Consider the following 88,422-nt stretch of genomic DNA (forward strand, 5'->3'; position numbering starts at 1 on the left):
CGGAACGTGGGTTGGTAGATGCGATCGCACTGCCCTCGGCTAAAGCGTTGGGCTTTACGTGGGATGCCCCATTACCCCTAGAACCCGGCGAGCGGGCCGCCCGTGCCCAGCTAGAGTTCTTTGGTCATAAAGCCATTGAAGCCTACGATGAGCAACGCAATTTCCCCGCGGTGACAGGTACTTCATTGCTGAGTGCGGCCCTTAAGTTTGGTGCAGTGGGTATGCGTGAGGTGTGGCAGACGGCAATGACAGCCTACGATGCCTGTAACAGTGATGAGGGTCGTACCAATGTGCAAACCTGGATGAAGGAACTCGCCTGGCGAGAGTTTTACCAGCATGTAATGTTTTTCTTCCCAGAGTTAGCACATGGTCCCTACCGTGATGCCTGGAAAGATTTTCCTTGGGACAATGATGAAGAGAAATTTGCAGCTTGGTGTGAGGGACGTACAGGCTATCCCATTGTGGATGCTGCCATGCGTCAGTTAAATGAGACCGGATGGATGCACAATCGTTGTCGCATGATTGTGGCCAGCTTTCTCACCAAAGACTTAATTGTCGACTGGCGCTGGGGTGAGAAATATTTCATGCAAAAGCTGGTGGATGGTGATCTCAGTGCCAACAATGGTGGCTGGCAGTGGAGTGCCTCTAGCGGCATGGATCCTAAGCCGTTAAGAATTTTCAACCCGGCTAGCCAAGCTAAGAAATTTGATGCGGATGCAGACTATATTCGCCAGTGGCTGCCTGAGATTCGCCATGTGGATACGGGCGCACTGGTGAGTGGTAAACTCTCACCCCTAGATTTAGAGGGGACTGATTACGCTGCGCCTATTGTCGATCACAAAAAACAACAGGCTGTTTTTAAAGAACGTTATAAGGAACAAAAAGCTAAGTTGGGAGCCCTAAACGAACGTGATTAATTACACATGAGAAAATTAGGTGTACTGATTTCTGTCTCTGATAAACGGTGATTATGGGCAGTAATAGTGCAGTATGCTGTTTTTCCCGCTAGTTCATCCGGATTTTTATCAGTTCATATTGATTAAATCTTTATAACAAGGTTTTTCTATGCCGAAAATCGGGCAATTTTGAAGAGAGGTCGTCATAACGACCAGCATGATGGAAATGCACTTAAAGAGGAATTGAATCGATATGACAAATTCTGGTGGCGTTGAAGGGGCTGACAAGAAAGTTGTAGCCGGTATTTTAGGGATTTTGCTGGGTGCTTTTGGCATACACAAATTTTATCTGGGGTATACCAACGAAGGCATTATCATGCTGCTGGTTTGCCTGATTGGTGGCACTGTGACCTGTGGTGTGGGTTCTGCTGTAGTGGGTGTGATTGGTCTAGTTGAAGGTATTCTGTATCTGACTAAGTCGGATGAAGAATTTGTCAGCACTTATATCACTAATAAAAAGCCATGGTTCTAACGTAGAGTCATGGTACTTGCAAAATCGTCAATTTATTTGCGCCTCGGTCTATTAGGAGCGTTATGTACACCGCTCTTGATCGTGGTGTTGACTTCATTTGGATATGAAATAACGCTGTGGGGATGTCCGCTAAATGCATTGGTGGGCATCCCCTGTCCTACTTGGGGGATGACGCGAGCGGTGTTTGCGATCGCAAACCGTCAGTGGTCAGCGGCTATTCATTACCATCTCCTGGCTCCTTTGGTTGTCATACTCTGGGCAGTGGCCTTAGTTCAGGTCAGTATTGAGCTTTGGACTAAGCGCCTATGGAGCCGCTGGTGGCGACATCGCAGTCTATGGAGTACCGGGCTTATACTAATGTTTGGATATCACGGTTTCCGGTTATACCAACTCTGGATGTCAGGGGCACTAGCTACAAACATGCAGCAGTCTTTTCTAAGTTCTCTAATCTAAATTAAAGCAGCTCAATAATTACTATGCGTAATCGTACACTACCTCTTAAAGCAGGATTGGCCATCGCAGGATTGACCTACTGTCAAATCTTTGCCCATATGGAAATCAACCCTTTTCTAAAAAACTATTTGGTTCTGGTGCCGATACAACTGGGAGTGCTGATGTATTTCGGCTACATGCATTGGAGTGGCAAGTATAAACAGCCCTAGACGCTGCCACAATTTGATTTCTTACCCATAAACCCTTTCACTGCACTGGGTTTGCAGGGTAGCTTGGCTGCCTCATGCTCAAAGCTATGCTTCATTTGAGCGATGCCCGCTACTCAAACGATTTATTAAAATAAACACTTACATGACAGCCTTAACCTTAAATTACTCCGCAGAAGAGCCCCGTTTAAAGATCTCCCAAGATTTAACCGAATTCCCCCTAGAAATTTTAGAACAAGCCGATTCATTGGAAATTCTAGATCTATCCAATAATCACCTCAGGACGCTGCCACCTGAATTCTCTAAGTTAAAAAAGCTGAGAATTGCCTTTTTCAATAACAATCAGTTTGAAGAATTTCCAGAGATCTTAGCCGCCTGCCCAAATCTCTCTATGGTGAGTTTTAAGGGCAACAAGATGAAAACGATTAGTGAAACGGCCCTGTCACCCAACCTTCGCTGGTTAATTCTGACTAACAATCAGCTAACATCATTGCCCAAGAGCATTGGTAAGCTCAGTAAACTACAAAAGTGTATGCTGGCAGGTAATCAGTTACGCTCGTTGCCGGATGAGCTGGCCAAGTGTCAAAGCTTAGAACTCATGCGACTCGCAGCTAATCAGCTACAAACTTTGCCTAGCTGGCTTTTTGATTTACCCCGGTTAACCTGGTTGGCCTATGCCGGCAACCCATGTAGTCAGGCTACAGAAGTTCAACAAAATAATACCCTAGCCACCATTGATCCAGCAGAACTACAGCTGGGTGAAGTCTTGGGCCAAGGGGCCTCTGGGGTTATCTATAAAGGCCTGTGGACGCCTGAAACAGCATCGACTCCAGCTCAAGATGTGGCAGTTAAGCTGTTCAAAGGTGACATTACTAGCGACGGTTTGCCTCTAGATGAAATGCAGGCCTGTATCGCAGCGGGTTCCCATCCTAATTTAGTCAAAGTATTCGGTAAACTAAGCCACCCCATTGATGGCAAGGCGGGTTTAGTATTCTCCTTTATTACCGCTGAGTACGGTAACTTAGGTAACCCTCCCAGTTTAGAAACCTGCACTCGAGATACGTATGCCGATGGTATTACATTTAGACTCCCTGTTATTCTCCAAATTGCCAGGGGCATCTCCTCTGTCGTTGCACACCTCCATAGCCACGGTATTATGCATGGCGATCTCTATGCCCATAACATTCTAGTCAATACTCATGGGAAGAGTATTCTCGGAGATTTTGGCGCAGCGTCTTTTTACGCCCCGACAGATACAGAGGTCGGGCAATCTTTCCAGCAGCTTGAATCTAGGGCCTATGGTTGTCTCTTAGAGGATTTGCTAGCACGTCATATTTCCGAGAATGATGAGATGGAAATAAAGATATTTCAAGCTCTTCGGGATTTGCAGCAGCGTTGTATGGACGCGGTTCCCAGTGAACGCCCATTATTCAGTACAATCAATGAATTGCTGACAGAGGTATCCACACTTGTTTGAGGCTACTCCCTTTCGGGTTCATCATCCTACGACCAGGCTATGTCCGATTGTGGCCAGTATTCCCCATAGTGGCTTGGTGATTCCGGAAGAGGTTATCACCAAGCTAAACCCTCAGTATCAGGATTTTCTGCCCCACCAAGACTGGCATTTGGACAAGCTCTATGACAATTTACCCAAACTGGGTATTACGGTGTTGGCAGCCAACTACAGTCGCTATGTTGTGGATCTGAATCGAGTTGCTAAAGCACCTTTTATAGGAGGCTTTTGGCAAGCGACAGTACCACGACAGACTGCTTACAAGCAGTCCCTGTATCGTCACTTACCATCAAGCCATCAGGTTCAAGATCGAATTGATCACGTTTATCGCCCTTACCATCAAAAGCTGGAATATCTTCTACAACAAATAGTTGACCAATTTGGCTATGCATATTTGTTAGATTTACACAGCTTTGCAGGACCGATTGTGGATCAGGTTTGCCTGGGCAATGGTAATGGCAAAACCTGTTCTGACAAGCTGATGTCAGCTGTTGAAGCAGCATTTGTATCACAGGCCTATCAGGTCGCACAAAACCATGTGTTTAATGGCGGATATATCACTCGCCACTATGGTGCAATGCCAGGTGTGCAATCGTTGCAGATTGAGCTTCGATATCACACCTATCTCAATTTAGAACAACTTGAACAGTCTCGTATTCCCGATTGGGATATCCCTGAATTTCATCAGGCCAAACAAAACATTCAGGCCGTTTTTAGTCATTTGACCCAATCGATACTGGTGCCGTCTAGTGGAGAAGATAGCTGAAAAGTCTGTATCCCTAGAGATTTCAGAAACCTTATGGAGATGAGCAATGGGTCTATCAGCGTTTCATGGCGAGCATCAGCCCATCTGCAATTGGCAATAAACTCATGGAAACACGCTCATCCGAGTGAATTTTCTGATTCAGGGCATGAATGCGCTTTGTGCGATTATCCTGTTCTGTGAATGGATTGGCGACTCGCCCTGACCACAAAACGTTGTCTACAGCGATTAAGCCGCCTGACCGTACGAGCTGTAGAGCCTTCTCATAATAGTTGTTGTAGTTGCTCTTATCTGCGTCGATAAATGCAAAGTCAAAACTGTTACTATGACCTTCGGCAATGAGGTGGTCAAGGGTTTCGAGTGCCGGAGCGATGCGTAGGTCTATCTTGTGGTCAACTCCAGCTTTTTGCCAATACTTGCGAGCCATGCCTGTATACTCATCACTAATGTCGCAGGCAATAAGCTGACCATCGTCGGGCAGTGCCATGGCCACAACTAGCGAACTATAGCCAGTAAAAACGCCTATTTCTAGCGCTTTTTTCACCCCTAATAGCTGTACCAATAACCCCATAAACTGACCCTGTTCTGGGGCAATTTGCATCACTGCTCTAGGGTGCTGAGCATTCTCTTCTCTTAACTGCTGGAGAATCTCACTGTCTCGAACGCCTACAGACAGTAGATAGTCATAGAGATTTTCAGTGAGGGTGATAATTTGAGTAGACATTGAAGAGGCTGCTGGGACTTTGGATTCTGAGTGCATGCACATCATAAACTAGAAAACTCTAAGGGAAACAACCCAGACTTGAAAGATATTCAATTGAGTAAGAAGGGGCGATTCTACAAGACTTAGAGCTCAATGGTTCTCTTTTGCAACGCTAATGCTGATATCGTTTGACGGTTTGCTAACCTAAGGTACAAAGCGTGAGGAACACCTAATGGATGTGACCCAGGTGGTGCAGGTATCTGCACGGGTGGGGTGGATCATTGAAGTGAGCCAGCAAGACGATGGATATCGCTGCTGGGTAATCAACCGTGAATTGGATGTCTTGAGTGATGGGCACATATACGCCACTAGCAGTGCCGCTCTAGCCGCAGGCAGATTATTTGTTGAAAGGAATTAGGTGCTTAGAAGTCTTTGAATAGCCTATTGGCATTCTATTGGCATTAAATTAGTAAGAAGTAGGGTCCTAGGAATGCATTTTCCTAGGACCCTTACTTTTTAGATGAGCCTGTAATTAGCTCAGAAAAATTACTGTCTGCTACCCATTTAGGGCTGGCACAGCACCCGACGCATGGTTTTCATATTGCCGGGTAAGTCAATGCGCATGGCCTGCTCTAGCAAAAACTTAGGTGCTGGAATCATGGGTGTGGCTTTGACCGAGTAGGTCAGTAGCGTACCTTCACCAAAATCTTCTAGTACAAGGTCGGCGGCAAAGTCTGCAAAAGTGCCGCGTTCTAGCCGAAACTGAATGCTCTGATGCAGATGCTCAACGACGTGAAGGTAAATTTCTACCTGAGCGGTGAAAAGGATAAAGGCTTTGCGGGCTGCCTGGTAGAGTTTGCGAGTAATGCGCTGGGACTGTTGTCTGACGTGGTGTTTTACGGACGCTTCTAACTCGCGGCTGTGGGTAATGTCGGGAAAGTAATGAACCCAGCGACTGTAGTCAGTGAGTTGCTCCCAAAGTTGCGATCGCACTAACGGCACATACATTTGAGCAGTAACAGCGGCACCTTTACCTTTGTGGTTAGTATCGGTCGCAATTAAGATATCGCCGCGCAGCAAAGCTGTTTGTTGTGTCGTCGAAACCATAGGATTCAATAAGGAAAAACTTTATATATGCTTAATAAATCTGCCGAATAACTGAGACGCCCCAAAGCATCCATTAGCTTAATGTAGATTGCAAGTTTGTACCGATTCGTTGCCCATTATTAACCAGGCGATATGAGACAAGTGTCAAGCAAACACATTTTTGCGTAAAACCTTAGTAAACCTTGTTGTTCCCTCGATACATGTACCTACTCCGAACCGATGGCTAATCGTTTTCGTCTGCGTCCAATTACTCAACTGTTGCTGGCCACCATCGCGATGACAGCCATTGTCTGGATATTGCGTGGTACGGGCCTCCTGTCATTTCTGCCGGGCATTATTATCTGGTTGCTGATTTTGACATGTTTTGCGATCGCACTCTTTAGCAGCGTGCAATCCACTCGATAGGATAATGCACACTGGTCTTGAAATGTAAATTATTTCTAAATCAAACGTTAAATAAACTTTAAATTCACTCTGCTAGGTTGCCGGGGAGTTGTGAGGCAATCAGCAATGGAACTATTGAGAATATTGGGAATTTCCCTGCTATTACTACTGCTAGGGGACTTTGTCGCTACGTTTATTTACCACGTGCCGGAGCATGTGTTTGGCCGTTACCACAGCATCGTGCATCATAGCCCCAACCGTAGTTTTGTGAGTTACGCCTTCCGCAAACATTGCCCCCAGGCCCTACTGCCAGGATTTTTGGGCGCGTTGCCCTACCTAATGTGGGTGCCATTGCTTTGGCTATTGTCTCCCGTGGGGACCGTGATTGGGCTGTTACTGGCTGAGCTGCACGTGATCTGGCGGCACCAGTTCAACCCAGACTATTGCACGCCTAACTGGATTAAAACCATCTGCCGTTGGCTATGCATTACCACGCCTGAGCGCCATCACCTCCACCATAGAAATGCAAATCTGGCCTATGGTGATGTCTTTACGTTTTACGGTAAGCCAGCTCAGTATTGGCTTACATTTTTGCGGCAGCTTAAGCGCCAGTGGGTTTAACAGGTCTGCTGCTAACTATTCTGGCCGTATTTTTACGGGTATCCCTTTATGGTTTCCCTCGTGTAGTTATGGTTTTCCAAAAGGGTATGCCCGCAACCCATCGATCGGTGGAACGCATGCCACTGCAGTCCGTCGAACACATCGCAGCCGCAGCATCCTGTAAGGTTAAGGATGAATCGGCTCGCCGACGCAGAGATAAGGAGTATCATGACCATCCAAACGGTTTCGACAACGCCTTTTTCAGATCAAAAGCCGGGCACATCCGGTTTACGTAAACAGGTCGCTGTTTTTCAAAAGCCTAATTATCTAGAGAACTTTGTTCAATCTATCTTTGATAGCTTGGAGGGCTACCAGGGCCAAACGCTGGTTGTGGGTGGAGACGGTCGCTTCTACAATCGCCAAGCGATCCAAATTATTCTAAAAATGGCCGCTGCTAGCGGCTTTGGTAAAGCCCTTGTGGGGCAGGGTGGTATTTTCTCCACACCGGCAGTTTCCTGCATTATTCGCAAGTATGGAGCCTTTGGTGGCATTATCCTTTCTGCTAGCCATAACCCTGGTGGCCCCGATGGTGACTTTGGCATTAAGTACAACATCGGTAATGGTGGCCCCGCTCCAGAAAAAGTAACCAGTGCCATCTTTGAGCGCAGCAAGGTCATCGATAAGTACGAGATTCTCGATGCTGAAGATGTGAATCTGGATCGGGTGGGCACTACTTCCCTGGGCAATATGACCGTTGAAGTGCTTGATGCGGTCAATGACTATGCCGCATTGATGGAAACTCTATTTGACTTTGAGCAAATCCGTCAGCTGCTTACCTCCGGCAATTTCAACATGTGCATGGATTCGTTGCATGCAGTAACTGGCCCCTATGCCAAGGCCATTTTTGAAGGTCTACTGGGCGCTCCTCAAGGCACCGTGCAAAACGGTGAGCCTCTAGAAGACTTTGGCGGTGGGCACCCTGACCCCAACCTGGTCTATGCCCATGACCTGGTAGAGGTCATGTTTGGTAGCAATGCCCCTAGCTTTGGTGCGGCCTCTGATGGCGATGGCGATCGCAACATGATCGTCGGTAGCAACTTCTTCGTTACCCCCAGTGACAGCCTGGCGGTGCTAGCGGCTAATGCCACTTTGGTTCCCGGCTATCGTGACGGCATTGCAGGTGTGGCCCGCTCTATGCCCACGAGCCAGGCCGTGGACCGTGTGGCTGAAAAACTGGGCATCGACTGCTACGAAACCCCAACCGGTTGGAAGTTCTTTGGCAACTTGCTAGATGCTGACAAAGCCACCCTGTGTGGTGAAGAAAGTTTTGGCACCGGCTCTAACCACGTTCGTGAGAAGGATGGCCTCTGGGCCGTGCTGTTCTGGCTCAATATTCTGGCAGTGAAAGGCCAGTCTGTTGAAGCAATCGTCAAAGAGCACTGGGCGACCTATGGTCGTAACTACTACAGCCGCCATGACTTTGAAGGGGTGGAAACGGCTGTAGCCAATCAGCTGATGGATGGCTTAAGAGCCAAGCTCTCCACCATGAAGGGCCAGCAATTGGGCAGCTACACCGTCGACTATGCCGACGATTTCAGCTACACCGACCCCATCGATAACAGTGTGAGTCAAAAGCAAGGCATCCGCATCGGCTTCACCGACGGTTCCCGCATTGTGTTCCGCCTCTCCGGCACCGGCACCAAAGGAGCCACCCTACGACTTTATGTCGAAAACTACGAGCCCGATGCCGCTAATCACGACATCGATACCCAAAAAGCCCTCGCACCTCTGATTCAGCTAGCTGATGAAGTCGCCAAGATTAAAGAGCTGACGGGGTTTGACAAACCCACAGTGATTACCTAACCCGAGGCCACTAACCGAGCACTCTCCCCTACTGGGAGGGGCTCTGGGGTAGGTTAACCGTTGGCGCTATTTTCTAGACATCGCTCTGCTGCCTTAATTGCCAGGTATCGCCACACTACTCTTAACCTGTTGCTTATCTGCATTCTTAGAATATTTCTCAGCCACAGCGGTCACTTCAGCCACCCGCTTAGCATTGCTAACCTCTTCAGCCTTAGCTTTGGCCGCTGCCGCTTCCTTGGCCTTCAGTCCATTCTGGGCCCGTGTCAAAAAAGACACCGTAAATCCTACGCTCAAATAGGTAGCGCTCATAATCGCCCATCCTTCAATGACGTAGGTCATCATGTGATTTAAGGTTTCAACGGTCATGATGCGCTCCTGTCGGTATAAATAACTTTGATCAAAAAGAATTCTAAAGAATAGTGTTACTCGCTAGCAGGCTGGCGAAAACTCATTACAACACAAAATATTTTGATCACCATTTAAGCAGGTTCTTTTTGGGATCGGTACTTATCGCAAAAAATATTTTGGACCGGCTTTTATAAAGAAGGTCTCAAATACATCTGCAGTCTCTAAGTGATCACAAGGTGTTGCTGTAAATTGTCGAATAGCCTGTATTCCAATGGATTGAGGCTATTCATTGTATATATAACTTTATTAATTAAGACTATGAATTTTGCCGCTTGTGTGAAGCCTTTGACAGGGGCGTTGGTGGGAGTATTGGCGATCGCAACACCCACCCTGGCCTTACCCTCTGGCGAAAGTGAGATTGAGAACTATGTAGGGGTAGGTGTACGAACGGGGCTTAACGATGATACAGCAGCCGTACTTGATTCCAAGTTGGAGGTGATTCCGTTTGAGCAGGGGAGTTTATCAGTACGCCCTGCTATTTTGATCGGTGAGGACTTTGAAGGTCGTTTACCCGTCTCCTTTGATCTGGCGTTAGATGAGCAATTTTTGGTCTTTGGCGGCGGCGGCTTTGCCTATAACTTTGATGACAGTGACCTTGACCCCATGATTACGGGGGGGGTTGATATGGCTGTCAGTGAGCGCCTCATTCTGAATGTAGAAGGCAATCTGATTTTCAAATCTAACGATACAGATGCAGAAGTTGCGGCATCGATCAACTGGCTGTTTTAGAACTGGCTGTTTTAGAACTGTTTAGTACTATTCAGGCTATGGCGCTGTTCGGTATTGTGAAATACCGAGCGTCACTGTCTGAGTTATGTCTACCCGCTTGTCTTTCCGTACAAAATTTGCCTACGGTGTTGGTGAATTAGGAACGGCTGTTCCCATTGGCCTGGCAATTTTTTATCTACTGTTTTTTCTCACAGAGGTGGTGGGTCTGTCTCCCACACTGGCTGGGACAGTGCTGCTCATTGGGCGGGTGTGGGATGCCGTTAATGATCCGGTTATTGGCTGGCTAAGCGATCGCACCCAGTCTCGTTGGGGACGTCGCTACCCCTGGCTGGTGCTGGGCGCTTTGCCCCTGGGCTTTTTCACCTTCATGCTCTGGTTGGTGCCTCCCCTGGAGTCAGAGACCAGCCTATTTATTTACTATGTGCTGATGGCCGTGGGGGGCTATGCGGCGTTTTCGGTAATTATTTTGCCAATGGTGGCGATCGCAACCGAACTTACCCCCGACTATGACGAACGCACCAGCATTATGTCGGTGCGTTCAGCAGCCAATATTATCGGCTCGGTGGTGGGGCTAGTGCTGGCCCAGATTATCTTTGCCCTGGTGGAAAACACCCGACGCCAGTACATGATTCTGGGTGCGGCCAGCGGCATCTTTATTGTGATAGCCATTGCTGTGTGTGTCGTTGGCACCTACGGTCAATACCGTCCGGTGATGCGCAAACAGCCTGAATTATCGCCCCACCCCATGGGCCGCCAGCTGCGTCGGGTCTTTGCCAATCGGGCATTTCGCTGGGTGATGGGGCTATACCTGTGTTCTTGGGTCGGAGTGCAGGTAACAGCGGCGATGCTGCCTTTTTTCGTGACGGATTGGATGAACCTGGGAGAGCAGCATTTTACCCAGATGGCCATTGCGGTTCAGGGTAGTTCCGTGGTGCTAATGCCATTTTGGCTGTGGGTGACCAAGCGCACGAGCAAGCAGATGGTTTACTACGCTGGGGCACCTTTAGCGCTCATCGGTGTATGTATATTAGGTCTGGTGCAACCGGGGCAGATAGGTCTCATGTACGTCATCGGCGTGGTGATTGGGGCAGGGCTATCCACATTTTATCTAGTGCCTTTCGCCATGTTGCCCGATGTCATTGATGACGAAGAACTGCGTACCGGTGAACGTCAAGAAGGCATGTTTATTAGCCTGATGGTGTTTTTGCAGAAAGTGGGTGTGGCGATCGCCATCTTTCTCTCCGGCTGGATGCTGGATTGGGCCAGTCAAATTGGACCGAACGCTCATCTACTGATTATCCGATTATTAGCCAGCGCCTTACCGAGTCTTTTAATTTGCGGTGGTGTTTATTGTGTATATCGTTATCCCTTAACCCGCAAGGCCCATCATCGTATTCGTCTGCAACTAGAACGGAGCCGCAAACAACCTCAACGTAATTAGGTTCGTTTTCATCCCAAAATTTTGTAGAGATGTTCCATGGAACATCTCTACAAAATTGGTCCCTATTCCCCTACGACATATGCAAACCACTGCCGAATACTATTGCGCCTACTGCGGCGAACCCAACACCACCTTTATCGATATCAGCAGCGGTCTCACCCAGCAATATGTTGAGGATTGTCAGGTATGTTGTCGACCCAATATTCTTTACATCACAATTGACGAAGAGACCTTAGACGTAGATATTCAAACTGATTGTGAAGATCGTTAAATACCTGTGAGCGCATTTTACGGTTCGGTTGTTCACACCTAGGGAATGGGCAGGATAAATCCGAATTTCATATCAATTGTTATGTAGCTATTGATAATGTCACATTGGCAGCTATGGAGAACCGATTGAAAACCTTTGTTCGCGTTATTTCTAATTCCTTAGTTAGTGCCTTGTTGTTGGCTAGTTGTAATAATAATGGCACGAGTTCCAGCGGTAGTCGTGGGTTTGAAGTAAAGCTACTGGTGGGTAGTGCACTACACCATTTTTGTGATGAAGCAGCGGTTCAGTTTAACCAAACAAAGCCGCAGCTGGAGAATGGTGACGCATTTCATATGACCTGTGAGGCAGCAGGTAGCGGCGATGTTGTAGAACGGACGGTCGACCTAGCACAGAAATTTCAGCAAGGTACTCTCACCGCTGAGGCTCCAGACTTCCCGACAATTTTGTCTGTAGATGGCGAAATTTATCAGAACCAGCTAATCTATCGTATGGATCAGCTTTATCCTGGCCAAAACTATATCCCAGCGATTACCGATGCACCACTGTTGGCCAATAGCCCCATGGTGTTCATGGTGCCATCGGACCTGGCCCCCGGTCTACGCAACGTTGATGATCTGTTTGCCCAGCTAGTAACTGCGAAAACCCACAAAGATTTAGATGCCAGCAGTCCCGAACAGCCTATCTACTATGTGCATACCGCACCTACCCGGTCTAATTCTGGATTACAAACCCTGGTGTCACAGTTCTCTTCAGTGTCCGGCAAACGCCCTGAAGAGTTAACAGTGGCAGACGTGCAGCAGCACCAAACAAAAGTCCAAGAAATTCAGAGCAAGATCACCCGCTATGGTAAGTCCACCTCTACACTGGCCCAGTCTATGGTGGAAAATGGCCCCTTCTGGGCCTCCATTGGCTCGGTATATGAGTCATCGGTGATTGCAGCTAATACTGATTTGCCCCCCGGGGGTACCCGCTATGAAGCGGTGTATCCCAAATCCACCTTCACCTCCAATATGCGGGGCATTGTGCCCAATGCGCCCTGGGTCAGCGACCAAGAAAAGGAAGCGGCTGACCAGATTTTAGAGTATCTGCAATCTCCGCCAGCGCAGCAAATCGCTACAAAATTGGGATTGCGACCAGGCGTACCCGGAGTCGCTCTGGGGCCTAAGTTTAGTCCCAATTTTGGTGTGGACCCCCAGGCTAGCTACGATTCGTACCGCCCCCCTGCACCAGAGGTAGCTGAAGCCATGTTGACCACCTGGAGTCAGGTGGCTAAGAAGTCTTCTTTAGTAGTGATAGTAGTGGACACCTCTGGCTCCATGGAGGGTAACAAGCTGCCGTCGGTGCAAAACACATTGAAGACCTATGTCGATGCCTTGGGTCCTAAAGACCAGGTGGCTTTGATTGACTTTGATAGTGATATTCGTCAGCCAGTGCTGGCGGATGGTACACCCGAGGGTAAATCGCGAGGACTACAATTTATTGCTGGGTTAAGGGCCGATGGCGGCACCCGACTTTACGATTCGGCATTGGCAGCGCGCAATTGGCTATCGGCTAACCTGAGGCAAAATGCCATCAATGCAGTACTGATTTTGACCGATGGTGAAGATTCAGAATCGGGCATTAGTCTGGACCAACTTGAACAAGAACTAGCGCGCAGTGGATTTTCATCGGACCAGCGCATTGCTTTCTTTACAGTGGGCTATGGCAAGGAAGGAGAGTTTAATCCCCAGGCTCTAGAGCAGATTGCTCAGTTGAATGGAGGTTACTATCGTAAGGGTGATCCGGCGACCATTGCCCAGTTGATGGCCGATCTGCAGGTAGAGTTTTAGGAGCGCTGATGAAGCTAGCCAATCCATTACAGTATCCGTTGGCGGTGCTGGCGGGAGGCATTTTTCTGATAGGTGGTGTGCGTTTGGGACGTTTGCCTGCCGTTGTGGCAATACCTGGTGCGGCCATTATTGCGACGGCTGGTGCAGCTGTTCTGCAGTCCCGCGAACCTGACAAGGTTGAGTTGGCCAACAAATCTATTAATCGGGAGTTTCAACAGGTGCGGCAGCAGGCTCTTGCTCTGGGGGCTCGGGCCGATGAGTTAAATGAGGAGGCGACTCGGTTACTGACTGATAGCGACCAGATTGAGTTGTTAGGTGTGGTGCAATATGCGTGCGATCGCACCCAAGAGCTTCCTAACAAGATCGCTCAGCTGGCCCTGCGTCTGGAAGGTAACGATGCCCTTCTCTCAGTAGATGAACTCCAACGTCAGTTAAAGCAAGCCGAAGCTAAAGTTCGCAACAGCAAAGGTATTGCCCAAGAACAATGGGGCAAACTTGCCAACAGCCTTAAGCGCAATATTTCCCTTGCCCAGCATGGTGAAGACGCTCGCCAGGCCCAGCTAGCCAACCTGTCTACCCTAATTGCCGAATCAGGGGGTGTGTTGCAACAACTTCAGAACAAACTCCGCACCGCTGATCTCACCAGTTCGGTAGCTGCCGATGAATTGCGAGAGCTTAGCGATGAATTCAAGGGCTTCCAAGAAAATGTCGATGTCTTAATTGCCTAATTTTTCATCCATTCCAATTGTGTAGGGTCGTTCCATGGAACGACCCTACACAATTGGCCCCATTCCCCATTTTTCTCCACCATGGTTACCAAACCCGTTACCTCCCTTGCCATCATCGTTGCCTCTGCCGGTCTCGCCTACGCCCCTCTCCCCGGTGTTAACCAATCCATTACCATTGTTAGCGGCAGCGAACTTCAGGAACCTCTTAAACTTCTCGAAACTCGTTTCGAACAACAGAATCCTTCGATTCAAATCAATCTTGAATTCCAAGGTTCCCAAGATATTGTCAACAAATATATTGATGATAACAATGACTTTGAACCCACAGTGCTAATTCCGGCCAATGGTCAACTATTGGACGAACTAAGCCAACGTTGGAAGGCACAGTACGGTGATGAGCCCTTTTATGAAACGCCCCAACCCATTGCAAAAACCATGCTTGTAGCAGTCTCCTGGCCAGAACGAGCCCAGGCACTATTCCCTGGCGGTGAGTTTCAGTGGCAGCGTGTGGAAGACGCCATGACGGGTGGTAATTGGGACAAAATTGGTGGCAATGCCGCTTGGGGCAGTTTTGACTTTGTAACGACTGATCCTACCCGCTCTAACAGTGGTCAGCTGACGATGAGTTTATGGTCACAATCTGAGGCTAATAGCAACAGCCTCAATACGGGTGACTTTAGCAAAGACAATGTACAGACCTTGTTTGGGTTGGTAAAACGCTCTGTTTATCAGCCACCCAGGTCTACGGACATTTTATTGCAAGAGTTTATTACTCGCGGTCCCAACGATGCCGACATTGCCACCGTATATGAGAGTATTGCCCTCCACCGTTGGGAACAGTCCAGCGCAACCCAAGGCCAGCCCTATCAAATCCTTTACCTAGATCCGACCATCGAGACTATTTCCACCGCTGTCATTGTGCGACGTGATGTAAACGGTGGTGAAGCTAACGCTGCTCGCGCATTTATTGACTTTTTGATGGAGCCCGGGCAGCAGGCCGTATTTGTGCAGCATGGCTTTCGTCCAATGAATGCCAAAGTTGATATTAATTCTGTTCCCAACAGTCCTTGGAGTAAAAATATTCCTGGAGCAACAACAGATCCAACTGGACGGGTGAGTACTCCCCCAGATCGTTCTGTAGTTGAAGAGGTGATTCGCCAGTGGCAGCGCGCTAATTAACCGTAGCTCTAAATCGGACAAAGCCATAGGCACCGGTTGGAGCACTCGAAGCAGGCGGTACATCTCCCACATTGACAATAATGAAACCATTGTCCTGGGTCTGACTGCCCAGGGTCAAATCGTAACGACAATAGTTTAAAGAAGCGCTATTGCTGGCAATATAGGCCCCTATATCCAGATCTTCAGTGTTAGTGAAAACCTGATTCCCATTAGCCAGCCCTAACATGATGCCAGTGTCAGGATTAAATGCATCGTTGGCAAAGGTGAGATAGTCGGGGATGCGATCGCACAGTCGAAAATCCTGCGCTACAGTACTACCGTTAGAGAGAAAATAGATCGTGTACTCAATCTCATCCCCTGGCTGCACGCTGATACCACCTACAACTCCACTCAGATAGTTAGCTGGCCACTCGGCTGCATTATCGTCATCATCGGAGCTACCCACATCTACATAGGTGTCGTCAAATACCTGTTCATCAGCCTGTCCTCGGTTGATAGCCGTAATTCTTTTAACTAAAGCCATTTGAGCATTGCCCGCCGGGTCAAATGGAAAATTAATATTCAAAATATCTGTTGTCAAAAGGGTTACTTGGCGCGGATTTATTTGAGACGCCTCCGCATCACCCCCACCATAGAGCAATCCTTTCAGATCTCCATCGGTTTCATCAATATCTACCCAGTAGTTTGTATTCTCCGCCAGGTTAGTAAATGAATACTCTCCGCCATTTTGCGTCTCCTTAACCTCAATCAGTAAGTCGTCACCATTGGTTTCTAGAATATTATCGCCGTCATCCTTATAAAGTGTGACAGTTACCTCATCTAGTCCGCGCTCACCACTGCTCAGCAAATCATCTTGACTCGTGTCCTCAAAGGCATTACCACTAATGTGGCAGCCCGCTGCCATACCAGAAGTCATAAAAATAGATTGAGTAGCTCCCCCATCTAAGGATGCACCCACTGCATAGGTAATTTGGGTAGTATCAATAAACGTATTTTGATAATCAACGACAATTCGATTACTAGGGTCATTTTCTGAGGGGTTGGGACCTAATCCCTCGGTATTAGAGGCATTCGGATTATCCGTTGATGATGAATCATCTGTGAATGTGTGTTTATTACCTGAGAGACTCTCCACCAGGATAGACCCAACATAGGTATTGGTAGAGCTAATGGATGTCCCACCCAAAAAACTTTCAACCTCAAGGATGTCTCGAAACCGGACATTACTGTTAACGTACTGACTGTCAACATCCCCCGCCAGGACACGAGCATTACCAATGGGACGATTGTATTCAACTTCCAGAACCCAGCTATCACCAGGGTCGCCTTCACGCTCCGTCAGCCTGGGAGTGCTAATCCCTGTTCTTGGATCGGTAAACTCAATAAAAAATACATCTGGATCATTGCCAGTGGCTATAAACTTACCACTGTTGTTGTTAATGGCAACAGTACGCATCGTGGCCGTAGTTCCATTAGGGGCCGTTGCTGTCCATACCGTATCTACAGAATACTTAGGCCTGGCATTACTTCCTCCAGTCATGCCAAATGGCTCACGGTCAGGCACAAAGTCGCCAAATGCCATATCGTGACAGCTCAAAGAGAGAGGAGCCTGAGGTGAACTATCCGGCCATGCCTCTACAGGCAGATTATTTGCTTGAGCAGGTAAGGCTGTCATTAACGTGGTCGCAATACTCGTTGCCAGTGCCAAAGAATGGGCCGCGACCATTTTCCCATTGTGTATTTTTTTCGAGGGTGCACCCAACAACCGCTGCTGAATCAAACTAACCAGCGGCAAAGACTTTTCTGCCAGCTGTTTTCGAACTCTGACCCTGTGAGGATTTAGAGCGACGAGACGCTCAAGTAATGATGAAAACACTGTATAAAAAAATACTTGCCTTGGTTTTCTTAGCTTGCCTTAAAGATCAGCGATAATCTCTCGGGAATTTTACTAAAATACTTGACATAAAATACTGAAAAAGACAGAAGAGATTTAATCAAAATGCTTTGATATTTAAGCATTTTGGGGCTCAAAGTCCTTCATATGAATCTAATCAGCCTATTCTTTATTTTTGTCTATAAACTTGAATTTAAGATAGTACTAAATACGTGATTTTACTAGTATGACCCATCAAGCTCCAAAGCCATGATCTTATACTTGTCAGTACTTACTTACATCACAAAATGTATTCATCTCAACTGGAAACCGCTATATCTATTGAACAGTTTCTCTTGATGTATCTCTTGTCTGATTATGGTTTAAGTTAGTACGCTCTGAAGACGTTGAGTTGTTTGTTGCAACATCTTCTAACTCCACACCATCAACTATATTAGATTCAATCTGCTGCACATCATTATCAACGTTTTCTATGAAACTTCCCACTGCCTGACTCTCAATCAGAATCATTGGCTTGTCGTTGCTGTTGGCTAACACAGGTGCCCCACAGACCAAAATGCCGCTGTATATAATCAAAGAGGGAACTGCCTGCTTTGCAGGTGTCTGGCTAAGGTTTGCTAGATATGGTGGCAACAAAGACATAGATAGCTATTCTTCCTTTCAGACCCTATGATGCCTGTATAGTTGCTAGTTTGACTTCGGTGAAACTCCTTGAGAATATGGCTTGTTATTGTAGCAACTCTGCAATGTCAGGACAATACTGATTTGTGTTGTAGGGGCACTCCACGGAATGTCCCTACAACGATGTCATTGGTAAAAATCGGATTGCTTATTCATCCACCTTGGTGGTAAACCGAAAATAGCCATAGGCATTGGTGGGTGTCCCTTGCCCGGTGGTGTTAGGTAATGTGGCCAATCCGGTTGGATTACCGGTTGTGCCAGTGATATCGACCACCACCACTTCATCGGTGGCGGATGTGCTAAACCCAGAGAGATTACATGTCGGTACCGCAGGTAGATTGCCCACTGTGGTCACCTCGCCTCGATCAACAGTTGTGGCATCGCTATCATCAGTGAGATTGTAGGTGGTGCTGCCGATAACTAGCTCAATGTCGTTGCCACCATAAAGTCCAGTAACAAAACTCTGATTCGGCTGAATCCAGTCACAGATTCTCACGGTTTCGGCTGTAGTGCCACCTGCGTTGAGGAAATACACTGTGTATTCAATCTCGTCACCAGGGTTGACCAATCCTGCATCAAGTTCACCTAGCAGATAACCATTTGGCCAGTTACTCATGTCATCAGCCGAATTTGTAACATTATCGTTGACTATCCCATTGAGGGTGGTATTGTCGTTAGGATTTTTGGTGCGATCGCCATTGATGGCCGTAATCCGTTTCACCAATACTACATCAGCGTTACTCGACACGACCGTAAACGTGGTCGGATCATCAATGGGGGGTGAGTCCGGGTCGTCGCTAGGGAAGGTTTGTGCACCGAAGGAGAGGGATGCCTGGTTATCAATGTTGCCCACTGGAGCATTGTTATCAACAACAGCATTTACTGTGAAAGTGACACTGTTGGTAATGTTATCCACACCGTTAGGGATGTTAATGCTGCTGATGCTCAGTGCAGTGTCATTAAATGTGGTGACGGTGCCACCACCAGGGGATGCAACACTCAGACTGTTGGTATCAAAGGTAATGTTGGGGTCCGTGAGGACATCCTCAAAATCAATAAAAATGTCGCTACCATACCCGTTGTATAACACGTAGGTATAGGTGACCGTATCACCGGGAAATGCAATTTCAGGTTCAACATTTTTGGTGAGGGCGGGTGGAGTACAGGAAGTGGCATCAAATTTATCATTGGTAAACACTGGTCCCACCCGGTGGACAACAGCGGGCGACCGGGTCAAATCAACGGCAAAGAGGGCATTATCACCACCAGCCACATTGCGATAAAAGTAGCTGATGCCGCTGCTGGTGGCCCAAGACCCTCCTGAATTAAAGGGTACGGGGTCACCTGTCGTTGTAACAACGGTTGCAGCTCCTCCTGTTGGTGGAATACGATAGAGATTTCCCTGGGTGATGCCGTATAACTGACCATCAACAGGATTGAAATTAAGGTCATCGGGATCATTGGGTAGCCCTGTAATAGCAAAAGTTTGGTAGGTGAGGCTACCATCGGTAGGAGTGTCACCAATCGCAACAACTCGCAGTGTGTTGCCATCTACCATGTTGTAGTAATTACCACGGCCATCCATGGTGCCACTAAACCAGGCGGGGGTATTCAGTTCGGTAGACGGATCGCTCACTAAGGTGGCTCGACCTAACCCTTCAAGGGTGCCATCGGCGCTGATGCGCACAATCTCGCGCGGTTGGAAACTGGACTCACCTAGAGTATTGATGACAACACCATAGAGGTAGTTATCCAAAATGTTATAGGCTAAACCATTGACTTCGATGGGAGGATCAAAGTTTGGGGACGTAGCGGTATTAATTGAGTTAAAGCTCAGGGTGGTTGGGTCAAAGATACCGAATTCGGATGGACTGTTGATGATGGAATAGGCGGAGGTGTCGCAGGCAAAGGTGGGACCAGAAAATGTGCTAGCACGAGTTCTCACCGTAGCATCGACAGATGGAATAAAGCCTAAACTAGGATGGTCAGGAGTTCCCTTGAAATTATTGGTATAAATGTCACCGCCGAGACTACCCGTAGATGACATCGTTAGTCGCAGCCGCCGCGTCGGATCCCCGGCATTCATAGCGGGTGCTGTGATCAAAACTGCCGTGACATCAGAATAATCGGCCGCAGGACAACCTCCTGCTCCACTAGTAATATCAGCAGGAGTACACCAGACTGTACTGCCATTTTGAGTCGCTGGGTTATCACTGATATTGTTGGGACTATCGTTGGTGAATTGGAAGGTAAAACCCGCATTATCTACATCCTGAATAGTTTTAAAGATAGGCGTGGCTGTATAATCTGTGGGCGGGGTACCCACACCATCAAACGCATCTCGAATAGAGCCATCGCCCTCATAGGGAAGGATATCGATGAATTCAGAGCCTGCTGTTACATCAATATCTTCACTGAGATTGGCCAGATACAGATCATAAACAATATCTTCTCCTGGCTCTATTTCTGGTGTGACCGCCTCTTTGAAAATGGTAAATGCTGCATTGTTGACGATAGTAACCGAACGGATATCGGTACGCGATTCTAAAGGAGAGGAGTCAAGGTCCGAACCAGTATCATCTAGAGCAGCAACAGATGCTTGGTTGGCAATACTGGTGCCACCGACAATATCAAACCCCGCCTTAGCTTCGAAGGTGATCGTCGGAATCGGCACATTGGGAGAGTAATCGCCTAAGCTCCAGCTCAGAGTCGTAGTTCCATCTCCATTCGCGATCACGCTGTCAGGGGTAATATTGGCAGATCCGGTAACGTAGCTGAGTTCTGTGGGCAAGGTATCGGTCACCACAATCTCAGCCTCAGAGACATCGCTGGTTAATGCTGTGAGGGTGGTCTCTAGGGCAAAGGTAATATTCTCAGTTGCCTTAACGGTATTAACGGAGTCATCTGCTTCCGTTCCATTAGTTGGATCATCGGTGCTTTTATCAATTCGGACGATCGCACGGGTGAGCTGCAGGCGATCACCGTCATCATTTCCGCTATGGTCAACGGGGTTATAAGACCCGACATCCCAATTGCCACTCTTGAGTTCATCTACCCGAGAGGTAACAAAATTAGCAAGAATTGTCGGATCGGGGATTTGTATCCCCGTCACTGGATCAATATTAAGAACCTGCAGGTGAAGCACAGCGTCTATACGGAAGCCTTCTGGCAGAACACCATCCACTCCGCTAGGCCGAATCCGTACTCGGGTGACTTGAGGAATCAAACCAGGATTGCTGGCCAGGTTAGCTTCGCTATACCAGGTGGCATCACCATCATTGCAGGTGGCGTTGCGCTGAGCCTCAAACCGAGTCACGTCTCCAATCGCCGCTGTTTCACCCCCATAATAGCTATCTGTTGCAGTGTCGCCTCCTACACCATACTCAATAATCACATCTGACTCTGTCAGCCGTTGACCTCCCGTGCGGAATTCCACATATTGACCACTGGTGGGATTAGGGGCCAAAATTTGGGTACGGTTATCAAACTTGTCGCACAGCATAACATTGGTTAAATCGCCAACACCCGTGTTCCTAATAGTGAAATAACTACCAACGCTCTCACCTGGGAGCACGACACCATCGCCGGATTCAATGTCTGTCATAGGATACAACACGCTGTTGTTATTGAAATTACCACCGCTGTAGGGAGTACGATAATATTTGTCCTGGCTACGCCCTGACTGGGGCTGCTGCAACGCAAATGTTCGATCATTGTTTACATCATCACTGTTACTGATGGGAACGGTGACATTCCCTCCTTGGTCCGGTTCTATATTGGACTGATTGGTAACACTTGGGGTATCGAGAAAGTCATAATAGTTTGTAACTGTGAGCTGATTTCCCCCGGCTGGAAAATCACTCGTAGGTATCCAAATCTCTACAACTCCGGCGACTAGATGAGTGTCATGAACATTGAGGGTACCTCCATTGGCATTTAGGGTAGGACGATGTTGACCAGACAAGTCGGCATCGGTAATGGTGATAGTAATGTCGTTGCCTGCACCGCTTTGACTACAGCTCCAGGTACCAGAATCTGTGACAGCATTTGTCTCTTGTCCTGCCCCGGCAATACTTAGGGAGCCCAATGGGAGTTCTCTGATCCAAGATCCGGCAATACTGTTGTCTTTGGTATTGGGGGCACAGCCCGATCGTCCACCCCAAGTATATAAACGGGCATTGGGGGAAATGCCACTCACCACATCAGTGATAATCATTTGATTGCCTGGGGTACTCGGATCGTCATCACCCAAGACCTCGCTCCCTTTTGGAGCAATAATTGACAGGGGCCAGACATAAAGCACCCCTTCTTCGCCTCCAGGCCCCTCGGTTAATGTACCGACTCGACGAGGAGCGCCGGAGTCATCCTTCGCCAGGTCCATTTGTGGTGTGGCTGAAACTTTCACCTGGGTAGGGCCTGCTGAGAGATTACCGGCACTAGAGGTGAGATTAGCGTTTACTTCCAGATCTGCACCATGGGGAGCTGTGCCTAAAACAGCGGCTGTAAAGTCAAAGAAGCCGGTGGTTGAGGTGGGTAGGGGTTCGGTACATGTGAGGGTTTTGCGATCGCTACTAACCGACACACTCCCAAGACATGAACTTTGGTTCTCTTCCCACAAATGATAATCATCGCCAATGGTGACTGTGATCGTCGTACTGCCATTGGGCTGAGTATCGGTGGCATAGTTAACCCGATAGGTGACAGTATCATAGGTCCGCACAATCCCATTCTCATCATTAGCATCATTCCCCGCATTACTAAAGCCAGGGTAGGTTGGATCAGGTCCCGAGAAGTTTGCAGTACCATCACTTCTAACACTTACTCCAAATGTTGTCACCTCTGCTGTTGCTGTCGTTGCAAATATTCCACCCATCATACTTGCAAGCCCCAATGTGGCTAACAAGTAATTACGAGAAGACAAAAAATAGTGGCCTTTTCTAGAGTTAGGACAACTGTTTTCTTTCTTTGCGAAATGATGATGAATCCCCAAGGAATTTAGAGATAGGAATGGAATTTGCATGGTAGATGACTGACCTGATCAGGAACGGCATATGCAGTAAGCTAACTCTTCTCCTATGGAGAATAATCAAAGTCCATCTGCCAATGGAATAACTTCACACGAATTGAGATGTTTTACCCAGAAAAGTTGTTGTAACTATTCCAATTCGTGTGGCTTTAAAGTGATCTCATCTAATAACGCTAGGGTACACAAAAAAACTTTGATTCTCTCAGTAACCATGCGTATTTTTTGTCAAGGTTACGAACTTGTATTATGCCGGAACTTTGTATTAAGAGCTTTTGCTGTTGACAAATAATGTGCAATCAAGCGTTAGATAAAAAAACGTTAATTCTACTGGCTCGGCTATTCAACTACTTGGGTCGTAAATCGAAAGAAACCAAAAGCGTTGCTAGGCAAATCTTGTCCAGATATACCAGGCAATGTAGTTAACCCAGTGGGTTCACCGATTGTTCCAGTAACATCCAACACCAATACATTATCGTTGAGAGCAGTGTCGTCAGATAGATTACAAGTAGGATTTGTAGACAAGCTACCTACAGTTGTTAATTCTGCCCTATCAGTTACATCGTTCGTAGCGGTTAACTGGTAGGTGCTACCACCAATATCAAGCGCAATGTCTTTTCCATCATATAGGTTGGGCGCAGAAGCTCCATACAGACCAGTAACAAAATTCTGGTTAGGCTGTATCCAGTCGCAGAGCCTTACATCCATAGCCTCCCTGCCCCCAGTATTGATAAAATATATTGTATATTCAATCTCATCGCCGGGCTTTACTAAGCCTGCATTAATCTCACCAATCAGATAATCTGTAGGCCAGTTCCTGTTATCATCAGCGGAATTAGCGATATTGTCATTGACTTCAGTGTTGAGAGGCGTGTTGTCGTTTAAGTTAACCGTGCGGTTGCCATTGATAGCCGTAATCCGTTTGACGACGAGTACTTCAGGCGGTCTGACAACATTAGCACCGATAAAACTAAGGTGTTCGCTATCGGCATTGTTGTTGCCTGCTGTACTGTCATCATCGCCGACAATGAGCATGACTTTTTGTATACGTTCGATCTCACCATTATCAACAAAGCCAATCCAGCGAGTTGATTGGTTGCCACAGCCTGGTTCGTTATTGGCTGTGCCGCCACACAGGCTTTGAACAACCAGTTCTGGGTCGGGTTCGTTACTGTCATAGAGAGAATTTGGCGCAATTTCAATATCGTTGCCAATGCGGTTATTCGAGGCATCCAGAAGCCTTAAAATTGCTGGTGTTCCGTTGCCATCAGTGCGAGTTTCTAAGTCTCCTACCCAGAAGCCAAACGAGCTAACTGGTTGGTCAAATGATAGGAGAACGGTATTGCGTTTGAGATCACTCAAAGCGCCGGCGTGAGTCTCATTCCAAAATCGGGGTTGGTCATTACTTTCATAAAGGCTGGTCGGACGGGGTGCTGAACCTTGCAAAGAACTACTACTGCTGAGGGTAGGACTTGAGCCTGCAATCGTAGGCTCTCCAGCACATGCAGTCTCCCCTATGGGAATCTGTACCAACTCAACAGAGACATTGACTATATTGTCGATGACAGGATCGTGATAGCTAAAATTGTTAACGCTACCCTGAGGAACACTAGCGGTTCCAAACCAGTTTTCTAACGCAGGATCGGTTGGTTGACCAACCGCAGTTCGCCAATCATCGTCCAAGATGTCTACTAAATCGCGGGTGGCAATGACATTGCGTCTGACCTCACCGCTGATATAAGGGATAATGCTAGGGTCAGATGTACCGCTACCGATGGTGCAGCCGTCTGAGTCGGTGGTCACCATGACAGATGAACTTGTCCGTGTCTCTTGTGAGTTGTTAACTGGGTTAATAAAGCTCCCTGTGGCTTGGTTTTTAAGCGCAGTGCCAGGTGCTGGAGCATCTGCCCGAGCTGAACGATCAATCAATGCTCCATGAGATAACAATATTATGACAATTAGGGCATGTTTGAGGCCCCAACTGAGTAACTGACATTTCATTTGTGCGCAACCCTGACAAAATGTGCCTGGTTATCCCAGTGCTCTCATTAAGGTGCCCACCCATAGTTTTCTCATGTGATGAGAAAGTTGATATCCCTGTCTTTAGGAATTGATGATGCCTGGGCTCAGGTGGAAGAAGGGTTGGCTCTACCTAATATCTGGATTCCGTTATCCACCGATCAATATTCCACTGTTTTAAGGGGCTTGCTGCAAGATGCCCATATAAATGCCAACCTGTTTCCAGATGCCCATTTAGCGGCTTTAGCGATAGGGCATTGTCTGGAAGGTTGTACAATAGATACTGATTTTGCGAGATCCTCTGGCTGTCGATGGCGTAATCCGCTTCAAGTTGCTTCATGATAGAGGAGCGGACGTTTCCTTTGGCAGGTTATGGCACCGGTATTCACAGATCGATTCTTTAATACGGCGGGTCCGGTGCGGGCTGATTGGCACTATCTGATCGATCCGTTGACCCGTTGGGCTATGGATGACATTCTCCAGCTGATTGCCCAGGGAAAATATTTTGTGCTGCATGCACCCCGGCAGACAGGGAAAACCTCCTGTTTGCTGGCCCTGATGGAGTATCTCAATGCTGAGGGGCGCTACCAGGCGGTTTATGCCAATATTGAGACGGCCCAAACCGCTAGAAATGATGTTTTTCGTGGCATTGACACCGTTGTCTATACCCTGGCATCAATGGCTCAGCTTTATCAGCAAGATGCTCGATTGCATGACTGGCGACAGGCAATGCTCAAGCAATCGGCACCAGCCGATGATATGCTGCGTAGCCTATTATCCCAATGGGCTACTCAAACGGACCAACCCATTGTTCTATTTTTGGATGAAGTGGATGCACTGGTGGGGGATACGCTGGTTGCCCTGTTGCGTCAGTTGCGAGCAGGCTATACCCAACGACCTCAGAATTTTCCTCTATCAATTATTCTCTGTGGGGTACGGGATGTGCGGGACTATCGCATTCAAACCACAGGACAGGACATTATTACCGGGGGCAGTGCATTTAATATTAAGGCAGAATCCCTGCGATTAGGTCATTTTATTGAGTCTGAGGTGCAGGCATTGCTCCAGCAGCACACGGATCTGACGAAGCAGGTGTTTACGCCAGAAGCACTAACTTACATATGGCAGCAGACCCAGGGGCAACCCTGGTTGGTAAATGCCCTGGCTTATCAGGTTTGCTTTAAAGGGGACGGTAAAAAGCGCACCCAACCCATCACCCTGGAACTTATGAAAACTGCCCGAGAAAGTCTGATTCAACGGCGTGACACCCACCTGGACCAGCTCACTGATAAACTCAAAGAGCCCCGAGTCCATCGGGTAATTGCCCAGATACTGGCTGGAGAAGTGCAGGTGGATGAGTTTCCTACGGATGATACCCAATATATTGAAGATTTAGGATTGATTCATCGTCGACCTACCTGGCAGATTGCTAACCCTATCTATCAGGAGATTATCCCTAGGGAATTAATTTGGACTAGTCAATATACGATTCAACAGGAACCCAATTGGTATATCCAGAGTGATAAACGACTGGATATGCCTAAGCTACTGAGAGCATTCCAACAGTTTTTTCGGGAGAATAGTGAAGTCTGGATCGAACGATTTGATTATAAAGAGGCCGGTCCTCAACTCCTGTTGCAAGCGTTTTTACAACGTATTCTTAATGGGGGTGGCAGACTGACAAGAGAATATGGTCTGGGACGTAAACGTACCGATTTGTTAATTGAATGGCCCTTGGCTCAGGAGCAGGGGTTTCTCGGGCCAGTGCAGCGAGTGGTGTTGGAGCTTAAGATTTTATACCGGTCTTTGGAGGCCACTGTGGCTAATGGTTTAGCGCAAACGGCTGACTATGCGGATAAATCTGGAGCAGCAGAAGCCCATTTGATTTGTTTTAATCGCGATTCTCAGGTGAGCTGGGACGATAAGATTTTTGAACGGGTTGAATTGTACCAGGAAAGAACAATTTACCTATGGGGCATGTAAGAAAATATTCATCATGGTGGGGTTACTTCACTCGGGCTCTAAATTTCACATGGCCGTAGGCTCCGGTGGCGTTGGTGGTAGCGTCAGGTAAATCACCCAGGTTAACAACAACGGCACCGTTGGGGTTGGCATTGCTACCATTGCCGTCGCCGTCGCAGTCGATGTCGGGAAAGCTGTTGGCGGGGTCAACGCCGGGGGCAAAGTAAGTAGCACTATCGCCGTCGTTGGCTCCGGTGTGGTAGTCGGTGGTGCCATTGCGGAAGAGTTCGATGCTGAGGTCGGCTCCGCCGATGCCGCCGGTGGCTTGGGGGTTGTTGCCAGTGTAGGCGTTGGGGATAAAGGTGGTAAATGTGGGAATATAGTCGCAGAAGAGAACGTTTTCTGCGGTGGTGTCTCCGGAAGAGAGGAAGTAGATGGTGTATTCGATTTCGTCGTTGGGCATGACGTTACCGCCATTGATACCGCCTAGTAGATTGTTTGTGATATCCGGCCACTGATCTGTATCTTTTGGTGGATCTCCAGGATTGACCGGATCTGCAACCGTAATGTCGTTGTCATCATAGGGGTTACTGGCTTCATCCAGGTATTGAGCTATGTCATCACCTTCGGTGGTAGTGGTTCCCCCATTAAGGGCGGTAATCCTTTTCACCAAAAGCACATTGGGATCAAGTGCGGCTGTGATCTCGACCGTTAAACTATCCTCAGCTTCTCTTTCTCCATTAATCGGTGCACCTGTTGTGTCCCCATTATCCGTGCCCGAATTATCCTGGGTGTAGACATCATTTGACCCTGCCACATAGGCCTCATTCTGACCATCTGTCGCCGCTGTATCCCCCAGGGTGACCGTTAAATCATTGCCTGCGGTCCCTGCCGTTACCGGTACCCGTACTGTAATGCTGGCCCCTGCTGGAATAGAGCCATTGTTGGCACTGGCCACACCACTTAACAAATTACCAGTGGTCTCACCCCCACCGGGCACCGTAATATTGTTGCCCGTCAGATCAACCGCAGCCCCTGCCCCTATCCCATCGGCATCGTACTCAATAATTTGAATATCTCCTGCTTGGGTGCCATTGGTCACTGAAGCAGAGCCCGGAAGTACAAACTGGGTAGGATCGTTACCCACATTGGTGATTACAAAGTCTACATATACCGTATCGCCTTCATTGACGGTGCCGTCAGTGGGTTCGTTATAACCATTGCTGACCACAGTGATACCTGCTACCTCAGCCACTTCCACCTGTACTTCATTGGAGATAATGGTCTGGGTGCTACTATCACTCGGATCAACAAAACTACCTGTCGCCTGGTTCCGAATAATGGTCCCTGGGGCAGGACTATTGGCCCAGGCCATCATCCCCGGTGACAATACGCCTCCCGACAACAATATGGCGGCGATAATAGTCCGTGCCCGATTGGTTAACTGACGGCGGTTTGGTTTTGATTGATTGGGTGAAAGGCGACGGTTAGACATTTTCAATAACCAAATTTTGTGTAATACTGAAAATTGGAATTTTTTGTAATACGGATAATCGTCCTCGATCCCTTTGTAGAGACCTTCCATGGAAGGTCTCTACAAAGGGATCGTTGGGGCGGATTACGTTATTGAGGGAGATTTTATTGGGGGCAATAATTTGCGGGGATGATTGCGATCGCGTCCCCAATTGCTCGGATTTTTGACGATATATCGCCGAATATAATCAATTGATCTGTCGGCACGAATGATGTGTTCGTAGAACCGAGATTGCCATGCAAACCGAGAATACCCATTTTGGCGACACCATCGCGTTACCGAAGATTTATAGGACCGTACGATGGCACCTAAGGAACCTCGTTTTGGGGAAATCGCGGACATCTTCTGGGACAACGACGACCCCTCTTGTAGAGACCTTCCATGGAAGGTCTCTACAAGAGGATTATCCAAACGACGTTCAATTATCAAAATTCCGTGGAGGTGATTGGGCATCACTACGTATTCATCAATTCGCACATTCTCACAATGGTCAGGAATCTCTTGCCAACACCGTTTTGCCATATGACCAATAGCTGAAAATTCCATAACACCATCCACTACATCACCGAAAAAACACTCCCGTTTTTTGGTGCATAGGGTCAAAAAATAACCACCTGCTCGTCTATAGTCCCTCTGCGGTAAACGCATGGAGGTACCCTTAAATCTGTTGCGATAAGCCATCGTTAACATCACCAGGATCTCCTATTCATCTACCTTGGTGGTAAACCGGAAATACCCATAGGCATTGGTGGGAGTCCCTTGTCCAGTGGTATTCGGGAATGTGATCAACCCGGTCGGATCACCCGTTGTTCCCGTAATATCCACCACGACTACTTCATCGCTAGCGGTAGTACTAAACGAAGAGAGATTACAGGTGGGTGTCGCAGGCAGACTGTCCACCGTGGTCACCTCTCCCCGGTCGGTGGCCGTATCACTATCGTCAGTGAGATTGTAGGTGGTGCCGCCAATCACTAGCTCAATATCGTTGCCGCCATACTGGCCAGTTACAAAACTCTGATTCGGCTGAATCCAGTCACAGATTCTCACGTCTTCCGCTGCACTATCTCCCGCATTGAGGAAATAGACGGTGTATTCAATCTCATCACCGGGCTTTACTAGGCCTGCATCCAATTCACCCACTAGATAACCCGCTGGCCAATTGCTTTCGTCATCGGCAGAGTTAGCAACACCATCATTAACAATCTGGGTGAGGTCATGACTGTCATTAGGATTGGTGGTGAGCCCATTAATGGCAGTGATGCGTTTAACCAGAACAACATCTGGATTAGTTGATACTGCTGTCGTCGTAATCTCAGTACAATCATCCACCGCTGACGTATTCGGATCATCCGATACCCCCGAACCCGTATTTCCACTGGTCGCTCCGGTATAATCAATGCTCGCCTGGTTACAGACCAATTCCCCTGCTGTCGCTGTCACTGTCACATCAAAGGTCATTGTCACCGAGTCATTAATATTGACCTGCCCCCCCTGGGATGCATTAGCCCCCGTCCCCACACGAAAGATCACATTACTGCCATCAAATTCCGCTTCGTCATCCCCGGAACCATCAGTTTTTGTTACACCATTAATTTTCAAAGACCCCGGCACAAAAGTAGTTCCCGTCGGGATCGCGTCCGTAATCACCGTATTTGTAGAATTGTCATTCCCCGTGTTGGTTACCGAAATGGTGTAAGGCATCGTATCGCCTGTGGTGTAGGTTGTTGAGGGAGTTGTTTTCTCAAACTGGGTGACCAAATTGGGCTCAAACACCTCTACAGCAAAGAAATAGGCGAGAGGCCAGATACCATCTCCTTGACTTTCTAAGGTCAGGTCAATACTTGTGGCATTGGTAGGGATTACGTTATTCGTTTGGTTCCAGATAGTCAGATCTAAATAGTCAATATCAATGACCATGTTGTAGGGGGCATTGGGGGTTCGGCTAGTCACATGGTTACCAAATTTAGAAATTGTGCCATTGAAGAAGTTATTGGCTGGGTTCAGGCTATCCGTAATATTGTTATTGTTGATATGCAGGAAATCATCTGGTTGGTCCACTTCTCCATCGTTAGCAATGGCCCCCATAAAAACATCAAACCCTGGAGTAGGTGGAGTTCGGATACCAGTTAAGTTAAATGTTTTAAGACTGTTACGAACCACATCGTGGCCATCGAAGATAGAGATATTACGAATTGGTTGAGTCGAATCTTCATAGACCACTACAATCGACCAACCTGCATTGGGATAGGTAAATCCTGCACCCGTATTAGATTGAACGTTTGCGACAGTATAGGTGCCATTACCTGCCCCTTGAACTAGAGTTGTAATGTCTGCGAAAGCTCCGTAGGTATGCCAGGAACCAAAGTCAGTACGGTCGTTTTGATCGTCAGCAGTAATTGTTTGATAGGTACCGCTGCCCGGAATTTGCAGTGACACTTGGTTAAATCCAGTCAGGTTAGGAGCTGGAGTTGTGCCAAATCCTTCCAGACTGCCCCCCCAATAAAGAGCTGCAAACTGCACATTTGCCCCGGCAGGAATATTTAATTCTGCTGCACTGGAGTTAAAGGTGGAGCCATTACTATCGATATCCAGCATCTGCATGGCTAAGCCGCCATTATTATTGCCTCTTGTGCCGTTGGCAAGACCATCTGCACAGGAGGCGTTGTTGCGATCGCAAATCACTGACGCATTACCAATCGCTTCAATATTGCCAGATAGTTCAGTATTGTAGCGCTGGTCAAAATTAGGATACGAGGGATTAGCAAGGGCCTTGGTAGGAATACCGACCATGAGGAGAAATAAACTAGCGGTTAATTTAACCGAAGTGCTTGGGGATAAATATTTAAGAACAGAATGTGACATTAGCTAAAAATCTCCTCGGTATATCCTAGACGCATAGCGTCATCCTGGAATAACAAGTTCAGAGTTGTTAGGACCAGTAAATAATTAATGCTTGAGTTGTTCACAGCCAGTAGCCTAAGTACAATGCTGCCTTTAGGCGAACTACTGCTCTATTTGCAGATCATTCTCTTGATCCACAAAGGTAATTTCCACACCTCGGACATCGCTGAACACAAACTCCACCCGGCGATTGCGTGCATAGTTCACCCGGTCAATTTCCTCCACTAAAAGTTCAGTCTCTCCAAAGGACCGAATCGTCATCCGTTCAGGGGCAATTCCTTTTTGCATCAGATATCGTCGTGCATTATTTGCCCGACGTCGAGCCAGGTCCTGGTTATAGGCCACGCTTGCCCGAGAATCAGTATGCCCGTGCAAATCAACAACTATCGATGGGTATTGCTGCATTACCTCAGCAATTTGGTCTAAAATTACCGCGCTATTCGGGTTGATGGAGTCTTCGTCAAGACCATAGTGAACATTGCGAGGAACTTGGAGGCGGATGATTTCGGGTTCAGGTGCGGGGGGGGCAGGTGGTGCCGGAGGAGCTGGTGCAATCGTGCATTCAACACTCTTCGCAGCCACTGATCCCATACGGTTGGGGCGAGTTGGATTGGTTTCGCCTAGGGCAACGACTGTGGTGTTGAGGGCAGGCTCAGAGGTACCGTAGTTAGGATCAGTGGAAATACCGCTGATCACATCGCCAGGTTGTAGGTCCGCTGAGGGATAGCTAAATGTTCCCGCCTCATCTACACTGAACGTCGCCAATGGTGTTGTCAGAGGACCATATTCGCCTGTATTACCTCGGGTGAGATAGAGCTGTACCGTGGAACCAATATCGGCTTTACCCTGGATCACCACCTGACCATCAATGACAAAGAACTCAGGACTATCAAACTGGGGAGGATTGATAGCACTATTACCCGTATCTCGCCGCCGCTGATTGGAATCTCGTAGTGGGTTGGGGCCATCTCCCCGCTGAAAGTCTTGCACACCTCGATTACGACGGGTATTGAGGTCAATACTCAAACCTTCCAGATTTTCAAAACGATTGTTCTCGATCACATTACGCTGGCTGTGGGTAGTGCCCCCTTGGCTGAAGGCAGTAACCACCACACCAGGTCCTTTTTGGTTCGCGATTTGATTATCCACCACCCGGTGATCATTACCCATCAGGTAAATAGCCGCCCTTCTCAGGCGTTGACCATTAAAGCGAATGTCGTTGTTGCTAATCTCTACGGCACCCTGGGGTTTAAACAGGAATATACCACTACCGTCATTGCCACACATCAAGTTGCCACTAATGAGACTATTATCAATGTGACCTTCTAGGCGAATGGCATCGGGCATACCCGCTAAACCATTGTTGACAATCAGGTTTTCAACAACTTCTAAGTTCTCAGCCCGAGCCCCTGTAATCACTCCACTGCCATCGTGGTAGGAAATACGATTATGGCGCAGTTTCACCCCCTGACTGTTAAATACGGATACCCCAAAGGCAGAGGGTTGTTCAGGTACCGTATTATCCGTAGGAATACCAATCCAGTTTTGCTCAATGACAATACCCTGGGGCGGATGATTCTCATCGTAAAAGGAGAAGTTGCTAGCCGGAATATGTTGCTGGCTAATATCCGGTGGTGGTAGTTCGTGGGCAATAAAAATATCTGCCGGTGGAGTAGATTCAGTGGCCCTATGCTGTGATGTAAATCCATATAAACTTAGCCCTCGAATGGTTATATTGTCAGCAACGATAGTTAAGCCCCGAAAGACTTCAGCGTTATCCGCAGAAGTAATTTCCACCACTGGGATTGCTACTAAAATTTCTGCTGTGGTTGATTTGGTGGCATCGTAACCAGGCTGAGTGGTGCCATCAATGACAAGGCCAGGCTGAGCTAAAACTGGTAAAAGTGACTGTAATTCAATAGTTGTGTTGCCTACAGGTAGATCAAAAGCAATGAGTGAATTACCAGAACTCGGGGTTACTTGTTGCTGTTCTGCGGCACTGAGATCGGCTAAGTTGAGGGTGCCGTTGGTAATTGCGATCGCTTCTCGTAATGTCAGCTGCTCATCGGGAGTAATTGGCCCATCCTGAGAGCTATTAACCGTAGCCTGTACTATAGGAAAATCAAACGCGACTGAGGTTTCAGCAACGGCAGTAGTTGCTGTCACTGTTGTTAACAGAAAAGCAGTGGCTAAGGTACGAATAGATTTTTGATAGGTCATGGCTCTGGCATCCGAAGCATTAAAGAAGAGAAAATAGAAGATGATTTAGGCCTAAGTATTGATTAGGTTGTTCCATTTAATTCCCTCCCAGGAGGGAAGAAGATATTGGCCTGCGTATTGAGGAATTACAGCACTCAGTTTCATAGCGCTTGCCCATCAATAGAGAGCTGCCCTGCATCTGTTTCGCTATTGTCTGTTTCGCTATTATCAGGTGAAGCCTCAGATACGTCTTCCTCCGTTGGCTCCTCCATGGATTCAGGGGCCTCGAAAGATGCTTCCTCTACTGCCTGTTCACCTGGAAAGATGATGTCGGTGGTATCTTCAAAGAAGATAATCGGTTCCTCAGATTCCAAGGCAGATTCCTGTTGTTGTTCTGGGGCAATGTCTTGCAAGCCAAAGCCATCGAATAGGCTATTAATCTTGGCTGACACACCTATATAAAAACCACTGGCTGTGCGATTTACACCAAAGTCGTCATCGTAGGCACCGCCACCACTGTAGCCTCCATAGATGCGCATATCAGGTGTGGGATAATAACCTGCTTCGAGGGCATAGCCAATCTCACTGTAGTCTCCAAGACCACCAAACCATCGGGCTTCACCACTAATATCCCAGCTGTACCCTAACCGATACGTCGCCCTCATCTGAGCTAAGTGTAAGTTGTTGTTAGAAACAAAGTCACCGCCCACATCTGCTGGTAGATTAATTCGGGTCTGGGTTGTGCGGAAGGCATATTTGCCGTAGAGTTCCCAACGCCAGTTGGGGGTATAGAGGGCTTCTGCTGAGAATAAATGTTCAGAGGTATCAATGCTGCGACCAAATAGAGCGTTAGTGGGTAACGTGTTGGGGTTGATGCGATGCTCGTAACGGAGTAAGGCATTAAATCGGTCGTCGTTAGGGTCACGATATGCTAAACCCAGTTTCAGGTTGCTGGTGGTGCCAATGTTGCTGATGCGCTGGTTTGCAGCTCTATTCAGTTGATAATTGAACAGAGCGCTGACGGCTGGTGTTAATCGTCCTATCGCTGAGGCATTGAGAACGGTATTGGTGCCCTGGGAAGAGTCACGGTGCTCAAAGCGGGCGCTGGCTTGTAGGTCTGGGTTGTCTGTATAGGATAGTCCAACACTATAGGTATTAGCATTGATGGTGCCGAGGGATGAGCCACCTGTACCTACAGCAAAGGGCTGACTAAATTGAGACCCTGCGGCTGTACCACCGAAGATGCTATTAAACGTGCGTTCGTAGCCTAAATCAAGCCGTAATCCAGGGGCTAGATTAAAGCCATGCTCAATTCCGACAGCTCCACCCAGGTGTTGTCCATCGATGCTGCTAAAGCGTCCTCGCAGTGTGGTGTCTTGGCCCAAGGCATGTTCTCCAGAGAGATCAACAATGGTGTAGGAGTCGCGATCGCTAAAGCCATTGTCACCATAAAAGATTTGTCCCAATCCCAAATTAATGCCAGGCATCACTTCCCAATCGAGACCAAAATAGGTGCGACTTGGGTAAAGCGGATCGCTATCGGAGGAGAGATTCAGCTCATTTTGGGCACGCAGTGTTAACTTATCGGTTAAATGGGTGGTTAGTCGGGTACGCAGTTGATCGGAACTAGCGCTTAAGCGATCGGGGTTAGTGCGGTCGGTGCGATCGCGATGAATCCAATCAAACTCCAGATTGCTATTACCTAGCCGCTGTGCCAGACCTAATGAATAAGTGGTGAGTGAGTTATCCACCCGTCTGCCGGGTACCGGGTCTTGGCCTGGTTCTAACAAATCTTCGAGATTGATTAATGGCCGCGGTGCTACCCCATCGTTATCTTCATGGTCAAACTGGGCACGAATCGTCGTATTTCTGCTGACTTTGAAATTAGCTTGGGCACCGTATCGGGTTTGTCCGGGCACAAAGCTAGTGGTGGCAGCGTTGGTAAAGCCTGAATCAGTAGAACGCCAATAGGCCCGACCATTTAACCAGTCACCCACTGTGCCATCTAACTCGACGCGATAGGCAGAACCACTAATGGGACCAGACAGGTCAAAATCACTTTCTGAATGGGCAATCTCCGCCACCAGACGACTGCTTTCTCCCAGGGAGAACTGGGCATCGGCACCAAATAAGGTAAAGTCTCGATTTCCCTGGTTTTCTCGCAGATAGGATGCGCCGAACCAGGATTCTTGATTGAGTGTACGATCAAAATTGTACTGTAGTCGCCCAGCCAGAATATTAGTATCTGTGTCGTCCCCTTCAAACTGATAGGTGACCACAATGCGGCGTAACAACACTGTACCAAATTCACCAATTGCCGTTTGGGTGACTGGATCGTCAAATAACAGAGTGCCGCGATCATAGTCGATATCATAATCTGTGTTGCGATAGAGCCGCTCTCGATCGACAATGGTACCAGGTCGATCGAGTTCTTCGGTTTCGATATAGACTTGTTCACTACCGGAAATGACTAGCCGCCGTGAGAGGAAATAAAGACCACTGGTGCCATCTGGAGCAATCGTATCGCGTTGGAATCCTTCAACATTGTCGCCATACAGACCGGTAATGGCCAGATCACCCAGGTTATAGTTCAGCTTAAAACCATGGAGCTGTCGGGAGGTAGAGGTAAATAGCTGGGATGAGTTAGCAAACTCTTCGGTGTTGTAGTCCCCCCACATAATGTAGTCAGCAGTTGCACCTTCGACCGGTGATGTTCGTTCTAAACGCAGGTACAAATTGTCGGTGGAAGGGGTGGTAACATCCAGTGTGGAGTCATCACCGTAGACAGGGTAAAGATTACTACAGCTGCCTGAACTTTGACGGAAAAGAGCTGTTTCTCCACGACAATCTTCATTCAAAGGTCGATCGCTATTAAAGGCCCCCGTCAACAACCATTCACCCAGGTTCCCCATGGTAAAGAGAGAAGCGTCTAGATCGAGGCTGTAGTCGTTATCTCCATCTGGGGGCAAGAAATCTCGCAGACTGCTGTGGAAGTTAGTACCCCGTGCCCCCCATCTCAGGTCAACAATACCGGTGGCAATACTGGGGCGTTGGGGAGTGATAAACTGCACCTGGTTAAAGGCTTCCAGACCATTGGTGGTGGCTTGTAGTTGGACCATATGGGATTCCAGCGATGATTGTAACTCTGCTGAAAAGCGTCCACCTTTGGCTTCTACCTGGAACCCTGGCTGATCCGGGGCATGGTCTACACCGACAAATTCACCATCAGTCGATTCAAGAGTAACAATTGCATCCCAGTGAGAGACATTGCCATGGCTGTCAATTAAGCGACCTTGTAGTGTAGCCGTCGATCGCCCATCGGCTGGAATCTGAGACTCCCGAGAGCGAAGCGTCATCTCTACCGGAGCACCTCTGACCTCTACATCAGTCGACTGTAATATGCTCCCATCACTAGGATGCACTACTGTGATCGTATTGTTACCCTCTGCCAGGGCAACACCATACCAGGTCTGGGTGACTAGACCTGTAGTGGGGTTAGACTCTGTCCGACCAATGAGATCGTTGCTAACTGTCTGAGCATTTACCTGTAACTGAATATCAGCCGTGGCTGGAAAGCGAACAATAACTGTGATTGCAGGGACATCTACAACGCTGCCCACCGTTGGATTTAAGATTTCAATCTGATCGCTAGAAACAGCTTGGGATAGATCTGGGCTAGGTCCAAGCAGATCTTCTATATCCGCCGATTGTTCTGATACAGTCACATTTGTTTCAGGGGGCGTTGGAGAAAATAGCTCAGGTTCAATGGTCTCAGGTGTCTCCGTAAAAGATGGTTTCGCTTCAACGGAAGGTGAGGTTGAAAATTGTGGTCTAATTGGGGTTAGGGATGGAGGAGATTCAATGTTTATGCTTTGGGCCTCTATCACCGACTGCGTTGGTGACTCTGCTGATTGCTCGTCTGATTCCTGGTCATCTGACCCCTGGTTATCAGCCAGCACTGTAGGCGAGATCTCAGGGGAGGATAAGTTAGAAAACTGAGGAATGCCCGAGGTTAATGATGGAAAGACTAATGTGGCTGTGTCACCGCTTTCTGTAGCTGTACTGCGAAGAGATAGTCCGAGCAGATCAGGACCTGTTTTGAAGGATGAGAACTTTGGCTCTAAAAATGTTTCAGAACCTGCTGTGTTTGGTATATCTCCATGGAGAGAGATAGCCGTAAAACTGCTAGGAATAGCTTCATAAGATGAATTAGGTGAAACAGGCTCAGGTATATCCTGGGAGGCATAGGCCCAACTATCAACGGATACTGCTGATAAGGCAACTGAGCTAGCTAAAACGCTCCAATAATAAACTTTAGGGTGGCGAGTTAATGACATTATTTAGCTTCCTCCTGGAACGTGGGCGTGACGCCAAAGTTCATGCGAACCATGCCACCGGGAGCAATATTCACCATCCGAGACTGGCTGTTGCGTTCGTTAAAGTAAAGGTTGGGGGCCAGGGTATAACCGGGTAAACTTGTTAAGTCTAGAACTCCACTGCGAGTACCTGGTAACATACACTCTACGGAGTACAAACCATCGGCGTCGGTAACAATCCGGTTGCCATCATCTAAGAAGACTACGGCATTGGGGATACCGGCCTCACCTGGCTGCTGTTCACCATCAAAGTTTTTATCAACAAAGACGCGACCAATTAATGTGGCACAATCTGTGAGAATACCTGGGTCAATGACGAGGCGATGAATGCTGGGACCATCTTGCACAAAGAATTGATTGTCACTACGTTCAGCGGAGACGGATGCGGAGTTTTCGCCATCACCACGCAACGCATCGGGGGTAACGCGAACAGCGTAGAGAACGCTCATGCTTGCATCCACTGGTAAAGGTGTGGTGGTTGTAAAGATGATTTCAGAACCCGAGGCTTGAGCATCCAGAGCAACAGTTTGTTCGTTAAGTACGCCTGTAACGGACTCCGGAATGAGTTGAAATCCTTGGGGAAGAATATCCTCAACGGTAATAGATTCGAGCTCAATATCGGTTAGATTGCGCAATTCTAATCGATAAACAACGGTATCGCCTGGTTGTGCTGCTGCTCGATCAGCTGTTTTTGTAATGCTAACTTGGTTGGGATCACACATCACCATGCCAAGGGCCAGGGAGAATAAGTTTAACCCTTGGGTCTCAGCATTAAAGATTTCCACAACAGTTTCGCTAACTTGGCTGCCGCCACTAGTCCCGATGGGAATACCATCTAAGGCGGTCGCTACATAGCGAATAATCGAGTTGTTAACACCACCGGTGCTGGTAACAAGTTCTAACTTGATGCGACGCTGAGGGAAAACAGAATCTGCTGGTGGATTGACCACTAAAATGTATACAGCATCCGTACTGGTTTGGGTTAACCCTGTATTGATCGGACTTTGTAAGGGGGTCTGTGGATCAAATAAGAAGTTATATTGTCCGGCATCGGCATTGGTTAAGAAAAACGGATTGCTGTTCTCTATGTTGGGAGCTTTACCACCCGGAATTCCATTGTCTTCAATGTCGGGAACCTCTGTACCCGTGAGTGGAACAATGGGACCTAACTCTAAACCACTAGCATCGGGCTCATATAGAGCAACGGAGAAGCCGTCATAGTTGGGCAGCAATTCTCCGTTGCAGCCTAAAATTTGCCCCAGTGGATCGATCAAACTTGCAGTTTCAACAACAATCTCTGCAGATGTGCCACCAAGAGAGATGTTGCGCTCAGCATCTCTATAACTAAAAGCAGCTCGGTTATTGATTTCAGCAGCTCTTGCGATCGCAATAAATGGTGCCTGACCAAAGCTGCCTGCCAATAAGACAGCTATCATTCGATGCATCCAGTTGCGCCAAGCACCTGGTTTGGGTTTAGGTGGTTGGGATAACTTCATTTTTAGCCTCAAACCTGATGAATATTTAAAGAACTAGCGTTAATTGCAGTTGTTACTTGGTGCAAATTTGCCAGGGAGCACTGATGCGATCGCAACAAGATTTATAGAGTAAGCACGACAATTTTTAAGGGCTTATGCCCTTCATGCATGTTTGCAATCTTGTCAGACACTTTTAGGAAAGGACTAGCTGGCTGAACATGTCATAGAAATCTTGGCTGTTAGACCCCGATATCCCAGACTGTGCCATGACGTGAGCTTTCGACCTGGGCTCAAGTCGAAGGGCTCAGCTGAACTACACAAGGCACAGCCCATAAAAAATGGTCTATCTTGAATCGGGTTTAAGGAATTTACAAAATCCTGGTTACTTGTCCCCGATCTCGCAGAGCAATCACAAGGAATGACCTCTACGAAATTGTCCATTTTTAACTGGGTTTACTGAATTTGGATTTGGTATCAGAAACCAAGTACTCACCTATCCTGCTAGGAAGAATACCTTGCTCAATGTCTAAGATGTGCAGTCTATCTTCTGAGAGTAACTGAATGGCAGAGATTCCTTTGACCTCAGGGGTTAATCGTCAAAGGTAAAACTGTTAATAAGTTCTTCAGAGAGATATGGGTAGCAATAGAATCCCTAATTGATTCTCCTGTAATAATGAGAGTATTGCTCGATGTAGAAGAATCGTTCTGGAATGAAAGATTTTGTAGGAGGAGAGTTCTCAACTCTCCTCCTCAAGTTTGGGGTTACTGAACCTTCACGTTATAGAATGCTTTAACGGCCTGGGCAGAAGCGAGATCATCGCTAAAGTTCCACTGCACATGAGTATACATATCAGCAGGGGCAGGCTGTTCTTCAACCGTACCATCGGGCAATGTAACTTCGACCATGGGCTCAGCCACAAAGCTCTCACCACCATCAATGCTATAGATAATCTCAGCATTGCCATCAACTTCAGCAGAACTCAGCTCATAAACGGTCTGAGCAGGAATAGGCTGAGTAATGGACAATCCTTTGGCTTCTACATCACCGGAGTTAGAGCCATCTACGGTATAGCGTAGAACATCATTCGGCTGCACAGTGACTTTACCTTCAAGGGCTTCCCAAGAAATTGTCTCTTGGCCATTAGAATTAAGTTCCACAACCTGCTTTGCGGCACTGAGGGTCAGTTTGACCTCAGGACGCAGAACAGCCTGGACAATAGCATCGGTAACATCTTGCAATTGTGCCAACACTGGCTGATTCATTGCAAATGGGACTGTTCCCACCAAGGCAAGGGCACTTAAGCCCAAGAACAAACGCTTCTTTGCAAAAAGACGCTGCATCATAATTACTCTCGTTTAACTTCAAAGATTTTGCAAGGTTCAAGGTTTGACCTTGGAGCAAGGGACAAACTCTATCAGATCATTCCCTTGCTCCAGGGAATGCATCAGACTTAGTTAATACGACGTTCAAACTCAACGTAGCCAGTCTCTAAGGGCTCAATATCACCCTCAATGTCAAAGGCATATTTAGTGCTGTCTGTGTTGTAAGACGTCCCTGAGATTTCAGTCGTTGGTGTAGCCGTGTCTGGGTTAAATGCTGGATTGCCAGTCGTGCCGCCGCCATCGCACACTGGACCACCACTGTAGAACACGACACTGCCTGTGGAGCCATCGTCTAGATTAGTTAAATCCACGGAGCTGGGAACATGACGAGTATCCAGGTCGCCATTTATGTCATTGTCAAAGGCCCAGTTATTGGCGTCTGCAACTGCACCGGAACAACCCAACTCAGTGCCATCCTCAAGGATAGTCAGGTCAGAGGCTGTCAATAGTACGTTGCCCTGCATGGGTGCAATCTCAGTTTCAGAGATATTACGGTAAGTCACCCGATAGCGGATATGGTTACCAGGGGCAGGATTACCCGAGACTGCGGGACCATCTCCCTGAACCACCTGAGCAGTCTTTACTAGCTCCAGGAAGCCTGTGTAAACACGGTCGATGGTGACGTTGGTGGTGGTTGATGCATCTAAACCGGTATCAATGCTAGCTGGATCACTCGGATCGGTGACCTCAGAAACGCCGACAAAGGTGGCTTCAATGGGTACGGGGAAGCTATCGAGCTCGTCGATATTCGTGGGATCGTTGGGTAGATCTACCTCAACACCGTAGTCAAATTCGTCGTCACCACCGGGAAAACCATCATCGGCCCGTAGGGGAACAATTATATCTGGGTCGGCTGGATTGCTCTTAGACCAGGTGCCAGTGGGCTCATCGTACTCGTATTCAACCCGAGTACCATCAGGAGCGATAATTGTGGCTGTCGTCTCATCGGGTAAGTCGGATGGATCCTGAGGTGCAATGGGCTCTAAACGGACCCAACCATCTTCAGTGGTGTTGACTGCCGGATCGGGGTCAGTATCGTTATTGGCTACCGTATTGGTAAAGGACACAACCGGTGGATCACCATCAGAATAGGGTGCAGACTTATTGGTAAAGTCATCGTTGGTGCCAGTGGGACCCACTGCATCAGGGGCACCGTCAGGACCATTCAGGATATCGGGCTCAGGTTCTGATACCAGGGTGACAATGATAGCTTCACCATCACCGTCGGTGTTATCTCCGGTGTTGTCATCACCGGGAACGGTGGGGGTGTCACTACCGGGGTCTACGCCTTTCTCTAGGAGATCAGAAGGATCGCCAATGTGGCCATCGTCTGGTGTGAAGCCCTCTGGTAGAGGTGTGCTGGGGTCATCAATCACTTCAGGATTAAAGTCACTGAAGGTATCCGTATCAGGATCGTAGTTACTGGGGGTGTCATCACCAGATTCATCCAGTACGGGGAAGCTGAGGGACTCATCTTCTGGTGTTAATGGATCATCTACTGCACCAGAACCGACAACCTGGGCAATGTTAGCAACGGTCAAAGGTGTGGCGGTGGGGTCAACGCCGTCAGCCACAACTGTGATTGTGAACCCAGTTACTGCAGGATCGGTGATTGCGATCGCTGTGTTAGCAGGTCCGATGAAACCGACACGTGTTGTTGCCGCTGCCCCTGGATCAGCAATGGTCCAAGTCGCCTCAAGGGCTGTGTCGGTGAGTGGATCGGAGAGGTTACTGGTGGAATAAACAACGGTCCAGCCACCAGGTGCGGTTGCGCTTTGTAGTGATGTGCCAACTGGAATGGCATCGGACACTAACACATGCTTATCTGGCAATCCATTAATGCTGATGGGCTGTAGATCTGCTGCGATCGCATTACTACCTGTCGGCATAGACGCCTGATCTAAAACATCAACTTCCAGGTTGTAGGTAATGGTGTCGTCCGTTGGGCTAGCTCCATTAACGGTATGGGTGCCGATAGACTTCTTAATCTCAACTAAAGGTTGTTGTAGAGGATCTTCACCAATGGTAATCTCACCCGTAGCACTAGCTTCACGTTCACCGTTAGCCGGAGCATCAGGCCCTGCTTCAGAACCGGTTTGACCAGGATCATTGCTGTCTAATGGATCAAGGTGTACACCTGGAGTATTAGTCGAATTCGCAGCATCAGTTGCATCGTTATCATCGGTGAAGACGCTACCACCAGAGGAATCGTAGGGTTGGTTTTGACCGTTACCAGGGGTGTCACCATAGGTCACGGTAACAATATCATCATCTTGGGCACTGGTGGAAACCTGAACAATTACTTGGACATCAAAGGACTCACCCGGTTGGACATCTTCAATATCTGTCCGATTGCTAATCGTTTCTGTTGCAGGGTCGAAATTTCCGTCCTTGTTGAGGTCGGCAACAATGCTAACCACACTGTCTACGGGACCAGTGAAACCTGCTACCGCAGGTAAACTAATGTCAGTTTCGTCGTTACCTACGTTAGTAATTTCAAAAATATACTCTAATTGTTCACCAGGCCCCGGTGGATCTGCATCTGGAGTAACTTCTTGCGCAGCCGTGTTAACAACCGTGATACCGGCAATCTCAGCGACTTCAACCGTTACTGTGTTAGACGTAGAGGTTTGCGGTGTGCCATCGGGATCACGATAGGTGGCAGTGGCAGTGTTACTAATTTGTGTGCCAGCGGCAGTCCCTTCTGCCAACACAATACCCACTAGGTTAAACACACCGCCCATGGCAAGTGCGGATGCAATAACTGGCTTGCAAAGCTGCCAGCTCAGTTTCTTAGACTGTCTATTCTTTGTCATTATTTCTGAGAACCAATGAATAAATTGAGCAGGTTAGAGAACCACTTTCTTGAAATCAAAGGGCTTATTAGGGGGCAGCGACAGATAATTAAGACTGGAACTACTCACTATGAGGGGCAATTCAGTAGTTCTAGACTCAGGAGAATAAAACTCAAGTATACATAAGAGAGTTTTTTGCCTAATTGTCTAAAATTCCCTAAGCTTTCTGCTAATAATTGATTTGGATTATTAGAGAGCTTTCAGGAAGAATCCGTCCAATTTGTATCAAATAAAAAGAGTTTTGTAGCCTTGTTTTTCTTGGTAAAAAAATGAAGATCTATCGCTCTCTTTATTTGTAATTACCCCCCCCACATATATTGGATACCCTTTTCTGTAAAATTTGTAGCTAAGTCACATCACTTATTTTGACAGCTAAAATAACGTAGTTTTACAGATAGGAATATGACTTTTTTGTGGGTTTAAATTATCTTTAAAAGCAATAGCAAATATCTTTGAGATCCTACGTAGGTGTTTTTCCTTGTTTCTTTATGAGGAGGTATCTTTTGTCAGGATATTTACTTGGCACCAAACGACAAAAAGGCAAACCTGTTTAACAGGTTTGCCTTTTTGTCGTTTGGTGATATTGTCGTTTTTCTCTATTCAACCTCAAAGGGGGGGAAACTCACGATATATCGATAACCATGATTAGATGAACCTTGAATCATGATTTCACCGCCATGGATATCGGTTAGCTGTTGACTCAGCAGTAGACCTAGTTCTTGTCGTAAATCAGTGGGTGTAGAGCCTTCTGTGAGATCATTTGTGTCCAATGGAGACAGGTTCTCTACGATCTCAAATCCATAGGTGGTGTCTAACGGTTTTGTTGAGGACAAAAGTTTGTTTTGTTGCCCCCAGCTTAAGACTGATTGAGGCAAGTCGTCTCCTAGCCATGGATTAGAGACCCATATCGCCAGAGTTAGACGCTCGTCTTTGCGAGAGATGTGGAGACGTACGGTGCTACCGCTGGTGGAGGCTTTAGCAATGCTGAGGATGAGGTGATAGAGCAATTGTTTAATAATGCGTTTGTCAAGCACCCAGATGCGCGATCCTGGCTCTACTGTTAGATTAAAATTGATTTCTTGCTGCTTAGATCTTGTCTCAATGGGCTGGAGGCTTTGCTGAGCTAGCATTTCAATATCTACGGGAGCGAGTAGTAACTCCCAGGGGGAATTGTTGAGTGCTCCTAATTCCATAATCTCGTTGGTTAACGAGAGTAGATTTTGACTGCTGTGCAAGACAATGTTTGCATATTCCTGTTGTTTCTGAGTCAGTGGCCCATAAATTTCTCGGCTTAACATGCTAGCCATGCCGGTGATGGCCGTTAGTGGGGTGCGTAGATCCTGAGTAAGCTGGGATATCAAATTTGTGCGCAGGGTGTTGATGCGACTTTGGCGTTGCTTATCTGAGGATGTTAAATAGTCGTTGTTTTCTGTAGGTTGTTGAATCTTTCCATCTTTTAGCCAGCATTGTTTCTCATATTCACTCATTGCCCATCGTGCATTGAGTTCTAGGATCGCTAAATCTTGTTGAGTATATTGATGTGGCATGATATCCATGACCTCCAATGTGCCAATGCAGCACCTTTCAGACGTCATGAGGGGCACCCCTAAGTATGCTTGGACACCATATCTCTGTACCAAAAGACTTGTTCTAAATGCTGGATGTTGAGCGACATCCGATAGCATCAATGACTGACCACTATCTACTACCTGGATGCCAAAGGATTCTATCTTTGGCAGTTCACGGGTAGCAGCTAGCTGATTCATTAACCCTAAGCTAGATAACCCCATGGTGGCTTTGAATAGTTGGTTTTGTCTGTCAAACACACTAATTAAACAGATCGGGGCTGCTAGCAAACGAGAAACGCTTTGGGCTGCTTCTTCAAAAATAGGAATTGGCTTGGATGTATCCAGTCTAAGTTGTTCAATGATACTTAGACGTATTTGCTCTCGTGCCACGGGGGACGTTCCATCCAGTGAACATACGGGGCGATGACCAATGGGTTGTTGATTTGGCTGACTATTTGTTGCAGCTGGGGTAACGCCGTAGTGCATTGCAATACTACTAAAAGGGTGGGATCTTGATGACTACATCGTTCCCGAAACGTTATGTTATTGAACGTTAAAGCCCTATAAAACAAGTAATTTGGATGTTTTACACTGAATCTTTAATCAACTCTTTAAATCGATAACACTATCCATTGATTAATGAAGATAGGGTACTCGACATGCTGATGATGAATACGCTAAAGACGCTGTTGTATGGATACATAATCTATGTAAGCTGAAAGCGTTAGTAACAGCTTCTATGGGTGGCTTGTACAGGACTGCGAATGGCCGGGGTAATGTGGTGTAAAACCGATGCCATTGGTTAGTCATTAGCTAATCAATTTGATAGAGTCTGAAGCGATGGAGCATTGATAGAGCATTGGGGTAGAGTGGTATAGCCTGTCTGGAGCCTCAGACCCCAGGGGTTAATCGTTTGATGTCAACACTTTGGGACGTTTACTATGCAACCTGCCCTAGCCGTCGGCACTCTTTTGCAAAATCGATACCGTATTGTCCGGTTGCTTGGTCAGGGGGGCTTTGGGCGAACCTATCTAACCAAAGATCAGGGACGCTTTGAGGAGGAATGCGTAATTAAGGAGTTCATGCCTCCAGCAGGGGGCGATCGCTTTTCGAGCAAGGCGGCTCAGTTATTCCAGCGGGAAGCCGAAATTTTATATCAGATTAGTCATCCTCAGATTCCTGAGTTTCGTGCAAGTTTTGAGCAGGATCAGCGCTTATTTTTGGTTCAGGAGCATATTGAAGGCCTGACCTATCGGGAAATTTTGCAACAGCGGCCGGGACAGGCATTTTCGGAAACAGAGATCCGGGCTTTTCTCGGACAGTTGCTACCGGTTTTGGCTCATATTCATGCCAAAGGCATTATTCATCGAGATATTAGCCCTGACAATATTATTCTGCGACGCAGTGACCAAAAGCCTGTACTGATTGATTTTGGTGTTGTTAAAGAAGTCGTCACTCGCTTACAGACGGGGACAACGGCTGTGCAAGCGACAACGGTAGGGAAAGCGGGATATGCCCCTAGCGAACAGCTACAGTCAGGGCGAGCTTATCCCAGTAGTGACTTATATGCGCTGGCTGTAACTGTTTTAGTGCTACTGACGGGTAGAGAACCCCATGAGCTATTTGACGATACGACTCTAGGTTGGAAATGGCGGTCGTTTACTCAAGTCAGCGATCAGTTAGCTACTGTGTTGGATAAAGCGTTGAGTTATCGGCCTGGCGATCGCTATCAATCTGTCAGCGATATGGTGCAGGCATTGCAAGGGGGGGGGGCTGCGCCTAGATCTCCTCAAAGTCCTGCGGCCAGAGGGCAGCAGCAGTCGCCAATTTCTGAGATGCGTACGGTTGCAGTGGGCAGCCCCATGGCGACTACAGGGGTTCCAACTCAGTCAGTACCCGCGTCTCGTGCCCCTAAGACGCGGGTGGTAACGTCTACACAACGTCGGGAGACCATGGATAATCCATTGGTCTTAATTGTCCTATTTATAGGTGCAATCATTTTGGCGGGCTTTGGTGGTTGGGCTGTTGTTAATTATGTATTAAAGCCTTCTCCACCCGAGGTGTCAGATGGTGGGGTTCAACCTTTGCCGTTCCCAGAAGATCTAGACGATCAGCCTAGTCAGCCTGATGCGCCTACCCCTGAGCCGTTAGATCCACCGATTGAAGATGGGCCAGCTGACTATACAACTTCACTCGCTCTAGCTGTTGGCGATCCGAAAACTGTTGAAGGAGGAATAAAAGAAGGCGAAACCGTTAACTATCAAATAGAGGCTGAGGTGGGTCAGACCCTGCGGGCAACGATAGAAGGTGAGGGTGTGGTGTTTTCGGTATTAAATGCCGAAGGAAAGGCATTACGCGGTGCTCGCCAAGTATTGGATTGGGAGGGAGACTTACCAGAGGATGGTCTTTATACAGTACAGATTCAGACGACTCGCGGTAGGGAACAGGGAACCTATGAGTTAGGTGTTGCTCTGGAAGGTCTGGCTGATGATGGGGAGACAATTGATGACACACCTGGTGATGAATCATCATCGACTGATCCGTCTGAGGGAGGGGATGCTACGGACGATGGCTCTAGCGATCAGCGGCCTGATGAAGAAGAGGGTGGCGAAGCAGACGTGCAAGAACAGGTATCTACCCAGCGAGTTCAATTTCCCGAAGGGCAGACGGGGACACTGTTAGCCAATTCAGTCGGACCCGGTAGAGTGCAGCGCTACATGGTGAATGCCAACCAGGGACAGGTCATTACCGTGAAAATTACTCAAGCCAGTGGTCCTGTAACCTTCGATGTGACTTTTCCGGGGGGAGAAGCGATTGCTGAGGCTGAAGGGGTGTTGTATTGGAACAGTGTTTTACCTTTGGGAGGTGATTATGCTGTAGATGTGCGAGCTAGCAGTGAGGCGAACTTTACCTTGGATGTTCAAATTGTTGGCCAAGGAACCCAGAGTCCTTAGGGTAGATATTGCCTTTATATTGAAGAAAAATCGTGGGGTGGGTACGACCTACCATTGTGTGAATAGTGAGTGGATTATTAATTGCAGCGACGGATACGGAGTGTGGCAAGACGGTTTTAACCTGTGCGCTGATAGCCTACTGGCAACAGTATTGTGCGTCGCGTCGCCTGGGGGTGTTAAAACCAGTCCAAGCCGGTGAAGGTGATCGTGAATTATTCCAGCAAATATTTAATCTGGAGCAATCGCTTGATGAGTTAAACCCTGTGTTTTATGGGGCTCCATTGGCACCGCCGATTGCAGCCGCCCTAGAGAATACGACGGTAGATTTAGCCCCGGCATGGCAACGTTATATGGTTCTAGATAAAGAATGTGATTGGGTGCTGGTGGAAGGTTTAGGCGGTTTGGGATCTCCGGTAACTAATGAGCTGCTCGTGGCGGATCTGGCCGCAGATTGGCGGTTGCCAGTGGTGTTGGTGGTGCCGGTGAAATTGGGTGCGATCGCAGCTACCGTCGCCAACGTAGCCCTCGCCCGTCAACACCGGCTGCAGCTTCAAGGCATTGTCCTGAATTGCACGACACCCGAAGCCGAAGATAAAGTGGAGCAACTCACCCCACCAGAAATGATTAGTGACCTGACCCGTATTCCAGTGCTGGGGGTATTGCCCCATTTTGACGATCCAACAGACTTGGCGCAGCTGAGTGCAGCTGCGCGTGGGCTGAGCCTTGAAGCCATCATGCCCCAGCCATTTTGGGTGGCTTAATCGTATTGCAAGGCAGTGTTGGAACCAGATATGGTTTGTATAAGGCTTCAGAAGACCTAGCTACGCCAGAATTTATATACTGAGCTTATAACTTGTGTCTGCTAAGGTCCTATGGTTTCAACGCTGCCTGCCAATACGCGAATTTCTAAAGTTCCGCCTCAGGTGCGGGGCAACATTCAAACTCTGCAATCGCACTTGGTGGAGTGGCGGCGTCATCTACATCAGCGCCCAGAGCTAGGTTTTGAAGAGACCATAACGGCTGACTTTATTACTCAGCAGCTGACTCGGTGGGGCATTGAACACCAAACTGGCATTGCTAAAACCGGTATTGTCGCTACTATCCAAGGCTCTCGCCCTGGTCCGGTGTTGGCGATTCGAGCTGATATGGATGCTCTGCCCATACAAGAGCTGAACCAGGTGCCTTATCGCTCACTCCATAACGGCAAAATGCATGCCTGCGGCCATGATGGTCATGTCACCATTGCTTTGGGGACAGCCCATTATCTAGCGCTGCATCGCGATACCTTTGCCGGAACAGTTAAAATGATTTTTCAACCTGCAGAAGAAGGGCCTGGCGGTGCCAAACCCATGATTGAAGCTGGAGTGCTCAGCCAGCCTGAGGTTGACGCTATTATTGGCCTACACATTTGGAATAATTTACCTTTGGGAACAGTGGGTGTGCGCAGTGGCCCACTGATGGCCGCTACCGAATATTTTCACTGCACGATTCAAGGGCGTGGAGGGCATGGGGCTTTGCCACATCAGACCGTTGATTCTATTGTGGTTGGGGCACAGGTGGTGACCGCATTACAAACCATTGTGGCCCGTAACATTAGCCCCATTGAGTCTGCTGTTGTGACCGTCGGAGAATTTCAGGCTGGCACAGCGGTAAACGTGATTGCTAATAGTGCACGTCTCAGCGGTACTGTGCGCTACTTTAACCCAGAGTATCGAGACGTGTTGCCAGAGCGCATGGAAGCCATCATTGCTGGAGTGTGTCAGGCCCATGGTGCCAGCTACCAGTTTGACTATACTCGCCTGTATCCGCCGGTCATTAATGATGCAACCATTGCCGAGTTGGTTAAATCTGTTGCCAGCTCAGTGATTGAAACGCCTGCTGGTGTGGTGCCAGAATGCCAGACCATGGGCGGTGAGGATATGTCATTTTTCTTGCAAGAGAAACCCGGTTGTTATTTCTTTTTAGGATCGGCAAATCCTGATTTAAATCTGGCATATCCCCATCATCACCCCCGGTTTGACTTTGATGAAACAGTTTTAGGAACAGGTGTGGAAATATTTGTACGATGTGTTGAGCGCTTTTGCCAACAGAAATAAACAGGTAGGGGCATTGCATGCAATGCCCCTACCTGTTAGATGCCCGACATGGGGAGAATGCGTTGGGTCCACCATTGAACAGTAAAAACTAATGAGAACAACAAATACAGTTCAATCAGAGCAAGCAACAGCAGAGCCTTGTTGGCGAGGTAGTCTGGATCTTCGCTTCGCCAATATAAATGGCAGAACTTTTCCTGCCAAGAGTTTCAGCACATCTCCATTACGTATTCAGCGACCTTTTTACCCGGTGGCGGCCCCAGGAAATTGTCAAAGTGTGATTGTCCATACGGCAGGGGGAATGGTGGGGGGCGATCAGCTGGATATGGTGATCACGGCTGAGGCTGATACTCAGGTCTTAGTGACCACAGCGGCAGCCCATAAGGTATATCGCAGTCAGGGGGATTGGGCACAGCAGACGATTCAGCTCACGGTTGCCAGTGATGCCTATGTGGAATGGCTGCCTCAGGAGCTGATTTTGTTTGATGGGGGACGGTTTCAGCAATCCCTGAAAGTAGATTTAGAGCCTGGTGGGGTATGGCTGAGCTGGGATATTACTCGGTTTGGGCGCAGTGCCAGGGGAGAGACGCTGACGACTGGACAGTGGCGATCGCAAACCGAAATCTGGCAGCAGGGTGCTCCCCTATGGATCGACCAGCAGCAGCTTTTAGGGGGGTCTGAGGTCCTGGGTAGTCGGAATGGATTAGCTGGATATCCAGTCGTCGGTACGTTTTTGTTATTGGGTAAGTCCATTACTCCAGAACATCTCAGTGCCATCAGAACTCGCCTTAATTTAAAGAGCCTAACGGGGTGTGACGCCGGTGTTACCCAATTAGAACAGGGACTGGTGGCCCGTTACCGAGGCTCCTCTAGTCAAATCGCTCGACAGTATTTTATTGATATCTGGCAATATTTTCGAGCCAAAGTGCTGGACCAGAAAAGCTATATACCAAGGGTTTGGGGAGTTTAATCTGCTTTTGTATTGTCAGGTGGGCACAGCCCACCTGACCTATTATTTAGATAACGTTTAGCTCTAAGTTGACCGCAGCAGATCCTGGTTTAATATCTCTGTTGTGGTTAGTCTCCGTCGCATCCTATGCAACTCACTCCTCAAGAAAAAGATAAGCTGCTGATTTTTACGGCTGCTTTGGTGGCTGAGCGTCGTAAAGAGCGAGGGCTAAAGCTTAACCACCCAGAATCCGTGGCCTATATTTCTGCCGCAATTTTAGAAGGCGCGCGCGATGGCCGGACAGTGGCTGACTTGATGACCTACGGCACAACGTTACTGAACCTTAATGATGTCATGGATGGCGTGGCGGAAATGATTCACGAAGTTCAGGTGGAAGCGACGTTCCCAGATGGTACTAAGCTGGTTACCGTACATAATCCAATTCAGTAGAAGACGTTGCATGCAACGTCTGTACATTCAAAATTCGATTGTTTAGGCGTTTTTATGGTTGAGTCCGATGGTTCTGATGGTTTTATAAGTTCTGGTGGCAGTTTTCAGGATATAGACCTGGATCAGGAAAGTCGTACCCATGTGTTGGAGGCGATTGCTGAGGCCTTAGACCGCTATGCGTTTCCAGAAGCGGCGGCAAAAGCTCAGGCAGATATTCGACAACGGCTGAGCGATGGCGGCTACAGTGACATTGTTAGCGGATATCAGTTTGCAGAAACCCTAACCAATCAGCTGCAAACCCTGACTGAGGATCAGAGTATTCAGGTGTATTTTAGTCCTGCACCGCTGCCAGACTTAAATGCTGATACACCACCGACGGCTGAAGAGCTGGCCTATCAGAAGCAACAAAGCCAGCGTCGTAACTTTGATATCAATCAGGTGGAACGACTGTCAGGCAATTTAGGATTTTTGCAGCTCTATGGGTTTGAACCACCCGAATTTGCTGGGGAAACCTTAGCGGCGGCTATGGCCTTTGTGGCGAATACAGACGGCTTAATCATTGACCTACGTTATAACCGGGGTGGTTCGCCGGGAATGGTAGCACTGCTGTGTAGCTACCTTTTACCCGCTTATCCAGCCGTTCACCTGAGCGATGTGCATTGGCCTTCGGAACAACGCACTCAACAAAGTTGGACATCGGCCTATGTAGGGGGTCCGCGTTACCTGGACCGATCTGTCTATGTTTTGACTGGGCCAGAAACGGCGACAGCAGCTGAGGAATTTGCCTATACACTGAAACAGCTTGATCGGATTACGTTAATTGGCGAAACAACGGCTGGAAAAGCTAATCCAGGAGCTGGTCAGCGGTTACATGACCATTTTTGGATGTTCTTGCCCACAGGGCAGGTGCTTAGCCCAATAACGGGTAGAAATTGGGAGGGTAGTGGCGTATTGCCAGACTTTAAGGTACCGATAGAACTAGCCATGAAAGTTGCCCACTATATGGGATTAACCGACTTAAGTAAAAAGCCTGGAGCCCTGGATCGAGAGCTGGAAGCTGCTCTAGAAACGGTGAAAAAGCAACTTGATCAAATGCAGCAAGATTTAATTAGTCAGCTTGGAGGATTACGATAATGTCTGGTAGTTCTACCGTTGTTCCTGGGGAACTGTTGCCCGCAGCAGGTGACATTGAACTTAATGCCGGTCGCCCAACTGTCACGTTAACTGTGGCTAACAGCGGGGATCGCCCCATTCAAGTTGGTTCGCATTTTCATTTCTATGAAGTGAATAATGCGTTGCAATTTGATCGAGATCAGACCAAGGGAATGCGTCTAGATATTCCGGCGGGGACAGCAGTCAGGTTTGAACCGGGAGATGAGCGCTCTGTAACATTGGTTGCGTTGGCAGGAGAGCGTAGAGTCTATGGATTTAACCAACGGATAGAAGGTAGCGTGTAGGACTGCTAAAAAATCAGCACTTTGTTCAGTGACAACACAACAAAACGTTGATTATGTCTGATATGGGGATTAACTCCTTGAATCAGGAAAATGTCTCCTGGATAGAGCTGCAAATTTGTCCACATCCAGAGCTGTCATTGCTTCGTAGAGGGAACGATTAGTTTGGATGTGATGTGAATGCCGATGTGTTCTGTCTCTGGCGGTATCTGGTCCAACCGGGCGACCACACCTGTTAAATGTGTTCTGAGATTAACTGACGTTGACTATGTTACGACTACACCATTTTGCTGCAATTGCTTGCCTACAAGGGGCATTGCTCTTGGGTAATGTGCCAGTATTGGGGCAAACATCTGATGAAGCTGTAGGGTTACCAGCGGCCATTACGCCTAACTTAGAAGGGATTGTAGACCTTGCAGAGACAGACTTGCCTCTCGGTGTAGGCTACCTATCCCCACGTCGTCGTGCCGGTGTGCAGGCGGATTGGTTGTCGGAGGTGGAACTGCCGCTTTACAGCGAGCCCGGTGGCGATCATTGGGGCTGGATTTGGCAAGGTTGGCTGATTCCCAATGGGCAACAGGCGTTTGCCATTGGTCGTGATGCCAGCTTTACGATGGTTAGTGTAGACCCGCTACTGCTTGCATTCCCTGTGCTAGAAGCCCGTGAAGATGGCTGGTTGCAACTGCAATATACCAATGGTGGCAGTGCGTGGATTCACCGTGAACAATTGGATGATCGCGGCATGGAACTCTCGTTTTATTCCTGGGCAGATCGATTGGCTGAAGCTGATATCGTAGCTTTGAGAAATAGAAATGATGCTCAAGTGTTGCGATCGCAACCCGAACGAGGTCGCAACGTCCTGAGCCTGGTTAGTCCTAGCAGCCTGATCGAACCCTTGGAAGTCAAAGACAACTGGATTCGTGTCCGTGTTACTCGCCCCGCCAATGGCTGTGAGCCCCTAGCGGGTGCTAGTGAGCAAGAAGGCTGGCTACAGTGGCAAAACAACGATGGGGAAGTGTTACTGTTGCCGAGCCGGGACGAATGTGCGGGGTAGAAGGTTAAAAATGTTCGTCATATACTCGTCGGAGCTCCGTAGCTAGCGTAAGCTATCCAGTGGCTTTGTTTTTTTCCTTTAACTCCAGGAGACTCCGATGAGCTACCGCATGGATCGCCGCGCCTATGCTGAAACCTATGGCCCCACCGTAGGAGATCGGGTTCGTTTAGCAGATACGGCACTGGTGATCGAGGTAGAACGGGACTTTACCACCTATGGCGATGAGGTCAAATTTGGTGGTGGTAAAGTAATCCGCGATGGCATGGGCCAATCGCCAATTACGCGGGCTGATGGCGCGGTGGACATGGTAATCACCAACGCGCTGATTTTGGACTGGTGGGGAATTGTTAAAGCCGATATTGGGATTAAAGACGGTCGCATTGCCAAGATTGGAAAGGCAGGAAACCCTTATATTCAGGACAATGTAGACATTATTATTGGCCCCTCTACCGAAGCGGTGGCTGGTGAGGGCATGATTGTTACCGCTGGGGGCATCGACTCCCATATTCACTTTATTTGCCCCCAGCAGATAGAGACGGCCATTGCCAGCGGTGTGACCACGATGATCGGTGGTGGTACTGGACCAGCGACCGGGACAAATGCCACTACCTGTACCCCTGGAGCTTGGAACATGTATCGCATGTTGCAAGCGGCGGATGCATTTCCCATGAATCTGGGGTTTCTGGGTAAAGGTAATAGTGCTCAGCCTCAAGGTTTGGTGGAACAAGTACAAGCTGGTGCGATGGGTCTGAAGCTCCATGAAGACTGGGGCACAACACCAGGTGCCATTGACACTTGCCTGGCTGTGGCCGATGACTTTGATGTGCAGGTGGCGATCCACACTGACACCCTTAACGAGGCTGGGTTTGTAGAGAACACCATTGCTGCCTTTAAGAATCGCGTGATTCACACCTATCACACTGAAGGGGCGGGGGGCGGACATGCACCAGACATTATTAAAGTGTGTGGCGAAGCCAATGTGCTGCCGTCATCCACAAACCCCACGCGCCCCTATACGCGCAATACGCTGGATGAACACCTAGATATGCTGATGGTGTGTCATCATCTGAGCCCCAGTATTCCTGAGGATGTGGCCTTTGCCGAGTCTCGTATTCGCCGAGAGACCATTGCGGCTGAGGATATTCTGCATGACCTCGGTGCCTTTAGCATGATTGCGTCGGACTCCCAGGCCATGGGGCGTGTAGGTGAAGTGATCATTCGTACCTGGCAGACGGCTCACAAGATGAAAGTGCAGCGGGGGTCCCTGGCAGAAGATTCTGACCGTAACGATAACCATCGTGCTAGGCGCTACGTGGCTAAGTACACGATCAATCCTGCGATTACCCATGGTATTGCCCATGAGGTAGGTTCTCTAGAAGCGGGCAAGCTGGCAGATATTTGTCTGTGGAAGCCCGCATTCTTTGGCGTGAAACCCGAGATTGTGATTAAGGGTGGGGCTATTGCCTGGGCGCAGATGGGTGACCCCAATGCCAGTATTCCCACACCGCAGCCCATCCATATGCGACCTATGTTTGGTAGCTTTGGCGGTGCTATTGGTAGCACATCCCTAACATTTATTTCTAAGGTCGCTGCTGAGGCAGATATTGCTGGCCAAATTGGGTTACAGACAACGGCTGTGGCAGTGAGCGGCTGTCGTAATCTCAGTAAGGCTGACATGAAGCTAAATGACTATCAGCCCAAGATGGAAGTGGATCCTGAGACCTATGAAGTGCGAGCTGACGGGCAATTGCTCACTTGTGAGCCAGCTGAAGAGCTGCCCATGGCCCAGAGGTATTTCTTGTTTTAGGAGATATGGAGATATTTAGAGAAACATGGACTGAACTCACATAGGGTGAATGTTGAACATGTTAATCCCAAAAACGATCAGTCAGCATCTGGAAACCTAGATACAGTATGAGATTGAATACATGAGTTTTCCAAAAAACACTGAAAAATCTAAACTCTATCTGAATGAAGAAAGGTTTTAGCTAATAAAGGTTTTACGGCTATTTAAATCGTTGGGGAATCCTTTCCAGGATACGATTGCCAAACACATGATCCAGACCTAAATCGTTCATGTGTACGTAACCAATATGACAGTGGCATGTGTCATTGGTACAGACGCGTTCCCGTAGAGCCTCTTCAAAGTTGGGATGATAAATATTGCCGATGGGGGCTTTAATAAAATGGCATCGGCGCATAGTTCCTTCTCCATCCACAGAGAAGACCGATTTCCCGGTGCGGCATGCTTTACCAAGACTGGGATAATAATGGGTGTTTAATTCGTAAAGTGGATCAATGGTTTGGAAAAAGACGCGGTCTTCTGGGGTAAGTTGAGGTAGCTCAGCTTTGACGGCGTTGATCCATAGATAGACGTTGGTAGGCAACGCTTTGCGAAGAGATCGAATGGCGGGGATGAATTTTGGACAACCCACGACACCAACACTAAATTGGATGTTTTGGTTAATAAGAGTGTGACACTTTTGTAGAAAGTGTTTTTCATTGGACCATTCTGGATGAAAGGTGGCCCAGAGGGCTAGAGTGTTTGGCTCTGCCTGACTTATCCAGTCAAGATGGCAAGATAAATTGGTTTGGATGGCGACTTTTTGTACATTGGGTAGGTGGGATAGATGACTGAGATTCTCTTGATACCATTTATGAATTAATGCTTCGCCCCATGGAGTAAAGAGGATGCCAAAGTTGTGTTCAGTGTGTTCTGTAATCCATTGGACAAATCGTTTTAAGGCCTGGCGGTCCACATCGAGTTCGGTAGCCGTTTGTTGACGTTTGGCAAAGGGACAGTAATGACAGCCGTAATTACAGCTGATTAGAGGGCCTCGATAAAGAATGCTGAGATCCATGTTGGATTGATTGAATGGTTATTATTTGATTTTATAGGTGTTCATTAGGGTGTTGACATTGTCTGAAAATAGGCTGGGGCCAATGGCATCTGAGCGTTCTAGACCTAGTTCAGTAAGGTGCAGGTGGTGATGGTGTTGTTGCAGAAGTTTCAGAGTTAGGAAATGCTGTAGCTTTGGAAAATCGGTTAATGCGTCCGTGTGAAAGCGATCGCAATACCCCCCCATATCTAACCCCTCTGGAGACAGTAAAGACAGTAAAATAAATCGCCGCTGTTGTTCTTCTCGATTTAACTCAAAGCCATAGTTAACGATGTCAAAATCTTGATCAGTACTGTCAATGTAGCGAGCTAGGATATGTTTGATTTCTTTGGCATTGACAGCATAGTCATAGGAATAATGAAGTGCTTGAGTGTAGGATCGGGCTCCGCAGCCCAGGCCTATCATGCCATCGACCTGACAGCAGTAAACGGGACCGGAACGTGAATTCATATCAATTTTCCGAAACATCCGCATTGAGACCTGTTCGTAGCCCTGGTCTAATAATAAATCTCGCCCAGCGCGATAACAGTCTAATCGATGATCATCCCAGGCCTGATTAGTCATTCCTAATCCCGTTAAGGGTCGCACATACAACGGATACAGATATAACTCTTCCGGTTGAAACTGTAGCGCAGTGTGGATAGACTGCAGCCAGCTGTCTATGGTTTGTCCGGGCAATCCATAGATCAAGTCGATATTCAAGGTGGGAAACTCAATTTCGCGAATACGACACAGCACATCTTGAACGACTTCAGCGGTTTGACGACGTTGGGTGGCTAGCACTTCGCTATCGATAAAGCTTTGCACACCGATGCTAATGCGATCGGTGCCATAATCAAACAACAGATCTAATTTTTCTGGGGTGGCGGTGTCAGGAGAGACTTCAACAGATACGGGAATTGTTTGCAGGGGTGCTCCCATCGTGGTTGCTGCAATCTCTAAAATCTGTGCCAGGGCTTTAGTGGGGAGTTGGGTGGGGGTGCCACCGCCGAGGGCAAACCGGGCAAATGTTGGATTATCAATACTCTCCTGAACACGATGGGCCTGTCGTTGAACGGCCTTGATGTAATTGTTGATAAAATCATTATCCTGGGTCACCGTGGTGAAGAGATTACAAAAGCCACATCGCATCTCACAAAAGGGAATGTGAATATACAAAAACAGTGAGTTCTGGTCTTCCTTAGACCATACATCGTGAACAGATTTTACTGGTAAAGGTCGATAACTGGTCTTGTGAGGATAGGAATAAACATAATGTTGATAGGGTGATTGAGTTAATAAGGGAACAGGGACTGTCATAGGAGAAATCCAGGAAAGAATTGAAAACTAACGATACGGTTTTATGACTACTTTATGACTACGTCTGCATAGGGAACTGTCCACACAACTGGATGGGCACAACGGTGACCAGTGTAACCATCTTCACCATAGGTGGTGCCATGGTCTGAACAGAGAATGGCATAGGTGGGGGCGCGACATCTCAGACCTTGCCAGAGGGAAACCAGGGCCTGATCAACATACTCTAATGCAGCGCCGTGGCTTTCTATGGAGTCTGCTTGGGCTCCGGGTAAGTAGAAATAGTTGGGCTGATGCAGGGCTGATAGGTTAATGAACAGGAAAATACGTTGTTGTTTGGGAATGACTTGAATGCGATCGCAAGCCAACTTCACCTGACATTCCGTAGACTGCGGATTTGTCACTCCTAATTCCGGTGACCAATACCGTTCCTGAAACAGATTGGGGAGTACACAGCTAAGGGGATTTAGTTGATTAAAAAAGCCTACCCCACCGATACAAATGGTGCGATAACCTTTGGCCGCTAACCCTTCCGGCAGACTAGGGGCATCTAGTACACAAGTTTCTGGGGTGATGGTGGTACTGCCTGCAAAATTTAAGGCAAAGGGGCGGGGGTGCTTTCCCGGTGTGATGGGAGTGGGTAGAAATCCGGCAAAGAATGCTTGATGAGCGGCATAGGTAAAGCTACCGGGAGAGTGCCGAGCCTCCCAGCCTTGGGGAATTAATTGGGCTAAGTTGGGTAAGCGGCCTTGTTCAAATAACCGTTGGGCCACATCGTAGCGGAGGGTATCGAAAGTGAGTAGCAGAATGTCATGGGTGCCGACCAGCTGATTAACGTTCAGTCTGGTGGGTAGATGATGCGTGGACATAGGGTAACCCTTGGTGCTGCTGGAGTAAGGTTTTTATTTCTGTGGTGTAGGTGTCTTGACCTTGCCAGGTGATGCCCCTGAGTAAATCACCAAAGGCATTAACTTCTAAGACATAATGGTCCTTGAAATTGGGGGCAATGAGTAGGTCAATGCCACAGTAAAGGCTTTTGGGAAAGCAGGCAGCGGCCTGTTCGCAGGTGTGCATCATGGTGGCCCAGTTATCGGCGGTAAGGGCTGAGGGGAGATCGGTGATGGATTTGCGATCGCTACCCAAATGCAAATTGGTCATGGGGCTTTTCCCCACACGCACCACCACATGTTTAGCCTCTCCCCCAATCACCACCACCCGCAGGTCAAACTCTCTGCCATCTATCCTGGCCTTAGGCATCCACGCTTCAACTTGAATAGTCTCTTTAGCAAGGAAGTTAATAATCTCGGCAATGTGTTGGAGATTGCGATATTGATAAACCTTGCGAGAATTATAAAATCGCAGTTTACCTTGCTCCATGGTACGCTCCACAGTTGTGATCGCCCGTTCGTTCTCACCACGATAGTCATAGGCAACAACACCTGATGCCGATGAACCATGGGCAAGTTTAATAAAAACACGCCGACAGCCCTGCTGTGCCATCCGTTCCTTAAGCTGATCATAGTTCTGGATCGGCTCTTTGCGCACCAACGAGCATGGAATTGGAATATCGGCATTTTCTAAGATCCGCTGACACCGAATCTTATCAAACATGCTGACAATGTTATCTGGATGATTCATCACCTGCCCTTGCAACGGTTGCGCCCAAGATTGAAGACAATGTCGCCAACCCAAATACCATTGGCGCGGGTAGAGAATTCTGCCTTTATCTTCAGGCAATTGATAGGCTGCTGTAGCGCTGATCCGCTGATGATCGCCCGAATCATCTACTACAGCGCCAGTGGCAACAAAACCGCGATCAACAACAAAGTTTCGTTCCGGAGCCTCAAACCGAAACCAAGCGTTAGATCCATCCCAATCAGTTAGAGAATCTTTTTCAGCAAGTAGCTCCTCATAGGAGACTAATTGAGCCATAGATAGACCACACCCCCTAAGCGCCTGTTGAAAGAGATCCACTCTACGGCTTTGAGGATTAGCGATGAGAACAAAATTGATCATATCAAGTTGACTATTAGTCATCTATGGAGGAATCAAATAAATTAGGTTCCATTTTTAGCTGTAGAGACGTTGCATACAACGTCTCTACAGCCAGTGGAATTCCTATTCAGACACCACACAATATCGACGAAATTCAGGGTCTTCGTCTTCCTCTTCTTGCCGCTGTCCATCAGCAATGATCTGCATCCCTAACGTCGTCAACTGCTCGATTAGCGCATCCGAGAGATAACTTTCCGACACATTTAAGATTTCTAAATCACGAATAGCAGGGCTCGCCAACAACTCAGTGGCTCCCGCATCTGAGAGCGTCCCCAGAGACAGATCTAACACCCGTAACCTTGGCAGCAGGGCAGACTTTACCAATCGTTCTATAAGTTCATTGGTAAATTTGCTATTGCGCAGTCCCAGGTAAGCCAGATTGGAAAAACACAGATTATCCAAAACAGGTTCTAGATCTTGTTCCCAGCAATCACCACCATAGTTGTCACTGCCAAACCAAAATTCCAAATGCTCCAGAGCAGGCAGCTTCCAATTATAAATTTGATAAACTGTATCGCGACTGAGGCCACCCGTTTCAAGGATTAAGGCCTTCAGATAGTCGTGCTTAGCTGGTGTTGTAAACGTCAGTCCTGTTCCACCCCGCACCTGCAAAATTTCTAACTGAGGATAGGCCAGCAAAAGAGGAGACATATCGCTTTGCTGTAGCCAGGAAATTTCACATTCCTCATAGGTAATATCGCCAATAAACAGAGCTTTCAGATTTGGTAAACGATCATTGATTTCTGCTAATGTACTGACCAACTTAGCTGTTGATGATTCCTCCGTGCATACGTCCCCATCCCCTTGCCAAAGGCCTAGGACCAAGGCCTCAATATCAGTAGCTTCAGGTCTGTTTACGAGTTGCTGCAATACCTCAACTAGTGATTCGTCGTCGTCATAGTCACAACGCAAAGCATAGGCTGTATTTTGGGGATTTGCCAAGGACTGATCGTGCTGAAATTCTTGGACTGTTCTATTGGCAAAACGAGTGGTGTGTTTCCCTTCATATCCGCCATAACCTGCTAACCGTTCGGTCAGGTTCCAACCGGGTACCGTATGCTGAGTTCCATTGAACGTGGGTGAATCAGTCATAGTTGAAAACGTGAGAAGACCGCAAAACTTCTTGAATTGGAAATGTCAGTAATGCACCTGCTCTAATGACGTCTTAGATTACCCACACGTTGCCTATGGCTTGCCTAAAGGCTAGCTCCTGCGAAATATGGGAATACGATTTCAGTGCTGACCTGACAATAGCGCAATAATTATCGCGCCCATATCCAATAATAGTTCATTTGAACTATTATTGGGGTGACAAGGTGTGCACTCTGAAGCGTCAATTCTTCAAAAGAGGGCTTATGTGAGTGATGGTTTTGGCTGTGGGATTTTGGGCCAAAGACCACAGATAATAGGTGTGATGCCCAGGAAGATTGCGATCGCACTACCCATAAAGTTTAGAAGTCTTAACACCTCAAGACATAGATAATTTCCTTCTCATCTTCATATATAGCTGAGTTTAGGTACCCCAAAAGGACGCCTCCTAACGTTATGACTACCTTTCAATACACCAGCCTGATTGCGGCCTCAACTGCGACCGTTTGGCGTTTTCACGAACGGCCTGACATCCTTACCCTTCTGACACCACCCTGGCAACCTGTCGAAGCCGTTCGCCGTGAAGGTGGCCTTGGCCCTGGAGCCATCAGCGAGTTTCGTCTGTGGCTAGGGCCTGTTCCTATCACCTGGATCGCCCGCCACACCGATGAATATGAACCCAATCGGTTATTTACAGATATCCAAGAAAGCGGCCCACTGGATGCCTGGACCCATCGCCATCGGTTTGAATCCGAAGGTGAGCAAACGCGGTTAACCGACGATATTGTCTTCACCTTGCCGGTAGAGTGGGCCAGTGAACCCCTGATTGGCTGGTTTGTCCTACAGCGTTTGCAGGACATGTTTGACTATCGTCATAAGGTGACGCGGGAGGCTTGTGAGTAGCCCTCACCCTAAATCCCTCCCACCAGGGAGAAGGACTTTGCAGGAAGAAACTCAACTAAAAACTAAAAATTCCCTAAGAAAATAAAATCAATTAACGCCCAAATTTTGGATGTACAAACGTTCCATGGAACGTCTCGTCCATATTTACTTGTGGACTTTTTTATTTATAGCTTGCTCTTACGCAATATCCGCTGGCGGTTCCCCTTTTTCCTTCAGTTGCTGCAATTGTGCCCGCATCACCTGCTCCAGCATGGTTCGCGGCACCTCAATGCCCTGACCTTTTCCCTTTACCTGCATAAAAATAATGCTGTCTAGCTGCTTTAGCGATAACAGCTGAAACAGTAGGTGGGTGCTGGGATGAGGCAGTGCCATCATCTGAGGATTATCAGCTGCGCTGGCTGCTGCCGCTTCTAGGGATGGGTATGCATAGACGACCGTTTTCGTTGTTTTGGGATCTTGCCGACCACGCAGTGTAGTCATGACCCAGCCCTGTCCTAAAGACTGGACGACGTAATATAGTTGTCTTGGCAGTTGACCCGCGATTTCCTTTAACAGGGGTGCTACCAACGAAATTGCCTGACCAGTTGTCTGATCCGGAGCTTCATCAATCAAAGTTTGAATTTGTTTTTCGATATCCATCTGACTTTTTTGATAGTTTCGTGAAAATTACTGACTTTTGTTAGAACGTGCGGAATACTGTCTATGCTCAGGTGAGGGAATGCCTGGGACGCTCTAGCTCTAATGACCACGCTGCTAATGCTTGAGGAAACGTCTACAACGCTCGTAGAAGCACTTAATACAGAAGTTTTGAAGTTGCTCAAGCAAGCGACCAGAACCTCCGAAAAAAGTTGCCAGGCTGTCGCCGAGCGCATCTGTAGTGAATCGCTTCGTATTTGTACAGAAAGCCAACGTATTCAAAATTCTGGAGATGTAAAAAGTTGGGCATTTAACCTCGCTAATCATCGAGTTGACCAGTGCATTCGCTATTACAAACTTAGCTCTGAACGGGGGCGCATCGAGCTGCATAGTACTCTCAGTGCCATTATCTATCGCTATATATCAGTTCCCTACGCTCAAACTAGCTATCAGGCGCGACTTTCCCTAATTGAAGATTTTCTACAAAATTTCTACAGCGAGGCAATCAATGCTTTTCGTCGGGAAAATCAGATGGAGGCAAACTTTCAGCCCCGCACGGCTCTGGAGCTAGCTGAATATATGGCCTTTACTGAGCGCTACGGTAAGCGCCGTATCCCTTTGAGGCGAGGACGGAGTCAACAGCTCATTATTTTGCGAGCCCAAACCTTTTCCAAGCAGCAGCCCCCAGAAACAGCGGTCGATATTGAGCAGGCCACTGAAGCTGCTAATGACAATGACCAAAGCTGGAAGAATGCACCCGTTCAGCGCCTACGGGAAGAAATTTTGCTGCAGTCTGACACCCAGCCAGAGGATAATCTGCGGGAGCGAGTTGTCGACGAGTTGATGGTTTACCTGAAAGATAAAAAGCAAGAGGATTGTGCCGACTACTTTAGTTTGCGGCTTATGGATCTGCCTGCCAGTGAAATTGAAGATTTGCTAGGCCTCACATCCCGTGAGCGCGATTACCTGCAGCAGCGCTTCAAGTATCATTTGCTGCGGTTTGCGCTGACGCATCATTGGGAATTGGTCCATGAATGGCTCGGTATTGAGTTAGAAAAAAATTTGGGATTAACACCTCAACAGTGGGATCACCTACAAGAAAAAATGGACCAGAGCCAGACAAAATTACTACAGCTCAAACAGCAAGGGCTTTCTGATGCGGATATATCGCAAGCGTTGGGTTTGAGCTTGACTCAAATTAGGAAACATTGGTCTAAACTGCTTGAACAAGCCTGGGAATTACGTAATCTATCAGTTAGTTGACTCCGTTAGTTGACGATCGACTTTTTTTGTGTAGACAACCGAGCTAAATTTTTTACACTCTCGGTTTTATCATCCGGATCAGGGGTATTTAGCCATGAATAGTGAGTCAGAAAATTTGAAGCGCTTATTGCTAGAGTTTTTAACTTTTGACCGCTCGGCGTCCCCTATGTCAGGGGGTGAGCCTACCCCATCGACAGGATCCAACCCATCAGCAGTTTGTGCATCTGAAGTCGGATCTGACGCTGTATCATTTGACTTTTTATTTGAAACGGGTCAGTCGTTTAACTTCGGAGATAAAACCACTGTGCAAGATCGTTTCCACACACTTTTAAAACACCGATTCCAAACGGAATTTGCCAATCGGCCCCCACTGTTTCCTTGGGAAGCAGAAGTGCGTGAGTATCCGACTGAGATACCCATGCCTGCCTATGCTCAATCTATTAGCCGACTGTGGCTTGAAAACCCACTGCGGTTTAGCATATCGAGCAAGTTGCCTGAGGCTGTTTTGCAACAGCTATTAGACCGCTGTCAGAATATGGCTCAGTCTACTCAAAAAGAAGGCATTAAGCTCATCAAAATTGTCGAGTCCATGTTTCCAGATTCTTTGGAAGCCCTGGAGCCAATTGCCAATATTGTGCTGACGCCGGCTTATCGAGACCCTACCCTGAAAGAAGCCACCTTGAAAGAGGTTGAAAACATGGCTGGTGGCTATGAACAAGCCACTGCTGAGCAGCAAATCGCTTTGACCATGTTGGCATCGATAGAAATTATGTCCGCACTGGCATTAACTGTGTCGGCTACAGATCCTACAGCTAGCCGTGATTGGGTGACTCCCCAGGGTGTGGTTCACTTGGATGTGAACTATACAGGTGCGGTTTTGATTATCAATGTAACCATGCCTATGGGTGGCAGTATTCAACTTATTGGAGCTGATGCAGATAGCCAGTCATCTCGCCCTGAAGCAGGTATGCTGACGCTGGCAAAAACAGCTCCGGTCGTTGGTGGTTCTTACTCCTTGGAAGTGTCCTTGGATAATGATTGCCAGCGTCCTTTGCGATTTTCAGTCATGGTTTTAGAGGCATCTGCAAGCTGAGCCCGCTAGGATAAGAATACGCCGACTGATGATGTGTTTGCGCGTTTTTGCCTGGTATGGTTTCTCCGATTTCTACCCCTAATAATTCATCTCAAGATTTGAGTTCATCATGGCGGCAGCGGCTATCGGCCCTGCCGCCATCTGTACCTGAAGACTCGATTGCTTTGCGGGTTTTGGTGCAATGTTTGGTGACAGTGGGGATCGGTAGTCTCAGTGTGGCTGCTTCGGGGGTAACGGATACGTCTGTATGGAATCTGCTGGCGATTCCGCTCAGTGCTGCGGGCGCTTACTGGAGCTGGCGGAGTCGTCGCCGTCGAAATATTGCTGCTAAGTTTCTGATCGCCGTGGGCATGTTGTTGGCCCTGGCGTTTTTTTTAGGGCGGATGGTGAGCATCCCTGGCGATACTCGGATTGTGCTGGCTGAATTGTTGATCCATTTACAGGTGCTCCATAGCTTTGATTTGCCACGGCGCAAGGATTTGGGCTACTCAATGATGATTGGTCTGATTCTGGTGGGTGTGGCCGCTACGATCAGTCAAACGCTTTTATTTGGTCCGTTTTTGCTGTTATTTCTTTTACTGTCGCTACCGGTGCTGGTTTTAGACTATCGTTCTCGATTAGGTCTATTAAACTGGCGGCAGATGTCCGTGGGGATATCCTTGCGGCAGTTCGGAAGCATTATTGCTGTCGTTGTAACGTTGGGACTTTTGATTTTTATCGCGATGCCGCGATTCCCAGGGTATCAACTTCAAACCTTTCCAGTGAGTGGCAGCATTGATGTGACTGGCGAAGTCGATAGTAGGGAAATATTTAATCCAGGCTATGTGAGGCGAGGCAATAACAATACTGGCAATGCAGACGAGGAGCAAGAGGGCTCTGGTGTTAGCCCTGAGGATGGGCCGGGCCGTATTAATCCTGATTTTTACTATGGGTTTAACCGACGGATTAATCAAAACCTGAGGGGTGAGTTGGAACCGCAGGTGGTGATGCGGGTGAGATCGCAACGGGCAGGTTTTTGGCGTGTTATGGCCTTTGATAATTACACTGGCCAGGGTTGGGAAGCATCTCGTGGCGATGAGTTAGCCGAACTCAGACGCTCTCCGCTGTCCTATCGGTTTTTACCGATTACTCCGCAGCCCATTGGCCGCAATGAAGAGGTTGTTCAGACCTACACCATGGTGCAGGACTTTCAGAACTTGGTGCCTGTTCTCTATGCTCCCCATTCAGTGTACTTTCCAGCTGATGAACTAGCCATGGATCCTGAAGGAGCCCTGCGACCCTCTGGGTTGCTGCCTGAAGGTCTGACGTATACGATTGTTTCCAGGGTTCCGGTACGGGATATTCAGCGCCTCAATCAAAGTTCTACGGAGTACAATGGCTCGATTCGGCAGCACTATTTGCAGGTGCCTGATGATATTCGCGATCGCATTCGTACAGAAACCGAGCGTTGGCTAGCCACATCAGAGGAGCCCTTGAATACTCCCTATGAAAAAGCGACATTTTTAGCCCAGATTCTGCGGGATAACTACACCCTGCAAACGGAGCTGCCCTATTTCGAAGAAGATGAAGATCTGGTCAGTGCTTTTCTGTTTAAGTACACCGGGGGCACCCGCGATCAATTTTCCACAGTGCTGACGGTAATGCTACGGTCTATTGGTATTCCAGCCCGTTTAGCCACCGGGTTTGGCACAGGCCAGTTTAACCCCTTCACTGGGTTTTACATTGTTCGCAACACCGATGCCTATGCTCTAACTGAGGTATATTTCCCTGAGCACGGCTGGTTTTACTTCAATCCGATTCCTGATGGCCTGCTTTTTTCGCCTGATGATAGTGGTGCGAATCCCTTTAGTGTCCTGCGGCAGCTATGGCGCATATTAGTGGGCGTTTTACCAGCTCCTGTTGCCCAATTTATTCGACGTGGGTTTCAGGTGCTGATGTTTGTGATTGGCACAGTCCTACGGTTCTTATCACGTTTTAGTGGCAGAGGTTTACTGAGCGCCCTCTGGTATCTGGTGGGTTTCACGGGGTTAAGTTTCTTGGGATGGTTGATGGTTCAAGGCTGGCGACGGTGGCAGCGTCGGCTTAAACTCAGTCGTCTAGCCCCCATGGAGCAAATTTATCAACAAATGTTGTGGATTCTGGCTCAGCAGGGCTATGGCAAACGCGCCAGCCAAACTCCCTTAGAATATGCAGCAGGATTACAACAGCGCCCAGATTTTCGCCAGGGTAGCTTAGTTCGCCAGATAATTGATCGCTACATTTGCTGGCGTTACGGTGGACAAACGGTGGATGTGGATGGTTTACAGACGAGACTGCAAGAGTTACGACGGTCTGGACGGTAATCGAAAATATTGTCCAGTTTGATACTATCTATCAAATGATTTAGCGGTAAAAGCTGCTGCAATTTTTTACAATCACCTAAGACATTGGAGAGTTTTGAAGTCTAAGTTTTGAGTTTTGGGTTGTGAATTTTACAGCTCAACTCAAAATACTCAGCAAGCTGAGAAGAGCAAAGCTCTACAAAATTCAAAATTCAAAACTTACAGAAGAGGTCAGTCCGTGGTTAGTCTAAAACAGCTTGTTAAGAATCCTCTCAAAGTCTTTGGTGCTGGTACAAAAGCTGGAAAAGGTTTTCGGCCAGAGGTGTTTGATAGTCATGTGATGACCACCTATGGTCGGTTTCCATTGGCATTGACCCGAGGTGCAGGCTGTCGTGTATGGGATGACCAAGGTCATGAGTATTTAGACTTTGTGGCGGGCATTGCCACCTGCACATTAGGCCATGCCCATCCAATCATGGTGGAGGCAGTGACCCAACAAATCCAGAAACTACACCATGTGTCGAATCTCTATTACATTCCAGAACAAGGCGCATTAGCCCAGTGGCTGACGGAACATTCCTGTGCTGATCGAGTATTTTTCTGTAACTCAGGTGCTGAGGCCAATGAAGGGGCGATCAAGCTGGCCCGTAAGTATGGCCACACTGAGCTGGGCATTGATGAGCCCGTGGTTATTACCGCCAAGGCTAGCTTCCATGGGCGTACCCTAGCCACGATTACGGCGACTGGACAGCCTAAGTATCAGAAGAGCTTTTCGCCACTTGTGCCTGGGTTCCACTATGTCCCGTTTAATGATGGCGATGCGTTGGAGGGTGCGATCGCATCCCTTAATGCTAGCGGACCTCGTGTGGCTGCCATTCTGCTTGAAGCCTTACAAGGAGAAGGTGGTGTCAATCCTGGTAATGTTGAATATTTCCAACGGGTACGACAACTGTGCGACCAGCATAAAATCCTGTTGATCTTGGATGAAGTGCAGGTGGGCGTGGGCCGTACTGGAAAAGTATGGGGATATGAGAACCTGGGGATTGAGCCCGATGTTATTACCGTAGCTAAAGGGTTAGGTGGCGGTGTGCCTATTGGTGCAATGATGTGCAAATCTAGCTGTGATGTGCTGGGACCGGGCGAACATGCTAGCACCTATGGAGGAAATCCCTTTGTCTGTGGTGTAGCCCTGGCGGTGTGTCAGACCCTGGAGTCAGAGAACCTAATGGCGAATGCTAGCGCCAGGGGACAGCAGTTACGGCAGGGTCTGCTTAAGTTGGTGGATGCTTATCCTGAGTTATTTGAACAAGCTCGCGGCTGGGGGTTAATCAATGGTCTGGTTCTAAACGGTGATGCACCCCTGACATCTTTGGACATTGTGAAAGCTGCCATGAATGAAGGCTTGTTGCTGGTGCCCGCTGGCCCTAATGTCGTTAGATTTGTTCCACCGTTGATTGTGAGCGCCGCTGATGTGGATGAAGCCCTGAAAAAACTCTCTAAGGCAGTTAAAATCCTGTCTTAGAGAGAGAGGGTTATTCAGTGTCAGTTGGCTACAGACACGGGTCGAACTGACAAGAATGATGCTGTTGCTTTAGCTATATTTGGGCGACATCTCTGGTGTAACGCTGGAGGATTTCAATAGATAATCAATCTTCTTGCGTTGCACCTTATCAAGCGTTGTCGGAAAAGACAGTTCAACAGTCACTTTCTCATCTTCCCAGGCGGCTGAACCCGATGCAGAAGCTTCAACTGAGATCAGCTGAGCTAGCAGCTTCATGGGGGCATGATTATTATTTCCGCTTCTGATTAATAAGCCAACAGGTGGCTGATTCTGCTGAATGTAGTCGCTACCGTGGAGAATTGTATCTGGCATCTCTAGTTTGAGATGGCGAGAACTTGCTGCGGTAATGATGGCTGGGTAAAAATGTCCTTCCCAGTAGACTTCGGTAGGAATATTGACCTGTTTTTGAACAACAGTTGCTTTGGCTGCTTTAGGTTCTCTAAATGCTCTGGAAAGGGCGGTAAATACAAACTGCACCGACTTTAAAAGATTATCGGGGTGAGGTCTGCTTTGGGAGTACCATTCATTGACATCGGCATAGATAACCAGTATCAGCATTTCCCACTGTTCCTGGGTCATGTCAACAAATTCCACAGCCACGGTGACTTCGTTATCTTTAACAACCTTGACTCGATGCACCTTAGCGTCAATACACACGGTCGAATCTGAATCTCCCCAAATCTGCAAGGTTAGGCGATCGGGCAGGTTTGGCCAATTGCTCAAGGAGAGTAGTGCACCTGTTTCACTAATGTTAATGGTTTTACCCACTAAGTCTTGGTATTGGCCATGGTTGTGAATGGCAATATCTAGTTCACGATTCAGACGATGCGCGTCTCGTACTTGCGGTTGTTCATAGGCAACCAGTAATGAGGCCACTAACAGGATGAGGTTAAAAACACACCACCCTGCATTAATGAGAACGGCTTCAGTAACGTTTGGATTGATCGCTAACCAGAAGGGGACAGCGAGTAAAGAGGTGACCAGGAGCGCTACCATCACTAAGGTGGCGCGGGAAGAGTTCCAGTCAAAGACTCGCTTAGTTACCGATACACCCTTATCTGTTACGTTAAAACTGCCAAGCTTTGGGTTGATCAAAGCCATCAAGGTAACGATACCGTTTTGAAATGCTAGGGCATATTCAAAGATTTCGTTCCAAAAAGAGAAACGTACTTGCTTTTGGGTGATGTAGTTGGCATACATGGCCAATACAATATGGGGTAATGCGTAAGCTAAGGTTTCAAGACCTATCCCGCGAATTAGGTTAATCCCCAACAGCAAATAGAGGACAGGAGCAAGGGCATATAAAAGACGTGGGAACCCAAAAAAGAAGTGGCTTGTTGCTGAAAAATAGCACAGTCTTTGTGCAAATGATAACTTGAGTTTGGGGTTAAATAATGGGTTTTCAATACGAAGAATTTGAGCCATGCCCCTTGCCCAGCGAACCTGTTGCCCTACGTAAGAAGCAAAGGTTTCAGGGGCAAGCCCGGCCACCATAATCTTGTCGTAATAGATTGATTTGTATTTTTTGGAGTGGAGCCTTAATGAGGTATGGCAATCTTCGGTAACGGTCTCAACAGCGATGCCACCCACTTCCAATAGGGGTTTTTTACGTACAACGGCAGCTGACCCGCAAAAGAAAGCGGCGTTCCAAAAATCGTTCCCTTTTTGAATCACCTTATAGAACAACTCATTGGCTACGGGTACCCGACCCCGAGTCAGCAAATTGCGCTCAAATGGATCGGGATTATAAAACCAGTGAGGTGTTTGAACTAAAGCTACTTTGGGATCTGAAAAGAAGCCGACTGTATTTTTGAGAAGGGGTTTGGCGGGAATATGGTCGCAATCAAGAATGAGGACCAAATCGCCATGGGTACGTTTTAGAGCCGTGTTAATGTTACCTGCTTTGGCATGGTTGTTATTGGGACGCGTGAGTAAAGTACAGCCCAGTTCCTTACACATTCTAGAGAGCTGTTTACGCCGTTCTGGATACTTACGACCATCATCAAGAATATAGATGGTCTTCTTATCTTTTGGATAATCTAGCGCCAGAGCAGCCAGAGCTGTTTTACGAACAATGTTGACATCTTCGTTATAGGTGGGAATGTAGACATCAACCTTTAGCCACTGTTGTTGTGGAATGGTACTGATATCGATGGGGGTGCGATCGCGAATCCTTAATGTCTGAAAATAAGACAGTATCAGAGTACCAATCGCATACAGCTCAGCAACAAACAGCAGTAGGCTAAAGAACCCGTTCACCCAACCGTCCAGATTGAGGGTGTAGTTAATACGGTAGTACAGATACCGTAGCGTCACCACAATGCTGATCCAAGCCATGAAAAGGTGTAATGCTTCACTGGCTTGCTTTTGCGGTCGCTGGTTTTCAAGCCATACGATTGCCCAACCCAATAGGGTTAAAAAAATAGCGACGATACCTTGTTGCCAAACTTCAAGCGGAGTCGTGATCAGTGGTATGGATGCCACCAGACACATCGTAATCAGTCCGAGCAGTGGCCATTTACCAAAAGGGGAGAGAACTTTTTCAAACACATGGGGCAGCTGTAGCAACCCCTGAATGAGGGAAGGCTGATAAGAATTAGTTTTAGCGGGAGACATTAGGGTTATTCAGGATCAGAGAGACGGTTGAGATAAAGCTGTGAAATGCTGTAGAGTGGCAGGGCCATGATGATAATGCCAATGGGTAATGTCCACCAGTGATTCTCCAAAAAGAGTGAACTGCGCTGAATCACACCTGCATCAACAATTTGTCGCTTAGCAGATTCGTCTAGAAAACGCATGTTGTAGTCCTTCCGGTCATAGGGAGAAGGATTTGGCACCTTGCGTCCAATCAGGGTGGTGTCTCCATTGAGTGCCAGGAACAAAGGTTCAAGATCCAGGGCATCTTGTACCTCTCTCAGTCCAGCCTCTGTCTGAGCACTTAAGGCTAGAAGAATGTGCTCATTACTCCAGGGTGACAGGACTGCTTTGATTACGCCTTCATTGTCTTGAATACTCTGAATCTGGTTGTCTTTCCACTGACGTCTGAACTGGGCAAATAGTCTGAATCCATTGGCATTAAATGCTTCTGAAAATGGGAATTGTTCCCGCAAACCGATGCCAACCCAGTGAAACTTACTTCTGTCTGCGCCAGGGATTGAGCTGTTTTTATAAACATTGAGTTCAATGCTCTCGGCCTTTGATAGTTTGCCTAGTCGGCCACTTAAGGCGAGCAAGGTTTCTATCTCAGCTTGGGAAGGGTTATCGGGAAGTGCGATCGCAGTTTTTGAGAGATCCTGCGGGGCCGTGAATGGATAGCCGACGCGAAACAGTTCTAAATCGGGTAATTGAGCAACGATATAACGAGAGAGTTGGAAGCTCGTATCATTGTGCAATGTTCCCCAGAGCTGTTTTTGAGCAGCCATGCCACATACGGTTGAATCTTGAGGATTCATCGTAAATTGCACCCGTAGCTCAGAATCAGGCTTCATCAGGTGAGGGGGCAAATCAATCTGATACGTCTGATTACTATGATTTTTTGTAGACAGTGGCTTAGAACCAATTGTCACATCGTCCAGGATAACCTCGATGGAAGACGTACGTGGATTAATCTGGGATGTATGGCTGTAGTGAAGCTTAAGGTTGCTACCGCGGCTAAATTGGCTGTCGGGTAATGCCCGGAAGTCAATTCGAACCGGTGGAGCATTTGTCCCTCGAACCGTTGTATCCTCAAACAGGTTGCCATGCTCGTCCTGGAGAGCGCTGAGTACAAACTCTTTCTCCTGGGGGAGATAACCAGGCCAATTGTGCTCATCAGGCGAGGTAGTCTCAGCTAAACTCTCGACTAGTAAGGCTTGCCCTGCTCCAATTGTTTGTTCCTGGGACTGAACCAAGAATTGTATAGCAAGCTGAACGCCTTCCTCACTGTTACCTGTAGCTACCAGAATAGGGTTACCTGTATCAGGATCCGCTGTTTGAGCTAAGATACCGACCTCTCCTTTGAGTGGGTTGCCATCTCCATCCAGGAGCTTATTTGCCGATAGACTAAAAGGCAAGTCCAGAGAAGTCAAAATAGATTGTTCAGCAGGTGTACCGATAACGACCAGACGCTCATTCCAGTCTAGGTCATCTGCTGAATTGACCAATCTAGCGGTCAACGGTCGGTATTCGGCAAGACGCCCGATTGATGCTTGATAACGTGCGGCGGTTGTCAACCATTTTTCACTGTAGGTTTTGGGGCGTAGATAAGCCAGTTTAGTGTCATCCAGGCTCAAATCATCAAAGAACGGATAGGGGTACTGATTAAAATCAGCCATAAAGTTCTTAGTCTTAAACTTAAACAAGAACTCTGAGTCTGGCAAAATCTCTGTCCAAAGAGCCGGATCGTTGGGATTAGTGCAGGTTTCAGACGTATTGTGCTCAACTTCCATGTTGAGAAAATTCTCGTCTTGAATCAAATTTGCAGGTATGTCAAACAAAAATTGAGCGACTTCTGCTGCTGAGCGATCCAGTGGAACACTGCCAATGCTTGTGTCATTCATGCGAACTACAAGATTTGATTTCTCAGGTATTAAAGAAGGTGAGTGCCGCAGCTTAATCTGCACCTTAACATCAGTCAAATCCCAGTTTCTAGGTCGGCTGAAGTACATACTCGCGTCAGAATAAACGCCTTCTAGGCGAATACGGTTGCCAACACTGGCATCTCGATTAAATGGCAAGCGATATTCATAAGTGGGGGTTAGGCCCTCACCATCTTCATTTAGTGTTGAACCAGCGGTTGTGCTAGATGCTTCCTGGATTGTTGCATCATTGGAAGCACTTGCTCCTGCATTTTCCTCTTCAATTTTGCTACTAGGTAGTGGAAAAGTTTTTATTACCGTTGATTGAGAACTGTTTGTTGGTGTCTGAGCACTTGCTACCATAGGCAGTAGTAACGTAATTCCAAGGCCTAGTAGACAAAATAAACTTACTCCAGATCGGAATAATCGTCGAAATAATTGTTGTCGCAGGGACAGAGTCCTTTTTAGCGTTGCTTTTTTAAGAGAACTATAAGGTTGAGGGAAAGACATATTGCTCAGAATTAAATAAACATATAATGGAAACTTAGAGAGAACCGCTGGTGATTTGTTGGCTCGCAGGGGCTTGCGACAAATTATTTTCTTGTGTCAGCCATTGCTTATCCAAGCTTTCAAACGGATAGAAGGCAAACCAGCCTAAATTTTGAACATAATAAGCTGTGTTGTTATCCCAAAAACCATTCTGATAGCTAGGCTCTAACTTTTCTTCTAAAATTTGTTCTGCGATACTATCTTCAATGCCCTGGAGGCCAAAATAAAGCATCGCGTATTGAGCTGTTGATTCATAACTCACGGTAGGTGTACCCGATGTAGCAATACGAGCAGGAATAAAGCGCTGCGACTGCCAAAGCTCTATTAGAAACGTTAAGTGACTTTGGAGATAGGCGTTAGCCCTGGGTTCATCAAACCAGAGAGCATCAAGCCTGACACGCCACCAGACTCGATAGGCATCAAAACTATAAACCGACGGTAGTATAGCTGCATCGCTCAATTCAAACTGTCCACTTTGCATGTTCAGTAGCACCCAATCACCAGGCAGTTGACTAGCTGCCAGTTCAGAGGATGCTTCTAAAACCCCATAGCTACTTTCCACTAAAGACATCCAGTCTCGCCTAGGATCAACTTGGGCAAATAGCCGAAAGGCATAGGGAGCCATGTAGCTAGGATTAAGGTAAACCTGGTTAGGTTGAGGCTTAAATGCATCGACAGGACCAGGCAACAAGTAACGCATTGACCCAGACTTGTCATCAACAGCGGTAGTCACCAGTGTTGAATACTCCCAAAGGTCTGCTAATTTGAGCTGAGCTAATTCAAGATAGTCGAGCCGATTCCACCGACGGCCAGCCAAAATCAGTGCAGTAATAGCATCAATATCGGCATCGCTCGCGAAGTTTTTATCGATGGTGCCCCATGTCCCGTCATCATATTGTCCCCATCTCCACGACCAGAGATGATCTTGTGGAATACCCTCGGCTGTGTGACGACGAAGATTTTCTTCTGCCCATTGCAACGTTTGGGAGAATGTTTCTGGATCATTCACAAGCACGGCTCTGAGCATGGCATAGGCCTGCCCCTCAGAGGTTGAACGATCTTTATCTTCGCGATCGATTACTCGGCCATCGGTCTGAATAAATCTTTGGCGATACGTTTCCCAGCTTTGGGTGATAACATCCTGGGATGTGATTCCTTGGGCAGTAAATGGGGATGAATCTTTTTGGCTATTGAGATTAGAAACCTGTGACTGTGAGTTATTAAGTTGTCCAAGCTCGCTACTTGGGCCTGTCGATTGTAATGAACAGCCAAAAAGAGTTGTTATTCCGATTGAAACAGTTGCCCGAAAGCTAGATTGGATCAAGGTATTGAATGTGGAGTAGTAGTTACTCATAGCACCGGAACAAAAGCTAATTTAATATCGTTCCCAAAATGGTTGAAACCCTCGTCGATATAGATATCCCTGAGTTAAACTTACAAGCGCTGATTGAGCTGATTGATTGTTAGGATCGTCTGCCAAGATATCTTCATATATTTGGGATGCTTCATTTAAGCGCTGTTGTGTATAATACAAGCCTGCCAATGCCATGAGGCCACTGGTGTCATTGGGATACGCTCTTAGCAGGGTGGTATACGCTTCTTCGGCTAACTCAAATTGCTCTAAGTCAACAGCTAAATCACCTTGTGCAAAAAAGTCGGAGCGTTCTACCGCAAAATTTCCTTGAAACGAGCGCATTAGCAGCTCCTTAGCTTCAGCTTCTGATATTCTCTTTGCCAAGAGAGCTAAACGAGTCCGTCGTAAAATTTGAGAGGTTGTAGGTTGTGGGCTTTGTGCAAGCAGCTGATCGTAAAGGACCAGAGCTTCTTCATTACGCTCTTGAACCCTAAGGATCTCAGCATATCCAGTCAGAGCTGCTGCTGTAATGGACTGATCCGTCGGTCGACTGCGTAATATAGCATCATAAATATTGCTACTGGCTGCGAAATCTCCTTCGCGGCGTTCAATATCAGCTAATAAGAGCAGGCCACTACTTTGCCGATTGATCCCTAATGCGCTGTCAGCATAGGTGGCTAGTGCAGCTCGAGCAGCTTGATAGTTTTGGTTCTCAAGATAGACTTGGACAATTCGATAATACAAGAGAGGTTCTTGTAGACCACTCTCAATAAGGGCTTGGTATAACGGCAATAATGAAGCTTCAGGGGGATCTAACCGGATTAAACCTCGGGCGATATTTCTCTGTGTGCCCATATCAACGGATGATGACTGAAGTCCTCGCAAAATATTTTGTAGGTCTGCAATCGATGCAAAACCCAGTTGTTTCTCTAGAACTCCCCTTTGAAATTTCAACCCAATATCATCTGGTTGCTGGGAAGTAAGTTGACGATAGACTTGTAAGGCCAAAGACTGCTGACCAGGTAAACCACTGAGGGCATAAGCAACCTCTCTAGCCACTCCGATAGTTACGTACTGTGAGGGTTGAGCTAATATTTCTTGATAGTGGGCAGCGGCTTCATTAGCATAAGCCGGGTTCTGACTGTAACGCCAAAGTTCATTGTATGCTCGGGCTAATGTTAGTCGAGAATCTTGACGACCTATCACAGGAGCGATAGCAGTTTCGGCCTGTTCAAATTGGCCATTAGCTGCATAACTTGCTGCTAGTGCACCTCGCTGTTGCAATGTTATGTTATTTTCACCACGGCTTTGTCGTAGTGCACTTTCTAAAATTTCGATTGACCGGCCTGGATTACCAATTTCTCTTTCTGCAAGAGAATAGGCAATGGTCGCACTCCCTTGAATGGATCGTCCACTATTTTGATAGTGTCTGAACAGCTCTAATCCTTGGTTGTAGTTGCCGCTGTAGGTATAGGCTTCAGCGGCACTTAAAACTGTTTCAGGAGAAGGGCTGCCGCGTAGTACGCGGGCATAATCTTCTGTAGCTTCACTAAACCGACCTTGATAGGTATAAAGCAAAGCCCGTTGAGTTAACGCACTTTGATCTTGAGGACTATTCTGTAGTAGCGTTGAGAGAGCCTCTATTCCTTGAGATTGCCACTCTGGGCGATATCCTCCTAGTTTCCCAATCGCTCTGAGTGCATCTACATTATTTGGGCTAATATCCACGATTTTTTGGTAGGTGCGAAAGGCATCAGCATCTCTTCCAGCCCGTTCATAGGACATTGCTAAACCTAAGTTAGCCTCAAGAGACCGTGGCGTGCGTTTTAATGCTCTTCGAAACTCTCTAATTGCCTGATCTACTAAACCCTGCTCTAGTAGAGAGAATCCCTGTTGGGATGATTTCGCTTCAAGAGTAGGCGTCGTTGGTTGAGCCCATACTGGAGTCGAATTTCCAAGATATGTGCTAGATAATAATATTGCACAAATAAAAACAGTTTTAAGATGGTGTCGATATCTCATTCTTCTGGCAGAACTTTGATAAAAGCTCTCTATCCTATGATTTTCAGTACTCTAATGTGATCAAAGAAACTTTGTACTGTCCGCTATTACTCTTTGCTCAAGGCCAACAGATCTACCAGCCAAAATCGTACCCTAGCCGAAACTGAAAGACTGTGTCCGAAAAACCGTTGGTTTGCTGAATACTAGCACCCACTCTAAACTCGTCAACGGGTTCAAAGTCATAGAAAACTTCAAAAACCTCTGGTGATACTGAGCCTTCTATCTCTCGAAGGGAATCGTTGGAGACTGTTTGACCGTAGGCTACGCCTAATCGATCATTGTCTGAAAGCAAGTCAAATAAAGTTACACCAAGACTAAAGGTCTCGCCGCTCAGATCGAGAGTCTGGTTTTCATAAATACCGTATCGTCCAAATAATCCTAAATTTGCCTCTGGAAAATAGACTTCGCCATTGATGCCATAGGAAACTTCACGATCACCTGGCAAAATACCAGTCTGTCCATTACCTCTATCAATTAGAAAACTGTTTTGGAATCCTGTATCTGCTCCTCCATCACGACCAGAAACATAGGTACCTCGGACAATTACATTGCCAGAGCGATAGGCGACTTCACCAGCGTAGCTATCAAAATTAAAGTCACTCAAATCTCGGTCTGAGGAAAACGCTGCGGCGCGGAGATCTAAGTTATCGTTAACACTCCAATTGATGAGTGCCCCTAGATTAGAGTTACCCAGCGATGATCCGATAGCAGGGCTGGTCTGAAAAGCCCCGTTAAAGAACTGAGTCGCACCATCTTTAGCGAAACTATTACGATCAAAATAGGAAGAGAAATCGAGCTGTCCTGCTATCAACCTTAAATTTGGAGAAGATGGTAAAGAAGCCGCTAGATAAAGTTCATTAAGCCTGGCCCCCTCATCTGAAGAATCTACAAAGGCAGTGCCATTAACTGCTTCGACAGACCCTCCTATCAGTAGATTTTGACTGATTGGATACGTTGCATTAATGCGCGCGCGCCCAGAAAACTCCTCATTGCCGACAATAGATGTACCTTGGAAACTGAAGTCAGGAGCAAATGGATTATCGATTAACCCAGAGTTGCTTCTTGATGGGGAAGCTGGTGTTTCAAAGGCTAACCTTTCCTCAGAAAACGGTTGACCAGACGGAAGTTGAGAGAAGTCATTAGCTCTTGAAGACGCGGTTTGAGAAGTACCTTCGGTACCTGAGATAAGACTTTGCAAATAGGTTTGATCAGAATTAAAAAATGCCTCGTTCGTTTGTTGCTGTGATGAAGTGAAAGGCGTTATCGTGGGCAATATTTGTCGAGGCGGAACAGTATTGGGCTGTTGTAAGACAAATAAATCAGCATTACTGCAATTTTGAGTGCAAGATACTAATTGTTGCCGAACAGGTGGCTCTGGCAAGACTGAGTTAGAAAAGCTTGGTTGTAGCCTGGTTTCAGGAACTGGTAATGCAGAATATTTAGCAAGAATTTGTAGATCGTTAAGATCAGAAAAATCATTGGTTTCTACGGGTGTGAAATTGACCCATTCATTATCCTTATTCTCTTTTGATGCTGGACTAGCTGTTGCAGGGGCTGTAAAGAGAACGTTTGGGGCAACTTGCCCCAACGCTAAACCTACAGATGTTATATGAAATCCGATTTTAAGCCAGGTAGGACCGTTGCTATTTTGTGTAGGCGTTGATTGAACCATATTCTTTAAAAAATACGCTAATCTAAATCTGAAAAAACAAATACGATCGATGGTCCGCGTCTAAACAGGTAGCTGCTTTAAGCGCCGATTCTTTAGCCGTTTGATTTGAAGTCGGAAAACTAAGGACCTCTGATGTCAAAAGGATCTATCAATAGCGAAGCATTCAGGACAGTTAATCTATAAAATGCAGAAAATAAATAACTGAATACTGAGATTAAAGTCTGGTCTAGCAATTTACTGAGTACTGCAACAAGGAGAAAGAAGATGCTTCTACTTAATTAGCTGTTTACCCACCGAATTGTGTGGTGACCTTGGTTCAATACGATACACCTAAATAGAATGTCAATATACTGTTTGTCTAATCTTTAAAGTTAACTAACCAATGTCATTGTTCGCCTAATTTAGTTCATCTCCTTACTCGAAGCAGGCTTAAACGCTTCAATCGTAGATTCCTCAGGTATTTCAAGATAGCATTAGACAAGTAAATTGCATCTTGCCTATGATGAAGATATTGACCTGTTCTAAAGTCCGTATTTTTCTTGAGAAATTTTGTTGAAGATTTACTTGATACATCCCAATTAGGAATACTGATAGCGTTCTTATTCTCCGGAAAAGTGCTTGATTTAAAGGTCAAGAGTCGGCTACATAAAAAGAGGCTGGAATTACTACTATGAAATAATTCTGCCCCTCTCTAGAGAATCTAAATGACTAGATGATTACTATATATATATTGCCTAAAAATAATCCGCTCAAACTCGATATACAGACGTGAATGATAGAGCTACTCAACCAGAGCCAAGATGAGGTCAGGAGTAGCCATCAAATTGTCAAGATCTGCCACAGCCACACTAGCACTGGGTGTTTCAAGGATGAGCCTATGGGCGAAGAGTTAATGAAAAATACGCAATGTCTTTATTGACAGACGTATCGAGTGGCTCAAACACTTAAAGTATGGGACAGTAAGTATGGGACAGTAGCAATCTCCACTGGAGATGAATAACACTCTGGTGGTGTGAGTGATGGTGGGCAGCGAGCAGTGAAGGGGTATTCAACGTGTTTGAGCAACGATATGTATAGCTACTATGCCTAATTCGAGGCTGCATAGTTGTTTAAGCACATATGGTTTCCCAACAGGAAAGCATATTTGAGATTATTTTATAATGGGCTGCCACACTTTACAGTTAAATTAACCAATTGCAGCCGTGAACTAACTATACTGACAGGTAAGTAGAGATTAGAGGATACTTTCCTCTACGGCGAATAAGCCTGTTTTAGGGTGAAACTACCAAATAGAAAGCAAGGTGTGATAGTCATTATTAATTACGTAAATAAGACTTTGCAAATCAGCTACAGACTTCAACAGATCCCTAAGATTGCATTGCTGTACTCCATCTTTTATTACGTAATTAGGATCAGGGTCAACAATGGACATCTGCTATAAACTTAGAAGTTGTCTTCGAAAGCTCATTATGCATCTTAGCTTTCTAAAGCCAGATCATAGAGAATACTTGCAACCTTGAAGGATTAATTCCTATTAACCTTAGCCGCGTAGAGACGTTTAGATCACAAAACTCTCTTTTGCTAATAAGTAGTTCTATGTGTTGCGGAACTGTTTTGATCCTTGGTGCAACCCTTGCACGTGAGCCGTTCGATTAAATTGTGGTCTATTAGGAACGATTGGTAGTTATGAAATTTAGTACTCTTTTATCTTCTAGTCTTTTAGCGGGGGCTGTATTCGCAGTTGCAACACTCCCTATTGCAGCTATCCGATCTGACTCTATTGAAGTAAAACTTCAGGATAAGTCATTTTTCTCTAGTGATTTTCAAGAATTAGCGCTGCCCTACTTGAGTGGTGTGACATTTGTAAGTTTAGGTGCTGGTTTTACTGTATTAACTTTAGGCGGTTGGCGTCAAGCTTCTAAGAAATTAGATAAGACGCAGGCGACAATCAATCAGCTCCAACAGGAAATGGATGAGAAAAAAGCGGCGCTTGAAAAGTTAAGATTCTCAGAAAAGCAGCTGAATAAGATAGGGCTAGATGCGTTTTTACATGACGATGTTAGCTTTGAAAAGTTGCAGACAGAACCTGCACAGCAATTTGATGTAGCATATGGGAAGCAGCCTCAATCAATGTCTTCCGAATCTAATGCTGCTGTGCCTCAAACCACTGATAGCCCTCCTTCTGAAACCCTCAGCTCTTTTCAGGGAAATACTAGTAATACGGAAGAATCTGATGCCTCCGAGGAGTCACTACAGCTAAATCATTTGCTGACAGGTTTGCAACATATTACAAGTCAGATCGAAGTTCTACAGGCCGCTCAAGCTAACTCTTCTTATCAAAAAGTATAGTTAACTCTTCTTGTCTGAGCTGAAAGTTAAAATTTTTAGCTCAGATGGAAGTGTTGCTGAATTAGTGTTTTTAGGCGCTTAAGTTGTTCGAGCACTGCTAATAACTCTTTTGATGAAATGAGTATGTATTTATTGTTTAGAGGAGAGATCTTGCTGAGAGATTGTCTATGACTTTGTAGTACTCTTTCTGTGAAGAGTAATGTGACTGTGTTGTTGCCTACTATGAGATTTCTAGACAGCCGTTCTTGACTTGCATTATTTGAGATAATTTGAGCCACTGAGTATCAAATGATCCTAGATGAGTAGTAGTGATGAGGGTTTGAAATCGATCTTCAATGGTTTCCAGCAGTTGATTTTGTCGATTTAAATCTAACTCAGCTAATACATCATCTAGAAGTAATAACGGTGGTTCTCCTACTATTTCTTCTATTAGCTGCAACTCAGAAAGCTTTAAAGCCAGAACCAGCGTGCGTTGTTGGCCTTGCGAACCATATTGCCGCGCTGGTGTATCATTAATCAGAAAGTTGATGTCGTCTCGGTGGGGACCGACTAATGTGGTGCGCTGGTAGTATTCGGCCATGGCGCGAGACTGTAATTTTTCTAGGAATGCCTGCTGAATTTGTCCAGCATCGTCGGTGTCCACATCTACATTAGGACTATAGAAAATTTCGAGTTGTTCGGTACTCCCACTAATGGCTTGATGCCAAGACTGGGCAATGGGAATCAATCGCTGTAGCATACGAGCTCGTCGTCGGATCACCCGAGTGCCTAATGTGGCAAGTTGGGCATCCCAGAGTGCAAGCTGAGTGGGGTCTAAGGGAGGTGTTTGCCCTGGATCTGCGGTTTGTTGTTTGATAAAGGCATTACGCTGCTTTAGTACCTGGCTATATTGCTGCAGAATATGGAGATAAACTGGTTCTAGTTGCGTGAGTAAGCTGTCAGTCCATGTCCGGCGGGTGACGGGGCCTCCTCGCACGAGTTCCAAATCTAAGCAGGAAAACTGTACGGCGTTGAGGTTGCCGAGAAAGTCTTGCTGGCGGCGTAATGTTTCGCCATTGATCACTGCTGTGCGACGACTGCCTCTGCGTAAGGTTAGCTGTAAAGAAGATATGCCTAATTCCCGTTTTAGGCTAGCTTGGATTTGGGCGCTGTTGGTGTCGTTTTGTATGAGATCGCGATCGCGACTTGTGCGATGGGATTTCAACGTCGCTAAGAGTTCTACTGCTTCTAGCAAATTAGACTTACCCTGGGCATTTTCTCCCAGTAGGATCGTTTTGGGTGCCAAAAATTTAACAGCTTGGTCACTGTAATTACGAAACTGCTTTAAGTGTAAGGATTGGAGAAACATAGAAGGACCGAAGCGTTATCCCAGTCTAGAATCAGACATTGCTTTACAGTACGTTACATTTAGAGGGCGAGCGTTTGGGAGTAATGAGTTGATGATCAGCGGACAATGGATAGGGAGTGGTCTGTGGAGTTTAGCATTGGCAGTAGCGACGGTTGCGATCGCAATTTTTCATCGCCGCTTACAGGCATCCTTGGCTACCGCTCCCCGATTGCCGTTACTGCAGACAAGCCCCAATTCATTGCCAGCCGTTTCTTTAATTATTCCGGCATATAACGAAAGCGTAAATATTACAGAGTGTTTGGACGCCGCTTTAGCCAGTCATCTGCCTCATCCTGCAGATTTACAGGTGATTGTGGCCGACGATGAATCAACAGATAATACAGCAGATTTAGCTGCGGCAGTCGCCCTGACAGATGATCGGGTGCAAGTATTTACCGTGCCACCCCGACCGACTGATATTTCCTGGCGTGGCAAAACTTGGGCCTGTGCCAATGCTGTGGAAAAAGCTGTTGGCGACTATGTGCTATTTATCGATGCGGATGTACGCCTTGAGCCTGATGCGATCGCCACAGCCCTAACCGATTGCCAAAAACATGATGCCGACCTATTAAGTTGTGGTCCGGGCATTATCTGTGGGTGTTTAGCTGAATGGTTGGTGCAGCCAGTAATGATGAGCTGTATCGCCGTTGGTTTTAATTTTGAAGCGGTGAATGATCCTAAAGATACGTCAACTGCTTTTGCCGCTGGGCCATTTATGTTGTTTCGTCGTAGTGCCTATGATCGGATTGGGGGGCATCGAGCAGTGGCAACTGAAACTGTGGAAGATGTGGAGCTAGCGAAGCTGGTTAAGGGCAGTGGGTTGAAGCTACGGTATCTGCTGAGTACTGACCTGATTAAAGTGCGCATGTATCGTTCCTTTGCGGCGCTATGGGAAGGCTGGACTAAAAATTTCTATGAAGGAGGTGGGCGTAACCTAGGCGCTACTCTCTATTCTGCCTTTGCCCTGAGCCTGATTTTTGTGATGCCCTGGCTGGGTTTAGTAACTGGATTATGGAATTCCTTGTTTGGTGGTGACGTTGGCTGGTGGGTGGTGACTGGGTTAGGCGTCTTCAGTGTTGCTATGCAGGTGTATATGCGCTGGGCCGCTCAGCGAGTATTTAACCAGCCGTTTCGCTACTGGTGGTTAGGGTGGCTCAGTGGTGGTATTGTGGTTGCGATCGCGCTTACCTCAATCATAAAAACTGAAACTGGCTGGGGATGGACTTGGCGCGGACGATCTTTGTCAACATCCTAAGGTTCTGCGCTCAGCGTCATCAGGAGGCTGCGGTTCTCAACATGATGAACACAGCCTTCGAAAAAAAATCCATATAGTTATTGACACTACAATGCTAAAAGCTGTTAATATACATTGGCTGGCAATCAATGTTGACTTTGCACTGATAGGTCTAGCTCATATCTCCTTATTGGGGTGTGGCCAAGCGGTAAGGCAGCGGGTTTTGGTCCCGTCATTCGTAGGTTCGAATCCTACCACCCCAGTTAATTTATAAGTTTTCAGCTGTGTTGACATTAACCAGCTCGACATAGTTTCGATTTTTCGCCCCGATATCACTTCCGTGCTTTGTTAATATCAACGATTGGCGTAGCCAGTATTGCTAGAAGAGACGTTTCAACATGTCTTGCCGTGTCATCCAACCAGTCTCGTGAAATGGCGCAAGCAGGTAGGACCGGATGGGGTAGAAAAGCTCCTCAAAGAAGTGTTACAAGTCGCCTTAGAACAACGGGCGCTCAAGCCAAGCGAAATTAAGCGGGTCAATGTAGACACGACGGTGCAAGAAAAAGCGATTGCCTTTCCAACGGATGCTCGATTGTATGACAAAGCGCGTCGAGCGTTAGTCAAGGAGGCTCGTAAAGCGGGTATCCAATTACGTCAAAGCTATGCGCGTGTGGGTAAAAAAGCGTTATTTCAACAGAGTCGCTATGGAGCGGCCCGACACTATCGACGGGCCAAGCAACAAACACGAAAATTGCGCACCTATTTGGGACGGGTGATTCGAGATATTAACCGTAAAGTCTCTGCGCTATCGACACCCCTCAACACCTTGATGATGAGAGCCCAACAGATTTATCGTCAGACGAAAAAAGACTCGCCTAAGCTGTACAGTGTGCATGCGCCTGAAGTCGAGTGCATCGTCAAAGGTAAAGCCCATAAACGCTATGAATTTGGCTGCAAGGTGGTCCTAGTGACGACGAGCAAAACGAATTGGATTGTGACCGCTGATGCGATTCATGGCAATCCCTATGATGGTGTGACGTTAAAACCCGCGATTGAACAAGTCCACCGATTGACCGGACAGTCTCCTCAGCAAGCAGCGGTCGATAAAGGCTTTCGTGGATCAACCTATCATCCATCGACACTAGAGGTATGGGTCGCAGGCACCCGTAAGTTTACAGGCGTTCTTAAACGGTTGGTGAAACGTCGCAGTGCGATTGAGCCGGTCATTGGCCATGCCAAGCATGATCATGCGCTCAAACGAAATTACCTCCACGGCAAATCAGGGGACCGGATCAATGCCTTGTTGACAGCGTGTGGGTTTAATCTACGAAAGTTAGTCCGTTTCTTTTTCGATAACCCAACAAATCAGGTTTCGGTCGGAGCCTGATTTGTTGGGTTTTTCAGGGATGACTAATTACCGCTCTGCTGCGGTTGCAGACTACAACAACGATGGCTTTTTAGATTTACTGGAAACCACCTATGCCAACGATCCCACCTATCGCCTATTGGAAAATACCGGCAATAATAATAACTGGATCTTGATCGATTTAGAAGGAACCATATCCAATCGTGATGGTATTGGAGCAACAGGTTACGTAACAGCCGGTGGTGTTACTCAAATGAGGCAACAGGCTGCAGGACAACACCACAGAACGCAAGATGACAAACGTATTCATTTTGGTTTAGGTGATAAAGACACCATCAGTGAAATTCGGATTAAGTGGCCTAGCGGTATTGAGCAAGTGTTGAACAACGTTAATCCGAATCAAGTGCTCCAAATTGTTGAAGCAGAGAGCCAATTTAAGGCAACTGATGATTCTGTTACTACATCCCTAGATACACCAGTCGATATTCAGGTTTTGGCCAATGATAATACTGCCTCAGAAACTGAATTTACCTTGTCTGCCGCTAACTCCAGCAATGGCAGTGTGGAGATCAACAATAATGGTACACCAGCTGATAGCAGCGATGATTTCATTACCTACACCCCTGATGCAGGGTTTGTAGGCACCGATTCATTTACCTATGAAATCAACGACGGCCAAGGTGGCACGGACACAGCTACTGTCGATGTCACCGTCATTGCCGGGAATCTGCCTACAGCAACAGATGACATTGGCACAGTTGAAGAAGACTCACAGCTCATCCTGGAGGTACTATCAAATGATATAGATCCAGATAACGATAGCTTGAGCCTGGATTCTGTACTCCCCGGCAACAACGGTACCACGACCATTATCGGCAATCAGGTACGTTATACGCCTAATGCCAACTTCAACGGGACTGAAAGCTTTAGCTACACGGTTTCCGATGGTAATGGCGGTTCTGATACAGCCACAGTGAGTATCACAGTAACTGGTGTCAACGATGCGCCAGCGGCCAGTGATGATACTGCAAACACAGAGCAGAATACTGCCGTTCAAGTTCAGGCGCTTAACAATGACACGGATATCGATGATGATAACCTAACGGTCATATCGGCTAGTCAAGGAACTAATGGCAGCACATCGGTTAGCAACAACCAGATTCTCTATACTCCCAATGCTGATTTTGTAGGAACTGATTCCTTTACCTATGAAATCAGTGACGGCAATGGCGGTACATCAATGGCTACCGTCAATGTCTCTATCACTGAACCCGGCACTAACAACGGTCGCATTGAGGAAGGACTCTTAAGTCTTTACACCTTTGATGAAGGCAGTGGCAATACCGTCTTTGATGTCTCTGGTATAGGTAATCCCTTAAATCTACAAATCGACTCACTGACTGGTGTCAGCTGGGGTGATGGTGTCCTGGATGTTAATGCCCCCAACCTGATTGCCTTCAATCAAGCTGCCACTAAACTCACCAATGGGATTACCCAAACTCAAGAGCTTACCATTGAGGCCTGGATTACGCCCGATAACCTCACCCACTGGGGACCTGCCAGGATTGCTACGCTCTCTGCCAATAGCGGCAACCGCAACTTTACCCTGGGTCAGGAAAGAGCTAACTACCAGACACGTCTACGCACCACCACCACTGGCAACAATGGCACCAGAAAAACTGTCACCTCCAGTGGCTCACCCGTCGAGACGGACCGCAGCCATGTTGTCTACTCCCGTGATGCCAATGGTCTGGCTCAGCTGTTCGTTGACAACCAGTTAGTCGGTTCCAACATCATTGATGGTGACCTTTCCAACTGGAATACTGGATACCAGTTTGCCTTAGCCAATGAGCTAAATTACTCGATATTGCATGAAACGTATGTATGTCATGTGATTGAGCAAAATAACGTACAAGCGTGGTCCAGTTATCGACTATTTACTTAGTCTTTTTCAGCAGTAAAGTTTTTGTTCGCTTTCGGGGTAATGGAATTGGCAACCTCTGAATTAATCCCCTAACAAATTGAACAGGACCGGTTTCTGTCCCCTTGTATGTTCAAAGGGGTAATGGAATCTGAACCTAGTGTTTGCGCTCGCGATATCGAGCTGGCCAAGTTTCCGTCCCCTTTCGGGGTAATGGAATCTGAACACAATGAATATTCGTGATGGTATTGATGATGATGATGATGTTTCCGTCCCCTTTCGGGGTAATGGAATCTGAACTTTGGTTCTTACATGCAGAATGTGCAGAAAGCCAGTTAAAGTTTCCGTCCCCTTGTATGTTTAGAGGTGTAGCAGGAGACCGTCATCCCCTAGAACAGATGAGCAAATGTTAAGAACGGGTTTGTTT

General features: G+C 47.3%; 64 protein-coding genes and 1 tRNA gene. 37 read left to right on the top strand and 28 right to left on the bottom strand.

The annotated features are described in order from the left end of the window. The 6 genes from DXZ20_RS34470 to DXZ20_RS34495 all read left to right on the top strand — a co-directional run. The coding region (locus DXZ20_RS34470) for an FAD-binding domain-containing protein (protein WP_284681704.1) at positions 1-917 on the top strand (917 nt) is incomplete at its 5' end. Between the two features lie 232 nt (positions 918-1,149). Beyond that, complete coding sequence (locus DXZ20_RS34475; protein WP_006517939.1) at positions 1,150-1,428, top strand: TM2 domain-containing protein; 279 nt, start codon at positions 1,150-1,152, stop codon at positions 1,426-1,428. A gap of 9 nt (positions 1,429-1,437) precedes the next feature. Continuing rightward, the gene (locus DXZ20_RS34480) at positions 1,438-1,881 is read left to right on the top strand and encodes a DUF2752 domain-containing protein (RefSeq protein ID WP_163663864.1); all 444 of its coding nucleotides are present in this window, start codon (positions 1,438-1,440) and stop codon (positions 1,879-1,881) included. A gap of 23 nt (positions 1,882-1,904) precedes the next feature. After that, positions 1,905-2,090, top strand: a complete 186-nt coding sequence (locus tag DXZ20_RS34485) for a hypothetical protein (RefSeq protein WP_163703063.1) — start codon at positions 1,905-1,907, stop codon at positions 2,088-2,090. A 142-nt stretch (positions 2,091-2,232) separates the two neighbouring features. Further along, complete coding sequence (locus DXZ20_RS34490; protein ID WP_163703064.1) at positions 2,233-3,564, top strand: protein kinase; 1,332 nt, start codon at positions 2,233-2,235, stop codon at positions 3,562-3,564. Then, a complete protein-coding gene (locus DXZ20_RS34495; RefSeq protein ID WP_163663868.1) occupies positions 3,557-4,366 on the top strand; it encodes an N-formylglutamate amidohydrolase in 810 nt (269 codons plus the stop codon). The genes DXZ20_RS34490 and DXZ20_RS34495 overlap by 8 nt, the downstream gene beginning before the upstream one ends. Before the next feature lie 55 nt (positions 4,367-4,421). Here the strand turns inward: DXZ20_RS34495 and DXZ20_RS34500 are convergent, their stop codons facing one another. Then, positions 4,422-5,087 carry a class I SAM-dependent methyltransferase gene (locus tag DXZ20_RS34500; RefSeq protein WP_163663870.1) on the bottom strand — a complete coding sequence of 222 codons (666 nt, stop codon included), beginning with the start codon at positions 5,085-5,087 and terminating at the stop codon, positions 4,422-4,424. A 211-nt stretch (positions 5,088-5,298) separates the two neighbouring features. On the opposite strand from DXZ20_RS34500, the gene DXZ20_RS34505 reads away from it, so the two are divergent. Then, positions 5,299-5,484 carry a hypothetical protein gene (locus DXZ20_RS34505; RefSeq protein ID WP_006517933.1) on the top strand — a complete coding sequence of 62 codons (186 nt, stop codon included), beginning with the start codon at positions 5,299-5,301 and terminating at the stop codon, positions 5,482-5,484. Positions 5,485-5,630: 146 nt separating this feature from the next. Here DXZ20_RS34505 and DXZ20_RS34510 read toward each other — a convergent pair whose 3' ends face one another. Continuing rightward, positions 5,631-6,173, bottom strand: a complete 543-nt coding sequence (locus tag DXZ20_RS34510) for an SRPBCC family protein (RefSeq protein WP_163663872.1) — start codon at positions 6,171-6,173, stop codon at positions 5,631-5,633. Positions 6,174-6,392: 219 nt separating this feature from the next. Between DXZ20_RS34510 and DXZ20_RS34515 the strand changes: the two genes are divergently transcribed. From DXZ20_RS34515 to DXZ20_RS34525, 3 genes are all read left to right on the top strand, one after another. Further along, a complete protein-coding gene (locus DXZ20_RS34515; protein ID WP_163663874.1) occupies positions 6,393-6,578 on the top strand; it encodes a hypothetical protein in 186 nt (61 codons plus the stop codon). A gap of 105 nt (positions 6,579-6,683) precedes the next feature. Then, the gene (locus DXZ20_RS34520) at positions 6,684-7,178 is read left to right on the top strand and encodes a sterol desaturase family protein (protein WP_163663876.1); all 495 of its coding nucleotides are present in this window, start codon (positions 6,684-6,686) and stop codon (positions 7,176-7,178) included. Positions 7,179-7,385: 207 nt separating this feature from the next. Beyond that, positions 7,386-9,020: an alpha-D-glucose phosphate-specific phosphoglucomutase gene (locus DXZ20_RS34525; protein WP_163703065.1), complete on the top strand. Its 1,635-nt coding sequence runs from the start codon at positions 7,386-7,388 to the stop codon at positions 9,018-9,020. A gap of 93 nt (positions 9,021-9,113) precedes the next feature. Here the strand turns inward: DXZ20_RS34525 and DXZ20_RS34530 are convergent, their stop codons facing one another. Further along, entirely contained in the window at positions 9,114-9,386 is a 273-nt protein-coding gene (locus DXZ20_RS34530) for a hypothetical protein (RefSeq protein ID WP_163663880.1), read from the bottom strand. Positions 9,387-9,686: 300 nt separating this feature from the next. Between DXZ20_RS34530 and DXZ20_RS34535 the strand changes: the two genes are divergently transcribed. The 6 genes from DXZ20_RS34535 to DXZ20_RS34560 all read left to right on the top strand — a co-directional run bounded on the left by DXZ20_RS34535 (position 9,687) and on the right by DXZ20_RS34560 (position 15,605). After that, positions 9,687-10,157, top strand: coding sequence for a hypothetical protein (locus tag DXZ20_RS34535; RefSeq protein WP_163703066.1), 471 nt, complete (start codon positions 9,687-9,689; stop codon positions 10,155-10,157). Positions 10,158-10,242: 85 nt separating this feature from the next. Continuing rightward, entirely contained in the window at positions 10,243-11,598 is a 1,356-nt protein-coding gene (locus DXZ20_RS34540) for an MFS transporter (RefSeq protein ID WP_163663884.1), read from the top strand. 79 nt (positions 11,599-11,677) lie between these two features. Next, entirely contained in the window at positions 11,678-11,869 is a 192-nt protein-coding gene (locus tag DXZ20_RS34545; RefSeq protein WP_006517925.1) for a CPXCG motif-containing cysteine-rich protein, read from the top strand. A 113-nt stretch (positions 11,870-11,982) separates the two neighbouring features. Continuing rightward, positions 11,983-13,698: an extracellular solute-binding protein gene (locus tag DXZ20_RS34550; protein WP_163703067.1), complete on the top strand. Its 1,716-nt coding sequence runs from the start codon at positions 11,983-11,985 to the stop codon at positions 13,696-13,698. 8 nt (positions 13,699-13,706) lie between these two features. After that, on the top strand, positions 13,707-14,426 hold the full coding sequence (locus DXZ20_RS34555; protein ID WP_163703068.1) for a hypothetical protein: 720 nt from the start codon (positions 13,707-13,709) through the stop codon (positions 14,424-14,426). A gap of 81 nt (positions 14,427-14,507) precedes the next feature. Then, positions 14,508-15,605, top strand: a complete 1,098-nt coding sequence (locus DXZ20_RS34560) for a substrate-binding domain-containing protein (protein ID WP_163703069.1) — start codon at positions 14,508-14,510, stop codon at positions 15,603-15,605. Here the strand turns inward: DXZ20_RS34560 and DXZ20_RS34565 are convergent. The 4 genes from DXZ20_RS34565 to DXZ20_RS34580 form a co-directional block, all read right to left on the bottom strand. Next, positions 15,598-17,481 carry a hypothetical protein gene (locus DXZ20_RS34565; RefSeq protein WP_163703070.1) on the bottom strand — a complete coding sequence of 628 codons (1,884 nt, stop codon included), beginning with the start codon at positions 17,479-17,481 and terminating at the stop codon, positions 15,598-15,600. The genes DXZ20_RS34560 and DXZ20_RS34565 overlap by 8 nt on opposite strands. Positions 17,482-17,817: 336 nt before the next feature. After that, positions 17,818-18,141 (bottom strand): hypothetical protein, encoded by a 324-nt coding sequence (locus DXZ20_RS34570; RefSeq protein ID WP_163663895.1) that lies wholly within the window; start codon positions 18,139-18,141, stop codon positions 17,818-17,820. Between the two features lie 187 nt (positions 18,142-18,328). Beyond that, on the bottom strand, positions 18,329-23,101 hold the full coding sequence (locus DXZ20_RS34575) for a hypothetical protein (protein WP_163703071.1): 4,773 nt from the start codon (positions 23,099-23,101) through the stop codon (positions 18,329-18,331). A 441-nt stretch (positions 23,102-23,542) separates the two neighbouring features. Next, positions 23,543-25,132, bottom strand: a complete 1,590-nt coding sequence (locus DXZ20_RS34580; RefSeq protein ID WP_163703072.1) for a DUF11 domain-containing protein — start codon at positions 25,130-25,132, stop codon at positions 23,543-23,545. 150 nt (positions 25,133-25,282) lie between these two features. Here DXZ20_RS34580 and DXZ20_RS34585 point away from each other — a divergent pair, with 150 nt between their 5' ends. Continuing rightward, complete coding sequence (locus DXZ20_RS34585) at positions 25,283-25,564, top strand: type II toxin-antitoxin system VapC family toxin (RefSeq protein ID WP_163663901.1); 282 nt, start codon at positions 25,283-25,285, stop codon at positions 25,562-25,564. 30 nt (positions 25,565-25,594) lie between these two features. Continuing rightward, entirely contained in the window at positions 25,595-27,205 is a 1,611-nt protein-coding gene (locus DXZ20_RS34590; RefSeq protein ID WP_163663904.1) for an AAA-like domain-containing protein, read from the top strand. 22 nt (positions 27,206-27,227) lie between these two features. Here DXZ20_RS34590 and DXZ20_RS34595 read toward each other — a convergent pair whose 3' ends face one another. The 9 genes from DXZ20_RS34595 to DXZ20_RS34635 form a co-directional block, all read right to left on the bottom strand. After that, the gene (locus DXZ20_RS34595) at positions 27,228-28,679 is read right to left on the bottom strand and encodes a hypothetical protein (RefSeq protein ID WP_163663905.1); all 1,452 of its coding nucleotides are present in this window, start codon (positions 28,677-28,679) and stop codon (positions 27,228-27,230) included. 123 nt (positions 28,680-28,802) lie between these two features. Beyond that, positions 28,803-29,408: a transposase gene (locus DXZ20_RS34600; RefSeq protein ID WP_163703073.1), complete on the bottom strand. Its 606-nt coding sequence runs from the start codon at positions 29,406-29,408 to the stop codon at positions 28,803-28,805. Between the two features lie 12 nt (positions 29,409-29,420). Next, positions 29,421-31,580 carry a DUF11 domain-containing protein gene (locus DXZ20_RS34605; RefSeq protein WP_163703074.1) on the bottom strand — a complete coding sequence of 720 codons (2,160 nt, stop codon included), beginning with the start codon at positions 31,578-31,580 and terminating at the stop codon, positions 29,421-29,423. A gap of 141 nt (positions 31,581-31,721) precedes the next feature. Beyond that, positions 31,722-33,839 (bottom strand): OmpA family protein, encoded by a 2,118-nt coding sequence (locus DXZ20_RS34610; protein ID WP_163703075.1) that lies wholly within the window; start codon positions 33,837-33,839, stop codon positions 31,722-31,724. 140 nt (positions 33,840-33,979) lie between these two features. Continuing rightward, complete coding sequence (locus DXZ20_RS34615) at positions 33,980-38,155, bottom strand: TonB-dependent receptor (protein WP_163703076.1); 4,176 nt, start codon at positions 38,153-38,155, stop codon at positions 33,980-33,982. Beyond that, positions 38,155-39,690: a DUF11 domain-containing protein gene (locus tag DXZ20_RS34620; RefSeq protein WP_163703077.1), complete on the bottom strand. Its 1,536-nt coding sequence runs from the start codon at positions 39,688-39,690 to the stop codon at positions 38,155-38,157. Before DXZ20_RS34620 ends, DXZ20_RS34615 begins: the two co-directional genes overlap by 1 nt. Positions 39,691-40,431: 741 nt before the next feature. Next, complete coding sequence (locus DXZ20_RS34625; protein WP_163703078.1) at positions 40,432-41,013, bottom strand: hypothetical protein; 582 nt, start codon at positions 41,011-41,013, stop codon at positions 40,432-40,434. 107 nt (positions 41,014-41,120) lie between these two features. Beyond that, complete coding sequence (locus DXZ20_RS34630) at positions 41,121-43,868, bottom strand: DUF7925 domain-containing protein (protein ID WP_163703079.1); 2,748 nt, start codon at positions 43,866-43,868, stop codon at positions 41,121-41,123. 635 nt (positions 43,869-44,503) lie between these two features. Further along, entirely contained in the window at positions 44,504-45,961 is a 1,458-nt protein-coding gene (locus DXZ20_RS34635; protein WP_163703080.1) for a GAF domain-containing sensor histidine kinase, read from the bottom strand. Positions 45,962-46,416: 455 nt separating this feature from the next. Between DXZ20_RS34635 and DXZ20_RS34640 the strand changes: the two genes are divergently transcribed. From DXZ20_RS34640 to ureC, 9 genes are all read left to right on the top strand, one after another. Further along, positions 46,417-48,429, top strand: a complete 2,013-nt coding sequence (locus DXZ20_RS34640) for a serine/threonine-protein kinase (RefSeq protein WP_163703081.1) — start codon at positions 46,417-46,419, stop codon at positions 48,427-48,429. Between the two features lie 65 nt (positions 48,430-48,494). Next, on the top strand, positions 48,495-49,190 hold the full coding sequence (gene bioD, locus DXZ20_RS34645; protein ID WP_163703082.1) for a dethiobiotin synthase: 696 nt from the start codon (positions 48,495-48,497) through the stop codon (positions 49,188-49,190). A 111-nt stretch (positions 49,191-49,301) separates the two neighbouring features. Further along, positions 49,302-50,525 carry a M20 metallopeptidase family protein gene (locus DXZ20_RS34650; RefSeq protein WP_163703083.1) on the top strand — a complete coding sequence of 408 codons (1,224 nt, stop codon included), beginning with the start codon at positions 49,302-49,304 and terminating at the stop codon, positions 50,523-50,525. Positions 50,526-50,616: 91 nt separating this feature from the next. After that, the gene (locus tag DXZ20_RS34655) at positions 50,617-51,492 is read left to right on the top strand and encodes an urease accessory protein UreD (RefSeq protein ID WP_163663926.1); all 876 of its coding nucleotides are present in this window, start codon (positions 50,617-50,619) and stop codon (positions 51,490-51,492) included. 126 nt (positions 51,493-51,618) lie between these two features. Continuing rightward, positions 51,619-51,921: an urease subunit gamma gene (ureA, locus tag DXZ20_RS34660; protein ID WP_163663928.1), complete on the top strand. Its 303-nt coding sequence runs from the start codon at positions 51,619-51,621 to the stop codon at positions 51,919-51,921. A 54-nt stretch (positions 51,922-51,975) separates the two neighbouring features. Continuing rightward, positions 51,976-53,055 carry a S41 family peptidase gene (locus DXZ20_RS34665; protein ID WP_163703084.1) on the top strand — a complete coding sequence of 360 codons (1,080 nt, stop codon included), beginning with the start codon at positions 51,976-51,978 and terminating at the stop codon, positions 53,053-53,055. Continuing rightward, the gene (locus tag DXZ20_RS34670; RefSeq protein ID WP_163663939.1) at positions 53,055-53,378 is read left to right on the top strand and encodes an urease subunit beta; all 324 of its coding nucleotides are present in this window, start codon (positions 53,055-53,057) and stop codon (positions 53,376-53,378) included. Before DXZ20_RS34665 ends, DXZ20_RS34670 begins: the two co-directional genes overlap by 1 nt. Positions 53,379-53,643: 265 nt before the next feature. Then, a complete protein-coding gene (locus DXZ20_RS34675) occupies positions 53,644-54,429 on the top strand; it encodes an SH3 domain-containing protein (protein WP_163663940.1) in 786 nt (261 codons plus the stop codon). Between the two features lie 97 nt (positions 54,430-54,526). Then, on the top strand, positions 54,527-56,236 hold the full coding sequence (gene ureC, locus DXZ20_RS34680) for an urease subunit alpha (protein ID WP_163703085.1): 1,710 nt from the start codon (positions 54,527-54,529) through the stop codon (positions 56,234-56,236). A 199-nt stretch (positions 56,237-56,435) separates the two neighbouring features. On the opposite strand, the gene DXZ20_RS34685 is transcribed toward ureC, so the two are convergent. The 5 genes from DXZ20_RS34685 to DXZ20_RS34705 all read right to left on the bottom strand — a co-directional run bounded on the left by DXZ20_RS34685 (position 56,436) and on the right by DXZ20_RS34705 (position 61,772). After that, the gene (locus DXZ20_RS34685; protein WP_163703086.1) at positions 56,436-57,290 is read right to left on the bottom strand and encodes an STM4011 family radical SAM protein; all 855 of its coding nucleotides are present in this window, start codon (positions 57,288-57,290) and stop codon (positions 56,436-56,438) included. Positions 57,291-57,311: 21 nt separating this feature from the next. Further along, on the bottom strand, positions 57,312-58,628 hold the full coding sequence (locus DXZ20_RS34690) for an STM4012 family radical SAM protein (protein WP_163703087.1): 1,317 nt from the start codon (positions 58,626-58,628) through the stop codon (positions 57,312-57,314). Positions 58,629-58,675: 47 nt separating this feature from the next. Beyond that, positions 58,676-59,494 (bottom strand): STM4013/SEN3800 family hydrolase, encoded by an 819-nt coding sequence (locus DXZ20_RS34695; protein ID WP_163663948.1) that lies wholly within the window; start codon positions 59,492-59,494, stop codon positions 58,676-58,678. Then, on the bottom strand, positions 59,457-60,662 hold the full coding sequence (locus tag DXZ20_RS34700; protein ID WP_163703088.1) for an STM4014 family protein: 1,206 nt from the start codon (positions 60,660-60,662) through the stop codon (positions 59,457-59,459). Before DXZ20_RS34700 ends, DXZ20_RS34695 begins: the two co-directional genes overlap by 38 nt. An 81-nt stretch (positions 60,663-60,743) precedes the next feature. Continuing rightward, entirely contained in the window at positions 60,744-61,772 is a 1,029-nt protein-coding gene (locus tag DXZ20_RS34705) for an STM4015 family protein (protein WP_163703089.1), read from the bottom strand. Between the two features lie 453 nt (positions 61,773-62,225). Between DXZ20_RS34705 and DXZ20_RS34710 the strand changes: the two genes are divergently transcribed. Beyond that, positions 62,226-62,672, top strand: a complete 447-nt coding sequence (locus DXZ20_RS34710) for an SRPBCC family protein (protein ID WP_163703090.1) — start codon at positions 62,226-62,228, stop codon at positions 62,670-62,672. A 177-nt stretch (positions 62,673-62,849) separates the two neighbouring features. On the opposite strand, the gene DXZ20_RS34715 is transcribed toward DXZ20_RS34710, so the two are convergent. Then, positions 62,850-63,311, bottom strand: a complete 462-nt coding sequence (locus DXZ20_RS34715) for a hypothetical protein (protein WP_006517892.1) — start codon at positions 63,309-63,311, stop codon at positions 62,850-62,852. Positions 63,312-63,413: 102 nt separating this feature from the next. Here DXZ20_RS34715 and hetZ point away from each other — a divergent pair, with 102 nt between their 5' ends. From hetZ to DXZ20_RS34735, 4 genes are all read left to right on the top strand, one after another. Further along, positions 63,414-64,571, top strand: coding sequence for a heterocyst differentiation protein HetZ (gene hetZ, locus DXZ20_RS34720; protein WP_006517891.1), 1,158 nt, complete (start codon positions 63,414-63,416; stop codon positions 64,569-64,571). A gap of 94 nt (positions 64,572-64,665) precedes the next feature. After that, a complete protein-coding gene (locus tag DXZ20_RS34725; protein WP_163663956.1) occupies positions 64,666-65,664 on the top strand; it encodes a hypothetical protein in 999 nt (332 codons plus the stop codon). 56 nt (positions 65,665-65,720) lie between these two features. Beyond that, positions 65,721-68,006 carry a transglutaminase TgpA family protein gene (locus DXZ20_RS34730; RefSeq protein ID WP_163703091.1) on the top strand — a complete coding sequence of 762 codons (2,286 nt, stop codon included), beginning with the start codon at positions 65,721-65,723 and terminating at the stop codon, positions 68,004-68,006. 217 nt (positions 68,007-68,223) lie between these two features. After that, complete coding sequence (locus tag DXZ20_RS34735; RefSeq protein WP_163663960.1) at positions 68,224-69,507, top strand: acetylornithine/succinylornithine family transaminase; 1,284 nt, start codon at positions 68,224-68,226, stop codon at positions 69,505-69,507. Between the two features lie 69 nt (positions 69,508-69,576). Here DXZ20_RS34735 and bcsA read toward each other — a convergent pair whose 3' ends face one another. The 5 genes from bcsA to DXZ20_RS34760 form a co-directional block, all read right to left on the bottom strand. After that, a complete protein-coding gene (bcsA, locus tag DXZ20_RS34740) occupies positions 69,577-72,162 on the bottom strand; it encodes a UDP-forming cellulose synthase catalytic subunit (protein ID WP_163703092.1) in 2,586 nt (861 codons plus the stop codon). A gap of 5 nt (positions 72,163-72,167) precedes the next feature. Further along, a complete protein-coding gene (locus tag DXZ20_RS34745) occupies positions 72,168-74,465 on the bottom strand; it encodes a cellulose biosynthesis cyclic di-GMP-binding regulatory protein BcsB (RefSeq protein WP_163703093.1) in 2,298 nt (765 codons plus the stop codon). 181 nt (positions 74,466-74,646) lie between these two features. After that, positions 74,647-76,005, bottom strand: coding sequence for a family 8 glycosyl hydrolase (locus DXZ20_RS34750; RefSeq protein ID WP_163703094.1), 1,359 nt, complete (start codon positions 76,003-76,005; stop codon positions 74,647-74,649). Between the two features lie 21 nt (positions 76,006-76,026). Then, positions 76,027-78,027 (bottom strand): tetratricopeptide repeat protein, encoded by a 2,001-nt coding sequence (locus tag DXZ20_RS34755; protein WP_163703095.1) that lies wholly within the window; start codon positions 78,025-78,027, stop codon positions 76,027-76,029. 112 nt (positions 78,028-78,139) lie between these two features. Next, positions 78,140-79,738: a carbohydrate porin gene (locus DXZ20_RS34760; RefSeq protein ID WP_163703096.1), complete on the bottom strand. Its 1,599-nt coding sequence runs from the start codon at positions 79,736-79,738 to the stop codon at positions 78,140-78,142. A gap of 1,686 nt (positions 79,739-81,424) precedes the next feature. Between DXZ20_RS34760 and DXZ20_RS34765 the strand changes: the two genes are divergently transcribed. After that, positions 81,425-82,087: a hypothetical protein gene (locus DXZ20_RS34765; protein WP_163703097.1), complete on the top strand. Its 663-nt coding sequence runs from the start codon at positions 81,425-81,427 to the stop codon at positions 82,085-82,087. A 220-nt stretch (positions 82,088-82,307) separates the two neighbouring features. On the opposite strand, the gene recF is transcribed toward DXZ20_RS34765, so the two are convergent. Continuing rightward, on the bottom strand, positions 82,308-83,435 hold the full coding sequence (recF, locus tag DXZ20_RS34770; protein WP_163703098.1) for a DNA replication/repair protein RecF: 1,128 nt from the start codon (positions 83,433-83,435) through the stop codon (positions 82,308-82,310). A 91-nt stretch (positions 83,436-83,526) separates the two neighbouring features. Here recF and DXZ20_RS34775 point away from each other — a divergent pair, with 91 nt between their 5' ends. The 4 genes from DXZ20_RS34775 to DXZ20_RS34790 all read left to right on the top strand — a co-directional run bounded on the left by DXZ20_RS34775 (position 83,527) and on the right by DXZ20_RS34790 (position 88,019). Continuing rightward, complete coding sequence (locus DXZ20_RS34775; RefSeq protein ID WP_163703099.1) at positions 83,527-84,729, top strand: glycosyltransferase family 2 protein; 1,203 nt, start codon at positions 83,527-83,529, stop codon at positions 84,727-84,729. Positions 84,730-84,899: 170 nt separating this feature from the next. Next, positions 84,900-84,971 (top strand) — tRNA-Gln (locus tag DXZ20_RS34780). A gap of 113 nt (positions 84,972-85,084) precedes the next feature. Beyond that, on the top strand, positions 85,085-86,095 hold the full coding sequence (locus tag DXZ20_RS34785; protein ID WP_284681705.1) for an IS5 family transposase: 1,011 nt from the start codon (positions 85,085-85,087) through the stop codon (positions 86,093-86,095). Between the two features lie 19 nt (positions 86,096-86,114). Then, positions 86,115-88,019 carry an Ig-like domain-containing protein gene (locus tag DXZ20_RS34790; protein WP_163703101.1) on the top strand — a complete coding sequence of 635 codons (1,905 nt, stop codon included), beginning with the start codon at positions 86,115-86,117 and terminating at the stop codon, positions 88,017-88,019. Positions 88,020-88,422: the final 403 nt, after the last annotated feature.

Origin of the sequence: Adonisia turfae CCMR0081 (genome assembly GCF_011009555.1) — a bacterium.
Lineage (GTDB): Bacteria > Cyanobacteriota > Cyanobacteriia > Phormidesmidales > Phormidesmidaceae > Leptothoe > Leptothoe turfae.

Bases quoted from the DNA above. Each gene is read 5' to 3' on its own strand.
- DXZ20_RS34790 (WP_163703101.1), top strand. From the start codon at position 86,115: ATGACTAATTACCGCTCTGCTGCGGTTGCAGACTACAACAACGATGGC.
- DXZ20_RS34730 (WP_163703091.1), top strand. From the start codon at position 65,721: ATGGTTTCTCCGATTTCTACCCCTAATAATTCATCTCAAGATTTGAGT.
- DXZ20_RS34600 (WP_163703073.1), bottom strand. From the start codon at position 29,408: ATGTTAACGATGGCTTATCGCAACAGATTTAAGGGTACCTCCATGCGT.
- DXZ20_RS34625 (WP_163703078.1), bottom strand. From the start codon at position 41,013: ATGATGCAGCGTCTTTTTGCAAAGAAGCGTTTGTTCTTGGGCTTAAGT.
- DXZ20_RS34545 (WP_006517925.1), top strand. From the start codon at position 11,678: ATGCAAACCACTGCCGAATACTATTGCGCCTACTGCGGCGAACCCAAC.
- recF (WP_163703098.1), bottom strand. From the start codon at position 83,435: ATGTTTCTCCAATCCTTACACTTAAAGCAGTTTCGTAATTACAGTGAC.
- DXZ20_RS34640 (WP_163703081.1), top strand. From the start codon at position 46,417: ATGCAACCTGCCCTAGCCGTCGGCACTCTTTTGCAAAATCGATACCGT.
- DXZ20_RS34515 (WP_163663874.1), top strand. From the start codon at position 6,393: ATGGCTAATCGTTTTCGTCTGCGTCCAATTACTCAACTGTTGCTGGCC.
- DXZ20_RS34725 (WP_163663956.1), top strand. From the start codon at position 64,666: ATGAATAGTGAGTCAGAAAATTTGAAGCGCTTATTGCTAGAGTTTTTA.
- ureC (WP_163703085.1), top strand. From the start codon at position 54,527: ATGAGCTACCGCATGGATCGCCGCGCCTATGCTGAAACCTATGGCCCC.
- DXZ20_RS34610 (WP_163703075.1), bottom strand. From the start codon at position 33,839: ATGACCTATCAAAAATCTATTCGTACCTTAGCCACTGCTTTTCTGTTA.
- DXZ20_RS34595 (WP_163663905.1), bottom strand. From the start codon at position 28,679: ATGTCTAACCGTCGCCTTTCACCCAATCAATCAAAACCAAACCGCCGT.
- ureA (WP_163663928.1), top strand. From the start codon at position 51,619: ATGCAACTCACTCCTCAAGAAAAAGATAAGCTGCTGATTTTTACGGCT.
- DXZ20_RS34505 (WP_006517933.1), top strand. From the start codon at position 5,299: ATGGATGTGACCCAGGTGGTGCAGGTATCTGCACGGGTGGGGTGGATC.
- DXZ20_RS34530 (WP_163663880.1), bottom strand. From the start codon at position 9,386: ATGACCGTTGAAACCTTAAATCACATGATGACCTACGTCATTGAAGGA.
- DXZ20_RS34490 (WP_163703064.1), top strand. From the start codon at position 2,233: ATGACAGCCTTAACCTTAAATTACTCCGCAGAAGAGCCCCGTTTAAAG.
- DXZ20_RS34630 (WP_163703079.1), bottom strand. From the start codon at position 43,868: ATGACAAAGAATAGACAGTCTAAGAAACTGAGCTGGCAGCTTTGCAAG.
- DXZ20_RS34700 (WP_163703088.1), bottom strand. From the start codon at position 60,662: ATGACTAATAGTCAACTTGATATGATCAATTTTGTTCTCATCGCTAAT.
- DXZ20_RS34525 (WP_163703065.1), top strand. From the start codon at position 7,386: ATGACCATCCAAACGGTTTCGACAACGCCTTTTTCAGATCAAAAGCCG.
- DXZ20_RS34480 (WP_163663864.1), top strand. From the start codon at position 1,438: ATGGTACTTGCAAAATCGTCAATTTATTTGCGCCTCGGTCTATTAGGA.
- hetZ (WP_006517891.1), top strand. From the start codon at position 63,414: ATGACCACGCTGCTAATGCTTGAGGAAACGTCTACAACGCTCGTAGAA.
- DXZ20_RS34715 (WP_006517892.1), bottom strand. From the start codon at position 63,311: ATGGATATCGAAAAACAAATTCAAACTTTGATTGATGAAGCTCCGGAT.
- DXZ20_RS34535 (WP_163703066.1), top strand. From the start codon at position 9,687: ATGAATTTTGCCGCTTGTGTGAAGCCTTTGACAGGGGCGTTGGTGGGA.
- DXZ20_RS34695 (WP_163663948.1), bottom strand. From the start codon at position 59,494: ATGTCCACGCATCATCTACCCACCAGACTGAACGTTAATCAGCTGGTC.
- DXZ20_RS34690 (WP_163703087.1), bottom strand. From the start codon at position 58,628: ATGACAGTCCCTGTTCCCTTATTAACTCAATCACCCTATCAACATTAT.
- bcsA (WP_163703092.1), bottom strand. From the start codon at position 72,162: ATGTCTCCCGCTAAAACTAATTCTTATCAGCCTTCCCTCATTCAGGGG.
- DXZ20_RS34550 (WP_163703067.1), top strand. From the start codon at position 11,983: ATGGAGAACCGATTGAAAACCTTTGTTCGCGTTATTTCTAATTCCTTA.
- DXZ20_RS34745 (WP_163703093.1), bottom strand. From the start codon at position 74,465: ATGGTAGCAAGTGCTCAGACACCAACAAACAGTTCTCAATCAACGGTA.
- DXZ20_RS34665 (WP_163703084.1), top strand. From the start codon at position 51,976: ATGGTTGAGTCCGATGGTTCTGATGGTTTTATAAGTTCTGGTGGCAGT.
- DXZ20_RS34615 (WP_163703076.1), bottom strand. From the start codon at position 38,155: ATGTCATTAACTCGCCACCCTAAAGTTTATTATTGGAGCGTTTTAGCT.
- DXZ20_RS34760 (WP_163703096.1), bottom strand. From the start codon at position 79,738: ATGGTTCAATCAACGCCTACACAAAATAGCAACGGTCCTACCTGGCTT.
- DXZ20_RS34710 (WP_163703090.1), top strand. From the start codon at position 62,226: ATGACTACCTTTCAATACACCAGCCTGATTGCGGCCTCAACTGCGACC.
- DXZ20_RS34555 (WP_163703068.1), top strand. From the start codon at position 13,707: ATGAAGCTAGCCAATCCATTACAGTATCCGTTGGCGGTGCTGGCGGGA.
- DXZ20_RS34650 (WP_163703083.1), top strand. From the start codon at position 49,302: ATGGTTTCAACGCTGCCTGCCAATACGCGAATTTCTAAAGTTCCGCCT.
- DXZ20_RS34750 (WP_163703094.1), bottom strand. From the start codon at position 76,005: ATGAGTAACTACTACTCCACATTCAATACCTTGATCCAATCTAGCTTT.
- DXZ20_RS34500 (WP_163663870.1), bottom strand. From the start codon at position 5,087: ATGTCTACTCAAATTATCACCCTCACTGAAAATCTCTATGACTATCTA.
- DXZ20_RS34520 (WP_163663876.1), top strand. From the start codon at position 6,684: ATGGAACTATTGAGAATATTGGGAATTTCCCTGCTATTACTACTGCTA.
- DXZ20_RS34655 (WP_163663926.1), top strand. From the start codon at position 50,617: ATGAGAACAACAAATACAGTTCAATCAGAGCAAGCAACAGCAGAGCCT.
- DXZ20_RS34755 (WP_163703095.1), bottom strand. From the start codon at position 78,027: ATGAGATATCGACACCATCTTAAAACTGTTTTTATTTGTGCAATATTA.
- DXZ20_RS34540 (WP_163663884.1), top strand. From the start codon at position 10,243: ATGTCTACCCGCTTGTCTTTCCGTACAAAATTTGCCTACGGTGTTGGT.
- DXZ20_RS34475 (WP_006517939.1), top strand. From the start codon at position 1,150: ATGACAAATTCTGGTGGCGTTGAAGGGGCTGACAAGAAAGTTGTAGCC.
- DXZ20_RS34510 (WP_163663872.1), bottom strand. From the start codon at position 6,173: ATGGTTTCGACGACACAACAAACAGCTTTGCTGCGCGGCGATATCTTA.
- DXZ20_RS34685 (WP_163703086.1), bottom strand. From the start codon at position 57,290: ATGGATCTCAGCATTCTTTATCGAGGCCCTCTAATCAGCTGTAATTAC.
- DXZ20_RS34585 (WP_163663901.1), top strand. From the start codon at position 25,283: ATGAGAAAGTTGATATCCCTGTCTTTAGGAATTGATGATGCCTGGGCT.
- DXZ20_RS34775 (WP_163703099.1), top strand. From the start codon at position 83,527: ATGATCAGCGGACAATGGATAGGGAGTGGTCTGTGGAGTTTAGCATTG.
- DXZ20_RS34670 (WP_163663939.1), top strand. From the start codon at position 53,055: ATGTCTGGTAGTTCTACCGTTGTTCCTGGGGAACTGTTGCCCGCAGCA.
- DXZ20_RS34675 (WP_163663940.1), top strand. From the start codon at position 53,644: ATGTTACGACTACACCATTTTGCTGCAATTGCTTGCCTACAAGGGGCA.
- DXZ20_RS34765 (WP_163703097.1), top strand. From the start codon at position 81,425: ATGAAATTTAGTACTCTTTTATCTTCTAGTCTTTTAGCGGGGGCTGTA.
- DXZ20_RS34620 (WP_163703077.1), bottom strand. From the start codon at position 39,690: ATGAAGTTATCCCAACCACCTAAACCCAAACCAGGTGCTTGGCGCAAC.
- DXZ20_RS34605 (WP_163703074.1), bottom strand. From the start codon at position 31,580: ATGTCACATTCTGTTCTTAAATATTTATCCCCAAGCACTTCGGTTAAA.
- DXZ20_RS34705 (WP_163703089.1), bottom strand. From the start codon at position 61,772: ATGACTGATTCACCCACGTTCAATGGAACTCAGCATACGGTACCCGGT.
- DXZ20_RS34560 (WP_163703069.1), top strand. From the start codon at position 14,508: ATGGTTACCAAACCCGTTACCTCCCTTGCCATCATCGTTGCCTCTGCC.
- DXZ20_RS34485 (WP_163703063.1), top strand. From the start codon at position 1,905: ATGCGTAATCGTACACTACCTCTTAAAGCAGGATTGGCCATCGCAGGA.
- DXZ20_RS34590 (WP_163663904.1), top strand. From the start codon at position 25,595: ATGGCACCGGTATTCACAGATCGATTCTTTAATACGGCGGGTCCGGTG.
- DXZ20_RS34635 (WP_163703080.1), bottom strand. From the start codon at position 45,961: ATGCACTACGGCGTTACCCCAGCTGCAACAAATAGTCAGCCAAATCAA.
- DXZ20_RS34570 (WP_163663895.1), bottom strand. From the start codon at position 18,141: ATGTCTTTGTTGCCACCATATCTAGCAAACCTTAGCCAGACACCTGCA.